Origin of the sequence: Pseudomonas sp. I3-I5, assembly GCF_022699445.1 — a bacterium.
Classification (GTDB): domain Bacteria; phylum Pseudomonadota; class Gammaproteobacteria; order Pseudomonadales; family Pseudomonadaceae; genus Aquipseudomonas; species Aquipseudomonas fulva.
In genome coordinates this window covers 344722-457827 of record NZ_CP093940.1, presented here as the reverse complement: position 1 = coordinate 457827, position 113106 = coordinate 344722, and the positions used below count along the sequence as shown (strand labels likewise).

The 113106-nt window shown below is 63.0% G+C and carries 105 protein-coding genes, 2 tRNA genes and 2 pseudogenes (2 of these 109 cut by a window edge); 46 read left to right on the top strand and 63 right to left on the bottom strand.

Annotated elements, in window-relative coordinates; translation table 11 throughout:
• Positions 1–514, bottom strand: the 5' portion of a protein-coding gene (locus MOP87_RS01985) for a YdcF family protein (RefSeq protein WP_242810053.1). The gene continues 248 nt to the left of window position 1, outside the view; only the first 514 of its 762 coding nucleotides appear in the window; the start codon lies at positions 512–514; the stop codon falls past the left edge of the window.
• Positions 515–628: 114 nt separating this feature from the next.
• Complete coding sequence (locus MOP87_RS01980; protein WP_110607089.1) at positions 629–943, bottom strand: hypothetical protein; 315 nt, start codon at positions 941–943, stop codon at positions 629–631.
• Between the two features lie 224 nt (positions 944–1167).
• Here MOP87_RS01980 and leuS point away from each other — a divergent pair, with 224 nt between their 5' ends.
• The 5 genes from leuS (at position 1168) to MOP87_RS01955 (ending at position 7215) form a co-directional block, all read left to right on the top strand.
• Positions 1168–3774 carry a leucine--tRNA ligase gene (leuS, locus tag MOP87_RS01975; RefSeq protein WP_242810052.1) on the top strand — a complete coding sequence of 869 codons (2607 nt, stop codon included), beginning with the start codon at positions 1168–1170 and terminating at the stop codon, positions 3772–3774.
• Between the two features lie 61 nt (positions 3775–3835).
• On the top strand, positions 3836–4441 hold the full coding sequence (lptE, locus tag MOP87_RS01970) for an LPS assembly lipoprotein LptE (protein WP_027915251.1): 606 nt from the start codon (positions 3836–3838) through the stop codon (positions 4439–4441).
• Between the two features lie 41 nt (positions 4442–4482).
• Entirely contained in the window at positions 4483–5520 is a 1038-nt protein-coding gene (gene holA, locus MOP87_RS01965) for a DNA polymerase III subunit delta (RefSeq protein WP_023534580.1), read from the top strand.
• A gap of 159 nt (positions 5521–5679) precedes the next feature.
• Positions 5680–5844 (top strand): alternative ribosome rescue factor ArfA, encoded by a 165-nt coding sequence (arfA, locus tag MOP87_RS01960; protein ID WP_027915252.1) that lies wholly within the window; start codon positions 5680–5682, stop codon positions 5842–5844.
• Positions 5845–5904: 60 nt separating this feature from the next.
• A complete protein-coding gene (locus tag MOP87_RS01955) occupies positions 5905–7215 on the top strand; it encodes a lytic murein transglycosylase (protein WP_028687156.1) in 1311 nt (436 codons plus the stop codon).
• A gap of 86 nt (positions 7216–7301) precedes the next feature.
• Here MOP87_RS01955 and MOP87_RS01950 read toward each other — a convergent pair whose 3' ends face one another.
• The 13 genes from MOP87_RS01950 to MOP87_RS01890 form a co-directional block, all read right to left on the bottom strand.
• On the bottom strand, positions 7302–8240 hold the full coding sequence (locus MOP87_RS01950) for an LD-carboxypeptidase (RefSeq protein WP_242810051.1): 939 nt from the start codon (positions 8238–8240) through the stop codon (positions 7302–7304).
• 108 nt (positions 8241–8348) lie between these two features.
• Positions 8349–9365 (bottom strand): lipoyl synthase, encoded by a 1017-nt coding sequence (lipA, locus tag MOP87_RS01945; RefSeq protein WP_027915255.1) that lies wholly within the window; start codon positions 9363–9365, stop codon positions 8349–8351.
• 2 nt (positions 9366–9367) lie between these two features.
• On the bottom strand, positions 9368–10015 hold the full coding sequence (gene lipB, locus MOP87_RS01940; protein ID WP_027915256.1) for a lipoyl(octanoyl) transferase LipB: 648 nt from the start codon (positions 10013–10015) through the stop codon (positions 9368–9370).
• Positions 10015–10290: a DUF493 domain-containing protein gene (locus MOP87_RS01935; protein WP_028687158.1), complete on the bottom strand. Its 276-nt coding sequence runs from the start codon at positions 10288–10290 to the stop codon at positions 10015–10017. Before MOP87_RS01935 ends, lipB begins: the two co-directional genes overlap by 1 nt.
• Before the next feature lie 72 nt (positions 10291–10362).
• On the bottom strand, positions 10363–11523 hold the full coding sequence (locus tag MOP87_RS01930; protein ID WP_023534573.1) for a D-alanyl-D-alanine carboxypeptidase family protein: 1161 nt from the start codon (positions 11521–11523) through the stop codon (positions 10363–10365).
• A 266-nt stretch (positions 11524–11789) separates the two neighbouring features.
• Positions 11790–12797, bottom strand: coding sequence for a septal ring lytic transglycosylase RlpA family protein (locus MOP87_RS01925; RefSeq protein ID WP_027915258.1), 1008 nt, complete (start codon positions 12795–12797; stop codon positions 11790–11792).
• A complete protein-coding gene (gene mltB / locus MOP87_RS01920; RefSeq protein ID WP_242810050.1) occupies positions 12797–13807 on the bottom strand; it encodes a lytic murein transglycosylase B in 1011 nt (336 codons plus the stop codon). The genes MOP87_RS01925 and mltB overlap by 1 nt, the downstream gene beginning before the upstream one ends.
• A gap of 17 nt (positions 13808–13824) precedes the next feature.
• Positions 13825–14928, bottom strand: a complete 1104-nt coding sequence (gene rodA, locus MOP87_RS01915) for a rod shape-determining protein RodA (RefSeq protein WP_042139378.1) — start codon at positions 14926–14928, stop codon at positions 13825–13827.
• Between the two features lie 38 nt (positions 14929–14966).
• The gene (gene mrdA / locus MOP87_RS01910) at positions 14967–16856 is read right to left on the bottom strand and encodes a penicillin-binding protein 2 (RefSeq protein ID WP_242810049.1); all 1890 of its coding nucleotides are present in this window, start codon (positions 16854–16856) and stop codon (positions 14967–14969) included.
• Between the two features lie 16 nt (positions 16857–16872).
• Positions 16873–17340, bottom strand: coding sequence for a 23S rRNA (pseudouridine(1915)-N(3))-methyltransferase RlmH (rlmH, locus tag MOP87_RS01905; protein ID WP_027915262.1), 468 nt, complete (start codon positions 17338–17340; stop codon positions 16873–16875).
• 10 nt (positions 17341–17350) lie between these two features.
• Positions 17351–17770 carry a ribosome silencing factor gene (rsfS, locus tag MOP87_RS01900; RefSeq protein ID WP_027915263.1) on the bottom strand — a complete coding sequence of 140 codons (420 nt, stop codon included), beginning with the start codon at positions 17768–17770 and terminating at the stop codon, positions 17351–17353.
• A 43-nt stretch (positions 17771–17813) separates the two neighbouring features.
• Positions 17814–18473 (bottom strand): nicotinate-nucleotide adenylyltransferase, encoded by a 660-nt coding sequence (nadD, locus tag MOP87_RS01895; RefSeq protein ID WP_027915264.1) that lies wholly within the window; start codon positions 18471–18473, stop codon positions 17814–17816.
• Between the two features lies 1 nt (position 18474).
• Positions 18475–19746 carry a glutamate-5-semialdehyde dehydrogenase gene (locus MOP87_RS01890; protein WP_027915265.1) on the bottom strand — a complete coding sequence of 424 codons (1272 nt, stop codon included), beginning with the start codon at positions 19744–19746 and terminating at the stop codon, positions 18475–18477.
• A gap of 246 nt (positions 19747–19992) precedes the next feature.
• Between MOP87_RS01890 and MOP87_RS01885 the strand changes: the two genes are divergently transcribed.
• Positions 19993–20661, top strand: coding sequence for a DNA-3-methyladenine glycosylase (locus MOP87_RS01885; RefSeq protein ID WP_028687160.1), 669 nt, complete (start codon positions 19993–19995; stop codon positions 20659–20661).
• 3 nt (positions 20662–20664) lie between these two features.
• On the top strand, positions 20665–21981 hold the full coding sequence (locus tag MOP87_RS01880) for a bifunctional DedA family/phosphatase PAP2 family protein (RefSeq protein ID WP_027915267.1): 1317 nt from the start codon (positions 20665–20667) through the stop codon (positions 21979–21981).
• A gap of 13 nt (positions 21982–21994) precedes the next feature.
• Here MOP87_RS01880 and MOP87_RS01875 read toward each other — a convergent pair whose 3' ends face one another.
• From MOP87_RS01875 to MOP87_RS01865, 3 genes are read right to left on the bottom strand one after another with little or no spacing between them, the layout of a single operon-like run.
• A complete protein-coding gene (locus MOP87_RS01875) occupies positions 21995–22585 on the bottom strand; it encodes an LON peptidase substrate-binding domain-containing protein (RefSeq protein ID WP_145280398.1) in 591 nt (196 codons plus the stop codon).
• A 9-nt stretch (positions 22586–22594) separates the two neighbouring features.
• Positions 22595–23311 (bottom strand): LrgB family protein, encoded by a 717-nt coding sequence (locus MOP87_RS01870; RefSeq protein WP_027915269.1) that lies wholly within the window; start codon positions 23309–23311, stop codon positions 22595–22597.
• Complete coding sequence (locus tag MOP87_RS01865; protein ID WP_023534554.1) at positions 23308–23670, bottom strand: CidA/LrgA family protein; 363 nt, start codon at positions 23668–23670, stop codon at positions 23308–23310. Before MOP87_RS01865 ends, MOP87_RS01870 begins: the two co-directional genes overlap by 4 nt.
• A 130-nt stretch (positions 23671–23800) precedes the next feature.
• On the opposite strand from MOP87_RS01865, the gene MOP87_RS01860 reads away from it, so the two are divergent.
• From MOP87_RS01860 to MOP87_RS01825, 8 genes are all read left to right on the top strand, one after another.
• A complete protein-coding gene (locus MOP87_RS01860) occupies positions 23801–24256 on the top strand; it encodes a MaoC family dehydratase (protein ID WP_027915270.1) in 456 nt (151 codons plus the stop codon).
• Between the two features lie 112 nt (positions 24257–24368).
• The gene (gene prmA, locus MOP87_RS01855; RefSeq protein WP_027915271.1) at positions 24369–25247 is read left to right on the top strand and encodes a 50S ribosomal protein L11 methyltransferase; all 879 of its coding nucleotides are present in this window, start codon (positions 24369–24371) and stop codon (positions 25245–25247) included.
• A gap of 42 nt (positions 25248–25289) precedes the next feature.
• Entirely contained in the window at positions 25290–26618 is a 1329-nt protein-coding gene (locus tag MOP87_RS01850) for a DUF3426 domain-containing protein (protein ID WP_128610965.1), read from the top strand.
• A gap of 207 nt (positions 26619–26825) precedes the next feature.
• On the top strand, positions 26826–27839 hold the full coding sequence (dusB, locus tag MOP87_RS01845; protein ID WP_027915273.1) for a tRNA dihydrouridine synthase DusB: 1014 nt from the start codon (positions 26826–26828) through the stop codon (positions 27837–27839).
• The gene (fis, locus tag MOP87_RS01840; RefSeq protein ID WP_023534526.1) at positions 27836–28156 is read left to right on the top strand and encodes a DNA-binding transcriptional regulator Fis; all 321 of its coding nucleotides are present in this window, start codon (positions 27836–27838) and stop codon (positions 28154–28156) included. The genes dusB and fis overlap by 4 nt, the downstream gene beginning before the upstream one ends.
• 81 nt (positions 28157–28237) lie before the next feature.
• Complete coding sequence (gene purH / locus MOP87_RS01835) at positions 28238–29845, top strand: bifunctional phosphoribosylaminoimidazolecarboxamide formyltransferase/IMP cyclohydrolase (RefSeq protein ID WP_027915274.1); 1608 nt, start codon at positions 28238–28240, stop codon at positions 29843–29845.
• Positions 29846–29944: 99 nt separating this feature from the next.
• The gene (purD, locus tag MOP87_RS01830; RefSeq protein WP_242810048.1) at positions 29945–31234 is read left to right on the top strand and encodes a phosphoribosylamine--glycine ligase; all 1290 of its coding nucleotides are present in this window, start codon (positions 29945–29947) and stop codon (positions 31232–31234) included.
• A 149-nt stretch (positions 31235–31383) separates the two neighbouring features.
• Entirely contained in the window at positions 31384–34176 is a 2793-nt protein-coding gene (locus MOP87_RS01825) for a hybrid sensor histidine kinase/response regulator (protein WP_242810047.1), read from the top strand.
• Here the strand turns inward: MOP87_RS01825 and MOP87_RS01820 are convergent.
• From MOP87_RS01820 to cobG, 7 genes are all read right to left on the bottom strand, one after another.
• Positions 34173–34829, bottom strand: a complete 657-nt coding sequence (locus tag MOP87_RS01820; protein WP_242810046.1) for a hypothetical protein — start codon at positions 34827–34829, stop codon at positions 34173–34175. The two genes, MOP87_RS01825 and MOP87_RS01820, sit on opposite strands and share 4 nt — an antisense overlap.
• A complete protein-coding gene (locus MOP87_RS01815) occupies positions 34822–35529 on the bottom strand; it encodes a hypothetical protein (RefSeq protein ID WP_146224453.1) in 708 nt (235 codons plus the stop codon). Before MOP87_RS01815 ends, MOP87_RS01820 begins: the two co-directional genes overlap by 8 nt.
• A gap of 34 nt (positions 35530–35563) precedes the next feature.
• Complete coding sequence (locus MOP87_RS01810; RefSeq protein WP_027915277.1) at positions 35564–36247, bottom strand: hypothetical protein; 684 nt, start codon at positions 36245–36247, stop codon at positions 35564–35566.
• A gap of 116 nt (positions 36248–36363) precedes the next feature.
• Positions 36364–38061: a precorrin-3B C(17)-methyltransferase gene (gene cobJ, locus MOP87_RS01805; RefSeq protein WP_028687166.1), complete on the bottom strand. Its 1698-nt coding sequence runs from the start codon at positions 38059–38061 to the stop codon at positions 36364–36366.
• Positions 38049–38780 carry a precorrin-2 C(20)-methyltransferase gene (locus tag MOP87_RS01800; protein WP_242810045.1) on the bottom strand — a complete coding sequence of 244 codons (732 nt, stop codon included), beginning with the start codon at positions 38778–38780 and terminating at the stop codon, positions 38049–38051. Before MOP87_RS01800 ends, cobJ begins: the two co-directional genes overlap by 13 nt.
• Positions 38780–39406, bottom strand: a complete 627-nt coding sequence (locus MOP87_RS01795; protein WP_027915280.1) for a precorrin-8X methylmutase — start codon at positions 39404–39406, stop codon at positions 38780–38782. The genes MOP87_RS01800 and MOP87_RS01795 overlap by 1 nt, the downstream gene beginning before the upstream one ends.
• The gene (gene cobG, locus MOP87_RS01790; RefSeq protein ID WP_242810044.1) at positions 39399–40712 is read right to left on the bottom strand and encodes a precorrin-3B synthase; all 1314 of its coding nucleotides are present in this window, start codon (positions 40710–40712) and stop codon (positions 39399–39401) included. The genes MOP87_RS01795 and cobG overlap by 8 nt, the downstream gene beginning before the upstream one ends.
• Positions 40713–40869: 157 nt before the next feature.
• Between cobG and cbiE the strand changes: the two genes are divergently transcribed.
• The 11 genes from cbiE to cycA all read left to right on the top strand — a co-directional run bounded on the left by cbiE (position 40870) and on the right by cycA (position 52048).
• The gene (gene cbiE / locus MOP87_RS01785; RefSeq protein WP_125922146.1) at positions 40870–42081 is read left to right on the top strand and encodes a precorrin-6y C5,15-methyltransferase (decarboxylating) subunit CbiE; all 1212 of its coding nucleotides are present in this window, start codon (positions 40870–40872) and stop codon (positions 42079–42081) included.
• Positions 42074–43168 (top strand): cobalt-precorrin-5B (C(1))-methyltransferase, encoded by a 1095-nt coding sequence (locus MOP87_RS01780; RefSeq protein ID WP_027915283.1) that lies wholly within the window; start codon positions 42074–42076, stop codon positions 43166–43168. The genes cbiE and MOP87_RS01780 overlap by 8 nt, the downstream gene beginning before the upstream one ends.
• Positions 43165–43884: a cobalt-precorrin-6A reductase gene (locus MOP87_RS01775; protein ID WP_027915284.1), complete on the top strand. Its 720-nt coding sequence runs from the start codon at positions 43165–43167 to the stop codon at positions 43882–43884. Before MOP87_RS01780 ends, MOP87_RS01775 begins: the two co-directional genes overlap by 4 nt.
• A 137-nt stretch (positions 43885–44021) precedes the next feature.
• Positions 44022–44459, top strand: coding sequence for an NfeD family protein (locus MOP87_RS01770; RefSeq protein ID WP_027915285.1), 438 nt, complete (start codon positions 44022–44024; stop codon positions 44457–44459).
• A gap of 25 nt (positions 44460–44484) precedes the next feature.
• Positions 44485–45339 carry an SPFH domain-containing protein gene (locus MOP87_RS01765; protein WP_027915286.1) on the top strand — a complete coding sequence of 285 codons (855 nt, stop codon included), beginning with the start codon at positions 44485–44487 and terminating at the stop codon, positions 45337–45339.
• Positions 45340–45477: 138 nt separating this feature from the next.
• Positions 45478–45867 carry a DUF2946 domain-containing protein gene (locus tag MOP87_RS01760; RefSeq protein ID WP_027915287.1) on the top strand — a complete coding sequence of 130 codons (390 nt, stop codon included), beginning with the start codon at positions 45478–45480 and terminating at the stop codon, positions 45865–45867.
• A gap of 47 nt (positions 45868–45914) precedes the next feature.
• Positions 45915–46394: a copper chaperone PCu(A)C gene (locus MOP87_RS01755; RefSeq protein WP_027915288.1), complete on the top strand. Its 480-nt coding sequence runs from the start codon at positions 45915–45917 to the stop codon at positions 46392–46394.
• 19 nt (positions 46395–46413) lie between these two features.
• The gene (locus MOP87_RS01750; RefSeq protein WP_033736851.1) at positions 46414–46845 is read left to right on the top strand and encodes a DUF2946 domain-containing protein; all 432 of its coding nucleotides are present in this window, start codon (positions 46414–46416) and stop codon (positions 46843–46845) included.
• Positions 46846–46907: 62 nt separating this feature from the next.
• A complete protein-coding gene (locus tag MOP87_RS01745) occupies positions 46908–48968 on the top strand; it encodes a TonB-dependent copper receptor (protein ID WP_242810043.1) in 2061 nt (686 codons plus the stop codon).
• Between the two features lie 55 nt (positions 48969–49023).
• Entirely contained in the window at positions 49024–50391 is a 1368-nt protein-coding gene (locus tag MOP87_RS01740) for a PepSY domain-containing protein (protein WP_027915291.1), read from the top strand.
• Positions 50392–50632: 241 nt separating this feature from the next.
• The gene (gene cycA, locus MOP87_RS01735; protein WP_027915292.1) at positions 50633–52048 is read left to right on the top strand and encodes a D-serine/D-alanine/glycine transporter; all 1416 of its coding nucleotides are present in this window, start codon (positions 50633–50635) and stop codon (positions 52046–52048) included.
• A gap of 65 nt (positions 52049–52113) precedes the next feature.
• On the opposite strand, the gene MOP87_RS01730 is transcribed toward cycA, so the two are convergent.
• On the bottom strand, positions 52114–52410 hold the full coding sequence (locus tag MOP87_RS01730) for a hypothetical protein (protein ID WP_242810042.1): 297 nt from the start codon (positions 52408–52410) through the stop codon (positions 52114–52116).
• Between the two features lie 445 nt (positions 52411–52855).
• Here MOP87_RS01730 and urtA point away from each other — a divergent pair, with 445 nt between their 5' ends.
• The 6 genes and pseudogenes from urtA (at position 52856) to MOP87_RS01700 (ending at position 58953) form a co-directional block, all read left to right on the top strand.
• Positions 52856–54121, top strand: coding sequence for an urea ABC transporter substrate-binding protein (gene urtA / locus MOP87_RS01725; RefSeq protein WP_028687175.1), 1266 nt, complete (start codon positions 52856–52858; stop codon positions 54119–54121).
• A 125-nt stretch (positions 54122–54246) separates the two neighbouring features.
• Positions 54247–55695, top strand: a complete 1449-nt coding sequence (urtB, locus tag MOP87_RS01720) for an urea ABC transporter permease subunit UrtB (protein WP_225806698.1) — start codon at positions 54247–54249, stop codon at positions 55693–55695.
• The gene (gene urtC, locus MOP87_RS01715; RefSeq protein WP_027915296.1) at positions 55695–56774 is read left to right on the top strand and encodes an urea ABC transporter permease subunit UrtC; all 1080 of its coding nucleotides are present in this window, start codon (positions 55695–55697) and stop codon (positions 56772–56774) included. Before urtB ends, urtC begins: the two co-directional genes overlap by 1 nt.
• Positions 56771–57627: pseudogene (urtD, locus tag MOP87_RS01710) on the top strand (urea ABC transporter ATP-binding protein UrtD). Before urtC ends, urtD begins: the two are co-directional and overlap by 4 nt.
• Before the next feature lie 74 nt (positions 57628–57701).
• Positions 57702–58400: an urea ABC transporter ATP-binding subunit UrtE gene (urtE, locus tag MOP87_RS01705; RefSeq protein ID WP_027915298.1), complete on the top strand. Its 699-nt coding sequence runs from the start codon at positions 57702–57704 to the stop codon at positions 58398–58400.
• A gap of 31 nt (positions 58401–58431) precedes the next feature.
• Positions 58432–58953 carry a GNAT family N-acetyltransferase gene (locus MOP87_RS01700; protein WP_110607102.1) on the top strand — a complete coding sequence of 174 codons (522 nt, stop codon included), beginning with the start codon at positions 58432–58434 and terminating at the stop codon, positions 58951–58953.
• 89 nt (positions 58954–59042) lie between these two features.
• On the opposite strand, the gene MOP87_RS01695 is transcribed toward MOP87_RS01700, so the two are convergent.
• The gene (locus tag MOP87_RS01695; protein WP_023534557.1) at positions 59043–59348 is read right to left on the bottom strand and encodes a chaperone modulator CbpM; all 306 of its coding nucleotides are present in this window, start codon (positions 59346–59348) and stop codon (positions 59043–59045) included.
• Between the two features lie 2 nt (positions 59349–59350).
• Entirely contained in the window at positions 59351–60307 is a 957-nt protein-coding gene (cbpA, locus tag MOP87_RS01690) for a curved DNA-binding protein (RefSeq protein WP_023534572.1), read from the bottom strand.
• A 164-nt stretch (positions 60308–60471) separates the two neighbouring features.
• Here cbpA and MOP87_RS01685 point away from each other — a divergent pair, with 164 nt between their 5' ends.
• Positions 60472–61740, top strand: a complete 1269-nt coding sequence (locus tag MOP87_RS01685; RefSeq protein WP_028687180.1) for an Hsp70 family protein — start codon at positions 60472–60474, stop codon at positions 61738–61740.
• 122 nt (positions 61741–61862) lie between these two features.
• On the opposite strand, the gene MOP87_RS01680 is transcribed toward MOP87_RS01685, so the two are convergent.
• Positions 61863–62870, bottom strand: coding sequence for a hypothetical protein (locus MOP87_RS01680; RefSeq protein WP_242810041.1), 1008 nt, complete (start codon positions 62868–62870; stop codon positions 61863–61865).
• Between the two features lie 71 nt (positions 62871–62941).
• Entirely contained in the window at positions 62942–63229 is a 288-nt protein-coding gene (locus MOP87_RS01675; RefSeq protein WP_145280426.1) for a PsiF family protein, read from the bottom strand.
• A 190-nt stretch (positions 63230–63419) separates the two neighbouring features.
• Between MOP87_RS01675 and osmE the strand changes: the two genes are divergently transcribed.
• Together osmE and MOP87_RS01665 are read left to right on the top strand one after the other, a co-directional pair.
• The gene (gene osmE / locus MOP87_RS01670) at positions 63420–63761 is read left to right on the top strand and encodes an osmotically-inducible lipoprotein OsmE (RefSeq protein WP_027915304.1); all 342 of its coding nucleotides are present in this window, start codon (positions 63420–63422) and stop codon (positions 63759–63761) included.
• A gap of 49 nt (positions 63762–63810) precedes the next feature.
• A complete protein-coding gene (locus tag MOP87_RS01665; protein WP_104925737.1) occupies positions 63811–64341 on the top strand; it encodes a ferritin-like domain-containing protein in 531 nt (176 codons plus the stop codon).
• Between the two features lie 337 nt (positions 64342–64678).
• Here the strand turns inward: MOP87_RS01665 and MOP87_RS01660 are convergent, their stop codons facing one another.
• Positions 64679–66745, bottom strand: a complete 2067-nt coding sequence (locus tag MOP87_RS01660; RefSeq protein ID WP_242810040.1) for an AsmA family protein — start codon at positions 66743–66745, stop codon at positions 64679–64681.
• A 339-nt stretch (positions 66746–67084) separates the two neighbouring features.
• Between MOP87_RS01660 and MOP87_RS01655 the strand changes: the two are divergent.
• From MOP87_RS01655 to MOP87_RS01645, 3 genes and pseudogenes are all read left to right on the top strand, one after another.
• Positions 67085–67354: pseudogene (locus MOP87_RS01655) on the top strand (phage infection protein); the annotation flags it as partial.
• Between the two features lie 122 nt (positions 67355–67476).
• Entirely contained in the window at positions 67477–68109 is a 633-nt protein-coding gene (locus tag MOP87_RS01650) for a TetR family transcriptional regulator (protein WP_027915307.1), read from the top strand.
• Positions 68110–68171: 62 nt separating this feature from the next.
• Positions 68172–69272, top strand: coding sequence for an AGE family epimerase/isomerase (locus tag MOP87_RS01645; protein ID WP_027915308.1), 1101 nt, complete (start codon positions 68172–68174; stop codon positions 69270–69272).
• A 445-nt stretch (positions 69273–69717) separates the two neighbouring features.
• Here MOP87_RS01645 and MOP87_RS21730 read toward each other — a convergent pair whose 3' ends face one another.
• The 7 genes from MOP87_RS21730 to MOP87_RS01615 all read right to left on the bottom strand — a co-directional run bounded on the left by MOP87_RS21730 (position 69718) and on the right by MOP87_RS01615 (position 77125).
• On the bottom strand, positions 69718–69849 hold the full coding sequence (locus MOP87_RS21730; protein WP_278187449.1) for a hypothetical protein: 132 nt from the start codon (positions 69847–69849) through the stop codon (positions 69718–69720).
• Between the two features lie 767 nt (positions 69850–70616).
• Positions 70617–71384, bottom strand: a complete 768-nt coding sequence (locus MOP87_RS01640; protein ID WP_027913938.1) for an SDR family oxidoreductase — start codon at positions 71382–71384, stop codon at positions 70617–70619.
• Between the two features lie 645 nt (positions 71385–72029).
• Positions 72030–72746, bottom strand: coding sequence for an ABC transporter ATP-binding protein (locus MOP87_RS01635; protein ID WP_023532899.1), 717 nt, complete (start codon positions 72744–72746; stop codon positions 72030–72032).
• A complete protein-coding gene (locus MOP87_RS01630) occupies positions 72743–73618 on the bottom strand; it encodes an ATP-binding cassette domain-containing protein (RefSeq protein ID WP_023532980.1) in 876 nt (291 codons plus the stop codon). The genes MOP87_RS01635 and MOP87_RS01630 overlap by 4 nt, the downstream gene beginning before the upstream one ends.
• The gene (gene livM / locus MOP87_RS01625) at positions 73615–74916 is read right to left on the bottom strand and encodes a high-affinity branched-chain amino acid ABC transporter permease LivM (protein ID WP_023532919.1); all 1302 of its coding nucleotides are present in this window, start codon (positions 74914–74916) and stop codon (positions 73615–73617) included. Before livM ends, MOP87_RS01630 begins: the two co-directional genes overlap by 4 nt.
• Positions 74917–74918: 2 nt before the next feature.
• Positions 74919–75833, bottom strand: a complete 915-nt coding sequence (locus MOP87_RS01620) for a branched-chain amino acid ABC transporter permease (RefSeq protein ID WP_023533025.1) — start codon at positions 75831–75833, stop codon at positions 74919–74921.
• A 155-nt stretch (positions 75834–75988) separates the two neighbouring features.
• A complete protein-coding gene (locus MOP87_RS01615) occupies positions 75989–77125 on the bottom strand; it encodes a branched-chain amino acid ABC transporter substrate-binding protein (RefSeq protein ID WP_023532927.1) in 1137 nt (378 codons plus the stop codon).
• Positions 77126–77610: 485 nt separating this feature from the next.
• Between MOP87_RS01615 and pncB the strand changes: the two genes are divergently transcribed.
• Both pncB and nadE read left to right on the top strand, forming a co-directional pair.
• Positions 77611–78816, top strand: coding sequence for a nicotinate phosphoribosyltransferase (gene pncB, locus MOP87_RS01610; protein WP_027913940.1), 1206 nt, complete (start codon positions 77611–77613; stop codon positions 78814–78816).
• Positions 78817–78820: 4 nt separating this feature from the next.
• Positions 78821–79648, top strand: a complete 828-nt coding sequence (gene nadE, locus MOP87_RS01605; protein ID WP_028687883.1) for an ammonia-dependent NAD(+) synthetase — start codon at positions 78821–78823, stop codon at positions 79646–79648.
• 55 nt (positions 79649–79703) lie between these two features.
• Here the strand turns inward: nadE and azu are convergent, their stop codons facing one another.
• The 9 genes from azu to rnr all read right to left on the bottom strand — a co-directional run bounded on the left by azu (position 79704) and on the right by rnr (position 90167).
• Positions 79704–80153, bottom strand: coding sequence for an azurin (gene azu / locus MOP87_RS01600; RefSeq protein ID WP_110607534.1), 450 nt, complete (start codon positions 80151–80153; stop codon positions 79704–79706).
• 363 nt (positions 80154–80516) lie between these two features.
• Entirely contained in the window at positions 80517–82817 is a 2301-nt protein-coding gene (locus tag MOP87_RS01595) for a YgiQ family radical SAM protein (RefSeq protein ID WP_059183429.1), read from the bottom strand.
• A 183-nt stretch (positions 82818–83000) separates the two neighbouring features.
• Positions 83001–84398, bottom strand: coding sequence for a replicative DNA helicase (gene dnaB, locus MOP87_RS01590; RefSeq protein ID WP_023532900.1), 1398 nt, complete (start codon positions 84396–84398; stop codon positions 83001–83003).
• A 113-nt stretch (positions 84399–84511) separates the two neighbouring features.
• Entirely contained in the window at positions 84512–84958 is a 447-nt protein-coding gene (rplI, locus tag MOP87_RS01585) for a 50S ribosomal protein L9 (protein WP_012316464.1), read from the bottom strand.
• 20 nt (positions 84959–84978) lie between these two features.
• Positions 84979–85842 carry a hypothetical protein gene (locus MOP87_RS01580; RefSeq protein ID WP_242810039.1) on the bottom strand — a complete coding sequence of 288 codons (864 nt, stop codon included), beginning with the start codon at positions 85840–85842 and terminating at the stop codon, positions 84979–84981.
• Between the two features lie 33 nt (positions 85843–85875).
• The gene (rpsR, locus tag MOP87_RS01575; RefSeq protein WP_003249563.1) at positions 85876–86106 is read right to left on the bottom strand and encodes a 30S ribosomal protein S18; all 231 of its coding nucleotides are present in this window, start codon (positions 86104–86106) and stop codon (positions 85876–85878) included.
• 28 nt (positions 86107–86134) lie between these two features.
• Positions 86135–86560, bottom strand: a complete 426-nt coding sequence (gene rpsF, locus MOP87_RS01570; protein ID WP_021783885.1) for a 30S ribosomal protein S6 — start codon at positions 86558–86560, stop codon at positions 86135–86137.
• 281 nt (positions 86561–86841) lie between these two features.
• Positions 86842–87588, bottom strand: a complete 747-nt coding sequence (rlmB, locus tag MOP87_RS01565; RefSeq protein WP_023532995.1) for a 23S rRNA (guanosine(2251)-2'-O)-methyltransferase RlmB — start codon at positions 87586–87588, stop codon at positions 86842–86844.
• Positions 87585–90167, bottom strand: coding sequence for a ribonuclease R (rnr, locus tag MOP87_RS01560; RefSeq protein WP_027913945.1), 2583 nt, complete (start codon positions 90165–90167; stop codon positions 87585–87587). Before rnr ends, rlmB begins: the two co-directional genes overlap by 4 nt.
• Before the next feature lie 271 nt (positions 90168–90438).
• Between rnr and MOP87_RS01555 the strand changes: the two genes are divergently transcribed.
• From MOP87_RS01555 to MOP87_RS01540, 4 genes are all read left to right on the top strand, one after another.
• A tRNA-Leu gene (locus MOP87_RS01555) sits at positions 90439–90525 on the top strand.
• 86 nt (positions 90526–90611) lie between these two features.
• A tRNA-Leu gene (locus MOP87_RS01550) sits at positions 90612–90698 on the top strand.
• Positions 90699–90940: 242 nt separating this feature from the next.
• Positions 90941–91954 carry an extracellular solute-binding protein gene (locus MOP87_RS01545; RefSeq protein WP_027913946.1) on the top strand — a complete coding sequence of 338 codons (1014 nt, stop codon included), beginning with the start codon at positions 90941–90943 and terminating at the stop codon, positions 91952–91954.
• Positions 91954–93519 (top strand): iron ABC transporter permease, encoded by a 1566-nt coding sequence (locus MOP87_RS01540; protein WP_027913947.1) that lies wholly within the window; start codon positions 91954–91956, stop codon positions 93517–93519. The genes MOP87_RS01545 and MOP87_RS01540 overlap by 1 nt, the downstream gene beginning before the upstream one ends.
• A 14-nt stretch (positions 93520–93533) precedes the next feature.
• Here MOP87_RS01540 and MOP87_RS01535 read toward each other — a convergent pair whose 3' ends face one another.
• The 12 genes from MOP87_RS01535 to MOP87_RS01480 form a co-directional block, all read right to left on the bottom strand.
• Positions 93534–95468: a methyl-accepting chemotaxis protein gene (locus MOP87_RS01535; protein WP_242810038.1), complete on the bottom strand. Its 1935-nt coding sequence runs from the start codon at positions 95466–95468 to the stop codon at positions 93534–93536.
• A 187-nt stretch (positions 95469–95655) separates the two neighbouring features.
• A complete protein-coding gene (locus MOP87_RS01530; protein ID WP_023533002.1) occupies positions 95656–96948 on the bottom strand; it encodes an adenylosuccinate synthase in 1293 nt (430 codons plus the stop codon).
• Between the two features lie 56 nt (positions 96949–97004).
• Positions 97005–98192: an ATP phosphoribosyltransferase regulatory subunit gene (locus MOP87_RS01525; protein WP_027913949.1), complete on the bottom strand. Its 1188-nt coding sequence runs from the start codon at positions 98190–98192 to the stop codon at positions 97005–97007.
• Between the two features lie 287 nt (positions 98193–98479).
• Positions 98480–99349 carry a protease modulator HflC gene (gene hflC, locus MOP87_RS01520; RefSeq protein WP_027913950.1) on the bottom strand — a complete coding sequence of 290 codons (870 nt, stop codon included), beginning with the start codon at positions 99347–99349 and terminating at the stop codon, positions 98480–98482.
• Positions 99349–100527 carry an FtsH protease activity modulator HflK gene (gene hflK / locus MOP87_RS01515; protein WP_027913951.1) on the bottom strand — a complete coding sequence of 393 codons (1179 nt, stop codon included), beginning with the start codon at positions 100525–100527 and terminating at the stop codon, positions 99349–99351. The genes hflC and hflK overlap by 1 nt, the downstream gene beginning before the upstream one ends.
• A gap of 96 nt (positions 100528–100623) precedes the next feature.
• A complete protein-coding gene (gene hflX, locus MOP87_RS01510; protein WP_027913952.1) occupies positions 100624–101925 on the bottom strand; it encodes a ribosome rescue GTPase HflX in 1302 nt (433 codons plus the stop codon).
• A gap of 12 nt (positions 101926–101937) precedes the next feature.
• Positions 101938–102198: an RNA chaperone Hfq gene (gene hfq, locus MOP87_RS01505; RefSeq protein WP_015272006.1), complete on the bottom strand. Its 261-nt coding sequence runs from the start codon at positions 102196–102198 to the stop codon at positions 101938–101940.
• A 94-nt stretch (positions 102199–102292) separates the two neighbouring features.
• Positions 102293–103264: a tRNA (adenosine(37)-N6)-dimethylallyltransferase MiaA gene (gene miaA, locus MOP87_RS01500; protein WP_028687881.1), complete on the bottom strand. Its 972-nt coding sequence runs from the start codon at positions 103262–103264 to the stop codon at positions 102293–102295.
• A 1-nt stretch (position 103265) separates the two neighbouring features.
• Complete coding sequence (gene mutL / locus MOP87_RS01495; protein ID WP_027913954.1) at positions 103266–105155, bottom strand: DNA mismatch repair endonuclease MutL; 1890 nt, start codon at positions 105153–105155, stop codon at positions 103266–103268.
• The gene (locus tag MOP87_RS01490; protein ID WP_027913955.1) at positions 105152–106582 is read right to left on the bottom strand and encodes an N-acetylmuramoyl-L-alanine amidase; all 1431 of its coding nucleotides are present in this window, start codon (positions 106580–106582) and stop codon (positions 105152–105154) included. The genes mutL and MOP87_RS01490 overlap by 4 nt, the downstream gene beginning before the upstream one ends.
• 2 nt (positions 106583–106584) lie before the next feature.
• Complete coding sequence (tsaE, locus tag MOP87_RS01485; RefSeq protein ID WP_027913956.1) at positions 106585–107067, bottom strand: tRNA (adenosine(37)-N6)-threonylcarbamoyltransferase complex ATPase subunit type 1 TsaE; 483 nt, start codon at positions 107065–107067, stop codon at positions 106585–106587.
• Positions 107055–107915 carry an NAD(P)H-hydrate dehydratase gene (locus MOP87_RS01480; protein ID WP_027913957.1) on the bottom strand — a complete coding sequence of 287 codons (861 nt, stop codon included), beginning with the start codon at positions 107913–107915 and terminating at the stop codon, positions 107055–107057. Before MOP87_RS01480 ends, tsaE begins: the two co-directional genes overlap by 13 nt.
• Before the next feature lie 64 nt (positions 107916–107979).
• Between MOP87_RS01480 and queG the strand changes: the two genes are divergently transcribed.
• Positions 107980–109044, top strand: coding sequence for a tRNA epoxyqueuosine(34) reductase QueG (gene queG, locus MOP87_RS01475; RefSeq protein ID WP_110607542.1), 1065 nt, complete (start codon positions 107980–107982; stop codon positions 109042–109044).
• Positions 109045–109128: 84 nt separating this feature from the next.
• On the opposite strand, the gene MOP87_RS01470 is transcribed toward queG, so the two are convergent.
• Both MOP87_RS01470 and orn read right to left on the bottom strand, forming a co-directional pair.
• Positions 109129–109740: a trimeric intracellular cation channel family protein gene (locus tag MOP87_RS01470; protein ID WP_027913959.1), complete on the bottom strand. Its 612-nt coding sequence runs from the start codon at positions 109738–109740 to the stop codon at positions 109129–109131.
• Positions 109741–109850: 110 nt separating this feature from the next.
• Positions 109851–110393, bottom strand: coding sequence for an oligoribonuclease (gene orn, locus MOP87_RS01465; protein ID WP_110607543.1), 543 nt, complete (start codon positions 110391–110393; stop codon positions 109851–109853).
• 139 nt (positions 110394–110532) lie between these two features.
• Here orn and rsgA point away from each other — a divergent pair, with 139 nt between their 5' ends.
• The gene (gene rsgA / locus MOP87_RS01460; protein ID WP_023532943.1) at positions 110533–111564 is read left to right on the top strand and encodes a small ribosomal subunit biogenesis GTPase RsgA; all 1032 of its coding nucleotides are present in this window, start codon (positions 110533–110535) and stop codon (positions 111562–111564) included.
• Between the two features lie 81 nt (positions 111565–111645).
• Here the strand turns inward: rsgA and motB are convergent, their stop codons facing one another.
• Both motB and motA read right to left on the bottom strand, forming a co-directional pair.
• Positions 111646–112668 carry a flagellar motor protein MotB gene (gene motB / locus MOP87_RS01455; protein WP_110607544.1) on the bottom strand — a complete coding sequence of 341 codons (1023 nt, stop codon included), beginning with the start codon at positions 112666–112668 and terminating at the stop codon, positions 111646–111648.
• Positions 112669–112671: 3 nt separating this feature from the next.
• Positions 112672–113106 carry the 3' portion of a flagellar motor stator protein MotA gene (gene motA, locus MOP87_RS01450; RefSeq protein WP_023532967.1) on the bottom strand. It continues 417 nt past the right edge of the window, so the window shows 435 of its 852 coding nt (coding positions 418–852); its start codon lies beyond the right edge, outside the window; the stop codon is at positions 112672–112674.

Sequence of the window (113106 nt, the reverse complement as noted above, 5' to 3'; positions counted from 1 at the left end):
AGTACTGGGCATTTTCCCAAGTGGTGCGGCTGGCCTGCTCCAACCACGTCACCTCAACGTCGAAGTCCTCATGCAGGCTGTCAGCCATCAGCTGCGCCTCGCTGGGCGGTGTGCCGTAGTGCAGCCCGCCGCTGGTCAGCACCGGTAGCCCGGACGCCTTGGCCAGGCGAGCGGCAAGGCGCAGCCGTTCCAGGGCCGTGGGCGTCGGCTGGTCGACACCCGCCCAGGCAGGGTCGCCCCGTTCACGCCCTGCGCCCAGCACGACGATGGCATCGGCCCGACGCTTGAGGCCAGGCCAGTCCTGCCCGGCTAACGCAGGCTCGGTTTCCAGCGCTTCTGCCAGGTACTGCACGGCCACGGGCAAGCTGGTCATCCACAGCCCGCCCAGCCCTGCCACAAAGCACACAGCGGCCAGCCGGGGGCGACGCCTGCGCAGCCACCAGGCTGCAAGCAGCAGCAGAAACAGCACACCGGGGGGTATCAACCATTGCTTGATGAAATAGCGGATGGGCATGCACACCTCCTTCGAAGGTGTGCAGACTAAAAGCATCGGCGCCGGCCAACAACATGGCCGGCGTCGATCAAGGTCGGATAAATGTGCAAATCCTGGACATGCGCCGCGCAACCCCTAGCGGCGGGAGGCCTTGCGTGTGCGTGGCGTGCGCACGGTGCGCTTGATGTCCTTGAGCCAGATGATCCTGGCCGACGCAGGCTCAGCCTGCGGCCTAGGGCATGCCGCCTCGTTAGCGCGCTTCTGGAAAGTATCCAGATACGCCTTGATCACATCGAACTCGGCGCGGCTCAAGCCACGCAATTCCAACTCGGTCGGCGCCTCGTCCCGAAGCCGCATGGACGTTCTGGCCGTATCCAGGGCAAGGCCCAGCCTATCGATCAGGCGCTCATAGAGTTCTGGTTTTACTGCAGGTAGCTGCGACTCTCCCATTCGTTCACCTCATTGAAGATAACGATTATCTCCCCCACCCCAGAGCTTAGCGTCGTTGCGAAAAGCAGCCCGGCGCTGCGACCAGCGGCCATTCGCAACGAACGTTTCCCACGATGCGCGGCGCTGCTGTATGCTACGGCGTTCACTCCCGATGACACCGGAGTGCCGGACGCAGCGAGGTTCGCTGCCTGGAAAGGTCTCCTCTCTCTCAGCCAAAAGTAGCCATGCACGAACAATACACGCCCCGTGATATCGAAGCCGCCGCCCAGACGTTCTGGGACGAGCAACAATCGTTCGCTGTTACCGAACAGCCAGGCAAGGACACGTACTACTGCCTGTCGATGTTCCCGTACCCGAGCGGCAAGCTACACATGGGCCACGTGCGCAACTACACCATCGGCGACGTGATTGCCCGCTACCAGCGCATGCTGGGCAAGAACGTCCTGCAGCCGATGGGCTGGGATGCCTTCGGCATGCCCGCCGAAAACGCGGCGATGAAGAACAACGTCGCCCCGGCCAAGTGGACCTACGAAAACATCGACTACATGAAGACCCAGCTCAAGAGCCTGGGCCTTGCCATCGACTGGGCCCGCGAGGTCACCACCTGCAAGCCCGACTACTACCGTTGGGAGCAGTGGCTGTTCACCCGCCTGTTCGAGAAGGGCATCATCTATCGCAAGAACGGCACCGTTAACTGGGACCCGGCTGACCAGACCGTGCTGGCCAACGAACAGGTCATCGATGGGCGCGGCTGGCGCTCCGGCGCGCTGATTGAAAAGCGCGAAATCCCGATGTACTACTTCCGCATCACCGACTATGCCGATGAGCTGCTGGAAAGCCTCGACGAGCTGCCGGGCTGGCCTGAACAGGTCAAGACCATGCAGCGCAACTGGATCGGCAAGTCCCGCGGCATGGAAGTGCAGTTCCCGTACGATCAGGCCAGCATTGGCCACACCGGCACGCTGAAGGTCTTCACCACTCGCCCGGACACGTTGATGGGCGCCACCTACGTGGCGGTCGCCGCCGAGCACCCGCTGGCCACCCAGGCGGCCCAGGGCAACCCGGCGCTGCAGGCCTTCATCGACGAGTGCAAGGGCGGCAGCGTGGCCGAAGCGGACATGGCCACCCAGGAAAAGAAAGGCATGGCCACATCCTTGCTGGTCGAGCACCCGCTCACCGGTGAGAAACTGCCGGTCTGGGTCGCCAACTACGTGCTGATGCACTACGGCGACGGTGCCGTCATGGCCGTGCCAGCCCACGACGAACGCGATTTCGAGTTCGCCCGCAAGTACGACCTGCCGATCAAGGCCGTGGTGCGTACCAGTGCAGGTGACGAAGTGGGCGCAGAGTGGCAGGCCGCCTATGGCGAGCATGGCCAGCTGATCAACTCCGCCGAGTTCGACGGCCTGGATTTCGCCGGCGCCTTCGACGCCATCGAAGCTGCGCTGGTGCGCAAAGACCTGGGCAAGTCCCGCACCCAGTTCCGCCTGCGCGACTGGGGCATCAGCCGTCAGCGTTACTGGGGCTGCCCGATTCCGATCATCCACTGCCCGTCCTGCGGCGATGTGCCGGTGCCGGAAGACCAATTGCCGGTTACCCTGCCTGAAAACGTGGTGCCGGACGGTGCAGGCTCGCCGCTGGCACGCATGCCCGAATTCTACGAATGCAGCTGCCCCAAGTGCGGCACTGCGGCCAAACGCGAAACCGACACGATGGACACCTTCGTCGAGTCCTCGTGGTACTTCGCGCGCTATGCCTCGCCCAACTACGAAGGCGGCATGGTAGACCCCAAAGCGGCCAACCACTGGCTGCCGGTCGACCAGTACATCGGCGGCATCGAACACGCCATCCTGCACCTGCTGTATGCGCGTTTCTTCCACAAGCTGATGCGTGACGAAGGCCTGGTCACTTCGAACGAACCGTTCAAGAACCTGCTGACCCAGGGCATGGTCGTGGCCGAAACCTACTACCGGGTCGCCAGCAACGGCGGCAAGGACTGGTTCAACCCCGCCGATGTCGAAGTCGAGCGCGACGCCAAGGCCAAGATCGTCGGCGCACGCCTGAAGACCGATGGCCTGCCGGTTGAAATCGGCGGCACCGAGAAGATGTCCAAGTCCAAGAACAACGGCGTCGATCCCCAGTCGATGATCGAGCAGTACGGCGCCGATACCTGCCGCCTGTTCATGATGTTCGCCTCGCCGCCCGACATGAGCCTGGAGTGGTCCGACTCCGGCGTAGAGGGCGCCAGCCGCTTCCTGCGCCGCGTCTGGCGCCTGGCCCAGGCCCACGTCGCCCAAGGCCTGCCTGGCAAGCTGGAGGTTGCGACCCTGGATGACGCGCAGAAAGTGATCCGCCGCGCCATCCACGCCGCCATCAAGCAAGCCAGCACCGATGTAGGCCAGTACCACAAGTTCAACACCGCCATCGCCCAGGTGATGACCGTGATGAACGTGCTGGAAAAAGCGCCGCAGGCCACCGCGCAAGACCGTGCCCTGCTGCACGAAGGCCTCGAAGCCGTCACCCTGCTGCTGGCTCCGATCACGCCGCACATCTCCCACGAGCTGTGGAAGCAACTGGGCCATGATCAGGCCGTCATCGATGCCGCCTGGCCTGCAGTGGATGAAGCCGCGCTGGTTCAGGACACCGTGACCCTGGTGGTGCAAGTCAATGGCAAGCTGCGTGGCCAGATCGAGATGCCGGCCGCAGCCAGCCGTGAAGAAGTCGAAGCCGCCGCGCGCAGCAACGAGAATGTCCTGCGCTTCATCGATGGCCTGGCCATCCGCAAGGTCATCGTGGTGCCGGGCAAACTGGTCAATATCGTCGCCAACTGATGGCAACGCCCGTTCGCAGGCTCTGCGCACGGGCGGAACAGGCTCACGAGGGAGCAACAACATGATCAAACGCAATCTGCTGGTAGTCGGCCTGGCGGTCATGCTCAGTGCCTGCGGGTTCCAGCTGCGCGGCACGGGCACCAGCGAACTGAGCGTCAAGGAGATGGACGTCAGCGCACGCAATGCCTACGGCCCGACCGTGGTTCAACTGCGCGAAGTGCTCGAGCGCAGCGGCGTGAACGTTCACGCAGGCGCACCGTACCGCCTGGTGCTGACCAACGAACAGGAGCGCCAGCGCGCCGTTACCTACAACAGCGGCAACCGCACGGCAGAATTCGAGCTGACCACCGAGCTGGACTATAGCATTCAGGGCCTGAACAACCTGGAGCTGACCAGCGACAAGGTCGAAGTGCGCAAGATCTATGTGCGCGACGCCTCGAACATCACCGGTTCCGAGCAGGATGCCAAGCGCGCCCGTGACGAGATGCGCCGCGACCTGGTCAATGCCATGATCGTGCGCCTGCAGAACCTCACCCCTGCCCAGCTCGATGAGCTGCAGCGCAAGGCCGATGAGCGTGCCAAGGCCGAAGCGGATGCGCTTGAAGCGGCGCGTCGCCAGCAGGCCGAGACACCTCAGCAGTCGCCACTGGAAGTGCCGGGCAACTGAGCCCGTGCAGGGCGCCGCCAGGCGCCCTGCCCCCCAATGCCATGAAACTCGCCCCCGCTCAACTCACCAAACACCTGCAAGGCTCGCTCGCGCCCGTCTACGTGGTCAGCGGCGATGATCCGTTGCTGTGCCAGGAAGCGGCCGACGCGATCCGCAGCGCCGCCCGCCAGCAAGGCTTCGACGAGCGCCAGGTGTTCAGTGCCGATGCCAACTTCGATTGGGGCACCCTGCTGCAAGCGGGTGCGAGCCTGTCGCTCTTCGCCCAGCGACGCCTGCTGGAACTGCGCCTGCCCTCGGGCAAGCCGGGCGACAAGGGTGCTGCTGCATTGCTGGAATACTGCGCCCGCCCTGCCGAAGACACGCTGCTGCTGATCAGCTTGCCAAAGCTCGATGCCAGCGCGCAGAAGACCAAATGGGGCAAGGCACTGGTCGAGGGTGATCACTGCCAGTTCATCCAGATATGGCCCGTGGACGCGCATCAGCTGCCTCAGTGGATCAATCAGCGGCTGCAACAGGCAGGCCTGAGCGCCCAGCGTGATGCCGTGGACCTGATTGCTGCGCGCGTGGAGGGCAACTTGCTCGCTGCCGCGCAGGAAATCGAAAAGCTCAAGCTGCTGGCCGAGGGCAATGTCATCACCCTGGAAACCGTCCAGGCTGCGGTGGCGGACAGCGCGCGCTTTGACGTCTTCGGGCTGGTCGACGCCATTCTCAAGGGTGAAGCCGCCCATGCCTTGCGCATGCTCGAAGGCCTGCGCGGCGAAGGGGTGGAGCCGCCGGTGATTCTGTGGGCCCTGGCCCGTGAACTGCGGCAACTGGCGGGCCTGGCCCAACTGTTCAGTCAAGGCGTTCCCCTGGACAAAGCCTTCAGCCAGGCACGCCCGCCGATCTGGGACAAACGCCGCCCCCTGGTCAGCAAGGCCCTGCAGCGGTTACCTGCGCAACGCTGGCCACAGCTGCTGCAGGACGCTCAGCGTATCGACGCCCAGATCAAGGGCCAGGCACAGGGTTCACCCTGGACGGGCCTGGCGCGCCTGGCGCTGCTGATGGCCGGCCAGCGCCTGGCACTGCCTGCCCAATAGCCGGTGCCCTGCCTGTAGCGCACGCGCTTGTTGGCCACCGCCGGCACGCCACCTCATGAAACGGCCAGATCACGCTCACCCTATAAACAATCAATTGGCCTGACCCCGGCCAACCCTGCACAATGCAGCCTGCAATGTCCGAACACAGGAACCGCCTTCATGAGCAAAAAGCCGAACAAGCAAGGCCACAACAAGGCCAAGTCCATCGTCGCCCAGCCCCTGTTCCGTTGCCGTCAGGAACGACCGGAGAAAGGCAAGGGCAGCTACCGCCGCGAAGCCTTCCAATCGAGAGATTGGGAGGCTTCTTACTTTTTGGCGGCATGAAGGCATCCGTAGCGCAAGCATGATATGGTCATCACCTGACCTGCAGACCTGGACCTGTGCATGCTCTACCGTCTTTTTCCTCGCTGGGAAACCCGCCAGCTCGTTGCGGCCTCCAGCTTCATCCTGCTCGTTGCCTGTGCGGAAAAACCCACGGCAGCCGATGCATTGCCCCTCGCCCAGGCGCAGCCGGCCCCCGTCGTAAATGCACCTGGCAAGGCGCCAGACAGCAACCCAGATATCCAGCCGTCCCAAACCTTCGCCCAGTGGCAAGCAGGTTTCCGCCAGCAGGCCCTGCAAGCGGGCATTGCCCCCGACGTCTTCGACAAGGCGTTTCTCGACGTTACCCCCGACATGGACGTGATCAAGGCTGACCGAAGTCAGCCAGAATTCACCCGGCCAGTCTGGGAATACCTGGAAGGTGCCTTGTCGCCCCTGCGCGTACGCAACGGCAAAAGGCTGCTGGAGCAGAACGCCGAGCTGCTGACCCGTCTGGAACAGCGCTATGGCGTCGATCGCCAGATCCTGGTCGCGGTATGGGGCATGGAAAGCAACTTCGGCCAGTTCCAGGGCAGCAAGTCAGTGATCCGCTCCCTGGCCACCCTGGCCTATGAAGGGCGACGTCCACAGTTTGCGCAGGACCAGCTGATTGCCGCCCTGCAGATCATCCAGCACGGCGATATCCAAGCCGACGCGATGCGCGGCTCCTGGGCCGGCGCCATGGGCCAGACCCAATTCATCCCGACCACCTACAACACCCATGCCGTGGATTTCGACGGCGATGGCCGCCGCGATATCTGGAACAGCACGCCCGATGCCTTGGCCTCCACCGCACATTACCTGCAAAGCTCAGGCTGGAAGCGTGGCCAACCCTGGGGGTTCGAGGTGCAGGTACCGGCAGGCTTCGATTATTGGCAAGCTGACGGGACCTCGCGCAAGCCTATCGCCGAATGGTTGGCCATGGGCCTGACACTGCCTGCCGGTACGCAGTTGCCAGCCGGTAGCAATGAGCTGCCAGCCGCCCTGTTGCTGCCCGCTGGTGCGCGAGGCCCAGCATTTCTGGTTCTCGACAACTTCCGCGCCATTCTCAAGTACAACAACTCATCGGCCTACGCGCTGGCCGTCAGCCTCCTGAGCGATCGCTTCACCGGCTGGGGCTTCATCGCTGGCAGCTGGCCCAAGGACGACACGCCCCTGAGCCGCAGCGAGCGCATGGAGTTGCAGAACTTGCTCAATGCCAAGGGTTTTGATGCGGGTAACGCCGACGGGATCATTGGCGCCAACACCCGCAAGGCCATCCGTAACGCCCAACAGGGCCTGGGCTGGCCAGCCGATGGTTACCCGACGCACAAACTCCTGGAGAGCCTACGGTAGCCGTAGGCTTACGCTTACTGGCGATGGTGCGGGTCAGCTACCCCAGCAACGGCAATCGTCTGCCTGGGGTGGCCTTGGCGCCAGGCTCACGCCTGGAACAGCGCCTGCTCAAGCACCAGGCGCTGCCGTTCGCTGTCCAGCGTCACTCGGGCACCCAGCGGCAGGCAGATATTGGGGTCACAGTGTCCACTGCGCCACCCGGCCAGTACTGGTACGCCCAAGGGGCCGAACGTGTCGCGCAGCAGCGGTGCCAGCGCCGCCGCGGTAATGCCAGCGAAGTCCCCTACCAGCACACCCTTGATACCTTCCAGCTTGCCGGCCAGCCGTAACTGCGTCAGCAGACGATCGACCCGGTACAACGGCTCGTTCACATCTTCGATGAACAGGATGCAGCCCTGGGTATCCAGCTCTGCCAAGGTCCCCAGGGTCGCACCCAGCATCGACAGGTTCCCCCCCATCAGCGGGCCACTGGCAAGGCCGGGGATGACGGTGTTCAAGGGGAACTGCGACGGGTGTGTGATCGGGTCACCGGCTGCCAGGTGCCCGCTCAGCTGCGCCAACAGCGACGATTCGGTCGGTGCCTGCTTGCCACCCAACAGGTCGGCGTTGAGCATGGCCCCGTGGAAGCTGATCATCCCTGTATGGCGGTAGAGCGCCGCATGCAAGGCGGTGATATCGCTGTAGCCGATCAAGGGCTTGGGGTGGTTTTGCAACAGCTCGAAATCGAGCCTGTCCAGCAGGCGCATACTGCCGTAGCCGCCACGCATGCAAAGGACCGCGTCGATGGACGGGTCCCGGAAGGCGTCGTGCAGGTCCTGTAGTCGCTGCGCGTCGGCGCCTGCCAGGTAGCCCTCGGCCTGAGTCGCACCTGGATAGACACGGCAGCGGTAGCCGCGCTCGGCGAACCACCGGGTCGCCTTGTGCACATCCAGACGCGCGGGGCCTGCCGGGGCAACCACGGCAAAACAGGCATCGGGCGCAATGGCCTTGCGCAGTGGCAAGGCAGAAGGTTCAACGCACTTCATCGGGCAACTCCATACGGCTTGTCCCGGACAGCTTACGGGTTGGCTGGCAGAAAAAAAAATGCCGATGCGGCCTTGCGGCGCATCGGCATTTCTCTATTCACGGTCAGATCAGAGCTTGATCTTGGCTTCGTGCGCTTGCTGGTCGGCGTGGTAGGACGAGCGCACCAGCGGGCCGGAAGCGACGTTCTTGAAGCCCATGCGATAGCCTTCCTCGGCGAACCAGGCAAAGGTGTCGGGGTGCACGAAGCGCTGCACTGGCAAGTGGCTGCGCGATGGCTGCAAGTATTGACCCAGGGTGAGCATGTCGATGTCGTGTTCGCGCATGCGGTGCATGACCTCGATCACTTCTTCGTCGGTTTCGCCCAACCCGAGCATCAGGCCGGACTTGGTGGGCACATGCGGTACCAGCTGCTTGAACTTCTGCAGCAGGTCCAACGACCAGTCGTAGTCCGAACCCGGGCGAGCGGCCTTGTACAGGCGCGGCACGGTTTCAAGGTTGTGGTTGAACACATCCGGCGGCTCCTGGGCCGTGATCGCCAGCGCCACGTCCATACGGCCCCGGTAGTCCGGAACCAGGGTTTCGAGCTGCACGCCTGGGGACAAGGCGCGGATTTCGCGGATGCAGTCGGCAAAGTGCTGGGCGCCGCCATCGCGCAGATCATCACGGTCAACCGAGGTGATGACCACGTACTTCAGGCGCAGGTCGGCAATGGCCACCGCAAGGTTCTTCGGCTCGTCCAGGTCCAACGGCTTGGGACGGCCATGCCCCACGTCGCAGAACGGGCAGCGGCGGGTGCAGATGTCGCCCATGATCATGAAGGTGGCGGTGCCGCCCGAGAAGCACTCGCCCAGGTTCGGGCAGGAGGCTTCTTCGCAGACGCTGTGCAGCTTGTGCTTGCGCAGCAGTTGCTTGATGCGGTCTACCTCGGGCGAGACCGGGATACGCACGCGGATCCAGTCAGGCTTCTTGGGCAGCTCGTCGGTGGGGATGATCTTGACCGGGATGCGCGCGACCTTGTCGGCGCCTCGCAGCTTGACCCCGGCTTCGACCTTTTTGGGGGCGGAACGCGCAGTAGCGTCCTGGGTTGGGATCAGGTTCGGCACGGCTTCTTGCACAGTAGTCATATTCAGTCGATTCCGCCCGTGAGGGTCGTCTGCTCTGCGTAGTCGAGGTGCTTGACCAGCTGTTCGCGCAGCCTTGTCCTGACCTCGTCGAGTTCGATCGGGCCTGCCAGGTCACGTAGCTGGGTCATCGCCAGCCCCGCATAACCGCAGGGGTTGATTCGGCAAAAGGGCGCCAGGTCCATGTCCACGTTCAAGGCTAGGCCATGAAAGGAGCGGCCGTTGCGGATACGCAGGCCGAGCGAAGCGATCTTCGCGCCGTCTACATACACACCCGGTGCATCGGGCTTGGCAGCGGCCTGCACCGCGTAGCCATCGAGCAGGGCGATCAGGCTGCGCTCGATGCGGCTGACCAGGTCGCGTACGCCGAAGCCCAGGCGGCGTACATCCAGCAGCAGATAGGCCACCAGCTGGCCTGGCCCATGATAGGTCACCTGGCCACCCCGGTCGGTCTGCACCACGGGAATATCGCCCGGCACCAGCAGGTGCTCGGCCTTGCCAGCCTGCCCTTGCGTGAAGACCGGCGGGTGTTCGACCAGCCAGACTTCATCCTGGGTATCGGCAGTGCGCTGCTCAGTGAAACGCCGCATGGCCTCGAGCACCGGTTCATAGGGCTGCAGGCCAAGCTCGCGGACACCGAGGCAACCGGGCATCAGAGCACCATTTTCACGATGCCGGTGGCACGCAGGGCGCTGTTGATGTCGTGGAGCTGATTTTCGCTTACGGCCACGATGTGCAATTGCACAGTGGTGTACTTGCCTTCCTTGCTCTGGCGTTCGGCCAGCGTGGAAAGATCGACCTCGGCGTATTTGCTGAGCACTTCGATCACGGTGTCCTTGAAGCCGACAACGGTGTCACCGATGACCTTGATCGGGTAATCGGCACAGGGAAATTCGATTTTGTGAGACTTGACGTCTGGTTCGCTCATGGCGGAAACGGCCTCGCAAGCCGTGGCAACAACAACACCCCCGCGATCACGCGGGGGCGTGCAGGTCACGTGTCAGTTGAACAACCCGTAGAAGAATAGGCGGATGCTATCCCACATACGGCGGAAGAAACCACCTTCCTCGACGCCATCGAGGGCGATCAGGTCGGCGCTGTGAACCACTTTGTCGTCCAGTTTGACTTCAACCTTGCCGATCACGTCACCCTTGGCGATGGGGGCGGTCAGTTGCGGGTTCATGGTCATCGAAGCCTGCAGGCGCTTGAGCTGGCCCTTGGGCATGGTCATGGTCAGGTCTTCGGCAAGGCCGGCCTTGACTTCGCTGGTGGCGCCTTTCCAGACCGGAGCCTTGGTCAGCTCGGTGCCCTTCTGATAGAAGGTCTGGGTTTCGAAGAAGCGGAAGCCGTAGGTCAGCAGCTTCTGGGTTTCGGCAGCGCGGGACTGCTCGCTGTTGGTACCGAACACCACGGCGATCAGGCGCTGGCCGTCACGTACCGCCGATGCCACCATGCAGTAGCCAGCCTCTTCGGTGTGGCCGGTCTTCAGACCGTCCACGGTCTTGTCACGCCACAGCAGCAGGTTGCGGTTAGGCTGCTTGATGTTGTTCCAGAAGAACTCTTTCTGCGAATAGATGGCGTAGTGGGCCGGGTCGACGTTGATGATCGCACGGGCCAGGATCGCCATGTCGTGAGCAGAGGAATAATGCTCCGGGTTCGGCAGGCCAGTGGGGTTCATGAAGTGACTGTTGGTCATGCCCAGGTCGGCAGCGGTCTTGTTCATCATGTCGGCGAAAGCGTCTTCGCTGCCGGCGATGTGCTCGGACAGGGCGACGGAAGCATCGTTGCCGGACTGGATGATGATGCCGTGCAGCAGGTCGCTGACGGTCACCTGGCTGCCCACCTTGATGAACATGCGCGAACCGCCGGTGCGCCAGGCGTTTTCGCTGACGGTCACCGGGTCGTTTTCGCCGATCTGGCCACGGCGGATGTCCAGCGTGGCGATGTAGGCGGTCATCAGCTTGGTCAGGCTGGCTGGCGGAAGACGCTCGTCACCGTTGTTCTCGACCAGCACGTTGCCGCTGGACGCGTCCATGAGTACGTAGGACTTGGCTGCCAGTTGAGGCGGCGCGGGCGTCATCTGCTCGGCCGCGAAGGCCACCGGGGTGAGCAGGAGCAATACGGGCAAGCAAAGTCGTTTGGCAAGGTTGGTGATGTTCATCCGTCTCTCGAAAATCGCTAATGGTCTGGAGATGTTTTCTGGGCAAGCACACGGCCCAGCACCGGTCAGTCTAGTTATTGGCCTGGGGCCTGGCCCGGCAACGTGCGACAGGGTGCCGCTGCGGGCAAAACCGGCATTGTACATGGCTGGGCCTGTCAATTCATGACAAAACCGCCACTTTGCACCGCTCTTGTCCATAGGTGGACCCCACCCGCAGGCTGTTCATAGCGTGCGCGAGGGGTCAGTCACCCTGTCGGGACGCCTGGTCAGTCAGCTGTGACCAACTTGGCCTGCCCCAGGTTCGCCAGGCGGATGCTGTTCTGCGCCTGCTGGACTTCACCCTCGCTGTTGATCGGCCCCAGGCGTACGCGATGCAGCGTCTGCTGGTTGCGTACGATCGAGCTGATGAACACCGGTGCGCTGACCATGCTGCTGAGCTTGGCGCGCAGCAGCTCGGCCGCATCGGGGTTGGCGAATGCGCCGACCTGCAGGAAGCTGCCGCCAGTGCCGGCAGGCACGTTGTTGCCACCGACCTGCACCGGCACCACCGGCGCCGCATGCTGCTGCGGCGGTGGCGTCCACTGCTCTACCCGACCGGAGCTGGCCGGGATCGCCTGGGTCTGGGCCACCTGGGGCTCCTTGAGCACCATGGGCGGCGTCTGGCCGCGTTGAGCCCACCATTGCTGGGGGTCGATGCCTTCGACGCGCACATGGGCAGTACCGATCTCGGCGTAGCCCAGCTTCTTCGCCGCCGCATACGACAGGTCGATGATGCGATCGGAATAGAACGGGCCGCGATCGTTCACCCGCAGGATGACGCTGCGACCGTTGGCCAGGTTGGTCACCTTTACATAGGCGGGCAATGGCAGCGTCTTGTGCGCGGCACTCATGCCGTACAGGTCGTACAGCTCGCCGTTGGCGGTGTTCTGACCATGGAACTTGGTGCCATACCACGACGCCGTGCCCTCGGCGCGGTAGTTGCGCGCATCCTGCATCGGGTAGTAGGTCTTGCCCAGGACGGTGTAGGGGTTGGCCTTGTAGTTGCCGGTGTGCAGGGTGGGCGTGGCATCGGGGATCTTGTTGACGTCCACATCCCACCACGGCGCACCGTCCTTGTGGGCACGGTTGATGTCCAGGCCGGGCTGGCTGCGCACCACGCTCGCGCCGCTGGAACTCTTGGGCGCCGGGCGGCTGGAGGAGCAACTGACCAACGCCAGGCCGATGGCGGCGCAGGTGACCAGCTTGAAGGAAGTGGTAGAGAAAATTGCGCGCATTAGTTGACGCCCCGTGCTTGGACCAGCTGTTGCGCAAGCTGATGCACCGCCATGGCATACATCACGCTGCGGTTGTAGCGAGTGATCGCGTAGAAATTCTTCAAGCCCACCCAGTACTCGGGGCCGTTCTCACCCTCCAGGCGGAAGGCCGTGACGGGCAGATCATCGCGCAGCGAATCATGAACCGACCAGCCAAGGGCACGCAACTCCCCGACCGTGCTGGCCGGCTCGATACCGGTGGTCAGGCCTTGATCGGCGCGCTCGCCCTGCACGGTGGCGCGGCTGACCACGCTCTGCCCGGCCATCCAGCCATGGCGCTTGAAGTAGTTCGCCACGCTGCCGATGGCATCATCGGGGTTGGTCCAGATGTCGATGTGCCCATCACCGTCGAAGTCCACGGCGTAGTTGCGAAAGCTGCTGGGCATGAACTGCGGCAGCCCCATGGCCCCGGCATAGGAGCCCTTGAGGGTCAGGGGATCGAGTTGTTCTTCACGGGCCAGCAGCAGGAACTCACGCAGTTCCTTGCGGAAGAATTCGGCGCGTGGGGGATAATCGAAGCCCAGGGTGGACAACGCATCAAGCACTCGGAAGTTGCCCGTGTTGCGCCCGAAGAAGGTTTCAACGCCAATGATCGACACGATGTATTGTGCCGGCACCCCATATTCCTGCTCGGCCCGTGCCAGCACGGCTTCGTGCTGGCGCCAGAAGTCCACGCCCCGCGCAATGCGCGCGTCAGTGAGGAACATCGGGCGGTATTCCTTCCAGGGTTTGACCCGTTCGGCTGGCCGCGAAATCGCATCGAGGATCGACTGCTTGCGCTGCACTTCACGGAACACGCCCATCAGTTGTTCTGGGGCAAAACCATGGTCGCGGCTCATCTGGCCAACGAATTCGGCCACCTGGGGCGAGTTGTCGTAGTCGCCGGCCTCGGCCAGCTGTACAGCGCCAAACAGGCTCACCGCACCAAACCACGGCGCACAACGGGTAGCCCAGTTACGCACTGCTTGCATGTAATTGTTCACCTTATTCAAACCTGTGCGATCCACTTTCGATGCGTGTGGATCGACATCAGAACGCCAAACGCTGACAGCAGCGTCACCAATGAAGTTCCGCCATAGCTAATGAAGGGCAAGGGCACGCCGACGACGGGCAGAAGGCCACTTACCATCCCGATATTGACGAATACGTATACGAAGAACGTCATGGTCAAGCTGCCAGCGAGCAGCTTGCCGAACAATGTCTGTGCCTGCGCCGTGATCATCAGGCCACGCCCGATCAGCAGCAGGTACACGATCAGCAACAGGCAAATGCCCACCAGGCCGAACTCCTCGCCCAGCACGGCGATGATGAAGTCGGTGTGGCTTTCAGGCAGAAAGTCCAGGTGCGACTGCGTGCCCAGCAGCCACCCCTTGCCAAATACGCCGCCAGACCCAATCGCCGCCTTGGACTGGATGATGTTCCAGCCCGTGCCCAGCGGGTCGCTCTCCGGGTCGAGGAAGGTCAGCACCCGCTGCTTCTGGTAGTCGTGCATCACGAAAAACCACATGGCCACCGCCACCGGCACCGTTGCCGCCAACACGCTGAGAATCCAGCGCCAGCGCAGGCCGCCCATGAACAGGACGAAGGCACCGGAGGCCAGAATCAGCAACGCCGTCCCCAGGTCCGGCTGGCGCACGATCAGAATGAAAGGCACGCCAATCAGTACCAGGCTGATGGCCACGTGCTTGAGGTGCGGCGGCAGGGTGCGCTTGGACAAGTACCAGGCGATGGTCGCCGGCATGATGATCTTCATGAACTCGGAGGGCTGGAAGCGAATCACCCCGGGGATGTTGATCCAGCGCGTTGCACCCATGGCGTTGTGGCCCATGACGTCCACCACCACCAGCAGCAATACCCCGGTCAGGTACGCCAGTGGCACCCAGCGCGCCATGAACCGTGGCTCGAGCTGGGCGATGACGAACATCGATACCAGGCCGATGCCAAACGAGGTGGCCTGCTTGAGCAACAGGTCCCAGTTCTTGCCGCTGGCCGAATACAGCACGAACAGGCTGCCCGCGGCCAGGGTCAGGAGGATGATCAGCAGGGGACCATCGACGTGGATGCGCTGCAGGAAGCTGGCGCGCCGACGCATCACATCCTCGCTGGAGAGCATGCGATCGAAATTGTTCATCACAGCGGCGACTCCTGAGTAGCGGTAACCGGCGCAAGCTCAGGCTTGAGCCGGCCGTTTTCGTCCAGCAGCCAGGCATCCATGATCTGGCGCACCACAGGCGCAGCCACCCCAGAGCCCGACTCGCCGTTCTCGACCATGACCGACACCACGATCTTGGGGTCTTCTGCCGGTGCGAAGGCCACGAACAAGGCGTGGTCGCGGTGACGTTCCTGAAGTTTGTTGCGGTCGTACTTCTCGCCCTGCTTGATGGCCACCACCTGTGCGGTACCACTTTTGCCGGCGATGCGGTACTGGGCACCGATGGCAGCCTTGCGGGCGGTACCGCGCGCGCCGTGCATCACCTGCTCCATGCCGTGGGTCACGCGGGCCCAATCGGCCTTGTCGCGCAGCACGATGTCCGGCATCGGGTTTTCATCCACCGGCGGTTCCCCTTCGATGGTCTTGGCCAGGTGCGGCCGGTTCCATACACCCTTGTTGGCAATCAGCGCCGTCGCCTGGGCCAGTTGCAGAGGCGTGGCCTGCATATAGCCCTGGCCGATACCCAGGATCAGGGTTTCGCCCGGGAACCAGGCCTGCCGGCGCGTAGCCCGCTTCCACTCCCGCGACGGCATCAACCCTGCGGACTCTTCGAACATGTCCAGCGACACCCGCTGACCGATGCCGAACTTGTTCATGTAGCTGGACAACCGGTCGATGCCCATCTTGTGGGCCAGGTCGTAGAAGTAGGTGTCGTTGGAGCGCATGATGGCGGTGTCCAGGTCCACCCAGCCGTCACCCGAGCGGTTCCAGTTACGGTATTTGTGATCGTAGTTGGGCAGCTGATAGTACCCAGGGTCGAACACACGGCTGCTCGGGGTCACCGCGCCGCTGTCCAGGCCGGCGATGGCCACGGCTGGCTTGATCGTCGAACCGGGCGGATAAAGGCCGCGCAAGATGCGGTTGAACAGCGGCCTGTCGATCGAATCACGCAGTTCGGCATAGGCCTTGAAGCTGATGCCGGTGACGAACAGGTTGGGGTCGAAGCTGGGCTGGCTCACCATGGCGAGCACTTCGCCGGTACGTGGGTCGAGCGCCACCACCGCACCACGGCGCCCGGCCAGGGCGGCTTCGGCCGCTTCCTGCAACCTGATGTCCAGGCTCAGCACGATGTCCTTGCCAGGCTTGGGGTCGGTACGTTTGAGCACCCTGAGCACACGGCCGCGGGCGTTGGTCTCGACTTCTTCGTAGCCGACCTGGCCGTGCAGCGCGGCCTCGTAGAACCGCTCGATACCAGTCTTGCCGATGTGGTGCGTGCCGCTGTAGTTCACAGGGTCCAGGGTTTTGAGCTCTTTCTCGTTGATACGCCCGACGTAGCCCACCGAATGCGCGAAATGCGCCCCTTGTGGATAGTGACGCACCAGTTGGGCGACCACCTCCACTCCTGGCAAGCGGAACTGGTTCACCGCCACACGGGCGATCTGTTCCTCGTTGAGTTCGAACAGGATGGGTACCGGCTCGAACGGCCTGCGTCCCTGGCGCATGCGCTTTTCGAACAGTGCGCGGTCGTCTGGAGTGAGTTCCAGTATCTCGACGATGCTGTCCAGCACTTGTTGCCAGTCTCCCGCACGCTCACGGGTCATGGACAGGCTGAAGCTGGGCCGGTTGTCGGCGATCACTACCCCGTTGCGGTCGAAGATCAGCCCGCGTGTCGGCGGAATCGGCTGCACATGCACCCGGTTGTTCTCAGACAGCGTGGAGTGGTAGTCGTACTGGATGATCTGCAGGTAATACAGCCGCGCAATCAGCACGCAGATGAGCAGCATGACCGCCACGGCGCCGACCACGACGCGGTTGCGCACCAGACGGGCGTCTTTTTCGTGGTCCTTGAGGCGGATCGGCTGCGACATCGGGCTGCTTACAGGCTCATTTGTGGTAGGGATGCCCGGACAACACCGTCCAGGCCCGGTAGACCTGCTCGCCGATGAGTATCCTGACCAGCGGGTGCGGCAAGGTCAGCGGCGACAGGGACCAGCGCTGATCGGCGCGGGCGCACACTTGCGGCGCAAGCCCTTCGGGCCCACCCACCATCAGATTCACCGTGCGCGCATCCAGGCGCCAGCGGTCCAGTTCACCTGCCAGTTGCTCGGTGCTCCACGGCTTGCCATGGACCTCCAGGGTTACGACGCGCTCCCCGGGTTGCACCTTGCTGAGCATGGCTTCGCCCTCCTGGCGAATCAGGCGGGCGACGTCGGCATTCTTGCCGCGGGTGTTCAGCGGTATTTCCACCAGCTCGAGCGAAAGTTCGGCCGGCAGGCGCTTGACATACTCATGCCAGCCCTCCTCGACCCACTTCGGCATGCGCGAGCCAACCGCGATCAGGCGCAGACGCACGGCGCTTTCCTTATTCGCGATCTTTGAGCTTGTCGGAGTACTCGTGGACATGGTCCGGGCTGTGGTGCTTGCCATCGGCGGCGCGGCTCTGCTCGGCGCCCTGCCACAGGCGTTCGAGGTCGTAGAACTGGCGTGCAGCCGCAGTCATCATGTGCACGATGACATCGTTGAGGTCCAGCAGCACCCAGTCGCTGTCGCCCTTGCCTTCCTCACCCAGAGGCTGGGCGCCCTTGGCCTTGACTGCCTCGCGGACCTTCTCGGCCATGGCGTTGATCTGACGGTTGGAGGTACCGGTGGCGATGATCATGTAATCGGTCAGGCTGTGCTTGTCACGCACGTCGATGACCTGGATATCCTGGGCCTTGACGTCTTCCAGCGCTGCCGTGGTCACTGCGACCAGTTCGTCGCCGTAAATTTTCTGCTTGGTCATATAAAACTCGTTCAACTCGTAGGATGAGGTGCCAGGGGCACCGTCAGTTGGGCGCACGATACAGTTCGTGCGCCTCGATGTAGGCCAGTACGGCGTCCGGCACCAGGAACCTCACCGACCTGCCGCTGGCCAGCAGCTGTCGGATCTGTGTAGCCGACACCGCAAGCGGTGTCTGCCAGACGAACGAAATGTTTCCCGCCGGGCCGGACATGGCGGTGGGATCGCTCTGCGAACGGGCAGCCAGCAGATTGCGCAGTTCGTCGGGGGGGTCTACATCCGCATCCGGGCGTTGCAGCACCAGGATGTGGCAGTGTTGCAGCAGTTCTTCCCAGCGGTGCCAGCCGGGCAGTCCGCAGAAGGCGTCCCAGCCCAGCACCAGAAACAACTGGTCGTCAGCGGCAAGCTCGGCACGGATCGACTCCAACGTATCGATGGTGTACGACGGCTTGTCCCGTGCCAGTTCACGCGCGTCCACGCTCAGGCCTGCAACGCCCGCGACGGCGCCCTGCACCATGGCCAGGCGATCGTGCGCGGCCACTTGCGGCGTGTCTCGGTGCGGCGGGCGAGCATTGGGCAACAGGCGCAGCTCGTCCAGGGCCATGAACTCGGCGACTTCCAGCGCACTGCGCAGGTGGCCGATGTGGACCGGGTCGAAGGTGCCGCCAAGAATGCCGACGCGGCGAACTGCCTGGGCCTGACTCAACTCAGCAGGACTCCTGGCCGCGCAGTTGACCGTCGCCGATCACCACGTATTTCTCGCACGTCAGGCCTTCGAGGCCGACCGGGCCACGGGCGTGAAGCTTGTCGGTGGAAATGCCGATCTCGGCACCCAGGCCATATTCGAACCCGTCGGCGAAGCACGTCGGGGTGTTGAGCATGACGGAGGCCGAGTCCACTTCAGCCATGAACTGGCGCGCCTCCCCCTGATGCTCGGTGATGATCGAGTCGGTGTGATGCGAACCATAATGGTTGATGTGCTCGATGGCCTGATCCAGGCTGTCCACCACACGGATGGACAGTACGGCATCGAGGTACTCGGTGTGCCAGTCGTCCTCGCTGGCCGCGTGCGCGTCGATCAGCGCACAGGTACGCTCGCAACCGCGCAGCTCAACGCCTTTCTCCTGGAAACGGCGCGCCATTTCGGGCAGGAAGCGCTCGGCGACCAGCTGGTCCACCAGCAGCGTTTCCATCGCCCCGCAGATACCGTAGCGGTAGGTCTTGGCGTTGAACGCCACGCGCCAGGCCTTGTCCAGGTCGGCATGCTGGCTGACATGGACATGGCAGATACCGTCGAGGTGCTTGATGACCGGTACCCGTGCGTCGCGGCTGATGCGCTCGATCAGGCCCCGGCCACCGCGCGGCACGATGACATCGACGAACTCGGGCATGCTGATCAGCGCGCCCACCGCCTCGCGGTCGGTGGTTTCCACCACCTGAACCACGGCGGCGGGCAAGCCCGCCGCCGCCAGGCCGCGCTGGATACAGGCGGCAATCGCGCGGTTGGAGTGGATGGCTTCGGAGCCGCCGCGCAGAATCGTGGCATTGCCTGACTTCAGGCACAGGCTGGCCGCGTCGATGGTGACGTTCGGGCGTGATTCGTAAATGATGCCGATGACGCCCAGCGGCGTGCGCATCTTGCCGACCTGGATACCCGATGGGCGGTAGCTCATGTCGCGAATGGCGCCGACCGGGTCCGGCAGGCTGGCGACCTGCCGCAGGCCGGTGATCATGCCGTCGATGCGCGCCGGGGTCAGGGCCAGGCGGTCGAGCAACGCGGCTTCCAGCCCAGAGGCACGGCCATGGGCCAAGTCCTGCTCGTTGGCTGCGATCAGCGCGTCACGGCCTGCATCCAGCGCGTCGGCGGCAGCGTGCAGGGCACGGTTCTTCTGCGCGGTGCTGGCACGGCCGATTACCCGGGAGGCTTCACGGGCTGCGCGACCCAGGCGGGTCATGTAGTCAAGAACGGACTCAGTCATGGGCTCGGTGTCTTGGCGGTGGGGAAACGGCTGATTATAACTGTCGCGCAGGTGTACGCCCAGCGGTGGGTGGCGGATGGTAGAAAAAGCTGTGGCAAATCTGTAGGAAAGATGTAACCGGTCTTATCCATAAGGAAGCAGAACTCTGTGGAAATCTCTGCCCTGCGCCGTCACATGTTCGAAGGTTTCAGATTCGGTTAAGGTAGCGCCTGTTACCCTCATGCCTTTAGCCTGCGAAGCCCTTGCATGCCAGCACTGCCAGACAGCTTTTTCGACCGCGACGCCCAAACCTTGGCCAAAGCCCTGCTGGGCAAGGTCATTCGCCACCGCCAGGGCAACTTGTGGCTTGCCGCCCGCATCATCGAGACCGAGGCCTATTACCTCACCGACAAGGGTAGCCATGCGTCGCTGGGCTACACCGAGAAGCGCAAGGCGCTGTTTCTCGATGGCGGACACATCTATATGTACTATGCCCGCGGCGGCGACTCCCTGAACTTCAGCGCCCAGGGCCCCGGCAATGCGGTGCTCATCAAGTCCGCCTACCCGTGGCAGGACGCCCTCTCAGGGCCCGACAGCTTGGCGCAGATGCACCTGAACAACCCCGACGCCAGCGGCAACCTGCGCTCCGTCGAGCGCCTGTGCGCGGGGCAGACGCTGTTGTGCCGGGCGCTGGGCCTCAAGGTGCCACATTGGGATGCGCAGCGCTTCGACCCGCAGCGGCTGTATGTGGACGACTGCGCCAACCCGGTGCCCCGGGTGATCCAGGCAGCCCGTCTGGGCATTCCCCACGGGCGTGACGAGCACCTGCCGTACCGCTTCGTCGACGCCGCATACGCCCGGTTCTGCACACGCAACCCATTGCGGCGCGGCCAGGTCGAAGGCCGTGACTTCTCCATCATCGAACAAGAGAGCTGAACCATGGAACAATGGCTCGACGGCCTGACCGGTTGGCTGGGTGCCAACCCACAGTGGCTTGGCGTCGCAATCTTCCTGGTCGCGTGCATCGAATGCCTGGCCATCGCCGGCATCATCGTTCCAGGCACGGTGCTGCTGTTTGCGGTAGCCGTGCTGGCAGGTAGCGGTGTGCTGGGCCTTGGCGAAACCTTGCTGCTGGGCTTTTTGGGCGGGTTACTGGGTGACGCGCTGTCCTACATGATCGGCAAGCATTTCCACCAGAACATTCGCCGCCTGCCGGTGTTGCGGCACCACCCGGAATGGATCGGCAGCGCCGAAACCTACTTCAAGCGCTATGGCATCGCCAGCCTGCTCGTAGGCCGTTTCATCGGCCCGTTGCGGCCCATGCTGCCAATGGTCGCCGGCATGTTCGACATGCCGCTACTGCGGTTCATCGCCGTGAGCCTGGTGGCAGCCGCAGGGTGGTCGATCGCCTACCTGCTGCCCGGTTGGGCCACCGGTGCGGCCATGCGCCTGCCCCTGCCCGAAGGCTTCTGGCCCCAGGCCGGGATCATTTTCGGCACGCTGGCGGTGATCATCGGCCTTAGCCTGAGCACCAGCATCCGCGACCGTCGCCACGGCACACGGCTGATTGGTGCCCTGTGCCTGCTGGCCTTGGCCGGGGTATTTCTTGGCTGGCCCTACCTGCACGCCTTCGACGACGGGGTGATGACGCTGGTCCAGGAGCATCGCAGCCAGGCCATCGACGGCGCTGTGGTGGTGGTGACGCGGCTCGGGGATTTTCGCACCCAGTTCTTCCTCGGCGGGCTGCTGACAGGCTTGCTGCTGGTGGTACGCCAGTGGCGGCACGCTTTCTTCGCAGCTGGGGCGCTGATGGGCACCGCCATCGCCAATGGCACGCTCAAGTGGCTGTTCGCCCGGGCCCGGCCGGAAGTGCTGACCGACCCGCTGACCAGCTACAGTATGCCCAGCGGCCACAGTTCGGCGTCGTTTGCGTTCTTTCTGGTGCTAGCGGTGCTCGCCGGCCGCGGCCAGCCACCGCGCATGCGCCTGACCTGGATCATGCTGGGTTGCATTCCGGCATTGGCCATTGCCCTGTCGCGGGTGTACCTGGGTGCACACTGGCCCACCGACATCCTGGCCGGCGCCCTGCTGGCCTGCTGCGTCTGCGCGATCAGCCTGACATTGTCCCAGTACCGTCAGACCCTGCCGGCCCTGCCCCTGAAGGTCTGGTGGCTGGTATTGCCGGCCTGCATCGCCTTGCTGGCCTTCTTTGCCACCCACGCCCTGCCCCACGCCCTGCTCAGGTACCAGTACTGACGCCAGGCGCTATTCAGGCAAACAGCTCACCCTGGATGCGCTCGAGCAACCTGTGGATCTCGCCCAGCCGCTGCTCGGGCGAGTCCTGGGCCAGCAAGTCCAGCTTGTCTTGCTCGGTGAAGGGCAGCAGGTAGGCCAGTTGGTTGGCCAGCGCCTGACGCCCGTCCACGGGCCGGGGCATGTCGAGCGCCTCGACCATCGGGTGCTCGCCCAAGGCCAGCAGCAGGGCCAGCAAGTCGTCGTCCGCTTCCTCCAAGGGGCTGTCGTCAAGCTCAGGCAGCCACTGTACCTGCCCCACCAGCAGTTGATCCTTTTGCACTTCGGTGGCCTGAAGATCGAAACGCCGCACCCCTTCGACGCGAATACCCAACAGGCCATTGTCCTGCTGGACGAAATCGCGGATCACCGCTTCGCAGCCAATGGACGCCACCACGGGCGGCGCCTTGCCGACCTGCTCGCCCTCCACGATGCAGACCACGCCAAAGCCTTCGCCTTGTTTCATGCAACGCCCGATCATGTCCAGGTAGCGGGCTTCGAAAATCTGCAGGTCGAGAAAACACCCTGGGAACAGCACGGTGTCGAGGGGAAACAGCGGTAGCATCATCATCACTCCTCAAGCCACCAGGCTGACGGCCAGCGGCAGGAACACTGCCGTTGCCACGCCCATCAGGCTCATCGCCAGCGCGGCGAAGGCGCCGCATTCGTCACTTTCCTGCAAGGCCACCGAGGTGCCGACCGCGTGGGCCGTGATGCCCAGGGACATGCCCCGCGCTTCAGGGCTGAGCACACCGCAGCGGCTCAACAAGGCAGGCCCGAAAATGGCCCCGATCACCCCGGTAATCAGCACGAAGACCGCAGCCAGCGCCGCCACGCCACCGATCTGCTCGGCTACCAGCATCGCGATGGGCGAGGTGACGGACTTGGGCGCCATGGTCATCAGGATCATGTGCTCAGCGCCAAACCACCACCCTAGCAACAGGCAGCACACCGTGGCGAACAGGCCTCCGAGTACCAGCGTAGTCAAGGTCGGCCAGAACAACTGGCGAATGCGCCGCAGGTTCAGGAACAGCGGCACCGCCAAGGCCACGGTGGCAGGGCCCAGCAGGATGTTCATGATTTCGGTGCTCTTGCGGTATTCGGCGTAGTCGATGCCGCACAGCAGCAGCACGCCGATCACCAGGGCCATCGACACCAGCACCGGCTGCAGGAAGATCCAGCGGGTCTTCTCATACCCGGCCAGCACCAGCTGGTAGGCCCCCAGGGTCACGCCAATGCCGAACAATGGGTGGTGGACCACTGCATCCAATGCGCCTTGCCAGTCGAGCATCATGGCTGGTCCTCGCGCCGGGCCTGACGATGAATGAGTTTCTGCATCAGCACGCCCACCACCACCAGCGTCAGCAGGCAGGAAATCAACAGCGCACCGACGATGGCCCAGAAGTCGGCGGCGATGTCACGGGCATACACCATCACCCCCACGGCCGGAGGCACCAGCAACAGCGGCAAGTAGCGCAGCAGGCTGCCGGCAGCTTCGTTGAGGGGCGCACCCACCTCGCCGCGCACCATCAGAAAACCCAGCAATAGCAACAGGCCGATGATCGGCCCCGGCAGGACGGGAACCAACAGATGATTGACTGCCGTCCCCAACAGCTGGAACAGCACCAGCCAGGTCAAACCCCGCAACAGCATAACGTTCTCCTTCAGGCGTGCGGCTCATTATAAGCATGGGCACGCTGCCCGCGCCGAGCGCAACTTGACCGGCCTGGCCAAGCATGCTGATCTTGCACGCGCGTGCCATTTCATACCCAGGAGGATTACCATGCCGCTAGTGCCGGCCACCGCGCTTACCCAATACGTCGGCAAGTCCCTCGGCCACTCGGCCTGGCTGACCATCGACCAGCAGCGTATCGATCGTTTCGCCGAGGCGACTGGCGATCATCAGTTCATCCACGTTGACCCGCAGCGAGCTGCGCAAACCGCGTTCGGCGGCACCATCGCCCATGGCTTTCTGACCCTGTCCCTGATTCCTGCGCTGATCGAGGACATCCTGGTCTTGCCGCAGGGGCTGAAGATGGTCGTCAACTACGGCCTGGACAGCGTGCGCTTCATTCAGCCGGTGAAGGTCGACAGCCAGGTGCGCCTGCATGTCGAGCTGGCCGATGTGCAGCAAAAGCGCCCCGGCCAATGGTTGCTCAAGGCCATCGCCACGCTGGAGATAAAAGACGAGGACAAGCCCGCCTACCGGGCTGAATCCCTGTCCCTGTGCTTTGTCTAGGCACCGGCACCTGACAGGCGCAGGCGTCTCTACAAACCCTACGCACTCGCGTAAACTGCCAGGCTCCGCGCAGCCTTGGGCTGCCCTTCTGGATCTATCAAAGGTACACGCCATGCCCTGGCTGCAAGTACGTCTGGCCATCAGCCCGGAACAAGCCGAAACCTACGAAGACGCGCTGCTGGAAGTCGGCGCGGTGTCGGTCACCTTCATGGACGCCGAAGATCAACCCATCTTCGAGCCAGACCTCAATACCACGCCGCTGTGGTCGCACACCCACCTGCTGGCCCTGTTCGAGGCTGACACCAACCCTGAACAGGTGTTCGCGCACCTGCGCCTGCTGACGGGCGTCGAGCTGCCCCAGCACCAGGCCGAAGTGATCGAAGACCAGGACTGGGAACGCAGCTGGATGGACAATTTCCAGCCGATGCGTTTCGGCCGCCGGCTGTGGATCGTGCCGAGCTGGCACGATGCTCCGGAAAAGGACGCCGTGAACCTGTTGCTCGATCCTGGGCTGGCGTTCGGCACGGGCACGCACCCCACCACGGCGCTGTGCCTTGAGTGGCTCGACGGTCAGCAGTTGCAGGGCACCCAGGTGCTGGACTTTGGCTGTGGCTCGGGCATTCTGGCGATCGCTGCACTGTTGCTGGGCGCGCGCGAAGCGGTAGGCACGGACATCGACGTGCAGGCGATCGAAGCCTCTCGCGACAATGCCCAACGCAACGGCATTGCCGACGAGCTGTTCGCGCTGTACCTGCCCGAGCACATGCCTGCCATGCAGGCCGACGTGCTGGTGGCCAACATCCTGGCCGGGCCACTGGTGTCGCTGGCACCGCAGCTCAGCGGCCTGGTCCGCCCGGGCGGTCTGCTGGCGTTGTCGGGCATTCTCGCTGAACAAGGCGAAGAAGTGGCCGCCGCCTACGCTGCCGATTTCGACCTGGACCCTATCGTCGTTCGCGATGGCTGGGTGCGAATCAGTGGTCGCCGCCGCTAGTCGAACCTAGAATAGCCCTCAGCACAGCCTCCGGATTGCCGCATGACCGACAGTTTCGTCACCCAGTGCCCGCATTGCCAGACCAGCTTTCGTGTCACCCACCACCAGTTGAGCGTGGCCCGTGGCGTGGTGCGTTGCGGCCAGTGCCTGCAAGTGTTCAATGCCGCCAAGCAGCTACTGGAGCAGAACCGCAGCGCCCCCCTCCCGCCGAGCCCGCTGCCGGCCACCGAGGCAGCGCCGGCGCCTGCCGCGCCCACCCCCGCGCACGTGCACCCCATCGCGCCGGACGACGAGGCCTGGGCCCAGACCGCCCAGGCCTTGGACGAGCTCGACCTGGACAAGGAACTGGAGCGCCTGGAGCGCCGCCACGCGCCCGTACAGGTGCGTGAGGCCGATCAGGCGTCCATGCTGCAGGCACGGCGTCACGAGGAGGACGCGGACGAACACCTGGACGAAGTGTTCGGCACTGCAGCAGGCGAGCCGTTTGAACCGGAACAGGCTGCTGCTGCCCCCGTACTCGAGCCTGCTCCCCAGGCAGATTCGCGGCGCGAGGCGCGTACCGAGCCGACCTTCACCGCCGGCCTGGACGCAGACGCAGAAGATGAGCCGCCGCTGGGCAGCATCGTGACGGATGAGGATGAGCCAAAACTGGGAGCGCCACTGCGACCCGAAGACGATGACGAGGTGTCGATTGCCGGCCTCACCGCGCACGACGACGAACCCTTGGCAACCAGCCTGCGCGCCGACGATGAACACGATGAAGCGCCGTTGCCCATGGGGCGCATGGAGCCTGAGGTCACTGACAAGGCCGAACGCCCAAGGCGCAAGGAACCCTTGGTGGATGTGGTGGACGACCCGCTGCAACTGGGCTGGGAGAAGCCGGCCCCGGCCTGGGGCAAGCGCCTGCTGTGGGGTGGGTTGACGCTGATCGCTGCTGCCATGCTCGCCTTGCAGTACGTCTGGTTCCATTTCGACGAGCTGTCCCGACAGGACCAGTACCGCCCGCTGTTCGAGCAGGTGTGTCCGGCCGTGGGCTGCCAGGTCCCCTCTCGTGTCGATGTGAACCGGATCAAGAGCAGCAACCTGGTGGTGCGCAGCCATCCGGACTTCAAAGGTGCGCTGATCGTGGACGCCATCATCTATAACCGTGCCCCCTTCGCCCAACCCTTTCCACTGCTCGAACTGCGCTTCTCGGACCTCAATGGCCAGCTGATCGCCAGTCGCCGTTTCAAGCCGGCCGAATACCTGTCCGGGGAGCTGGCCGGACGCGGCGAAATGCCCAGCCAGACGCCAATCCACATCGCGCTGGATATTCTTGACCCAGGTCAGCGAGCGGTGAACTACAGCTTGAGCTTCCGCTCGCCGGAATAAACCCTGACGGCCAACAGGTACGCTGCCGCTGCGCCGGCCATGATGCCGCTTGTCCGGGGCCTGACGACCCGGAGCCCAGGGTGCAGGGGCGGCAACCCTCAGTTGTTCAGATTTTATCCAAATCCATCTTTATCCGGTCATCCAGAGCGGGTATCATGCCAACCCTTTTTCGAACCTCAAGATTCGGCCCCACAACAGGGAACACCTATGTCGGCGGTACGCATCGGCCCTTATACACTGCGCAATAACCTGATCCTCGCACCCATGGCTGGGGTCACGGACCAGCCGTTCCGAACACTTTGCCAGCGCATGGGCGCAGGCATGGTGGTGTCGGAAATGGTCTCCAGCGACCTGTCCCTGTGGAACAGCCGCAAGTCGAGCCTGCGCCGCATCCACGAAGGCGATCCCGAGCCGCGCTCGGTCCAGATCGCCGGGGGCGACGCACAGATGATGGCGGCGGCTGCACAGGCCAATGTCGCCGCGGGCGCCCAGATCATCGATATCAACATGGGCTGCCCGGCAAAAAAAGTCTGCAACAAGGCGGCAGGCTCTGCTTTATTGAGAGATGAAGCCTTGGTCAGCGACATTCTGCGGGCCGTCGTGGGCGCCGTGGATGTTCCGGTGACGCTGAAGATCCGCACCGGCTGGGACCGGGCCAACAAGAATGGCCTGAACGTGGCGAAAATAGCCGAACAGGCTGGCATCCAGGCGCTTGCGGTGCATGGCCGCACACGCGCCGACCTGTACACCGGTGAAGCCGAATACGACACCATCGCCGCTATCAAGCAAGCGGTGTCCATTCCGGTCTTCGCCAACGGCGACATTACCTCGCCGCAAAAGGCCAAGGCAGTGCTCGACGCCACGGGCGTCGATGGCCTGCTGATCGGCCGGGCCGCTCAAGGCCGGCCTTGGATCTTTCGCGAGATCGAGCATTACCTGCGCACTGGCGAGCAGTTGCCAGCGCCGCAGCTGGACGAGGTGGAACGCATCCTGCTGGAGCACCTGGCCGCCCTGCACGCCTTCTACGGCGATGTCATGGGTGTGCGGATCGCCCGCAAGCACGTGGGCTGGTACCTGGCGACACGACCCGGCGGCAAGGAGTTTCGCTCCCGGTTCAACGCTTTGGAAGACACACAAGCGCAGTGCGCCAACGTTCGCGCGTTTTTCAGTGAACGTCGACAGAGCCTTGAGACAGAGGACGGACAAGGGGTGGCCGCATGACGATGATGACCGAAACATTTGTGAGTGGAACAACGCCCGTGAGCGACAACGCCAACCTGAAACAGCACCTGAACACGCCGAGCGAAGAGGGCCAGACCCTTCGCGACAGCGTCGAGAAGGCGCTGCACAACTACTTCGCCCACCTCGAAGGCGCGACCGTCACGGACGTGTACAACCTGGTGCTCTCCGAAGTCGAGGCGCCGCTGCTTGAAAGCGTGATGAGCTATGTGAAGGGCAACCAGACCAAAGCCAGCGAGATGCTCGGGTTGAACCGAGGCACGCTGCGCAAGAAGCTCAAGCAATACGACTTGCTGTAAGCCAGAATCCCGATCGAAAAAGGCGCCTGTCTCAACACAGACGCCTTTTTTGCTGACTCCACCGCGTTATTGGAACCCGAAATGACCGACCAGACTACCCGCCTGCCAGTCCGCCGCGCCCTGATCAGCGTCTCCGACAAGACCGGTATCCTCGAATTTGCCCGTGAGCTGCAACAGCTCGGCGTCGAGATACTGTCCACCGGCGGCACCTACAAGCTGCTCAAGGACAACGGTGTCAACGCGGTGGAAGTGGCCGACTACACCGGCTTCGCCGAAATGATGGATGGCCGGGTCAAGACCCTGCACCCGATGATCCATGGCGGCATCCTCGGTCGCCGCGGCACCGACGACGCGATCATGAACGAGCACGGGATCAAGCCCATCGACCTGGTGGCGGTCAACCTGTACCCCTTCGAAGCCACGATCTCCAAGCCTGGCTGCGACCTGCCGACCGCCATCGAGAACATCGACATCGGCGGCCCGACCATGGTCCGCTCGGCTGCCAAGAACCACAAGGACGTGGCCATCGTGGTCAACGCCGGTGACTACGCCAGCGTCGTCGAGGGCCTGAAGGCCGGCGGCCTGACCTACGCCCAGCGCTTCGACCTGATGCTCAAGGCCTTCGAGCACACCGCAGCCTATGACGGCATGATCGCCAACTACATGGGCACCGTGGACCAGGCCAAGGAAACCCTGAGCACCGAAGCACGCGGCGACTTCCCGCGCACCTTCAACACCCAGTTCGTCAAGGCCCAGGAAATGCGCTACGGCGAGAACCCGCACCAGCGTGCGGCGTTCTACGTGGAAGCCAAGAAAGGCGAAGCCAGCATTTCCACTGCCGTGCAGCTGCAAGGCAAGGAGCTGTCCTTCAACAACGTGGCCGACACCGACGCGGCGCTCGAGTGCGTCAAGAGCTTCGTAAAGCCGGCCTGCGTCATCGTCAAGCATGCCAACCCGTGTGGCGTGGCCGTGGTGCCTGAAGACGAAGGCGGTATCCGCAAAGCCTACGACCTGGCCTACGCCACCGACACCGAATCGGCCTTCGGCGGCATCATTGCCTTCAACCGCGAGTTGGACGGCGAAACCGCCAAGGCCATCGTCGAGCGCCAGTTCGTCGAGGTGATCATCGCACCGAAGATCTCCCAGGCTGCCCGCGATGTGGTTGCAGCCAAGCAGAACGTGCGCCTGCTCGAATGTGGCGAGTGGCCAGCTGAGCGGGCTGCCGGCTGGGACTTCAAGCGAGTCAACGGCGGGCTGCTGGTCCAGAGCCGTGACATCGGCATGATCACGGCCGATGACCTGAAGATCGTCACCCAGCGTGCACCGACCGAACAAGAGATCCACGACCTGGTGTTCGCCTGGAAAGTGGCCAAGTTCGTCAAATCCAACGCCATCGTCTATGCCAAGCAGCGCCAGACCATCGGCGTGGGCGCGGGCCAGATGAGCCGGGTCAACTCCGCCCGTATCGCCGCCATCAAGGCCGAGCATGCCGGCTTGCAGGTGCAGGGTGCCGTCATGGCTTCGGACGCCTTCTTCCCGTTCCGTGACGGCATCGACAATGCGGCCAAGGTCGGCATCAGCGCGGTCATCCAGCCAGGTGGCTCGATGCGTGACGCCGAGGTGATCGCTGCCGCTGATGAAGCCGGTATCGCCATGGTGTTCACCGGCATGCGCCACTTCCGCCACTGATTCACGGCAATCGGCCGCACCCAGGTAGGCAACTGCCGCGGTGCGACCTGGCACAGCGAGAGGCAGGGCCTCTCGCTCGACAGATCTAGAGGTTTTGACATGAAAGTTTTGATCATCGGCAGCGGCGGCCGTGAGCACGCCCTGGCCTGGAAAGTCGCCCAGGACCCACGCGTCGAAAAAGTCTTCGTGGCCCCGGGCAACGCTGGCACCGCCATCGAGACCAAGTGCGAGAACGTCGCGATCGACGTCTGCGCCCTGGAGCAACTGGCTGATTTTGCCGAGAAGAACGTCGACCTGACCATCGTCGGCCCGGAAGCGCCCCTGGTCATCGGTGTGGTCGACCTGTTCCGCAGCCGTGGCCTGGACTGCTTCGGTCCGACCCAGGGCGCTGCCCAGCTGGAAGGGTCCAAGGCGTTCACCAAGGATTTCCTGGCCCGCCACAAGATCCCGACGGCCGACTACCAGAACTTCACCGAAATCGAACCGGCCCTGGCGTACCTGCAGGAAAAAGGCGCGCCGATCGTCATCAAGGCCGATGGCCTGGCCGCTGGCAAGGGCGTCATCGTCGCCATGACCTTGGCAGAAGCCGAAGCCGCCGTGCGTGACATGCTCGCGGGCAATGCCTTTGGGGAAGCAGGTTCACGCGTGGTCATCGAGGAGTTTCTCGATGGCGAGGAAGCCAGCTTCATCGTCATGGTCGACGGCCACAACGTGCTGCCCATGGCCACCAGCCAGGACCACAAGCGCGTCGGCAATCAGGACAGCGGCCCGAACACGGGCGGCATGGGTGCCTACTCCCCTGCCCCGGTAGTCACTGACGACGTGCACCAGCGGGTCATGGACCAGGTGATCTGGCCGACCGTGCGCGGCATGGCCGAGGAAGGCAATGTCTACACCGGGTTCCTGTATGCTGGCCTGATGATCGACAAGGCGGGCAACCCCAAGGTCATCGAATTCAACTGCCGCTTCGGCGACCCGGAAACCCAGCCGATCATGCTGCGCCTGGAATCGAGCCTGGTGCTGCTCATCGAAGCGGCCTTCGCCAAGGCCCTGGACAAGGTCGAAGCGCAGTGGGACCCACGCCCCAGCCTGGGCGTGGTGCTGGCCGCAGGCGGCTACCCGGGTGACTACGCCAAGGGCGCAGCCATTTCGGGCCTGGAGGCGGCTGCGAAGCTCGAAGGCAAGGTATTCCATGCAGGCACTGCCTTGAAGGACGGTGACGTGGTGACCGCTGGGGGTCGCGTGCTGTGCGCCACCGCCCTGGGTGAAACCGTCGAGTCCGCCCAGCAGCAAGCCTATCGCCTGGCCGAGCAGATCACCTGGGACGGCAGCTTCTACCGTACCGATATCGGCTACCGGGCCATTGCCCGGGAACGTGGCGAGCAATAACCGCTTCACCGCTGTAATGTCGAGGCGCCCGGGCCAGTGCAGCCGGGCGCACGGCAACCGTCTTGTCGGCGTGCCCGCGGGCCTTGCCTTCAACTCGGCACGCCGCGCATAGTTAGCACCCCGCACATGGGCCAAGAAGGGATTTCGTAGTGCGCCGGCTCCGGATTGCCTCAGCGTTGATCGTCAGCTTGCTGACCCTGATCTGCATGCTCCCCGCGATGGCGGAACATGACAGTGGCTGGGCCCTGCTGCTCGACGAACAAGGCAACCTGCAACTGAGCGACGTGCGCTCGGACCGTTATCGCAACCAGTTCAGCCCGCTGGAGCTGGCAGAACTCGATGCGGCGCCCCCCGACCAGGCCCTGTGGCTGCATTATCGGCTAGAGCCTGGTGAGCAGGAACAATTGCTGCGCGTCTTCGCACCTGATCTGTCGGGTCTGGACCTGTATGCGCTGCAAGGCGACAAGCTGATACGCCACCTGCATCACGGCCGCCAAGCCGGCAGTGCCAACCCCACATTGCGCGGCAGCGACCACGTGCTGCCGTTGCCCAACAGCAAGCAAGGCCTGGATATCTACCTGCGCCTGGTATCGGAACACCAACTGCGCCCGGCCATCAGCCTGGAGCCTGCTGCGCGAGCCGCCGCCAACCAGACTCAGCCGTTGCTGTTCGGCATGCTGTTCGGTGGCCTGGTGATGCTGATCCTGCATAACCTGATTCGCTTCATCTACAGCCGCTCGAGCACTGCGCTGATCCTGGCGTTCTACCATGGCCTGATGTTGCTCAGTGGCCTGATCCTGCTGAACCTCAGCGGCCCATGGTGGCATGTGTGGTACAGCGCCCAGACGCCAGCGGCGTACCTTACGCTGGTACTGGCGGGGCTGGCTGGGCTGTATTTCACCCAGCACTTCTTCGCACCGCGCAACACGCCGCGCCTTAACCGGCTGTTGAGCGGCGAGATGCTGCTGGTGGGGGTGAGCGGGATCGTGCTGCTGTTCATCGATACCTTGCCGCTCAATCTCATGACCTATGCCTTGATGGCACTGGGCAGCGTCACGATGCTGGTGGTCAGCAGCTACCATTGGTACCGAGGTTACGCTCCGGCCCGTTTGTTCGGTCTGGCGATGATCATCTTCAACGTTGGCGGGCTGGTGCTGCTGCCTGCCCTGCTTGGGCTTACCCGCACCTCCACGCCTTGGTTGCTGTGCATTCTGTTGGGGCTAGCGGTGGCGAGCGGGCTGCTGTTGAACCTGGCGGTCAGCGACCGGCTGCGGCGTATCAACGAAGAGCGCTTCAGTGTCAGCCGCGCCTTGGCAGCCAGTGACGCCGAAATCAACGCCAAGGCCGAGTTTCTGGCCAAGATCAGCCACGAAATACGTACTCCCATGAATGGCGTGCTGGGCATGACCGAACTGCTGCTGGGCACGCCGTTATCGGTCAAGCAGCGCGATTACGTCCAGACCATTCACAGCGCGGGCAACGAGTTGCTCACATTGATCAACGAGATACTCGATATCTCCAAGCTCGAGTCCCGCCAGATCGAACTCGACGACGTCCAGTTCGACCTCAACGCGCTGATCGAAGACTGTTTGAACATCTTCAGGGCCAAGGCCGAGCAGCAGAACATCGAGCTGATCAGCTTCACCCAGCCCCAGGTGCCCCGCGTGGTCAGTGGCGACCCCACCCGCTTGCGTCAGGCGCTGTCGAGCCTGATGGAAAACGCACTGAAGAACACCGACCAGGGGGAAATCCTGCTCGTCGTTGCACTGGACCAGCGCGGCGAGGTGCCCCGCTTGCGCATCGCCGTACAGGACAGCGGCGACCCCTTGCCGGCAGCCGATCGCGAGGCGCTGTTGCAGGCAGAACTGCACAGCAGGCATTTCCTGTCCAGCAATCGGCTGGGCGGCCACCTGGGGCTGGTGATCGCCAAGCAGCTGATTGGCCTTATGCATGGGGAATTCGGCATCAAGAGCAGCACCGGCACCGGCAATACCTTGTGGCTGACCTTGCCGCTGGACCCAGCCTGCCTCGAGCAACCTCCGACCGACCTGGACGGACCGCTGCGCGACGCGCGGGTACTGGTGGTGGACGACAACGACACGTGCCGCAAGGTGCTGGTCCAACAGTGCAGCGCCTGGGGCATGAATGTCAGCGCAGTGCCTTCGGGCAAGGAGGCCCTGGCCCTATTGCGTACCAAGGCTCATCTTCGCGATTACTTCGACGCGGTGCTCCTGGACCAGAACATGCCCGGCATGACCGGCATGCAACTGGCCGCCAAGATCAAGGAAGACCCCAGCCTCAATCACGACATTCTGGTGGTCATGCTGACCGGTATCAGCAACGCGCCCAGCAAGATCATCGCGCGCAACGCCGGGATCAAGCGGATCTTGGCCAAACCGGTGGCTGGCTACACACTCAAGACCACCCTGGCCGAAGAACTGGCTCAACGCGGCCGCGAGCAGGCGCTGCCGGCGGCTGCACCCGGCCAGCCCCAGGCGCTCGACCTGCCCCCGCATTTCAGCGTGCTGGTCGCAGAGGACAACACCATTTCGACCAAGGTCATCCGCGGTATGCTCGGCAAGCTGAGCCTGCAGCCCGATACCGCGTCCAACGGCGAAGAAGCTCTTGAAGCGATGAAAGCCAAGCGCTATGACTTGGTGCTCATGGATTGCGAAATGCCGGTTCTGGATGGTTTCTCGGCAACCAGGCGCCTGCGCGAATGGGAAGCCGCCAACCAGCGCGCGCACACGCCCGTCGTTGCGCTGACCGCGCATATCCTTGCCGAGCACAAGGACCGCGCCAAGCAAGCCGGCATGGACGGCCACATGGCCAAGCCCGTCGAATTGTCGCAACTGCGAGAGTTGATTCAATACTGGGCCAGCCAGCAGCCGGCCAATGCCGATCAGGGCCTGAGTCCGGACGGCAGCTCGCCGCCCAACTAGAGCACCAAATCCCTGATGACGCGCTCGGCCGTTCGCGCAACACTGGCCTCTGCCCGGCGCCGATAACCCTCACGAAACCCTTGCAGATTGAAATGGATCACTTCCAGTCGCAGGTCTCTCACACTGATTCCGTTGCTCGCGCCCTTGAACAGGAAGTCGCTGGCGCTTTTTTCCATCGAGACATCCATGTGCAGCAGCACCATGTCGATGAAGCCATTGGACTGCTGGGCGCAGGGCAATAACTGCACACGCGCTTGAGTGCCCACGATCGAATGGCTGCTGAACAGTCTCAGAGCCTTGTCATCACGACGTAAGGCCTCCAGCGCCTGGTTGGCCGCTTCGCCCAGACGGGCAGAGCCCGCTTGGCTGATATGCTCGATTGCCTGCGCAGCGAGGCTGCCCCGGTCAGGCCCCGGCCGCCGCCCTGCTGGCGCCAGCTTGCCATCGAAGCCCAGGGCAGCGAGGTTGCGCCAGTAATTCCTGAACCAGTCAGGTTCGAGACCGTCTTTCAAATCCCCCCATGCCACCTGCTGAGCAAAGGCGTTGGCCAGCAGTATGTCTGAACGTGCTTGCGGGCATACGCCTGGCAAAAAGACCAGCACACTGCTGTGTACCAGCTGGCCGGCGATCGATGATGCGTCGGTGTTAGTCATGGTTCGGCTCCTGCACGCTGATTTCGCTGCGATGAAGGGCGAGCTTGGCCTGAAGTTTTTTTGCAAGCCCCGGCCCGATGAGGTTCATACGCCTGGAATCGATCAAATACTGCCCTTGGAACTGCCAGCAGGCCGGCACCGCCGGAGGGTCGAACGATTGCCAGAGCCAGTCAGTATCAAGCGGCGCTCGACTTCCAAGGTTCAATTGAGTGCTGATGATGGAATAGTCAGGCAGCACCAGCCGAACCTCGGCATGCGCGTGGTTCAGGCAGGTGTCGCCAAGGGGTTCGCCAAGGTCACAGCGCCCCCCTATCCGGTTATCACATGTTTCATTGCTTGCGCAGGCTTCCAGACACTGCGCGACAGCTTCGCGAAGGTGGTGAGGCGTAGCCTGGAGAAGGCTGTCGCAAAGCATGGTCCAAGGCCTGAAAGCGGCAACCGGCACCATGGGTGTCGTTTGCGACCGTAGCGTGGCTAGCGTGCAGCCGAAACCGCTCTGCACACGTATGTATTCCTTGAGCCAGCTGTCCCCATCAACCCCTGAGACCCCGCCATTGCACGCGGCGAGGTAGGCCGCCAGCTGGATATTGAGCATGTCGAGCCTGCAGGACTCGCTGATGGTCTTGTCGACGAGCACCAGGCTGTTGCCATTGCGCCACACGCTGTAGTTATTTGACATTGATGCACCCTCCAGGCTCACCGAAGCCAAGGCTCCGGTGAGCCATACCGACAGGTTAGATTTCGAGGGCCAGCAACACTTCCAGGGCGTTGTCGTCGAGCTTGGTTTCAACAACGGCGCGTACTTTCTCGTACTGGCGCTGATCAAGGTTCAGCACGGCACCGCAGGCATAGTTGGTGGTGCCGCTGCTCTCCCATTTGGCCAACAGGTAGTTGGCTTTCTTGTCAGGCTTGGCATCGGTCTGGACTGCGCTCACCATCATGGCGACCTGGCCAGCACCGGTCTGCTCACACTTGTTCAGGCTCAGGCTGTTGCGGTCATCCTCCACGGACTTGCGGTCCAGCAGTTCGACATTCTTGGTGCTGGCAGCCAGTGCGGAAACGACGGTCTTGCCCAACCCTTCCAGCGCCGAGGCCACGTCACCAGTAAAGGCGCCATAGGCAGCTTGCAGCCCCTTGCCAACCAGGTTGCTGATTTCCAGGTGCCTGTCGCTCTGGGTAATGCGCTGAACATCAACGCGCGTGGGTGTCCAGCCCATCTTCGACATCAGGAACACGTACTGGTTGAACCAGGCCTGGGTTTCCTGGATCGGGTGGTGCTGCTTGTTGGCGCCTTGGGTAGCCAGGGCGTGGCAGGCCTTGGCCGCAGTACGGTTGGCCTCGCTCATGGTGTCGGGGAACACGAACAGGTTCATGTCAGGCAAAACTTGCAGTTCAAGGTTTTCTTTGTTGGTGGTCATGTCAAAGGCTCCAGTTAGGTCCGGTCGAAACCAGGTGGCTTCGGCCTTGAACCTAACCGCTCGACGCTGCTCATCCTGCGCCGAAACGCTTCCCCCTCGGATCGAGCTACCGTGCTTCAGGGCTTGGCGCCATACCACCGCGGCGTGTAGACCCACTGCCCACCATTTGGGCGTTCGAACGTGCACGTGGTCGATGAGCCCACCAGCACCATGGTGCGCATATCGACCATTTCTGGCACCAGTTGGGCCAAAGAGACGACGCGCAAAGTCTGCCCCGGCCTACCAATGTCACGGCCAAGGACTACAGGTGTATCAGCACCACGGTGCCGGCGTACGACGTCCAGCGCGGTCCCAAGTTGGTGCGGCCGTGCTTTGGAAATCGGGTTGTAGAAGGCCAGCACCAGATCGGCCTGGGCAGCGAGGTCCAGGCGTTTCTCGATGATCGACCAGGGCTTGAGATTGTCCGACAGCGACATCACGCAGAAGTCATGCCCCAGCGGCGCGCCAGCCTGTGCAGCCGTTGCCAAGGAGGCCGATACACCAGGCAGTATCTCCAGGTCGACAGCGTGCCAGGCAGCGTCCGTGGACGCGTGCAACGCCTCGAGCACCGCAGCGGCCATGGCGAATACGCCTGGGTCCCCCGATGACACCACCACCACCGAACGGCCACGCGCGGCCAGTTCGAATGCGTGCCGGGCGCGCTGCATCTCCTCACGGTTGTCGGTGCAGTGCAGCACCTGATCGTCCCGGAACGGCCCTGCCATTCGTACATAGGTTTCGTAGCCCAGCACATCCTCGGCCCGGGCCAGCTCAGCCTTGACCGCTGGCACCATCAGCTCCGCTGCGCCTGGCCCCAGACCGATGACCGCCAGCCGCCCGCGGCGACGGCCAACCTGAGCCACTTCGATCGGCGCAGGTGCCACGGCGATGACCACCTCACCCTGGCACTGCAACCGCGCATCGGGCAGTGCAGCGCCCACCATGCCAGCCACATCGTCGGGCCTTGCGGCAAAGCGCAATTCGACACCCAGCGCCTGCGCGGCAGCCTGCAACCGGGTGTCCGACATGGCCCGCTCATCGGCCAGCACGCAGGCCAGTGACGCCTGCGCAATACCGGCCTGCTGCAGCGCGTCACGAATCATCTGCAAATCGCCGCTTGCGACACCGACCACGACGGAGCGGGGATGAATCAACAGCTCGTCTCGGCTGGCGGGACGCGCCAGATGGCCTACATGGATGGTGCGCTGCGCGGCATCACTGGCAGGCAACTGTGCCTGCGCCAGCCACGGCGCCTGACCCTCGATGCGAACCGGCTCCCCGGCCAGCAGGTCGGAAACGAAGCGCTTGCCTTGTTCCAGGTCCGCCAAGGCGTAACCCTGGGGCGGGTTGAGCAGGCACGTACCAAAGCGCAACTCGCCGCTGGTGGTGATGGCCGCTGACACACCCAGCGCCGAGGCCATGTCCCGTGCCATCTGGTTGACGCCACTGAGGCCACCGAGCAGGGGCACCACGGCGCTGCCGTCTTCTGCCACGGCCAGCACCGGCGGCTCGCTGCCCTTCTCCCCCAACAGGCTGGCCAGGCTGCGGATCACGATACCCGCAGCGCACAAGGCGATGATTGGCGTACCGCGCTGGTAAAGGCTGCGCAGCAGATCGCCAAAGGCGTTGTAATCCTGGTCTGCACCCTGAACGCGCCCTTGCAGGCCGTGAATCGTGGCCTGGGCGTAGACCTGCTGAAGGCAACGGGCAGTGGCCAGGCTGCCCTGTCCCAGGATGACGATGGCCGGTGCTACCTGCGTGTTCAGCCCTGCCATTTTTCCCCCGGCACGATGATCAGCGAAAAATACGGCGAGGACTGTGGGTCAACCTGGTCCAGCGGTACGATTTTCTGGTTGGCCATGGTGGCGCGTTCCACATACAGCGCACGCGCGTGCAGGCCCAGCTCACCGAGCACCTGCCGCACCTTGGGGAAATTGCGCCCCAGTTTCATGATGACGGCCGCATCGGCGTCGGCCAGGCGGCGCTTGAGGTCTTCGGCCGGCAAGACGCCAGAGAGCACCGACAGGCTCTGGTTGCGATAGACCAGCGGTGCACCCAGCACCGAGGCTCCACCGAGCATGGAGCACACGCCAGGAATCACCTGCGCTTCATAGCGCTGTGCCAGGCGGTCGTGCAGGTACATGTAGGAGCCATAGAAGAACGGGTCACCCTCGCAGATCACCGCCACATTACGCCCTGCGTCCAGATGCTCGGCCACCTGTACGCTGGCTTCGTCATAGAAATCGCTGATCACCTGCTCGTAGGACAGGGGGGCGGGCAAGGATTCGGTGGTCACCGGATAGACCAGCGGCAGCAACGTCTGCTCGGGTTGCAGGTGCGCTTCGATGATGCCGAATGCGTTGCCGCGCTTGCCCTTGGCGACGAAGTAGCCGACCACGGGCGACTCGCGCAGCAGGCGCAGGGCTTTGAGCGTGATCAGTTCAGGGTCACCCGGTCCTACGCCAAGGCCGATCAGGCGTCCACGCGGGGCCATCACTCCACCTCCGTGGCCAGGGCATTCACGGCCGCGGCGGCCATGGCACTACCGCCCAGCCGCCCCTGCATGATCACGAAGGGCACGCCACGGCTGTCGGCCGCCAGCATGGCCTTGGATTCGGCAGCGCCAACGAAGCCGACGGGAAACCCCAGGATGAGCGCTGGACGCGGCGCGCCGGCATCGAGCATTTCCAACAGGTAGAACAACGCCGTCGGCGCGTTGCCGATCACCACCACGCTGCCTTCAAGGTGTGGGCGCCACAGCTCCAGGGCAACGGCGGAGCGGGTGTTGCCAGCGGCCTTGGCAAGGTCCGGTACGCTCGGGTCGCGCAAGGTGCAGATCACCGGGTTGTTCGCCGGCAGTCGTGCCCGGGTGATGCCCTCGGCGACCATGTGCGCATCGCACAGGATCGGTGCGCCACGTAGCAAGGCCTGGCGGCCCGCCTGGCCGGCGCCTTCGGAGAATTGCAGGCCATCGATCGCATCGACCATGCCGCAGGCATGGATCACGCGCACCGCAAGCTTTTCGAGGTCTGCGGGAATCCGCTCAAGTCGGGCTTCCTCACGAATGATCCGGAAGGAATTGCGATAGATCTCCTGACCATCGCGGATGTAGTCAATCATCAAGGTGCTCCGTCGGCAGGTCGAGCATGGCGCCTGCTTCATTCAAGGTAATGTCAGTGGCGCGCAGGGCGCCGAACCCCGACAGGCGGGGATCACGCTGGTAAAGATCGTAGCGCCCGGGCGCGCAGGCCAGCAGCGTGGCCGGGGCGGTGTGGGCCAGGGCACAGGACCGGGGGCAGCCAGTAAGATGCACGCTGGCAGGCGCCCCGGGGCCCAATAATGCGGCCAATGCCACGGCGTCGGCCTTCGTCTCGCTCAAGGCCTTGGCACAGCCGCTGGCGCCGGTGCAGGCGCTGATGCGCACCAGGGGCTCGGCCGCGTGGCAGAGCAGCCCGACCGTCATCAGGCTGCGCTGCGCCTGGTCGAGGCCGCTGGGCGCCAGGTTGGGCAGCACCAGGCTCTGCCAGGGGGTCAAGCGCAGGCTGCTGTCGCCCTGTTCACGCGCGACACGCGCCGCCTCACGCAGCATGGCCGGGGTGAGCCGCCCCAGTGGCGGGGCCACGCCCAGCGCAACCCCACGCCGCTGAGGCAGTGCCCCCAGCCACGTCACCGGGCGAACCGGTCGGCGCCAGCCCAGCACGGCGGGGTCTTGGCGCAACGCCACGCCAAGCCCACCGATGAAATCGGCTGCCGTGCAGGCCTGCAGCACATGCCGCATGCGCGACTGGGTTGGGGTGGCCAGGTCCAGAAAACGTTCGAGCACGGCGCGCACCAGGGTCAGGCCTTGGCTGAACGGCACCGCACCCAGTACGTCACCCTCACCAAGGCTGCCGGCCAGGCCGAATGCGAGCCAGGGCCGCTGCTCAAGCTCAAGCACCGAAAGCCACAGGTCGTGCGGGTGATGGAGCATGGCCAGGCGTTCACCAGCATCGAGCTGAAGGGCGAACTTGGCCGACAACGCGTGAAAGCGTGGCGTGCCCTCGAGCAGGTCGAGGATCTGCCCTGCCAGCGGCCTGACGTCCAGCACCCCCGCTGGGTCAAGCCCGGCCAGGGGGCTGAGCATCAGGTTGCGAACATCGTCGCCGGCCGCTTCACGCGGGCCCAGCCCAGCGGCGAGCAGCGCCGCTACCAGGCCCGGGTGATCAGGCCCCACGCCACGGATCTGCAGGTTGCCCCGGTTGGTGGCCTCGATCACACCGCCTGCGAAGCGCTCGGCGGCGCTGGCGACGGCCTCGGCCTGCTGGGCCAGCAACACCCCGCCCGGCAGCTTGATCCGGCAGATGCCGCCATCCAGGGCGCTGACGATACGCCACAACCCCGGGCAAGCCGAGGGGCGAGGCGAACTGTAGGAAGCGTGAGGTGGCATCGCTGAGGTGTCCGGCAATCCGTGAAACTGCGCTTGAGTGGAGAAGGCGCGGTATTATGCCTGCTTTGGCCGCCCGCATGAAAAGCCGGTGGTCGAGCATCTTTCGGGTAAAGGCACAATTGGGCGTGCTGCACACGCGCGAATTCTAGAGGTATCAATGGCACCCTGGCTGACGGTAGTAGGCATCGGCGAAGACGGTTTCAGCGGTCTGGGCAAACAAGCTCGCCGAGCGCTGCTCAGTGGCGCGCGGATTTTCGGCAGCCCCCGCCAGCTGGCCCTGCTGCCGCGTTGCGTGACCGGCGAACGGCTGCACTGGCCGAGCCCTTTTTCGCTCGCGCCCGTGCTTGCGCTGCGTGGCGCGCCTGTGTGCGTGCTGGCCAGTGGCGACCCGATGTTCTATGGGGTGGGCGCCAGCCTGGCGCGCCAGGTGCCTGCCCACGAGATGCAGGTGCTGTCGATGCCCTCCTCGTGCGCCCTGGCGGCTGCGCGCCTGGGTTGGGCGCTGCAGGACGTGCAGGTGGTGTCGCTGGTGGCAAGGCCTCTGGCCGCACTCAACGCGCACCTGCATGGTGGGCTGCGTCTGCTGGTATTGAGCAACGATGGAGACAGCCCGGCGGCAATTGCAGCGTTGTTACGCGAACGGGGTTTCGGCCCCAGCCGCCTGTGGGTCTTCGAACACCTGGGTGGCGAGGCTCAGGGCCAGTTGCACGGGCATGCATCTACGTGGCAGCACGGGCAAACGGCCGCGCTCAACCTGGTGGCCATCGAATGCGTGGCAGCGCCCGAAGCGCCGCGCCTGCACCGTCTGGCAGGCCTGCCCGATGACGCCTACCGGCATGACGGCCAACTGACCAAGCGCGATGTGCGCGCCATCACCCTGGGCCGGCTGGCCCCGGAGCCTGGGCAACTGCTTTGGGACGTGGGCGCGGGCTGCGGCTCGATCGGCATCGAATGGATGCGTGCACACCCGGCATGCCGCGCCGTGGCCATCGAGGCCGACGAGGGCCGTCAGGGGTTGATCGAGTACAACCGCGATGCCTTGGGCGTGCCTGGTCTGCATCTGGTGCGCGGCAAGGCCCCCATGGCACTGGACGGGCTGGAACCCCCGCATGCGGTGTTCATTGGAGGCGGAGTCACCCGTCCAGGGGTTCTAGCGCACTGCTGGTCCAGCTTGCGCCCAGGCGGACGGCTGGTGGCCAACGCCGTGACGGTACAAAGCGAACTGGCCCTGGCCCACTTCAAGGAGCAGCACGGCGGCGAACTGACCCGCATCCATGTTGCCCATGCCCAGCCCCTGGGTGCCTTCGATACCTGGCGCCAAGCATTGCCCATCACCTTGCTCGACGTGGTCAAGCCGGCCGATGCGTGAAGAAACCCGCGAACAGGCCGCCCCGCTGCGCAGTGGCCTGACCACTGGCAGCTGCGCCACCGCGACCAGCCTGGCGGCAGCGCGTCTGCTGCTCACCGGTGCAGACAGCGACGCGGTGAGCATCACCCTGCCCAAGGGCAAGGTGGTGCAGATGCGCCTTGAGTTCTGCCGGCTGGTCGACGATTACGCCGAAGCAGGCACCCTCAAGGACGCCGGCGACGACCCGGACGTGACCCACGGTGCACTGCTGTTCAGCCAGGTACGCCTGCGTGCCCAGCCCGGTGTGCACTTCGTCGCGGGCGCAGGCGTGGGCACCGTGACCCGGCCGGGGCTGGTTCTGGCAGTGGGCGAACCGGCCATCAACCCGGTGCCACGGCGCATGATCACGGACCACCTGCAGGGCCTGGCCGTCGAATGCGGCTACACCGGCGGGTTCGAGGTCACCCTCAACGTGCGGGACGGTGAAGCCCTGGCGCTCAAGACCATGAACCCACGCCTGGGCATCCTCGGCGGCCTGTCGATCCTGGGCACCAGCGGAATCGTCCGCCCCTTCTCCTGCGCAGCCTACATTGCCTCCATCCATCAAGGGATCGATGTGGCACACACCAACGGCTACACCCACATCGCCGCGTGCACCGGCAACGCCAGTGAGGACACCATGCGTCGTGTCTACGGGCTGCCGGAAATCGCCCTGATCGAGATGGGCGACTTCGTGGGCGCGGTACTCAAGCACCTGCGCAAGGTCCCAGTGCCCCGCCTGACCCTGTGCGGAGGCTTTGGCAAGATCAGCAAGCTCGCCGCCGGGCACATGGACCTGCACAGCCGTCATTCGAGCATCGACCTGCCACAGTTGGCGGGCTGGGCGGCGGCAGGCGGGGCCGATCCGGCGCTTCAGGCAGCCATCGTGGCCGCCAACACCAGCCAGCAAGCCCTGGCGCTGGCCCATAGCGCGGGTGTGCAGTTGGGTGATGCCGTGTGCCAGCATGCCCTCGCCTTCGCCCGCAGCGTCGTGCCGGCGCAGGTCAGCGTCGAGGTGGTCGCCATCGACCGCCAGGGCGGCATCGTCGGCCGGGCGGGTCAGCCATGAACGCGCGCATTCTGTTGCTCGGCGGCATTACCGAGGCGCTGGCCATCGCGCGCCTGCTGGGCCCAGACCACATCTACAGCCTGGCCGGCATCGGCCGGGTGCCCGACGACCTGCAGTGCCAGGTACGCGTGGGCGGCTTCGGAGGGACCGAGGGGCTGGCCCAGTACCTGCGTGAAAACGGCATCACACTGCTGGTCGATGCCACCCACCCCTATGCCGCCCGTATCAGCGCCAACGCGGCCAGCGCCGCGCAGCGTGTCGGGATTCCTTGCTGGGCCCTGCACCGTCCAGCCTGGCAGGCACAAGCGGGGGATGACTGGCGAGAAGTGGAAGACTGGCCGGCGCTGATGCAGGGCATTGGGCCTTATGCCCGACCGCTGTTCACCCTGGGTCGGGAACCCCTGCAACACCTGGACGCCATCCCGGATGGCCAGTTCTGGACCCTGCGCGCCTTGCAGGCCTGCCCTGGCAATGCGCGCTGCGAGGTGATCGGTGCACGCGGGCCTTTCGACCTGGACCAGGAACGTGCGCTGTTCATCGACCGGCGCATCGACGTTCTGATCAGCAAGAACAGCGGCAGCGTCGCCACCGAACCCAAGCTGGAGGTAGCCCGCGCGCTGGGTCTGCCGGTGTTCATTCTCAAGCGCCCGACATTGCCGATCACCGATCGGACGTTCCATGCCCTGCCGGAACTGGTAGCGGCCTTGTTTGCTTAGTGGCGAAAGCCCCTTGCATCGCGCCTAGTGGGGTTGGACTCCTACACACCCTTAGGCTTTTTCCGAGCGCCCGCAAGTGGCCATGTGTCGCAGTCCTGCCTTAAACTCGGGCGCCCCCCTCGGAAGACGTGCCTGATATGGAATTGCAATGGTGGATCTGGTTGGTGTTCGGCATCGCGCTGACGTTGCTCGAGCTGGTCTTGCCTACGTTCTTCATCCTCTGGTTCGGTATCGGCGCCGTGCTGGTGGCCTTGGTTTCCCTGGCGTTTCCAGGCCTGGAACTGGCCATGCAAGGGCTGCTCTGGGTCGTGCTGTCATCGCTGACTACCCTGCTGTGGTTCAAGGTGTTTCGCCGCAAGCAGCCCGATGAGCGCTGGACCGCCGCCAGCGTGATCGGCGAGGTCGGCTTGCTGACCACAGGTGTGTCCGAGTTCCAGAAAGGCCGGGTGCGCTTCCAGAAGCCCGTATTGGGCAACGAGGAGTGGACCTGCATTGCCGATACCACCATCCCGGCAGGCGAGCGGGTACGCCTGATCGCCGTCGAAGGAAATACCGCCCGCGTCATGCGGGCCTGAATCCGTAAAAAAGGAATTTGTCATCATGACCAGCCTCATCGTCGTCGGCGCCATCGCCCTGTTCGTACTGATCACCGTGTTCAAGGGGGTGCGCATTGTCCCCCAGGGCGAGGAATGGATCGTCGAGCGCCTGGGCCGCTACCACACCACCCTCAAGCCTGGCCTCAACGTCGTCATCCCCTACATGGACGTAGTCGCCTATCGCCTGCCGACCAAGGACATCATCCTCGACGTGCAGGAACAGGAAATCATCACCCGCGACAACGCCGTCATCGTCGCCAACGCCCTGTGCTTCGCCAAGGTCATCGACCCGCAGAAGGCGTCCTATGGCGTGCAGAACTATGCCTTTGCCGTCACCAGCCTGACCATGACATCCCTGCGCGCCATCGTCGGCGCCATGGACCTGGACGAAGCCCTCTCCAGCCGCGAACAGATCAAAGCGCGCCTGCGCGAGGCCATGTCCGAGCAGACCGAGGACTGGGGCGTAACCGTACGCTCGGTAGAAATCCAGGACATCAAGCCGTCCCAGAACATGCAACTGGCCATGGAGCGCCAGGCGGCCGCCGAGCGGGAGCGCAAGGCCGACGTCACCCGTGCCGAAGGCGCCAAGCAGGCGGCAGTACTCGAAGCCGAAGCGCGCCTGCAAGCCGCCCGGCTGGATGCCGAGGCGCAGATCAGCCTGGCCGAAGCTTCGGCGCGGGCCATCTCGCTGGTCACCGAAGCGGTCGGCAACGAAACCGTCCCGGCCATGTACCTGCTCGGTGAGCGCTACGTTGGCGCCATGGAAAACCTGGCGAGCAGCACTAACGCCAAGGTGGTGGTACTGCCGGCCGACCTGCAGGAAACCGTACGCGGCCTGATGGGCCGCCACAAGGCCTGAACCTGAACGGCTTCGCGGTGCCAGAGCATCGCGAAGCCAGCCGCCATGCACGCCACCTGCGTCACGTCACCGCACCCCGCCAAATTTGCTTATACTCGGCCGTACAATAGTCGCCACGATTCCTGACCGGATCTCTCCATGCCCCCACGTCGGCACATCGCCTGGATAGCCTGCCTAGCGGTGCTGTTCAACCTGCTGGCCATGCCGTTGTCCTCTGCTGCGCCCAAAGGCCCGGCAGAGCAACTGCTGTGGGGGGCGTTCTGTTCCAGCATGGCCAACAAAGCCAAGGTCGATGTGCAGGCCCTGGCCAAGATCGACCTGGGTCCGCAAAGCGATGACAGCGCCAGCACGATGCACTGCTGGTGCTGCCTGGGTGCTGCGCCGCCGCTCGCATCAGGCGGCCAAGCGTTACAACTGCATGCCCCGCCTGTGCGTCTTGCCGGCCCACTGTCGTTGGATGCGCCACCCACGCCTACGCCGCGCCAGCTCCGGCCCGCGCTCAATCCCCGTGCCTCCCCGCTTGCCTGAGTGTTTCTCGCTGTCTGCCTGAACCTCATTTCATCGGGACATCCATCATGCTCAAGCACGCCCTTGCCGTGGCCGCCCTCCTGCTGCCCGCCGTCTTCGCCCATGCTCACGAATACACCGTGGGCGACCTGCATATCGCTCATCCCTGGTCTTTGCAGCTGCCGCCCAATGCCCCCAACGTCGCCGCGTATTTCGTGGTGCACAACAATGGCAACACCGATGACCGCCTGCTGAGCGCCGAATCCCCTATCAGCGATGACACCCAGTTGCATGCGCACGCCATGAGCGCGGCCGGTGCCATGCGCATGCAGCAAGTGCCAAACGTAGTAGTGCCTGCAGGCAAGGATCTGGTGTTCGCGCCCAGCGCTTACCATGTGATGCTCATGCAGCCCAAGGATCGCAGCCTGCTGACCGATGGCCAGCGTTTCCCGCTGACCCTTCGCTTCGAGAAAGCTGGCCCCGTCACCGTGCAAGTGGCGGTGCAGAAAGCACCGCCGACCGGCCAGCCGCAGGCCCATCAGCACTGATTGGCGCTGACAGGGCGTGATGCGCTCGCTGCCACACCGCCAGCCCCGTACCACCCGCCCTGATCGCAGGCGCGCCGGTGGCGGATGGCTGAGCCTGTTCGCCATGTGGATGATTTTCATCGGGCCGCTGGTTTCCCAGTCGATGCCCATGGATCACCACGGCGGCGGCATGGCCATGCCGATGGACATGCCGATGCCGGCTGCTCATCAGCATGGCGACGCTCATCACGGCCCGAGCCAGGACGGCCAGCTTCATGTGATGTGGGAGAAGTGCGGCTATTGCAGCCTGTTGTTCAACTGCCCTGCATTGCCCCAGGCGCTCAGCCCGCTCAACCTGGCAGCCGCCCTGCCTCAAGTCCACCTTCAGCCTGCCACGCGCCACGGGCATGCCAGGCAGGCCGTCTTCCCCGGCGCCCGCAGCCGCGCGCCGCCTGCATCGATCAGTGTTTGACCCGTTTGCGCGCGAAGCCTGATCGCTTCGCGTCTTCTCACGACTGATCGACTGGAATCCTTATGTCCGGCTGCACCCTTCTTTTGTCCCTGCGCGGGACCATCGCCGCCCTGTGTGGCTCGTTGTTGACGCCTGTCGCACTGGCGGCAGACCCTGGGCACCTTGCCCATTCATCCGATGCACCTGAACTCGGCCCTACGGTGATCACCGCCATCGCCCCCAGTTCGCCACTGACCGTGGTCACCAACCCCAAGGACCCTCGCCAGCCCGTGCCGGCCAGTGACGGTGCCGATTACCTAAAAACCATCCCCGGTTTTTCGGCCATTCGTGCCGGAGGCACCAACGGCGACCCAGTACTGCGCGGCATGTTCGGCTCGCGGCTGAACATCCTCACCAATGGCGGGCTGATGCTGGGCGCCTGCCCTAACCGCATGGATGCCCCAACCTCGTACATCGCCCCGGAAACCTACGACCGACTGACCGTGATCAAGGGCCCACAGAGCGTGATCTGGGGGCCGGGCGGCTCGGCAGGCACTGTCCTGTTCGAGCGTGATCCCGAGGCATTCGGTACCCTTGGCAGCCGCGTCAATGCCAGCCTGCTCACCGGCTCCAATGGCCGCTTCGACAAGGTGCTGGACGCTGCTGCCGGCAACAGCCAGGCCTATGCCCGTTTCGTCGGCAATCAGTCGCGCGCTGATGACTACCACGACGGGGCTGGCGATTCGGTACCGTCGCGCTGGGAAAAGTGGAACGGCGATGTCGCCTTGGGCTGGACGCCCGATGCCGATACATTGCTCGAACTCACCGCGGGCAAGGGCGATGGGGAGGCGCGCTATGCCGGTCGGGGCATGGACGGTTCGCAGTTCAAGCGTGAAAGCCTGGGCCTGCGCTTTGAAAAGTCCAACCTGGGCGAGGTCCTCGACAAGCTCGAAGCCCAGGCTTATTACAACTATGCCGACCATGTAATGGACAACTACAGCCTGCGCACACCCTCTGGCAGCGGCATGATGGGCATGCCAATGGTCAGCAACGTCGACCGCCGCACGATGGGCGCACGCATCAAGGCGACCTGGCGCTGGGCCGATGTGCAGTTGATCAGCGGTATCGACGCGCAGACCAACGCGCATCGCCAGCGCGGCGGCATGGGCGTAGACGCGCACAAAGGCCAGGCCTGGACCAAGGATGCCGATTTCCACAATTACGGCGTGTTCGGCGAGCTGACCTGGTCGCTCAGCGGCGACGACCGGGTCATCACCGGTGCCCGCCTGGACCGCGCGTCTGCGCGGGATCTGCGTCAGGCCAGTCCGACCCGCAACGACACCCGCGCCGATACGCTGCCCAGCGGCTTCGTGCGCTATGAACACGACATGGCAGCCCTGCCGGCAACGGCTTACATCGGCCTTGGGCACGCCCAGCGCTTCCCGGACTACTGGGAGCTGTTTTCGCCGAAGACGGCGCCCACCGGGTCGGTCAATGCCTTCGACGGCATCAAGCCCGAGAAAACGACCCAGCTCGACTTTGGTGTCCAGTACCGTAGCGAACGGCTGGAAGCCTGGGCTTCGGGCTATGTCGGTCAGATCCGCGACTACATTTTGTTCGACTACCGCACCGGCATGATGGGCATGGGGGCTTCAAAGGCGCAGAACATCGACGCCCGCATAATGGGTGGCGAGGTGGGTGCGGCCTACTCGCTGAGCGATACCTGGAAGGCCGATGCCACGCTGGCCTACGCCTGGGGCAAGAACAGCAGCGACGGCAAGGCGCTGCCCCAGATGCCGCCCCTGGAAAGCCGCCTGGGCCTGACGTACAGCCGCGATGCATGGAGTGCAGGTGCGCTCTGGCGGCTGGTCGCGGCGCAGAACCGCATCGCCTTCAACCAGGGCAATGTGGTCGGCAAGGACTATGACGCCAGTGCAGGGTTTGGGGTGTTCTCGCTCAACGGCGCGTACAAGGTCAGTAAAAATCTGAAACTCAGCGCCGGGGTCGACAATCTGTTCGACAAGACCTACGCCGAACACCTGAACCTGGCAGGCAACGCCGGTTTCGGCTACCCGGCCAGCGACCTTCAACCGGTCAACGAGCCCGGCCGGACCGTCTGGACCAAAGTCGATTTCAGCTTCTGACATCCACCGCGGGCGCGGCAGTGACCGCGCCCTGTGCGTTTACCTGGAGGTTCCCATGAGAGGAACACGCGTTTCATTCTACAACCTGGCCTGGCGTTGGCATTTCTATGCAGGGCTGTTCGTGGCCCCCTTCATGATCCTGCTGGCACTTACCGGGCTCGTGTACCTGTTCAAGCCGCAGCTCGATCCGTGGCTGTACCGCGACCTGATGGTGGTCGAGGCCGGCCATCATCGCCAAGGGGCCGATGTGATGCTGGCCGAGGTGCGCACGGCGTACCCCGAAGGCCATGTGGGCCAGTACCTGCCGCCGCTGAACGCGCAGCGCAGTGCGCAGTTCGTGGTGCACGACGGCGGGCGCGAGCTGAATGTGTTCGTCGACCCGTACAGCGGCAAGATCCTCGGCGAGCAGGACGGCAAGCGCAACCTGCAAGCCATCGCCCGCGCCCTGCACGGCGAGTTGATGGTGGGCACCCTGGGTGATCGCCTGGTGGAACTGGCCGCAGGCTGGGGCATCGTGCTGGTGGTTTCGGGCCTGTACCTGTGGTGGCCACGCGGGCGCCTGGGCGCAGGCGTTCTGTGGCCGCGCCTGGCCGCCCGAGGCCGGCTGTTCTGGCGCGACCTGCACGCGGTCAGTGGGTTCTGGGGCTCGGCGCTGCTGCTGTTGATGCTGCTCAGCGGCATGACCTGGACCGGGTTCTGGGGCAAGCAATATGCCGACCTGTGGAACCGCTTTCCGGTAGCGATGTGGAACGATGTGCCGAAGTCGGACCAGCAGGCACGCGAGCTCAACCATGCTCACCGCCAGACCGTGCCCTGGGCCGTGGAGAACACGCCGATGCCCCAGTCCGGCGCCCATGCCGAGCACGCCGGGCATCACACCCTGTCCAGCCAACCGGCCGCACCGAACGTGGGCGTGCAACAGGTCGAGGACATCGCCACGGCGCGGCAGGTGGAGCCGGGCTACAGCATTACCTTGCCTACCACGGCCGACGGCGTATTCACCGTTGCGGTGTTCGCCGACGATCCACGCAACGATGCCACCCTGCATGTGGACCAGTACACCGGCAAGGTGCTGGCCGATGTGCGCTGGCAGGACTACAGCCCTGTGGCCCGCGCCACGGAACTGGGGGTCATGCTGCACGAGGGCAAGATGTTCGGCCCGCTGAACCAGATCGTCATTGCGCTGGTGTGCCTGATGATTCTGCTGGGGTCGGTCAGTGGCTTGGTGATGTGGTGGAAGCGCAGACCCGAAGGCGGCCTGGGCGTCCCCCCGTTGCGCCACGACCTGCCGCGCTGGAAGACGGCCGTGGTAGTGATGCTGGCATTGGGGCTCGTCTTCCCCTTGGTGGGGGTGTCGATGGTGCTGATGTGGGTACTCGACAACCTGATGGTACGGCGCGCCAGGTTGGCGGCGCAGGCATAGGGCACGGTAGGCGGCTGTCGTGGAACCTCAGGCGAGCCGAAAGGCCCGCCGAGCGTTTCACGGCCCTGCCGGTCGGTGCAGCTTTATTGTCCAAAGCGCCGACGCTTGACCCTGATCATTTCTAAAGCGCCCTGCACTCACGATATCGTGTCGATCTGTCACGCCCGCACCTTTGCAGTGCGTGATAGCCTAGCCGGCTACGTCAGCCAACGCGACTGACCTCTACAAGGGAATGCAGCCTATGACGCAAACTGCGCCGACTCCATCCGACGATCAACACCTGCAACGCAACCTCACCAACCGACACATCCAGCTCATCGCCATTGGCGGTGCCATCGGCACCGGCCTGTTCATGGGCTCGGGCAAGACCATCAGTCTGGCTGGGCCGTCGATCATCTTCGTCTACATGATCATCGGTTTCATGCTGTTCTTCGTCATGCGTGCAATGGGCGAACTGCTGCTGTCGAACTTGAACTACAAGTCGTTCATCGACTTCTCCGCCGACCTGCTCGGTCCCTGGGCGGGCTACTTCACCGGCTGGACCTACTGGTTCTGCTGGGTAGTCACTGGCATTGCCGACGTGGTGGCCATTGCGGCCTATACCCAGTTCTGGTTCCCCGACCTGCCTCAGTGGATACCGGCGCTCACCTGCGTGGCCGTGCTGCTGTCGCTGAACCTGGTCACGGTCAAGCTGTTCGGCGAAATGGAGTTCTGGTTTGCCCTGATCAAGATCATCGCCATTCTGGGCCTGGTCGCCACCGGCCTGTACATGGTCATCACCGGCTTCACCTCCCCCAGCGGGCGCACGGCTCAACTGGCCAACCTGTGGAATGACGGCGGCATGTTCCCCCATGGCGTGATGGGCTTCTTCGCCGGGTTCCAGATCGCGGTGTTCGCCTTCGTGGGCATCGAGCTGGTCGGCACCACGGCGGCCGAAGCCAAGAACCCGGAGCGCACGCTGCCCAGGGCGATCAACTCGATCCCGATCCGCATCATCGTGTTCTATGTACTGGCACTGATCGCGATCATGGCCGTGACCCCATGGCGCGACGTGGTTCCGGGCAAGAGCCCGTTCGTGGAACTGTTCGTGCTGGCAGGCCTGCCAGCGGCGGCGAGCATCATCAATTTCGTGGTGCTGACCTCGGCGGCCTCGTCTGCCAACAGCGGGGTGTTCTCCACCAGCCGCATGCTGTTCGGCCTGGCCCAGGAAGGCGATGCGCCCAAAGCGTTCGAGAAACTGTCCCGTCGCGCCGTGCCGGCCAACGGCTTGTACTTCTCCTGCCTGTGCCTGTTGCTCGGCGCGGTGCTGATCTACCTGGTCCCGAACGTGATCGAAGCCTTCACCCTGGTCACCACGGTGTCGGCGGTGCTGTTCATGTTCGTCTGGACGTTGATCCTGCTGTCGTACCTGAGCTACCGCAAGCACCGCGCAGCGCTGCACGAGCAGTCGATTTACAAGATGCCTGGCGGGCGCTTGATGTGCTACGTGTGCCTGGCGTTCTTCGCCGGCATCCTGGTGCTGCTGAGCCTGGAAGCCGACACCCGCTCGGCGCTGCTGGTGACGCCGATCTGGTTTGTGATCCTGGCGGTGACCTACCAGTTCGTGCGTAGCCGGCGCCAGCCGCGTACTGCCGTACGTGGGTCGTCGAGCAACTGATGAGGAAACTGTGCAGCCCATTCTCAGGCAGAACTGGCGAATGGGCGCACAACAGCCAGGCCGCTTCAGCCTTGCTCCAACCCCTTGAGCACTGCCTCGGCCAGGGCCAAGCCTTTCTCTAGCGAGTTTTCCGTCGCGGTCAGTAAACTACGAAGCGGCTCTCCCACCCTTTCCAGTGTTGCGGCATTGGTTTCATAAGCCGCTTTCAGCGCGGCAACGGCGCACACAAGTGCATCCTCGCTATCGATTCCAGCCTGAACCGACAGTATTGGATCATGAGCCTGATTGCAGGTGCCGAAATCGGCACTGGCGGTCACGGAACGCGATGTGTGGGGTGGATCAGGAACGATCTTCTTGAGCATGGTGCATCTCCTTGCAGCTCTCTCTTTATGACGCTCCGAGCCCATACGCCAATATGGGTGGACGGAGCCGTGCGGGTTGGCGTGCCGGCAGAGAGAACCGGTGAGCCCGAAGGCTCCCACACACGGCTCCGCCCATGACGGGTGCAGCCATGCAGAGCAAAGTCGCAAGGAGCGTCAATGCTCGATCTCTCTGTAAAACGGGACGCCAATCCCGGTCGCAGAATCTACTGCGGTGCCGAACGGTACTCAAGTACCGCTTATGTGTCAAAACTGTTCACCGCCCTGGACCCAATCCTGTGCAGGCCACTCGCGCAAGCACCAATCTGGCCCCTATCCAAGCCCTGCATAGAAGCACAACCCTTCTAGACCGCAGCCTTGCGCACCACGGCACAGCCTTTGCAATCGCCCTTCTGCCCACACCACAACAACTCAGCGGAGAGAGCACATGAAGCGACGCAGTCTGATCAAGGCCTTCACCCTCAGCGCCTCGATGGCGGCGATGGGCCTTAGCTGGAGCCTCCAGGCCGCCGAGACCATCAAGGTCGGCATCCTGCATTCGCTGTCCGGGACCATGGCCATCTCCGAGACGTCGCTCAAGGACATGGCCTTGATGACCATCGATGAGATCAACGCCAAAGGTGGGGTGAACGGCAAGATGCTGGAGCCGGTGGTGGTGGACCCGGCGTCCAACTGGCCGCTGTTCGCCGAAAAAAGCCGCCAGTTGCTGACCCAGGACAAGGTCGCGGTGGTGTTCGGTTGCTGGACGTCGGTGTCGCGCAAATCGGTATTGCCGGTATTCGAGGAGCTCAATGGCCTGCTGTTCTACCCGGTGCAATACGAGGGCGAAGAGATGTCGCCGAACGTGTTCTACACCGGCGCTGCGCCCAACCAGCAAGCGATTCCGGCGGTGGAATACCTGATGAGCGAGGATGGCGGCGGCGCCAAGCGCTTCTTCCTGCTGGGCACCGACTACGTCTACCCGCGCACCACCAACAAGATTCTGCGTGCGTTCCTGCACAGCAAGGGCGTGGCCGACAAGGACATCGAGGAGGTCTACACGCCGTTCGGCCACGCCGATTACCAGACCATCGTCGCCAACATCAAGAAGTTCTCCGCTGGCGGCAAGACCGCGGTCATCTCTACCGTCAACGGCGACTCCAACGTGCCTTTCTACAAAGAGCTGGCCAACCAGGGCCTGAAAGCGACCGATGTGCCGGTCGTGGCGTTCTCGGTGGGCGAAGAAGAGCTGCGGGGCATCGACACCAAGCCGTTGGTGGGTCATTTGGCCGCCTGGAACTACTTCGAGTCGGTGGATAACCCGGTCAACCAGAAGTTCGTCGCTGATTGGAAGGCGTATGCCAAGGCCAAAGGCCTGCCTGGCGCCGACAAGGCGGTAACTAACGATCCGATGGAAGCCACCTATGTGGGCATTCACATGTGGGCGCAGGCGGCGGAAAAAGCCAAATCCACCGATGTGGACAAGGTGCGCGAAGCGCTGGCCGGGCAGACCTTCAAGGCCCCTTCGGGCTACACCCTGACCATGGACAAGACCAATCACCACCTGCACAAGCCCGTGATGATCGGCGAGATCCAGGACGATGGGCAGTTCAGCGTGGTGTGGGAGACCGAGCAACCGCTGCGGGCACAACCCTGGAGCCCCTTCATCCCAGGCAACGACAAGCGCCCTGATTACGCCGTGAAAGGTAACTGAGGCCCAAGGCTGCTTTGCAGCCCGCCCGTAGGCGGCCCGGCGTTCGGGTACGCCTGCGCGTAAGCGCTGATTTACAGGAGAGCCTCATGCTCAGATTCCTGCTTACCCTGCTACTGCTGTTGCCCATGGCAGCCCAAGCCAGCGAGGGCGAGTTTTTCCTCGCCGCCAAGCCCGCCGAGCAGGCGCGCCTGCTCGATACCTGGGCCGCCCAACCCGAGCCGGGCCGGCTGGCGCTGTTGGAAAACCTGCAGGCCGGCCGCATTGCCAAGGACGACAACCGCAAGGTGCGCCTGAACAACCGCCTGCGCGGGCTGATCGACAATGCCCTGGCCAGCCACCGGTTACTCAGTGACGACAGCGCCACCCGGCTGGCTGCCGCCAGGCAGTTGCAAAAGAGTGCACAACCGGCCCAGGTCGCCTTGCTCGACCGGCGCTACGCCAGCGAGCCGGATGCGGCCGTGCGGGCAGCCTTGGGCCTGGCGTTGGCCAACCTGCAGCTCGGTGCCAGCGACCCGTCGGTGCGCCTGGCGGCCGTGCGCCTGTTGGGAGAAACCGGTGACCCAACGGCCCGCACCCGCCTGGAGGCGCTGTTGCAACCAGAGATGGAAACGGACCCCACGGTGCGTACCGCCGCTGAAACCAGCCTGGCCCAGGTCAAGCGCAAGCTGCTGGTCGGTGAAGTGCTCGGCCAGGCCTTCAGTGGCCTGTCGCTGGGGTCGATCCTGCTGTTGGCGGCGCTGGGGCTGGCGATCACGTTCGGCCTTTTGGGGGTGATCAACATGGCGCACGGCGAGATGCTGATGCTCGGCGCCTACAGCACCTACATGGTGCAGGTCGTGGTGCAGCGCTACGCCCCGGGCGCCCTGGAGTTTTACCCGCTGATCGCCCTGCCCGTGGCGTTCGCCGTCAGTGCCGGTGTCGGCATGGCGCTGGAGCGCACGGTGATCCGCCACCTGTACGGCCGGCCCCTGGAAACCCTGCTGGCCACTTGGGGCATCAGCCTGATCCTGATCCAGGCTGTGCGGTTGCTGTTCGGCGCACAGAACGTCGAGGTCAGCAACCCGGCCTGGTTGTCGGGTGGCATCCAGGTCCTGCCCAACCTGATCCTGCCCTACAACCGCCTGGTGATCATCGCCTTCGCCCTGGCCGTGGTGCTGCTGACTTGGCTGCTGCTCAACCGCACGCGTCTGGGCCTGAACGTGCGCGCCGTTACCCAGAACCGCAACATGGCGGCCTGCTGCGGCGTGTCCACCGGGCGTGTGGACATGCTCGCCTTTGGCCTGGGCTCGGGCATCGCAGGCCTGGGCGGCGTGGCCTTGAGCCAGGTCGGCAACGTAGGGCCGGACCTGGGGCAAAGCTACATCATCGATTCATTCCTGGTGGTGGTGCTAGGGGGGGTCGGCCAACTGGCCGGAAGCCTCTGGGCGGCGTTCGGGCTGGGCATCGCCAACAAACTGCTGGAGCCGCAGATCGGTGCGGTGCTCGGCAAGATCCTCATCCTTGCGCTGGTTATTCTGTTCATCCAGAAGCGCCCGCAAGGCCTGTTTGCCCTCAAGGGACGGGTGATCGACTGATGAACCAGCCACTGCTTGTCACCGCCGCGCACAAAGCCGGCCCTCGCCTGTCGCTGGCGCTGGGTATCGCCGCCCTGACCCTGCTACTCGCCTTGCCGCTGTTGTCACTGCTGCCCGCCGATCATGCCCTGCATGTGTCGGCCTATGTGCTCACACTGGTGGGCAAGATCCTCTGTTACGCCATCGTGGCCCTGGCCCTTGACCTGGTCTGGGGCTATGCGGGGCTGTTGTCGCTTGGCCATGGCCTGTTCTTTGCCCTGGGCGGCTATGCCATGGGGATGTACTTGATGCGCCAGGCCGCCGGGGACGGGCTGCCGGGTTTCATGACGTTCCTGTCCTGGAGCGAGCTGCCCTGGTACTGGGCAGGGACCCAGCACTTTGCCTGGGCCTTGTGCCTGGCGGTGCTGGCGCCTGGCATGCTGGCCCTGGTGTTCGGCTGGTTTGCCTTCCGCTCGCGGATCAAGGGTGTGTACTTCTCGATCATGACCCAGGCCCTGACCTTTGCCGGGATGTTGCTGTTCTTTCGCAATGAGACCGGTTTTGGCGGCAACAACGGTTTCACCAGCTTTCGCACCCTGCTGGGCTTCGACATCGCCGCACCCGGGACCCGCGCGGTGCTGTTCCTGCTCACCGTCGCACTGCTGGTCGCAAGCCTGTACCTGTGCTGGCGGCTGACGCGCAGCAAGTTCGGGCGCTTGTTGACAGCCGTTCGCGATGCCGAGAACCGATTGATGTTCTGTGGCTACGACCCGCGTGGTTTCAAGCTGCTGGTATGGGTGCTCAGTGCCATGCTGTGTGGCCTGGCAGGCGCGTTGTACGTGCCACAGGTCGGCATCATCAACCCTAGCGAGATGTCGCCCACCAACTCCATCGAGGCCGCTGTATGGGTGGCGCTGGGCGGGCGCGGCACCCTGATCGGTCCCCTGCTGGGCGCAGGGCTGATCAACGGCATGAAGAGCTGGTTCACCGTGGCTTTCCCGGAATTCTGGCTGTTTTTCCTCGGCGCGCTGTTCATCCTCGTGACCCTGTACTTGCCCAAGGGCCTGGTCGGCCTGTGGAACAAAAGGAGCCAGCCATGAGAGGCCTGCCCCCGGTACACCCGGAGTTCATGCTCGAACCTGCCTTCGACCCGCAGGGTATCGGCCGCGACGCCATAGGCCTGGGCCATGCCCGGGTACTGGCCTGGACGCGCGGCACGGCACCGTGCTGAGCCTTGAAGAGGTAAGCGTCAGTTTCGATGGGTTCAAGGCGCTCAATGCGCTGACGCTGTATATCGGCGTGGGCGAGCTGCGCTGCATCATCGGCCCGAACGGCGCCGGCAAGACCACGATGATGGACGTGATCACCGGCAAGACACGGCCCAGCGCAGGCAGTGCCTACTTTGGCGACACGCTCGACCTGACGCGCATGAGCGAATACCAGATTGCCCAGGCGGGTATCGGCCGCAAGTTCCAGAAACCCACGGTGTTCGAGGCGTTGAGCCTGTACGAAAACCTCGAGCTGGCGCTCAAGACCGACAAGTCGGTGTGGGCGAGCCTGAGGTCGCGCTTGAGCGGCGAGCAACGCGACAGGATCGACGAAGTCCTGACCACCGTGCGCCTGAACGGGCTGGCCTCGCGCCAGGCCGGGCTGCTGTCCCACGGCCAGAAGCAATTTCTGGAAATTGCCATGCTGCTGGTCCAGGAACCCCAATTGCTGTTGCTCGATGAACCCGTGGCCGGCATGACCGACGCCGAAACCGCCTTCACTGCCGAGCTGTTCAAGGGGCTTGCAGGCAAGCACTCGCTGATGGTGGTCGAGCATGACATGGGGTTCGTGGGCAGCATCGCCGACCATGTGACGGTGCTGCACCAGGGTTCGGTGCTGGCTGAGGGGTCGCTTGAGCAGGTGCAGGCCGATGATCGTGTGGTCGAGGTGTACCTCGGTCGTTGAGCAAGCGCACGTTTAATCATGCGTACACCGGTGAGCTACCGGGGTCGCACAACCGGTTACTTCAGGAGCCTCGCATGCTCAAGATCGATACGCTGCACCAGTACTACGGCGGCAGCCACATCCTGCGCGGCCTGTCCTTCGAAGCCAGGCTGGGCGAGGTCACCTGCCTGCTGGGTCGCAACGGCGTGGGCAAGACCACGTTGCTGCGTTGCCTGATGGGCCTGGTGCCTGTGCGCGAAGGCAGCGTGGAATGGGAAGGCAAGCCCATTACCGCACTCAAGCCGCACCACCGGGTGCAGGCCGGCATCGCGTACGTACCGCAGGGCCGCGAAATTTTCCCGCGCCTGAGCGTCGAGGAAAACCTGCTGATGGGCTTGTCACGCTTTCCGGGGCGCGAGGCACGTGAAGTGCCTGCCTTCATCTACGAGTTGTTCCCTGTGCTCGAACAAATGAAGCAACGCCGGGGCGGGGATTTGTCCGGGGGGCAGCAACAGCAGCTGGCTATTGGCCGGGCACTGGCCAGTCGCCCGCGCCTGCTGATTCTCGATGAGCCCACCGAAGGCATCCAGCCTTCGGTGATCAAGGAAATAGGCGCGGTGATCCAGCGGCTGGCGCAGCGCGGCGACATGGCCATCCTGCTGGTCGAGCAGTTCTACGATTTTGCCGAAGCGTTGGCGGATCACTACCTGGTCATGGCCCGCGGCCAGATCGTACAGCGTGGCCGGGGCGAAAACATGCAGGCCGAAGGTGTACGCGGGCTGGTAACCATTTAACCTGCACGCTTCGACCTTGCGAGACGCTGCCATGAGTCACGAAATCCGCGACGCCCTGCCTGCCGACCTACCGGCCATCCTAGACATCTACAACGATGCCGTGCGCAACACCACGGCTATCTGGAACGAGACGCCGGTGGACCTGGCCAACCGCCAGGCCTGGTTCGACGCCCGTGCGCAACAGGGTTACCCGATACTGGTAGCCGTGGACGGCGCCGACGTGCTGGGCTACGCCTCATTCGGGGACTGGCGCCCGTTCGAGGGCTTCCGCCACACGGTCGAGCATTCGGTGTACGTGCGCAGCGATCAGCGCGGCAAAGGGCTTGGGCCGGCGCTGATGCGTGCATTGATCGAGCGCGCACAAGGTGGCGGCAAGCACGTCATGGTCGCGGCCATCGAAAGCGGCAACGCAGCGTCTGTGCACCTGCACGAGCAGCTGGGGTTCGTGGTCACCGGGCAGATGCCGCAGGTGGGGGTGAAGTTCGGGCGCTGGCTGGACCTGACCTTCATGCAGCGGGTGCTGAACCCAGGGGCCGAGCCAGACCTGTCATGACACTGGGCAAGGCCGCCCTCACGCAGCCTTGCCCGGTGACACAAGGCTGCGCAGGCCAGCGCTCCAGCCCTGCCCGCGCCTGATTCCCCTCACATCTGCGTGAACCTGCCCAGGCGCTGGCGCAGCATGCTGTTCTCGTTGCGCAGCTGCTGCACCTCCTGGAGCAATTCCAGGGCCAGCGCCACGCCTTCCCATTCCAGCTCCAACTCCTGGTGCAGCTTGGCCGCGCGCCTTGCCAGCAGCGGTGCCTGATCGTCGAACAGCCAGTCTTCAGGCCTGCGCCCGGTTGGCTCCACAATGCCGTGCTCGACGATCTCGATCACACAGTCCGCCGTAAGGTCGGCTTCCTGACACAAGGTATGCATGTCCAGTTGAACGATCAGGGTGCTGCTCATGATCACTTACTCCATTGTGCCCTCGGGTCGAACGCGGCCTTCTCGGAAAGCTTGGCCCACAGTTCCCGGGTAGATTCGTCAGAGGTGGTCGGCATGACGACCTTGAGCTGTGCATAGAGGTTGCCGCGCTGGCCATGCTTGTCGGCCAGGCCCTTGCCTGGCACCCGCAGGCGCTGCCCGCTCTGGCTGTCGGGGCGGATGGTCAGGTTGATCCTGCCTTCGAGCGTGGGCACCGCCACCTTGGTGCCCAAGGCCGCTTCCCAAGGCGCCAGCGGCACGGTGATGATCAGGTCATGCCCCTCGACGTCGAACAGCGGGTGCGGGGCCATGCGGATGGTCAGGAACAAATCGCCATTGGCACCGCCACCGACACCCGGGGCACCCTGGCCCTTGAGGCGAATGCGCTCGCCATCGGTCACGCCGGCCGGGATCTTGACGTTCAGGGTCTTGGTGGTGAACCCCGTACGCTGGCCCATGGCATTGGTTTGCGGAACCTGGAAGCTGATCTGCTTGGACTCCTTGCTCAGGGTTTCTTCCAGAAATACCGCCAGTTCAAGCTCCACGTCCTGCCCTCGCCTGCCGGCACTGCGCTGTTGTTGACGGGCGCCCCCGAACGGGTTGCCTCCACGACCGCCGAACATCGAGCTGAAAAAGTCCGAAAAATCGCCACTCTCGAAACCGCCTCCGGCCCCGCCTCGGCTTTCCCAGCCTGGCGGCGCCTGGAATGGCCGACCATGCTGGCCGCCGTACTTGCGAATTTCATCGAATTCGGCGCGTTTCTGCGCATCGCCCAGCACTTCGTAGGCCTCGTTGGCTTCCTTGAATTTGTCTTCGGCGTCGCGCTCTTTGCTGACATCAGGGTGATACTTGCGGGCCAGCTTGCGGTACGCGGCCTTGATCGCCTTGTCGTCCGCTGTGGGCTCTACGCCAAGTATCTTGTAGTAGTCTTTGAAGTCCATCTAGGGATCACCAGTGAGAATGTGCGTGTTGCTGGAGAAGATAGGGATCAAGCATAGCCTTTCAAGGCCCGCTTGGGGTTGCTCCATGGCAGACGACCGGTCTTGATTCTGTCGCCAGCTGGCATACACTGCGCGGCCGTTTTGCCTCCGGAAGCCTTTTCCCCATGTCCGACGTATCCCCGGCCCGCGCCCTTGGCATCGACTTTGGCACCTCCAACTCGACGGTTGGCTGGCACCGACCGGGCACGGAATCGCTGATTGCCCTGGAAGACGGCAAGATCACGTTGCCCTCGGTGGTGTTCTTCAACATCGAGGAGCGCCGCCCTGTCTACGGTCGGCTGGCCCTGCACGAATACCTCGAAGGCTACGAGGGGCGCCTGATGCGCTCGCTCAAGAGCCTGCTCGGGTCCAAGTTGATCAAGCACGACACCAGCGTGCTGGGCAGCGCACTGCCGTTCAAGGACCTGCTGGGCATGTTCATCGGTGAGCTGAAAAACCGCGCGCAGGCCGAGGCCGGGCGTGAGTTCGATCAGGTGGTACTCGGCCGCCCGGTATTCTTCGTCGACGAGGACCCGGCAGCCGACCAGGAAGCCGAGGACACGCTGGCCGAGGTAGCACGCAAGATCGGCTTCAAGGACGTGTCGTTCCAGTACGAGCCCATCGCTGCGGCGTTCGACTACGAGTCGGGCATCAGCCGGGAGGAACTGGTGCTGATCGTCGATATCGGCGGCGGTACTTCCGACTTCACCCTCATCAGGCTGTCGCCTGAGCGGCACGCGGTAGCCGAGCGCCAGAGCGACATCCTTGCGACCGGTGGCGTACACATCGGCGGCACGGACTTCGACAAGCAGCTGAGCCTGCAAGGGGTGATGCCGCTGTTCGGTTATGGCAGCCGCATGAAAAGCGGTGCCTTGATGCCAACCAGCTATCACCTGAACCTGGCCACTTGGCACACGATCAACGCCTTGTACTCACAGAAGTCGCAGCTGGCCCTGGGCAACATGCGCTACGACATCGAGGACACCCTCGGCGTGGATCGGCTGTTCAAGCTCATCGAGGAGCGCGCCGGGCATTGGCTGGCCATGGAAGTGGAAGCCAGCAAGATCGAGCTGACCGAACAGCCCAGTCGTCACGTCGACCTCGGCCGCATCGAACCCGGCCTTGGCGTGGACCTGTCTCGCAGCTTGTTCGAGATGGCCATCGAAAGCCTGCTGGAACGGGTGCGGGCCAGTGTCACGGACTTGCTGGCCAAGGCCGGGGTCAGCCAGGGCCAGGTCGACACGGTATTTTTCACGGGCGGCTCCAGCGGCATTCCAGCCCTGCGCAACAGCGTGGCGGCGATGTTGCCCAATGCACGTCATGTGGAAGGCAACATCTTTGGCAGCATCGGCAGTGGGCTGGCCATCGAGGCACGCAAGCGCTACGGCGCGTGACGAAATGACCGGGGTAAGGGGCGCTTGGGTCGCCCCTCGTTGGCGGTGGCGCTGGTCAACACCGCCTGACCAAGCCTGACGCCGGCCCTGCTATGCCCTGAGCTGGGCCGTCATGGCCGCATTCATACCAGCTCCATCCTGCGCAGCTCGCTCTTGAGATAGGCGTAATAGACCGGCCCTGCTACCACCCCCGGCAGGCCGAACGCCGCTTCGAACACCAGCATCGCCAACAGCAGTTCCCAAGCCTTGGCCCTGATCTGCCCCCCGACGATCTTGGCGTTGAGGAAGTATTCCACCTTGTGGATGACGATCAGGTAGACCAACGCCGCCGCAGCCACCCACACCGACAACGACAACCCCACGATGGTGATCAGGGTGTTGGACATGAGGTTGCCAATGACCGGTAGCAGACCCAACAGGAACGTCAGCACGATCAAGGTCTTGGTCAGCGGCAGATGCACCCCGAACAGCGGCAGCACCACGGCCAGGAAGATACCGGTGAATGCGGTATTGAGCAGGGAAATCTTAATCTGGGCGAAAACGATGTTGCGAAACGCCTGGACCAGCAGGCTCAGGCGCTCGAACAGGGCGGCAGCCAGTGGCTTGCGCCGAGAGATGTCGGGTATGCGCTGCAGGGCGACGATGGCCCCCAGGATCATGCCGATCAGCAGGGTCACGAACATGTGCGCCATGCCCTGGCCCACCAGTTGCAAATCACTGAGGTGGCTCTTGATCCAGTCGCCGATCGCCACTTTGAACTCTGCCGCGCTGGCCGGCAGGTAGCCCTCGATGAACGGCGGCAACTGGCCGCGTGCCCGCTCCACCAGCGCCATGAACTTGTCCAGCGAAGCGCCTGGATTTTCCGCTTCATGCAACAGGAAGCTGAATGCCCCGGCGATCAACAGCGCAAGGCTGATCACCACTAGCGTCCCCAGCAGCGCCACTGCCAGCCAGCGCGCACGCTGCCCGGCAATCAACGGCTGCAGGCGCGGCGTGAGCATGTTGACCAGTTCGAACACCAGCAGGCCTGCCAGCAGGCTGGGCAGCAGCTTCAACGGCAACGCCATCAGCAAGCCTGCGAATACGATGATCAAACTTGCCAGGGTGACTTGGCGGGGGGTGAAGGTCATACAGCCTCAGCGGCAGCCAGCGAAGAAGATCCGCAGTCTGCCAGCGTTAGGCCTGCAGGCATAGGCACCGATCATTTCTTCTTCAGGCAGTCACTCATGAACGCCTTGCGCTCATCACCCTTGAGCACCTTGGCAGTGGCGTCGGCATTGCACGTCTTCATTTTTTCCTGCTGGGTGGGCGGCACCTGTTTCTTCAGGCACGTACTCATGAAGGCCTTGCGGGCGTCGCCCTTGAGCGATTGCGCCGTGGCATCTGCATTGCACGTTTTCATCTTTTCCTGCTGGGTGGTAGTTGCCGCAAAGCCCTGGGCGCTGAACAACAGCGCAACCATCAGCAACGGAATGTGCAGCCGTTTCATGTCGTGTTCTCCTGAGCCCGCGCCCAACGCACGGTGACACCAGCAGTGTAGACAAGCCTGGCGCGAGGCCCGGTTTGCCATCAAGGCACGACAACCATTTGCACGCAGGCAATTGGCTAGCTCGATCGAACTCCTGGCGCTGCGTGAGGTTCAAAACCTGCACATACCCTTTTGTGCAAGGAGCGGGACGATGTTCAAGCAGACTCTGGCAATCCTTCTGGCCAGCGCCACCCTGGCGGCATGCGGCAGCCGCCCGGAAAACCCGGTGGACTATGTGACCTACCGCAACGAGCCCCTGGTCAAGCAGGTCGAAAATGGCATGACCATGCAGCGCGTGATCGCCATCGGCGGCAGCCCGTCCAATGTCATCGACCTGCCCAATGGCGGTACCTGCAACGATTACATCCTCAACCGCGACGGCAAGCAGCAGCCGTACTACGTGCGCTTCGATGCCACCGGCCATGTGGATGCCAAGGGTTTCAAGACCTGCAAACAACGTGAAGAAGACCGCGAGGCCGTCAAAGGCGCGTAAGGCTTCCGCTACCTGACTACGACTACCTGATGCTTTTCGGAGATGAAACATGAACACGACTGAAATGACCGATATCCAGACCCTGCGCCAGCGTGCACGCGAGCATGTGGAAAATGGTGCAGTGACCGAAGGCTACAATGCTGATCGCGAGCGCATCATCAAGCTGCTCAACGATTCGCTGGCCACCGAGCTGGTCTGCACCCTGCGCTACAAGCGTCACTACTTCATGGCTTCTGGCGTCAAGGCCAGTGTGGCTGCCGAAGAATTCCTGGAGCATGCCAACCAGGAAGCCGAACACGCCGACAAGCTGGCCGAGCGTATCGTGCAACTGGGCGGTGAGCCTGACTTCAACCCGGACAACCTGAGCAAGAACTCCCACGCCCAGTACGTGGCAGGTGCGACCCTCAAGGAAATGGTCCTGGAAGACTTGGTGGCCGAGCGTATCGCCATCGACAGCTACCGCGAGATCATCCAGTACATCGGCGACAAGGACCCGACCACTCGCCGTATCTTCGAAGACATTCTGGCGCAAGAAGAAGAGCACGCCGATGACATGTCCGACCTGCTCGACGGTCTGTAAGGCCAATCGCAACACGCAAGGCCGCTGATGCGGTAATGCTCGTCACGCAGGGCTGCTTCGCAGCCCATTGCGGTCGGTCCGGCGCCCTGATCGGACCGTTCCCAGTCTCGGTGATTGTGAAGCGCCGACTGTCTTGTCCCAGACCTTTGAGTTACTGAACCCTGTGATCGGTCCCGCCGAGGTGCTGGGCTGGCTGCCAGGCCACGCAGCGCCAAGGGTTTCCAGCTCGGCAGCTCAGAGGGTCGGGGCTGCTGCGCAGCCCCAGCATTCCAGCTCGGCAACTAACAGGGCCACAGGGCGCGGCAGGACCTCTGAACCGCCGCGCCCATCGTCTTCATCACTTGCGGCCTTTGACGGCCGCCGGCGCCTTGCCTTCCTTCATCTGCTGCAACAACGGTGTGCACTGGTTGGGATCATCACCACTGCTGGGCGCGACCAGCGCCAGGAGACCGGCCGCAGGCCCCGCGACCACCCCAAGGGCAACCATGCCGGCACCGCGCAGCGCCAGCGGTACGGCCTGCACCCCGGCGCTCGGTTTGGCGAAAGCCCCCCGCACATACAGCGGCGAGCGCAGGGAGAACAGCCTCAGCCCCTTGGATTCCGGTGTGATCTTCAGGTCCAGGCGCTCATTGGCGAGGTTGGCGGTGCCGTTGATGTAGATGATCGCGTTCTCGGTATCGAAAATGAACAGACGCGTGCTGGCAAGGCCATCCTTGATACCGACATCGGCAGCGGCGCAGTTGATCTTCACGTCTTCATCACCGAACAGTTTGTCGACGATGTAGTTGCCCACGTTCAAACCTGCGATTTCCATGAGGCTGCGGCTGATGGCGCCATCGTTGACCAGCATGCGCAGGTCGCCATTGGCGCTACCGAGCAGTGCTGCCACGGAGTTGCCGCTACCGGTAATGTCGGCATCCCCATTGAGCTCGCCAAAGCTGCTTTGCATCGGCGCGAAAGAAGGGAACAGCTGCTTGAGCTTGAATCCCCTGGCGGTCAGCCGTGCACGCCCCTGCAACGGAACGTTGCGGCCGTCCAGGCGGATGCGCGATGCCAGGTTGCCGCCCGCTACGCCAAACCTCAAAGGCTCCAGGCGCAGCAGGCCGTCTTCCAGGATCACGTGGGCCGACAGGTCGTTGAAGGGAAGCTGCTCGCTGTGCACGATGCGCTTGCCGGTGAAGGTGACATCGGCATCCATGGCGCGCCAGCGGTCGGTACGAAATTCCTCGACCGGCAGGACCTTGTCGGACGGCTGCTTGCTGGCACCGCCACGGGCTTTCTGCTCGGCATTGGAGTCAGCGCCGATCAGTGGCGCCAGGTCCTTGAACAGGAGCTGGTTGGAAACGAGCTTGCCCGTGAGCTTGGGCCGAGGCTTGCTGGCGACGTACGCCAGGTCACCATGAATGTCGCTGTCACCGATCTTGCCATTGAACCCTTGGTACTTGAAGGTGGCGCCCTGCTCAGCGTGCAGGTTGGCGCTAAGGTGGCCATCGGTGGAATATGCCGGGGTGTCAGGCAATGTCACGCCGGTCAACGGGAACAGATTGCCAAGGCTCGCGCCCGACAGGCGCAGTCGCAGGTCGAGTGCACCCAGGTTGAGCGGATCGGTCAGGGTACCGGCCAGTACCACATGGGTGTCGGCGATGCGCACATCCGCTTGCAGTGGGAAGGGTTGATCGGATGCTTTGAGTGCCAGCAGGCCACCGATCTTGCCAGTGCCGGACACGGGCTGATCCTTGTAGCGCCCCTGCGCCTTGAGGCCGAATGCATAGTCCTGTGCAGGCGCCGACTTCTCGGCCGTGGCCTTGCCCACGATGTCGCTGAACGGAATCGGCTTACCCAGCGGATCGATCTGGACCTTCATGCGAGCCTTGAGCGTCTGGTCGTCGAAGCTGACGTTACCTTGGTCGAAACCAATCGCACCGATGTCCATTTCCCATTTGGACGGTGCTTCGTTTTCGTCTTTCGGGCCGAAGTCGAAGTTCCAGTTGGCCCTGCCGTCCGCCAGGCGTGTCAGGCTGGCAGTCGGCTTGGTCAAGTTGATGCGCGGGATGCTGACTTGGTGAAACAACAGGGGCAGCGGCGACAGGCGAAACTCCACGCGCTCCAGTGCAACCATCTGCGGCTCTTTGAGCCAGTCCGGGTTGCCCAGGGTGAGGTCTTCAGCCGTGAAATGCGGCCAAGGTATCCATGCCCGCCAGCCCCCTTCTTCAGGCTCGGTGCGCCAGTGCACTGCAAGGTTGCCGTTGATGGCGAAGGGCCGATGCAAGGCCTCGGACACCTTCTCGTTGAGCAGCGGCTTGACGCGGTTCCAGTCGAAGGTGGCAATCACCACGACCAGGATTGCCAGCACGGTCAGCAGTGTGGTCAGGGTCCAGAGGATGATTCTGGCGGGGCGCGTCATTGCGTGAGTCTCCATGCGGCAAGGCGAAAACAAGCGTAGCGGTGAGGGGTCATGTATCTGGGACTGATGAAAGGCGTGAGGGTTTTATCTCAGGGGGAGGATAGCCAAGAATTTCCCGCGTCTGGGTGCGTTTGGCTCGTCATGCTCACTCGGTGCATCCCTTACGCACCCCTACCATCAAGCCCGCCGGCGGCCCTGCAAGGCTCTGAATAGAGCCTTTGACGCCTGATATTAATGGGGTCGATTTTTACCATTACCCGGATGAACTTCTCTGTGCAAGTGCGAGGCGTAGCATTGGCTACACACCCACTTTCCAGCCCCGCAGAGGAGCACCGAATCATGAAACGCCACCTGTTGACCCTCACCTTTTCCTTGCTTGCAGCCAATGCGTTCGCCCTGCCAGGTGCCGAGCAGCACCTGACGGCCGAATCGCGTTCGAGCGCTGTTCAAACCATCCAACCACTTGAAACACTCGCCGAAGGCGGCTCCGACCGGTTGATCGAGCGCAGCGCCCGTGTTGCCGAAGGGGGTTCCGATCGCCTGATCGAGCGCAGCGCCCGTGTCGCCGAGGGCGGTGCAGATCGCTTGTCGCAAACGGCACGGGTGAGCTGACCTTATGGAAGACGCACCGCGCTGTCGTCTACCTGACCTCCCCCTTCGAGCCCGGTCCATTGACCGGGCTTCGTTTTTTTAACTAGAGTGCCCAGCCACCCTTTATAGAAACCTGCATCATGTTGCCGCGTGCCGAACAGAAGCTACAGACCCGCCAGGCCCTGCTCGATGCCGCCTGCCTGCTTATGGAGAGTGGTCGTGGCTTTGGCAGCATCAGCTTGCGCGAAGTGGCCAAGGCGGCCGGCATCGTGCCCACCGGTTTCTACCGGCATTTCCCGGACATGGATGCACTGGGCCTGGCACTGGTCAATGAGGTGGACGATACCTTCCGCCAGACCATCCGGCTGGTGCGGCACAACGAGTTCGAGCTGGGCGGTATCACGGATGCGTCAGTTCGTATATTTCTCGATGTAGTCGCTGCCCACCGCGCCCAGTTTCTATTCCTGGCACGGGAGCAGTACGGAGGGTCGCAGCCCGTGCGCCAGGCCATCGCCCAATTGCGGGAAAACATTACCGCTGACCTGGCCACCGACCTGGCCCGGATGCAGCGTTGGCAGCACCTGGACAATGCGGCGCTTACCGTCATGGCGGACCTGGTGGTCAAGACCGTGTTCGCCACCTTGCCCGAATTGATCGACAGGCCGGAAAGGGGTGAGCCGCAGGCGTTGACCCCTCAGGAGAAGATCACCCAGCAGCTGCGCTTCATTTTCGTCGGTGCGCGGCACTGGCAAGGGCTCGGCAACCCCGGCTGACGGGCTCGGCAGACCCGACTTCTGCTACCATGGCGCCCTGCCCGACAGCGACGAGCGCCAAGATGTCCAACCCCCGCCCTACCCTGCCCGAACTGACCCGCTTCAATCAGCACTTTGCCGCGTGCATCGTGCCCCTATGGCAGGGGCCAGGTTGGAACACCGAGATGGCGTTGCCTTACGAGGCCCTGGACGCCGAGCATCAGCCGTTGCCGGTGCAGCGCTATCGGGCCATGGCTTGCGCACGCCAGTTGTACCTGTTCAGCAGCCGCATCGGTCAACCGGGCGCGGCCGAACGCGCCGCGGCATTGTTCCGCTCCTTGCAAAAGCACTTTCATGACCCCGAGCACGGTGGCTGGTTCTACAGCATCGACGCCCAGGGCAAACCGCTGGACCGACGCAAGGACCTCTATACCCACGCGTTCATCGTCTTCGCCTGCGCGCACTATTGGGGCCAGGTCCGCGACAGCCTGGTGGCCTCCACCCTGGCTGGTGCGCTGGACGTCATCGAGCATCGCTTTGCCCGGGATGATGGCTTGTACGAGGCCAGTCTGGGTGAAGACTGGGGCAACCTGGGCAGTGGCGCGCTGCAAAACCCGCAGATGCACCTGGCAGAGGCCTTCTTGCAGGTGTTGGCCGTGCGTGATGATCAGGCTGTGCAGCAATCGCTTCTACAGTTATGCACAGCGATGCAGGCCCACTTCATCGACCCTGCCCACGGGGTGATGCTGGAAAAGCCCCGGGGCACTGTGGATAACTGGTTCGAGCCGGGTCATCAGTTCGAGTGGTTCTATTTGCTGCACACTTCGCCGCTGCTGCGTGGGACGGCGTTGCATGCGTCCATTGAGCGGGGCTTTGTTTTTGCCGAGCACCATGGCGTGAAGGACGAGGCGGTGCTGGCGATGCTGGATGTGCAAGGGCATGTGCTGGATGCGACTCAGCGGATCTGGGCACAGGCCGAATACGCCAGGGCCCTGGCATTGCGCCCTGATGCAGATGTGAAGCTGCCCAAGCTGTTGCAGGCCCTGCAGGGGCGGTTCTTGCGGCAAGCGGGATGGTATGAATGCCGGGACGGGCAAGGCGATGTCAGCCGGCATGATATGCCGTCGACTACGCCTTATCATCTGGCCACTTGCCTGGAAGGGTTGAAACGATTGGAGGGGTGAGGTCGGGGCCTGCAATGTTGTTACCGTAATGGGCAGTGAGGCTCAGATCCTGGAGCCGTCCAGTGCGCTGGCACGTTTTCGTCATTGGAATACGTACAACGGCGAGTGTTTCAAGAGCTGCCACGGTATCAAGTCTTTGACTTAATGGCGTCGTATGTCCGTACTGCTAATTGTGCTGCCCAATACTTGGAATATGACATAACCAAAGCTCAAAACTCTCTGCTTTTGCAACGGCAACTATAACTTCACCCCGTTAGTTAACGCTTGCACATTCCTTTAACACTCCTCAATCCTCATGTAGGAGCGGCCTCGCCGGGGCGCCGGACCGGCCGCGATGGGCCGCGCAGCGGCCCCTAGATTTAAGCATTATCGCTGCTACTGGGGCCGCTGCGCGCCCCATCGCGGCACAAGGCCGCTCCTACACGGGATATGTCTAGCGGCAAGTTTAGACATTATTAGCCCCACTACAGACGCTGTTGATCTTGATCTTGATCTTGATCTTGATCTTGATCTTGATCTTGATCTTCGCGACTTCAGAAGGCCGAACGCAGGTCTTGCGGAGGGAGGTGACAGGCATGGATGCCTGTCAAGCGCTGGGCCCCAGGATGGGGCCTACAGCGCGGTCCTCCCGGGAGCAAGACCGGAGTGAGGGAACCCCGAAGCGCAGCGTAGGGGCCGTATGAACGGAGCGCAGCCTTTTTTGGTTACTTTTTGTGGCGTTTGACAAAAAGTAACTCGCCGTAAGGGCGAAAAGGTGATTAAGCGTCGCCATCGCAAATGGACTATGCTCTCTATCAATACCCACACCAACCCAATCGAACTACAAACTTCAAACTTCAAACTTCAAACTTCAAACTTCAAACTTCAAACTTCAAACTTCAAACTTCAAAGCGTGGGCGCATATATCGAGTTGGTATTCATTGGCGCGGGTGGCGCACAGTCACCCTTCCGCCCTTACGGCGGCTCACTTTTTGTCTTGGCAAAAAGTAAGCAAAAACCGCCTGCTCCTATCATCCGGCCCCTACGCTGCGCTCCGGGGTCCCCTCGCTCCGGGCTTGCTCCCGGGAGGACCGCGCTGCAGGCCCCATCCTGGGGCCCAGCGCTTGACGGGCATCCATGCCCGTCACCTCCCTCCGCAAGCCCTGCGCTCGGCCTCCTGAAGTCGCGATCTGTGTTGCCTGGGCTACCGCGCGCTTAGAAGCAAAAGCCAAAGCAACGGCAACGGCAACGGCAACGGCAACGGTCATTCAGGTTCGCGAATAGCCATTCCGAATGCGGCAGGATTTCGCCGGGGGTTCGCCCGTGGAGAAGAACTCAGTCATACCCACCGGTCAAAACCCCAAATTACCCCTTCGCCGAGCGATCAATAGAGAAGCCAGCCCAGTCCTGGCTAACCGGCATCAACTCCAGGCTATTGATGTTGATATGCGCCGGCTGGTTGAGTATCCAGAAAATGGTCTCGGCAATGTCCTGCGGCTGGATCGGCTCGGCCCCCGCGTAGGTAGCATCGTACTTGGCCTGATCACCGCCAAACCGAACCAGCGAGAACTCGCTCTCGCACAAGCCAGGCTCGATGTTGCTCACCCGCACGCCAGTACCGCGCAAATCGCAGCGCAGGCTCAACGAGAACTGACCCACGAACGCCTTGGTACCGCCATAAACGTTACTGCCCGGATAGGGGTAATTACCCGCCACCGACCCCACGTTCAGAATAGATGCCCCCCGCCCGTGGGCGATCAAGCGGGGCAGCAGCAAGCGCGTGGTGTAGATCAGCCCCTTGATGTTGGTGTCGACCATGGTTTCCCAGTCGTCGAGGCTGCAATGCTGTGCAGCGTCCACCCCCAGCGCCAACCCGGCGTTGTTGACCAGTGCGCGGAGCGTGTCGAAGCCCGCTGGCAACGTGGCGATGGCCTGTTCCATCGCCTGGCGATCACGCACATCCAGCACCAGGCCATGAACTTCGGTTTGCGCAGACAATTCAGCACACAAGGCATCCAGGCGGTCCTTGCGGCGCCCCGTGAGCACCAGCTTCCAGCCCGCCTCGGCAAACCGGCGGGCAGTGGCCTCGCCAAAGCCGGACGTGGCGCCTGTGATGAAGACGGTCGAAGTCATGCAGTGTTCCTCACGTAAGAGATCCTGGGTGAAACCGCAGCATGCCCGTGCCCGATGCGCCGGGCAAGTCGTCACGCGCACTGATCATTTTTTGATCAACACACTGAAGGCCGCATATACACTGGGCTACAGCCACCTATGAGCACCTTATCCACAAGCCTTTCCCCGCCAATTGGGGGCAACTGCGGCACCAGGCGGAACCCTTTCAGCCTTACACGGTCGCGCCTGCCTTTTTCAACCGCGCCAATTCCTTTATCCCATGCCGCATCCAGACGTCTGTCCAACGCTTTTCCACAACCTTATCCACAGGCGTACGGGTTTATGACATCACCCTCGAAAAGTACTAGTCAGGTAGAGATATCGTCATGCAGCTAGATCCTGATCAAAAAACGATCAAGTCTATGGAGCCCCTGAATTCCTTAGCTTGGAGAAAGATGCCACCATGTTTTCCACAGGCACCTCCACACGAACGGTGGACTAAATCAGGCTGTGGGTAACAAAGGTTGGCCAGTCGCATCGAGCCTGTGCATAAGCCCGAGGCCGTGGCAGTTGTCCACATCAGGCACCGCCTGGTGAAACGTGCAGGCCACTCCCTTGAAGCGTTGACCAGCCCCGATTGACTCAGGGCTGGAACATCATCGGGGCTCAGTGCCCGCCCAAGTAAGCGCTGCGCACCTCTTCATTGACCAGCAACTCCTGGCCCGTACCCGTCATGCGTATCTGACCGTTGACCATCACGTAAGCCCGGTCCGACAGCTTCAACGCGTGGTTGGCGTTCTGCTCGACCAGAAAGATGGTCATGCCCGTCTTGGCCAGCTCGCGCAGGGTGGCGAAGATCTGTTTGACGACGATGGGCGCCAGCCCGAGCGAAGGCTCATCCAGAAGCAGCAGCCGAGGCCGGCTCATCAAGGCGCGGGCGATGGCCAGCATCTGCTGCTCGCCCCCCGACATGGTCATGGCGCGCTGATTGCGTCGCTCCTTCAAACGTGGAAACAACGTATACATCCGCTGCATGTCCTCGTCGGCATGCTTGTCGCCGATGGGGATGGTGCCCATCATCAGGTTTTCTTCGACACTCATGTCCGGGAACACCCGCCGCCCTTCCGGCGACTGGGCGATGCCGTTGGCGGCAATGTAGTGCGAGGACTTGCGGGTGATGTCGGTGCCCCGGTAGATGATCTGGCCGGAAGCGGCGCGGGGCTGCCCGAAAATGGACATCAACAAGGTGGACTTGCCCGCCCCGTTGGCACCGATCAGGCTCACCGTCTCACCTTCGTCGATGTGCATGGACACCTGCTTCAGGGCCTGGATGGGGCCGTAGAACACATCCAGGTCCTTCAATTCCAGAATGGGTGCAGTCATATCAGCTCCTCTTCGTCGGCACCCAGATAGGCAGCGATCACTGTCGGGTTGTTGCGGATATCCTGAGGCGCGCCCTCGGCGATCACGTTGCCGTGGTCCAGCACGACGATGTGGTCGGAAATGCTCATGACCATGCCCATGTCATGCTCGATCAGCACCACGGTGATGTCATGCTCGTCGCGCAGGACCCGCACCATGCGGCTCAACGCTTCGGTCTCCTGAGGGTTCAAGCCCGCGGCAGGTTCGTCCAGGCAGATCACCTTGGGGCGGGTGCACATGGCACGGGCGATTTCCAGGCGTCGCTGCTGGCCGTAGGACAGTTCGCCGGCCAGGCGATTGGCGCAGTCGACCAGGTCCACCACCTCCAGCCAGTAGAAGGCATGGTCCAGCGCGTCGCTCTCGGCCTTGCGATACCCCTTGGTGTTGAGCACGCCAGCCAACAGGTTGCGGTTGACCCACATGTGTTGGGCCACCAGCAGGTTCTCGACGACAGACATCTCCTTGAACAGCCGGATGTTCTGGAACGTCCGGGCCAGACCGGCCCGGTTGACCAGGTGGGTGCCGCCGAACATCTTGTAGTACAGCCGGCTGGCGAACCGTGATGGCGAGACGAAGTCCGCCGCCTGGAAGCGCTCGCCCAGCAACTGAATGACGTTGGTATGGCTACCCCGTGCATTGAGCTCGATTCGTCCGCCGCTGGGCTTGTAGAAGCCGGTCAGGCAGTTGAACACCGTGGTCTTGCCTGCACCATTGGGGCCGATCAGGGCGAAGATCTGATTGCGCCTGACTTTCAGGCTCACATCGCTGAGCGCCTTGATGCCACCGAACTGCATCATCAGGTGGTCTACCGAAAGAATGATGTCGTCGCTCATGGCGCCACTCCTTTACGCGGGGTCACACCGGACCGGCTGATGCGGATCAGCCCGCGCGGTCGCCAGATCATCATCAGTACCATCAGCACCCCAAACAGCAGTACCCGGTACTCGGAGAAGCTGCGCAGCAGTTCTGGCGCAACGGTGAGCACGAACGCGGCAATCACCACGCCGACCGTCGAGCCCATGCCGCCCAGTACGACGATGGCCAGGATCAGCGCTGACTCGAAGAAGGTGAACGAGGACGGGTTGACGAAGCCTTGGTAGGTGGCGAAGAACACCCCCGCCAGCCCCGCAGTCGAGGCGCCCAGGGTAAACGCCGAGAGCTTGACCAGCACATGATTGAGCCCCATGGAGCGGCAGGCGATCTCGTCTTCGCGCAGGGCCTCCCATGCTCGACCTACCGGCATGCGTGTCAGCCTGTGCTTGATGTACAGCACCGCCAGCACCACCAAAAACAGCACCGCGTAGATGAACACGAACTTGAGATTGGGGTTGTAATCGATACCCATGAACTCGTGGATGGGCACGCCCCCGTCCTTGGCCCGCCGACCGAACTCCAGGCCGAGGAACGTCGGCGCCGGGGCCGGCATGCCATTGGGCCCACCGGTGAACGACAGCCAGTTGTTGAGCACCAGGCGAATGATTTCGCCAAAACCCAGGGTGACGATGGCCAGGTAATCACCGTGCATGCGCAACACTGGAAAGCCCAGGATGCACCCGGCCAGCGCTGCGGCAATGGCCGCCAGGGGCAGCACGCTCCAGAAGCCAAGCCCCAGGTACTGGTAGCCCAGCGCCAGGCCATAGGCACCGATGGCATAGAACGCGACATAACCCAGGTCCAGCAGCCCGGCCAGGCCAACCACGATATTCAGGCCAAGACCAAGCAGCACATAGATCAGCCCGAGGATCACCACCGTCAGCAGGTACTTGTTGGCAAAGATCGGGAAGACGATGGCGATCACGATGAGCGCAGGAATGATGTAGCGCAGCCGCGACTTGTAGTCCGGCGGGTTCACATGCACGCCCGAACCGCCATTGTCGAAGCCTTGCAGCATGCGCCGACCGGCAGCGGTTTGCAGGTAAAGGCTGAGCAGGAAGCGCCCGAGCATCACGCCGCCGACCAGCCACGCCACACGCCGCGGTTCGGCGTTGAAGCTGTAGCCGTCGAGCACCACACCGACGACCGGGCCGAACACGATGAGCGCCAGCAGCCCTGCAACCAGGGTTTCCACTACGCTGCGCTTGAGATCGAAACCTGTCTTTTGGGGAACGGATACGGATTTGGCAACGGACATGGTCACACCTTAGCCACGAGTGGGCGACCCAGCAGGCCTTGGGGGCGGAAGATAAGGATCAGCACCAGCAGCGAGAAGCTGAATACGTCCTTGTAGTCCGAGTTGATCAGACCGGAGAACAGCGATTCGGAGATGCCGAGGATGATGCCGCCGAGCATGGCGCCAGGCAGTGAGCCGATGCCACCGAGCACTGCAGCGGTGAAGGCCTTGATGCCGATGATGAAGCCGGCATAGAAGTCGAAGGTGCCGTAGTTCATGGTGATCAGTACGCCGGCCAGCGCCGCCATCACGGCACCGATGACGAACACGTAGGAAATTACCCGGTCGGTGTTGATGCCCAGGATCGACGCCATCTTGCGGTCCTGCTGGGTCGCGCGGCACATGCGCCCGAGCTTGGTGTACTTGATCACGTAGGTCAGCAGGCCCATGCCAACGAAGGCCGCCACCAGGATAAAGATCTTGGTGTAGGTCAGTTGCACGAAGCCGCTGCCCACCTCGACGCGCCAGGCGCCTTCAAGCAGGGTAGGTACCCCCTGTTGCCGCGCACCTTGGCTGATCTGCGCGTAGTTCTGCAGGATCAGGGAAATGCCGATGGCGCTGATGAGCGGCGCCAGGCGGGTGGAGTTGCGCAAGGGTTTGTAAGCGATGCGCTCGATGGTGAAGCCGTATACCCCGGTCACCACAATGGTGAACAACAAGGTGCCCAACATCAGCAGGGGGAAGGATTCGACGCCGAAATAGGCCAGCAATGCCAGGCTGATCGCCGCCAGGTAGGCGGAAATCATATACACCTCGCCGTGCGCGAAGTTGATCATGCCGATGATGCCATAGACCATTGTGTAGCCGATGGCGATCAGGCCGTAGACCGACCCGAGGGTCAGGCCGTTGACCAGTTGCTGCAGGAAAATACCATCCATAACGCAATCTCACCTGATCGAGATCGCACCGGTGCTGCCCACGCAGGGCCCGGTACCAGGCAGCCATGGCGCTGCAGCACTGTGCTGATCTTCGGATAAAGACGGGTACCGCGGGGCCCGGCCCCGGAGCTTGCGCCCGGGGCCTGGAGCCGTTGTTATTGTTGTTTTTCCAGCTGGTGGTACTTGCCGTCCTTGTCCCACTGGTAGACCACATAGTCCGACACCGTCAGGTCACCCTTGCTGTCCCACTTCTTCTCACCCATTACCGTCTGCACAGGGTTGGCCTTCAACCACTTGGCCGCGTCTTCGCCCTTGTTGGACTTGGCGCCGTTGAACGCGGCCGCCAGTGCCTGCAACGAGGCATAGGCGTAGAGGGTGTAGCCTTCGGGCTCGGTGCCGCCTTTACGGAATTCCTCGACCACCGCCTTGCTGTCCGGCAATTGACGCGGGTCGGCGCCAAAGGTCATGTAGACGCCATCGACGTACTGCGCCCCGCCTGCCGTGGACACCAGTTCGTCGGTGACGATGCCGTCGTCGGACATGAACCTCACGTCCTTGAGCCCTTGCTCGCGCAGCTGACGTACCAGGGGGCCGGCCTCCGGGTGCAGGCCACCGAAATAGACCACGTCGGCGCCGGTGGAGCGGATCTTGGTGACGATGGCGCTGAAGTCTTTCTCGCCTCGAGTCAGGCCCTCGTACAGCACGGGCTTGACGCCGCGTTTTTCCAGTTGTGCCTTGGTCGCATCGGCCAACCCCTGGCCGTAGGTGTCCTTGTCGTGCAATACGGCCACTTTCTGGCCCTTGAGTACATCGACGATATAGTTGCCGGCGACGACGCCCTGCTGGTCGTCACGCCCGCACATGCGGAACATGGCCGACAGGCCGCGCTCGGTGACCTGCGGGTTGGTCGAGCCTGGCGTGATGGCGATGACGCCTGCTTCGTCGTACACCTCGGATGCCGGAATGGTATTGGAGGAGCAGAAATGCCCTACCACGCCAATGACCTTGTCCTGGTCAACCAGCCGGTTCGCCACAGACACGGCCTGCTTGGGTTCGCAGGCGTCGTCGCCTTTGACCAGCACGATCTTCTCGCCATTGACCCCACCGGCTGCGTTGATCTTGTCAGCCGCTGCCTGCGCACCTTTCATGTATTGCTCGCCAAACGCTGCGTTGGCACCGGTCATCGGGCCTGCGACACCGATCTTGACGTCGGCCTGTACATACGAAGAAACACCCAGGGCCGTGGCAACGGCCAGGGCCAGGAAACCTTTCTTGTAAAACGTCTGCGACATGAGGTGGTGCTCCTAGAGTTTTTTTGATTGGCACTACAACGACTCAGCCCTGTGCTCTGAGCAAGGGCCGTGCCATTAGATTCGCATCATCTTCAAACCCCACCGTGCATATCGTGGCGGGCGGGCCCTGCCCGTTTCTTTATTGAGCGTGCAACCGTCTACCCCACCTCTGGTAGCACCGATTATCGCGGCGCAGGGCTACCGCACCGTCAGGGTGTTGCAACTGGCGCACAGGCCAATGGGCAACCGACCTGTAACAATTAACGTCACCGAACTGCACACCGCTGGTGCGTGACTGCTACAGCCCGCACCGTAACTACACTCGACACGCAACGTAACGCCGTCCGGTTTGGCCGGTACGACACCGTATTCAGATTCTTCTGAAAGGTTTCGCGCTGCTTCGCCGCAGGGTCGGCGTCACAATCACATCGGCATGGCAAAGACTGGCACAATGACCGCCTATTGCCGTTTCTGGAGCCACCCTGATGAGCGAGAGCGCATTCGCCGAGCGCATCGTGCATAACCTGCTCGACACCGATTTTTACAAGCTCACCATGATGCAGGGCGTGCTCCACAACTACCCTGACGCCGATGTCGAATGGGAGTTTCGCTGCCGCAATGGCGAGGACCTGCGTCCCTACCTGCACGACATTCGCCAGCAACTCGAACAGCTTGCCGAACTGACGCTGGATAACGGCCAACTCGCCTTCCTGGAGCGCATCAGCTTTCTCAAGCCCGATTTCCTGCGCTTTCTAAGGTTGTTCCGCTTCAACCTGCGCTACGTGCACCTGGGTATCGACGACGGTCAGCTGGTGCTGCGCCTCAAGGGGCCGTGGCTGCATGTGATCCTGTTCGAAGTGCCTCTGCTCGCCATCATCAGCGAGGTGCGCAACCGTTCGCTGCACCCGCACATGCGCCTGGCCGCTGCCCGGGATCAGCTTTACCGTAAATTCGATTGGCTGCGCGCCAACGCCAGCACCGATGAACTGGCCGAAATGCAGGTCGCTGACTTTGGTACCCGCCGGCGTTTCTCCAGCCGCGTGCAGGAGGACGTGGTGCGCGTGTTGCGCGATGACTTCCCGGCCCGCTTCGTCGGGACCAGCAACGTGGACCTGGCCTGGAAGCTCGACATCAAGCCGCTGGGCACCATGGCTCATGAATGGATCATGGCCCACCAACAGCTGGGCCCGCGGTTGATCGACAGCCAGATCGCCGCGCTCGATTGCTGGGTGCGTGAATACCGAGGGTTGCTGGGCATCGCCTTGACCGACTGCGTGACCATGGATGCTTTCCTGGGCGATTTCGACCTGTACTTCGCCAAGCTCTTCGATGGGCTGCGCCACGACTCCGGCGACCCTGTGCTCTGGGCCGAAAAAGCCATTGCTCACTATCAGCACCTGGGCATCGATCCGATGACAAAGACGCTCGTGTTTTCCGATGGGCTGAACCTGCCACGGGCGCTGGAAATCTTCCGTGCCCTGCGTGGTCGCATCAACGTAAGCTTCGGTATCGGCACCAACCTGACCTGCGACATTCCGGGCGTAACGCCAATGAGCATCGTGCTGAAGATGACCGATTGCAACGGCGCACCGGTGGCCAAGATTTCAGACGAAGCGGCCAAGACCCAGTGTCGTGACGAAAACTTCGTCACTTACCTACGTCACGTTTTCAAAGTTCCCAGCAAGGAGTAACCCCATGCAAGCGGTTCAGCAAGAGATTGCCCAGGCACTCAAGGTACAACCGCCGTTCGCCGACGCTGCCGCCCTCGAGGCCGAAGTGACCCGGCGGGTAGCGTTCATCAAGGACTGCCTGGCCAATGCAAGGCTCAAGACCCTGGTACTGGGCATCAGCGGCGGCGTCGATTCGCTTACCGCAGCCCTGCTCGCCCAGCGCGCGATCAACGAGTTGCGTGAAGAAACCGGTGACAAGGGCTACACCTTCATCGCCGTGCGCCTGCCCTATCATGTCCAGCACGATGAGCATGATGCACAGGCGTGCCTGGAGGTCATCAAGCCGGACGAGACGCATACCATCGACATCGCCCCGGCCGTCAAGGCACTGGCAGGCGAAACGCAGGCGTTGAAAAACGGCTCGCCCACGCTTGTGGATTTCGTGGTGGGTAACATCAAAGCCAGGATGCGCATGGTTGCCCAGTACACCATCGCAGGCGCGCGCGCAGGTCTGGTGATCGGCACCGACCATGCGGCCGAAGCGGTCATGGGCTTTTATACCAAGTTCGGCGACGGCGCCTGCGACCTGGCGCCGCTCAGTGGCCTGGTCAAGCATCAGGTACGCGCCATCGCGCGGCATTTTGGAGCGCCGGAGTCACTGGTGGAGAAAGTGCCTACCGCTGACCTCGAAGACCTCGACCCGGGCAAGCCAGACGAAGCAGCGCATGGGGTCACCTACCAGCAAATCGATGCATTCCTGCATGGCCAGGAAATCGATCAAGCCGCTTTCGATGTCATCGTTGCCAATTACCGCAAGACCCAGCACAAGCGCGAACTGCCGTTCGCCCCTTGAATACGCAACTGGGGCCGCGTTGCGGCCCCAGTTCGTGTTCTAGCGCGCGGTCAAATCACTTGACCACGACTTTGCCCTTCATCATCGAGATATGGCCTGGGAAGGTGCAGAAGAAGCTGTAGTCGCCGTCTGCTGCAAGCTTGGTGGCGTCGAACGTCACTTCGGTTTCCTTCTCTGGCGCGCCGATCATCTTGGTATGGGCGATGATGGCGGCGTTGTCGGCCTTGATGTAGTCCTTTTCCAGACCCTGGCTCATGCCTTCGGTGGCAATGCCCTGCATGTCGGCCGTCTTGCTGATAACCAGGTTATGGCCCATGACGTTCTTCGGCATGCTGCCGGAGTGAGTGAGTTTGACGGTGAATTCCTTACAGCTCTTGTCGACCGTGATTTGCTTGGTGTTGAAGGACATCTGGTCAGTCGAATCGACAGTTACCGAACACTCGGCTGCGAAGACAGAGGCGCTGGCGAGGGTCAGCAGGGATACCGCTACAGCTTTCGCAAACATCGTGAATCTCCTTGGCAGGGTTTTATCAACAGCGAGACTGCCTGAAACCGTCCAGCCCCTGGGTGACGTGCGTCAAGGGGATGTCAATGGGCCAGCCAGTTGAATTGTTCAATGGATTGTATACAACCAATCTAAGGGCACATCATGCCCTTTTAATAGACGATGGGACAACCTCTCATTTAGGAGCAGTACCAAATGCCCATGTCCAGTTTCTTGAACAGCTTGCTCGCTGCCTATGCCCACGCTGCCACAGGCGCGATCTGCGAGTTCTCGCGCCCCGAGTGATGCCCGGAATGATGTCGATGTGCAGTGATCGAGTAACCGGTAGTCGCTGAAGGAGGGGCCGCCAGGCGGCCCGGGGTTTCAGCGTGGAATGACTGGCTGACGCGGCTTTTTCCCGCCTTTGCCACCCTTGGCCGACTCCTTGCGCTCCTTGGCCGCTTGCTGGTTGCGGGCGAACGCCTCCGCCTTGGCCTTCTCGCGCTTGTCCCATGGCTTGCTGCCATCGCTGGCGCGCGGCGGCAGGCCGGAATGCTGGGTCAGGATCTTCTGATCCTTGCCCACCTTGTGGCTACCGGCTGGCGTCGAGTTCTTGCGCCGGGCGCTCTGGTAGGTATCGGATTGCGGCTGGTGCAACGGGATCAGCTGATGCTTGCCTGGCCCGATCAGGTCGGCACGCCCCATGCGCTGCAGCGCCTCGCGCAGCATTGGCCAGCCCTTGGGGTCGTGGTAACGCAGGAACGCCTTGTGCAAGCGACGCTGCTCGTCGCTCTTGACGATGTCCACGCCCTCGCTCTTGTAGGTCACCTTGCGCAACGGGTTCTTGCCCGAGTGGTACATGGCGGTGGCCGACGCCATCGGCGAGGGGTAGAACGCCTGCACCTGGTCGGCACGGAAACCGTTGCCCTTGAGCCACAAGGCCAGGTTCATCATGTCTTCGTCGGTAGTGCCAGGGTGCGCCGCGATGAAGTACGGGATCAGGTACTGCTCCTTGCCCGCCTCCTTGGAGAACTTCTCGAACATGCGCTTGAAGCGGTCATAGCTGCCAATGCCCGGCTTCATCATCTTGTCCAGCGGGCCACGCTCGGTGTGCTCGGGGGCGATCTTGAGGTATCCGCCCACGTGGTGGGTTACCAGCTCCTTGACGTACTCCGGCGATTCCACCGCCAGGTCGTAGCGCAGGCCCGAGGCGATGAGGATTTTCTTCACGCCTGGCAGCGCACGGGCCTTGCGATACAGCTCGATCAACGAGCTGTGGTCGGTGTTCAGGTTCTCGCAGATGCCCGGGAACACGCACGAAGGCTTGCGGCAATGCTTCTCGATTTCCGGGCTCTTGCAGGCGATACGGTACATGTTGGCGGTGGGGCCGCCGAGGTCCGATACCACGCCAGTGAAGCCGGGCACTTTGTCGCGCATCTCCTCGATCTCGTTGAGGATCGATTCGTGCGAGCGGTTCTGAATGATGCGCCCTTCGTGCTCGGTGATCGAGCAGAACGTACAGCCGCCGAAGCAGCCGCGCATGATGTTGACCGAGAAACGGATCATCTCATAGGCCGGGATGCGCTCCTTGCCATAGGCCGGGTGCGGCACGCGCGCATAGGGCATGCCGAACACGTAGTCCATTTCCTCGGTGCTCATGGGAATGGGCGGTGGGTTGAACCACACGTCCGCCTCGCCATGTTTCTGCACCAAGGCGCGGGCGTTGCCTGGATTGGTCTCCAGGTGCAGCACACGGTTAGCGTGCGCATACAGGACCGGGTCGTTACGCACCTTTTCGAACGACGGCAGGCGAATCACCGACTTCTCACGCGTCACGCGCGGGCTGTCGAGGATCTGCACCACCTTGGCTTCGTTCGGGTCTTCCTGGTCGCCCTTGGCTTGTTCGATGGCGCAGGCCTGGGTGTCCTGGGTGTTGACGTACGGGTTGATGATCTTGTCGACACGCCCCGGACGATCGATACGGGTAGAGTCGATTTCGAACCAGCCGTCCGGGGTGTCCCGCCGCACGAAGGCCGTGCCACGCACGTCGGTGATCGATTCGATCTTCTCGCCGTTGGACAGCCGTTGCGCCACCTCGACCACGGCACGCTCGGCGTTGCCGAACAGGAGGATATCGGCGCTGGCGTCGATCAGGATCGAATGGCGCACCTTGTCCTGCCAATAGTCGTAGTGCGCGATGCGGCGCAACGAGGCCTCGATGCCGCCCAGCACGATGGGCACGTGCTTGTAGGCTTCCTTGCAACGCTGGCTGTACACCAGGCTGGCACGGTCAGGCCGGCTGCCCGCCAGGCCGCCCGGGGTGTAGGCGTCGTCGGAACGGATCTTCTTGTCGGCGGTGTAGCGGTTGATCATCGAGTCCATGTTGCCGGCAGCCACACCGAAGAACAGGTTGGGCTCGCCAAGCTTCATGAAGTCGTCTTTGGACTGCCAGTTCGGCTGGGCGATGATGCCCACGCGAAAACCCTGGGCTTCCAGCAACCGGCCAATGATGGCCATGCCAAACGACGGATGGTCGACGTAGGCATCGCCGGTCACGATGATGATGTCGCAGGAATCCCAACCGAGCAGATCCATCTCCTCCCTGCTCATTGGCAGGAAAGGTGCTGGCCCGAAGCATTCGGCCCAGTACTTGGGATAATCGTAAAGTGGTTTGGCTGCTTGCATATCAGTGACCGGCTCTGGTGTGCAGGGAAATCGCGGGCGCGGAGAATAGCACAAATTTTAACCAAATCCGACTGTCTTCGTGGGAATTGGCAAGCGTGCGACGGTTGGGGCGTGACGCCTTGTGGGGCACGTTCGCCCCACGATTCAGGTAAGAAGGTGCGTCTGGTGAAGCAGGATCAGACGTTATTCATCGTCGTCGAAGTTATACATCCCTGGCGCCAAGTTCTCGAAACGGGTGTACTTGCCGATGAACGCCAGGCGCACAAAGCCAATTGGCCCGTTACGCTGTTTGCCGATGATGATTTCCGCCACGCCTTTGTGCTCGGTTTCGGGGTGATACACCTCGTCGCGGTACACGAACATGATGACGTCGGCGTCCTGCTCGATTGCACCGGATTCACGCAAGTCGGAGTTCACCGGGCGTTTGTTTGGGCGCTGCTCCAGAGAGCGGTTGAGCTGCGAGAGGGCAATGACCGGGCAATTGAATTCCTTGGCCAGGGCTTTGAGCGACCGGGAGATTTCGGAAATCTCGTTCGTGCGGTTGTCACCCGAAGAACCAGGAATCTGCATCAGCTGCAGGTAATCGACCATGATCATGGCGATCTCACCGTGCTCGCGTGCCAAGCGTCGGGTGCGCGCGCGCATCTCCGATGGGCTGATGCCGGCGGTGTCATCGATGAACAACTTGCGGTCGTTTAGCAGGTTCACCGCCGACGTGAGGCGTGGCCAGTCGTCGTCGCTCAATTGACCGGAGCGCACCTTGGTCTGGTCGATACGACCCAGTGAGGACAGCATACGCATGACCAGCGATTCGCCTGGCATTTCCAGCGAAAACACCAGCACGGCCTTGTCGGTACGCAACACGGCGTTTTCCACCAGGTTCATGGCGAACGTGGTTTTGCCCATCGAAGGCCGGCCCGCCACGATGATCAGGTCGGCCGGCTGAAGGCCGCTGGTTTTCTCGTCCAGGTCGGTATAACCGGTGGAGATACCGGTGATGTCGCTGTCGGAGTTGAACAAGGTGTCGATGCGGTCGATGGCCATGGTCAACAGGTCGTTGACCCCTACCGGGCCGCCTGTCTTGGGCCGCGCCTCGGCGATCTGGAAGATCTGCCGCTCGGCGTCGTCGAGGATTTCCGCCGCATCACGGCCTTGCGGGTTGAACGCATTGTCTGCGATGTCGGTACTGATGCTGATCAGCTGCCGCAGCGTGGCCCGCTCGCGAATGATCGCGGCATAAGCCTTGATGTTGGCCACCGAAGGCGTGTTCTTGGCCAATTCGGCCAGGTATGCCAGGCCACCGACCTGCGTCGACAAGCCTTCCTTGTCGAGCTGCTCGTGCAGCGTCACCACATCGAACGGCTGGTTGGCGTCAGCCAACTTGTGCACGGCACGGAAGATCAACCGGTGGTCATGCCGGTAGAAGTCACCGTCCGACACCTGATCCAGCACCCGCTCCCAGGCGTTGTTGTCCAGCATCAGACCACCGAGCACGGCCTGTTCGGCCTCGATGGAATGCGGCGGCACTTTCAGGGCTGCGGTTTGCAGGTCGAGCTGTTCGGAGGTAGTGATCTCGTTCATGGCCACGAAAGAATTCTGGAGGATGAAAAAGACAAAGGGCACGGCCTGTCGAAGACAGGACCGTGCCCGATGTTAACCGGCTGACACCTGACGGGCCAGCCAGTCAGCGCAGCTTAGGCAGCTACGACGACCACACGTACGGTGGCTTCAACGTCGCTGTGCAGGTGCACGGCTACGTCGTATTCGCCAACCTGACGGATGGTGCCGTTCGGCAGACGAACTTCAGCCTTGGCCACTTCAACGCCGGAGGCGGTCAGGGCGTCAGCGATGTCGTGGGTGCCGATCGAACCGAACAGCTTACCTTCGTCGCCAGCGGTGGCAGTGATGGTCACTTCCAGCTCGGCCAGTTGGGCAGCGCGGCTTTCAGCCGACGATTTACGGTCTGCAGCTGCTTTTTCCAGCTCGGCGCGACGCTCTTCGAACGCAGCCAGGTTGGCGGCGTTGGCAACGGTAGCCTTGCCGAATGGCAGCAGGAAGTTACGGCCGTAACCAGCCTTAACTTTTACTTTATCGCCCAGGTTGCCCAGGTTGGCGACTTTTTCCAGCAGGATCAGTTCCATTTGGTAAAACCTCTTAACTTTTAACCTTCACCGTTCGCGGAGTCATTCCCTTTGGGGGACTTGCGACCGCGAAAATCAATCAGGCTGTCGACAATGGCCAGGACCACCAGCAACGGGTAAATCAGCTGCATGATCAGCGGCAGCGTCACGTACATCACTACTAGCCAGAAACCGGCCAGTCGGCCCTGCGCCACAAGCCCATGCATCAAAGCGATGCCGGCCAGCACCAGTACCAGGCTCGAAGCCGATGCCAGGATGATGAACTGCGGCCCGATGAACGGGGCCACCACCATCACTGCCACCAGGGCCACCATGGTCTGTTTCGGCAGCTTCAGGGCACGAAACTCGTGACCGAAGCCTCCAGGGTTGTACAACGCTGCCTGCCAATAACGCGCCAGCACCAGGGCCAGCACGCAGAACAACTGCACTGTCACGGCTGTGGAAGTGACCAGCAATGGGCGGATCACTTCACCGGAGAGTACCGGCTGCCCTTCGACTTGCGGCATGGCTTCGGCAAACGCCTTGGCCAGCGCATCGAAGGTAGGGGCCAGCGCCAGATCAAGCACGAGGCTGAACGCCACGGCGAACACGGCACTGACCACCAACACCCGACTCCAGGGATGCTCGGCCCGCAACAGGCCGGCAAGTGCCAGGGCACCCGCGATCACCATGAAGGTGATCGGATCGCCCATGACCCAAACGGCCAACCCTGCCAGCAAGCCGCCAGCGATGACCGTTGAAGCATCCTTGAACCCGCGTCGCAGCAGCACAAGGCTGCCGGCAGCGGCACTCAACCAGAACAGCAGCGGCAATACCGCGCTGATGACCACCACGAGGGTGGCCTGCACACGACCGCGCATGATGAAACTTGCTAACGCTCGCATGCTAATCCCTTACTGCTTGTCGACGACCCGGTCTCAGCGGCCGTGGCTGTCGGTGTAGGGCAGCAGGGCCAGGAAGCGGGCGCGCTTGATAGCGGTAGCCAGCTGACGCTGATAACGAGCTTTGGTACCGGTGATACGGCTTGGAACGATCTTGCCGGTTTCGGATACGTAAGCTTTCAGGGTGTTGAGATCTTTGAAGTCGATCTCTTTCACGTCTTCAGCAGTGAAGCGGCAGAATTTACGACGACGGAAGAAACGTGCCATTTAATAGGCTCCTCTAAAGGTCCGTGGATTACTCGTCAGCGTTATCGCTGGAGTCGCTGTCATTGCTGTCGTCGCCTTCGGCGGACTCGGCATGCTCAGGACGCTCGCGACGCTCACGGCGCTCGCTGCGGTTTTCTTCAGCCTTCAGCATCTCGGACTGACCGGTAACGGCTTCGTCGCGTCGGATGACAAGGTTACGGATAACGGCATCGTTGTAGCGGAAGTTGTCTTCCAGCTCGGCCAGGGCCTTGCCGGTGCACTCAACGTTCAGCATCACGTAGTGAGCCTTGTGAACATTGTTGATTGCATAGGCCAGTTGACGACGGCCCCAATCTTCCAGGCGGTGGATCTTGCCACCATCTTCTTCGATCAGCTTGGTGTAACGCTCAACCATGCCGCCGACTTGCTCGCTCTGGTCCGGGTGAACCAGGAAGATGATTTCGTAATGACGCATGAATGCTCCTTACGGGTTAGTAGTCTGCCAGCGAATCTGGTCAGACAAGGAGTGAATGACACTGGTGTGTCTTGCCAGGGAGTAGAGGCACATGCGCACCTGCCAGCTCGGCAAGGGGCGCAATTGTAGAGAAGGCCAGACAGACAAGCAAGGCAATTGGCGATTATTTGAACAACCGGAAACACTTCGACGCGGCATCTGTCGCGTCGCGGGTACAGCGGCCCGTGCAGGATCCGTTCAAGCGGGCACGTGCCGGCCAAAAGACCGGCACGGTCATGGGATCAACCCTTGGCCTGGCGCTGGCGCACGGCCTCGAACAGGCACACGCCAGTGGCCACGGACACGTTCAGGCTGCTGACGCTGCCACTCATCGGCAGTTTCACCAGAAAGTCGCAGTGCTCGCGGGTCAGCCGGCGCATGCCCTTGCCTTCGGCGCCCATGATCATCACCAGCGGGCCGGTCAGGTCTTGCTGGTAGATTTCCTGCTCGGCTTCGCCGGCGGTTCCCACCACCCACAGGCCACGCTGCTGCAGCTTCTCAAGCGTACGCGCAAGGTTGGTCACGGCCACCAGCGGGATCACCTCGGCTGCGCCGCACGCGACCTTGCGCACCACAGGCGTCAGGGTCGCCGATTTGTCCTTGGGCACGATCACGGCCGTTGCGCCCGCTGCATCAGCGGTACGCAGGCAGGCACCAAGGTTGTGCGGGTCGGTCACCCCGTCCAGCACCAGGATCAGAGGCGGGGTTTCAGTGCGCTCGAGCAACTCCTCGAGCATGAGCTCACCCCAGACCTGGCTGGGGCTCACCTCGGCGACCACGCCCTGGTGCACGCCTTCGACCCAGGCGTCCATCTCGCGGCGCTCAGCTTGACCCACAGCTACGCGGTTCTCGGCGGCCAAGGCCAGCAGCGCTTGCAGGCGCGGCTCGCTGCGGCCCTCCGACAGCCAGATCTGCTTGACCCGCTTCGGATGGTGCTGCAACAGCGCCTGTACCGCGTGAACGCCGTAGATCTTTTCCAACTGACTCATGAATTGCTCTTGCTCTTGCGTGATGCGCCGGATTTCGACGGCCCTTTACGGTGCTTGGTAGGCTTGCCAGACGTCTTGCTGCCCTTGTCCGACTTGCTGCTGCCGTGGCTGGTACTGCGGGCCTCGGTCATCAGCGCCTTTTTCATTTCGCGGCTCTTGCGCACCTCGGCGTTGCGCTGCACGGCGTCCTTGGGGAAGTACGCCTCGGAGGCTTCGCTCTTGCGGCTGCGCGGCTTGGGCGTGGCCCTGGCCTTCTCTTGCTCCGGTGCTTGCTCGGTCGGGGCAGCGGCAGCAGGTGTACCGCGCTGCTTGCGACCGATCGGAGCGGCCAGGGTGGCGTCGGCCACTTCGAAGTCGATCTTGCGCTCGTCCAGGTCCACGCGCATGACCTTGACCTCGATCGTGTCACCCAGGCGGAAGCTGCGGCCAGTGCGTTCGCCCGACAGACGATGATGCACAGGGTCGAAGTGGTAATAGTCGCCCGGCAGCGCACTGACGTGCACCAGACCCTCGACGTAGATGTCGGTCAGCTCGACGAACAGGCCGAAACCTGTCACCGCCGTGATCACACCCGGGAACGTCTCGCCCACGCGGTCCTTCATGTACTCGCACTTGAGCCAGTTGACCACGTCACGTGTGGCTTCGTCGGCCCGGCGTTCGGTCATCGAGCATTGCTCGCCCAGTTGCTCGAGGGTGTTCTCGTCGTACGGGTAGATACGCGCCTTGGGAATGCTCATGGCACCGGCACGCTTGACGTGTGGGGTATCGACCTTGGAGCGGATGACGCTGCGGATGGCGCGGTGGACCAGCAAGTCAGGGTAACGACGGATCGGCGAGGTGAAGTGGGTGTACGCCTCGTAGTTCAGGCCGAAGTGGCCGTTGTTGTCGGTGCTGTACACCGCCTGGCTGAGCGAGCGCAGCATCACGGTCTGGATCAGGTGGAAGTCCGGGCGGGCGGCGATGCTCGCCAGCAGTGCCTGGTAGTCCTTGGGCGACGGGTCCTTGCCCTTGTGCAGTGACAGCCCCAGCTCACCCAGGAAAGCACGCAGCTTTTCCAGGCGCTCCGGTGGCGGGCCATCGTGCACCCGGTACAGGGCCGGCACACCGTGCTTTTGCAGAAACTCTGCCGTGGCCACGTTGGCGGCCAGCATGCATTCCTCGATCAGCTTGTGCGCATCGTTGCGCACGGTCGGGCGAATTTCCGCGATCTTGCGGTCTTCGCCGAAGACGATGCGAGTTTCCTGGGTCTCGAAGTCAATGGCACCGCGGGTGTGCCGGGCATCGAGCAGGACCTTGTACAGGTTGTAGAGGTTCTTCAGGTCCGGGACGACTTCCTTGTATTCCTCGCGCAGCGCCTTGCCTTCACGGGTGCGTGAATGCTCGAGCATGCTGCTGACCTTGTTGTAGGTCAGCCGGGCGTGAGAGTGGATGACCCCTTCATAGAACTGGTAGTCGACCATCTGCCCGGCCTTGTTCATGGTCATTTCACAGACCATGGCCAGGCGATCGACGTGCGGGTTCAACGAGCACAGGCCGTTGGACAATTCCTCGGGCAGCATGGGCACCACACGCTCGGGGAAGTACACCGAGTTTCCGCGCTGCTGGGCTTCCACATCCAGCGCCGAGCCCAGGCGGACGTAGCTCGACACGTCGGCGATCGCCACATAAAGGCGCCAGCCGCCGGAGAACATCCGCAGCTTGCCCAGGGGTTCGCAGTAAACGGCGTCGTCGAAGTCGCGCGCGTCCTCGCCGTCGATGGTCACGAAGGGCAGGTGGCGCAGGTCGACGCGCTTTTCCTTGTCCTTGTCTTCGACTTCAGAGCGGAACTTGCGGGCCTCCTTGATCACATCCTTGGGCCAGACGTGCGGGATATCGTAGCTGCGCAGGGCAACGTCGATTTCCATGCCCGGCGCCATGTAGTTGCCGACCACTTCCACCACATCGCCTTGCGGCTGGAAACGCGCCGTTGGCCAATGGGTGATCTTGATCTCGACGAACTGGCCGATCTTCGCGCCACCGTTACGCCCGGCCGTGACCAGCACTTCCTGCTGGATCTTCGGGTTGTCAGGGGTCACGTAACCGATGCCGCCTTCCTCGAAGTAGCGGCCTACCACGCTTTCATGGGCGCGGGAGACGACCTCGACCAAGGCGCCTTCGCGGCGACCACGGCGGTCGACGCCGGACACACGCGCCAGGGCGCGGTCGCCATCGAACACCAGGCGCATCTGCGACGGGCTCAGGAACAGGTCTTCGCTACCGTCGTCGGGAATGAGGAAGCCGAAGCCGTCGCGGTGGCCGGAGACGCGGCCGCAGATGAGGTCCAGCTTGTCCACCGGGGCATAGGTGCCGCGCCGGGTATAGATAAGCTGGCCGTCGCGCTCCATGGCCCTGAGGCGGCGGCGCAGTGCTTCGATCTGGTCTTCTTCGTGCAGACCGAACTCTGCCGCCAGCTCCTCGCGCGCGGCCGGTTCGCCACGGTCGGCAAGGCGCTGCAGGATCAGCTCACGGCTGGGAATGGGGTTGTCGTATTTTTCCGCTTCGCGAGCGGCCTCGGGATCGAGGGATTGCCAATCGGCCATCAGAAGGGGTTCACCTTGGGGTATATAGATAGGAATTCTGGCATAGGCGTATTGAAACCGGAAATGTCAGCCTTGGACAGCCCCCTGAGGAGCGCCCGGCGAGCGGCAATAGGCCCATGAAATCAACAAGTTGAATTTTTTGAGATTTTTTTTGATCGAGGGCTTTACAGCCCCCGAGGGCATCCGTATAGTGCGCACCACGACGACGGACAACCCCGAAGTTGTAGTAGAGATGAGCGGCGCTGTAAAGCATCTTTTATCTCGAATGTGTGCCCAGGTGGCGGAATTGGTAGACGCGCTGGTTTCAGGTATCAGTGGCTTAACGGCCGTGGAAGTTCGAGTCTTCTCCTGGGCACCAAAATTTTCAAGTAATAGATGACCAAGGATCTGTTACTACTGTGTGAAGCGAACAATAGTCGCCTTCATCAGATGATGTAAAGCTTTGCCCAGGTGGCGGAATTGGTAGACGCGCTGGTTTCAGGTATCAGTGACTTAACGGTCGTGGAAGTTCGAGTCTTCTCCTGGGCACCATACAAAAACCCACTAGCTTGCTAGTGGGTTTTTTCTTGCCTGAAATTTAGCATCATGGCCCCGCCCTTCCGTGTTTTCGGCGTTGTGCAAGATGGCGCACAAAACCCAACGCCTCGCCCTTTCCGACGCGTGCATAGCCCCAAGCACCCCGCTCAATGAATTTATCGTCACCTCGCCACATGAGAAACGATTTCGTTTACCATTGTTTCCAAATATGTAGCCGTAAGCGAGGAAGTACCCGCATGACGATCCGCCCGCAACCGCTGATGCGCACCCTGGCCGCCGCCGTGTTGAGCCTGGTCATCGGCGCTCCGGCCGCCATGGCAGATGCGCCGGTCACCTTGACCATGTACAACGGTCAGCACAAGGAAATCGGCGAGGCCATCGCCAAGGCTTATGAAGCCAAGACCGGCATCCATATCAATATCCGCAAGGGCAGCAGCAACCAGCTGGCCAGCCAGATCATCGAAGAAGGCGAGCGCTCGCCGGCCGACATCATCTATACCGAAGAGTCGCCACCCCTGAATAACCTGGGTGAGCTGGGCCTGCTGGCAAAGATCGATGATGCCACGCTCAACATGCTGCCCAAGGAATATGTCGCCGCCAACGGTACCTGGATGGGCGTGACCGCGCGGACCCGGGTGGTGGTGTACAACCCCAAGAAAATCGACGAGAAGGACCTGCCGACCACGGTCATGGACTTCGCCAACCCTGAATGGGACGGGCGCGTTGGCTTCGTACCCACCAGCGGGGCCTTCCAGGAGCAGGCGGTAGCCATCCTGAAGATGCATGGCCGCGAAGCAACGGAAGAATGGCTGACCGGCCTGAAGGCATTCGGCAAGACCTACACCAACAACATGGTCGCCCTCAAGGCCGTGGAGAAAGGTGAAGTGGGCGCGGTGCTGGTCAACAACTACTACTGGTACGCCCTGGAGCGCGAGCGCGGCAAGCTTGACTCCAAGCTGTACTACCTGGCCGATGGCGACGCCGGCAACCTGGTGACCATTTCGGGTGCCGCGGCCGTGAAGGCCAGCAAGCACCCCAAGGAAGCCCAGGCATTGCTCAACTGGATGGCCAGCGAAGAAGGCCAGCGCGTGATCACCCAGACCACGGCCGAATACCCACTGCACAAGGGCATGGTTTCCGATCGCGGCCTGAAGCCGTTCGACGAGTTGCGCCCGCCCAAGATCACGCCGGCCGACCTCGGCAATGCCGAAGAAGCCCTTGAGCTTGAGCGTGAGGTCGGTCTGCTCTGATGACTGCCGCCCTGACCCAGCCGGTGCCGGTACGTTTCGTACCGCGCCGCAAGCGCCCCTCGATCTGGGTGGTGCTGCCCGTGCTTTTCCTGGTGGCGATGAGCGTACTGCCATTGCTCTACGTGGCCATCAAAGCCTGGGAAGCCGGCTGGCGAGAGGCGCTGTACCTGTTGTGGCGCCCCTACGTATGGGGGCTGATGCGCAACACCCTGCTGCTGATGGTCGGGGTTACGCTGACCTGTATGGTCGTAGGCCTGGCGCTGGCATGGCTGCTGGAGCGCAGCGACCTGCCCGGGCGCAGGTTGTGGGGGGTGGTGCTGTGCCTGCCCTTTGCCGTGCCGTCGTTCGTCAGCAGCTTTACCTGGGTTTCGCTGAGCTCGGACTTCGAAGGCTTGGGCGGCGCCATTCTGGTAATGGCCCTGTCCAAGTACCCGCTGATCTTCCTCCCGGTGGCGGCCACTTTACGCAACCTGGACACCTCCCTTGAGGAGTCGGCGCGCACATTGGGTTGCAGCCGCTGGAGCGTGTACCGGAAAGTCACCCTGCCCTTGCTGTGGCCGTCGATGCTGGGTGGCGCCCTGCTGATCGCCCTGCACATGCTCGTGGAGTTCGGCGCACTGTCGATTCTGGGCTTGCAGACATTCACCACCGCCATCTACCAGCAGTTCGAGCTGGAATTCAGCAACGCCAACGCGGCCATGTTGTCCGCCGTGCTGTTGGCCATGTGCTTGATCATGCTGTGGCTGGAACTGCGGGTACGTGGCAAGGCACGGCATGTACGCATTGGCCAGGGCGTGGCACGCCGCGCTCAGCCTGTAAAGCTGCGTGGCTGGGCGATACCTGCTCAAGTGTTCTGCCTGGGCCTGGCCGTATTGGGCAGCGGTATTCCATTGGCCATGCTCGGTTACTGGCTCAGCGTGGGTTCATCCGCAGCGTTCCCCATTGCGGATATTTCCAGGGCACTGTTCACATCGCTGTCCGTGTCGCTAGGCGGCGCCGGTTTCTGCGTCGTGCTGGCTCTGCCGATCAGCTTCCTGGTGGTGCGCTACAAGGGGCGCCTGGCCATCTGGGCAGAACGCCTGCCCTACCTGTTGCATGCCCTGCCCGGGCTTGTCATTGCCCTGACGCTGGTGTTCTTTGCCCTGCACTACGTGCCGGCGCTGTACCAGACCACGGCGTTACTGCTTCTGGCCTATGCACTGCTGTTCCTGCCTTTGGCCCAGTCGCCCGTGCGCACGGCCTTGAACAAGGCATCCCCTACGCTGGAAGAGGCGGCACGCACCCTGGGTGCAAGCAGCTTTGCCGCGTTCTGCAAAGTGACCCTGCCGATCATCTTCCCGGCGATGGCAGCGGCCTTCGCCCTGGTGTTTCTGGACGCCATGAAGGAATTGACGGCAACGTTGCTGCTCAGTCCTACCGGCATGACGACCCTTGCCACCGAAGTCTGGGCACACACGGCCAATGTCGAGTTCGCAGCGGCGGCACCCTATGCGGCGCTGCTGATCGTGGTTTCAGGGTTGCCGGTGTATTTGCTGACAACGCGGATGTACCTGAACCGCGCGTGATGGCCCAAAGCGCATCACGCCCGGAACTGGCCCAGACTTGCCCGAAGCTGGGCCGCCAGATCGTCCAGCACCTTGCTGCTTGCCGTGGTCTGCATCACCACTTCGGCTGAACGTTCGGCCTGGGTATGAATGTTCTGCACCCTGCCGCGCACCGCTTGCGCGCCATTGGCCTGCTGTTCGGCGGCGCGGGTGGCCAGGCCTATCGCCGCATGCACCTGCTCGACGGCAGCCTGTACCGACTGCTGGCGACGCTCGTTGTCACGCAGCACCAGCAGCCCTTCGCTGGCCTTTGTACCCGCCTGACTGATCGTGGCCACCGCCTCCTTCGCCCCTGCCTGCAGTGCGGCAATATGCGCTTGGATGTCACCGGTGGAGCGTTGCGTCTTGCTCGCCAACGCCCTCACTTCATCCGCCACTACGGCAAAGCCTCGCCCCGTCTCGCCGGCACGGGCGGCTTCGATGGCGGCGTTGAGGGCCAGCAGGTTGGTTTGCTCGGCAATGCCGTGGATGACCGTCAGCACCACCTCGATCTGCTCGCTTTGCTTGGCCAGGCGCTCGATGACCTGCGAGCCTGCATCCACCTGCCCGGCCAGGTTTTCGATGAGCCCGGCCAGTTGCGTCGAGGTGCGACTGTTTTCGTCAGTGGCCTGGCGAATGTCCACCACCTGCTGCAAGGCGGCCTGCATGGCATGGCTCTCGGCCTGGGCTTCTTCAGCCATGCTCGACAGGTCGCTCAGGCTGGCCGCCACCTCATCACGCTGCAACGCGGCGGCGGCATCGGCGCCTGCGTTGCGCTGGGTCATGGCGCCGATCTCCACACCGGTGCGCTCGGCCACGTCACCGGCTTCGCGCACGATAGGTTGCAGCTTGTCGACGAAGCGATTGACCGCTGAGGCCATGTCGCCAATCTCGTCGCGGCTGTCCAGGGGTACCCGCTTGGTCAGGTCGCCTTCGCCCGCTGCCAGGTCATCGAGCGCCGCGATCAACAGGCGCAACTTGCTCACCACACGCCGGCCTAGCACTATGGCCACCACCAACAGCACGCCCAGCCCCACCAGCACCAGGCCCAGGCCGATGCGCCAACGCAATTCTGCCGCCGCATCGCGCACGGTTTGAGCTGTATTGTTCTGCATGGCCGCGGCGCTGCCTTGCGCAGCCTCCAGGCGTTCACGCAGTGTCTTGCCACTGTCGGCAGCCGCCCCCACCAGGCTGTCGCCAACCAACTGTTCGCTGCTGGTGATCAAGGCCGCGAAACGTTGGTCCAGAGCGGCCAGCTGCTGATCGATGCCGGCGGTTGAAACACCCATCAGCACCTTGCCGATTTCTGCCCCATTCGGGTTGATCGACGCTTCGACCATGAACACAGCAGGGTCGCGGCGTGCGGCCTCGATTACTTTGTCCAGCGCCCGCTCCCCTTGCCCCTTCTCGAGCAATGCCTGGTTGATTGGGTTCTGTCGGTTCAGGTAGCGGGTCAGGTGCTGGCCTTCTGCATCGTCATAAATCACGAACAGAACGTTGGGATTGCGCTGCGCCCGTCGGGCGAAATCCGATAACACCGGCACATCCTTGTCCCAGATGGCGCGCGGCGCCACCGAGGCCAGCAACTCTGCCATGTCGTTGGCGGACTCTTTCAAGGTGCCTTCGAGGGTCTCGCGCAGTTGCTGCTGCTCGGCCTGCAGGCGTGTCGAGAGCCCTGCACTCAAGCGTTGGCGAGTACTGGCAGACAAGCCATCGAGGCCTGCGCGCACCTCCTGGCCGGCTTGTTCCAGATCAGTCGTGAGTTGTTGGCTGTCATGCCCAAGGCGTTGGGCCAGTTCGCGCTCAAGGGCCGAAACCGTGCTTCGTGTCAGGGCAACGGCCACCAGCACCTGCACCAAAAGGGCGATACCCAAGGCCACAAAAACAGGCCGCAACAGGCGGCTTCGTAACAGCGAAAGGATGGCAGACACGGTAAAACCCTCGTGTTTTCTGGCGCCATTACTTTGATGGCATCGACAGACAATTCTTACAGCAAGGGTTATGCCGGTAGCAGCGGGGATACACGCCAAGCTCAAGCAATACGAGCTTCGTACCCACAATGAAAAACGCCGCGACCCCTGTTCAGGGCCACGGCGTCAGATCAGCCTGGAGGGCAGATCAGGCGAACGGATGACGCAGCACGATGGTTTCGTTGCGGTCCGGGCCGGTGGAGATGATGTCGATCGGTGCGCCGATCAGTTCCTCGATGCGGGTGATGTAGGCACGCGCATTGGCAGGCAGCGCTTCCAGGGTCTTGGCACCCAGGGTCGACTCGCTCCAGCCCGGCAGTGTTTCGTACACCGGTTGCAGGCCGATGTAGCTGTCGGCATCGGTCGGGGCTTCGATCACTTCACCATTGGCATCCTTGTAACCTACGCAGATGTTGATGGTCTCCAGGCCGTCGAGCACGTCGAGCTTGGTCAGGCAGATACCCGAGATGCTGTTGACGTCGATGGCGCGGCGCAGGATGACGGCATCGAACCAGCCGCAACGACGGGCACGCCCGGTCGTGGAACCGAACTCATGGCCACGCTTGGCCAAGGTGGCGCCCGTGTCATCGAACAGCTCGGTTGGGAACGGACCCGAACCTACGCGGGTGGTGTAGGCCTTGGTGATGCCCAGGATGTAGTCCAGGTACATCGGGCCCACGCCGGAACCGGTCGAGATACCGCCAGCGGTGGTGTTGGAGCTGGTGACGTACGGGTAGGTACCGTGGTCGATGTCCAGCAGCGAGCCCTGTGCGCCTTCGAACATGATGTCCTTGCCGGCACGACGCAGGTTGTGCAGCTCGGCAGTGACGTCGAGCATCATCGGCTTGAGCTGTTCGGCGTAGGCCATGCACTCGTCCAGCGTCTGCTGGAAATCGATGGCAGGCTCTTTGTAGTAATTCACCAGCTGGAAGTTGTGGTAGTCCAGCAGCTCGCCCAGCTTTGCGGCAAAACGCTCGCGGTGGAACAGATCGCCCACGCGCAGGCCACGGCGGGCAACCTTGTCTTCGTACGCTGGGCCAATACCACGGCCGGTGGTGCCGATCTTGGCTTCGCCACGGGCTTTTTCACGGGCCTGGTCCAGCGCGACGTGGTACGACAGGATCAGCGGCGCAGCCGGGGAAATGCGCAGGCGCTCACGCACCGGTACGCCCTTCTCTTCCAACTTGGTGATCTCGCGCATCAGTGCATCGGGTGCAACGACCACACCGTTGCCGATCAGGCATTGCACGCCTTCACGCAGGATGCCGGATGGAATCAGGTGCAGAACGGTCTTTTCACCGTTGATCACCAGGGTGTGGCCCGCATTGTGGCCACCCTGGTAGCGCACGACGGCGGCAGCATGTTCGGTCAGCAGATCGACGATCTTGCCTTTGCCCTCATCACCCCACTGGGTGCCCAGGACGACGACATTCTTACCCATTACATTGGTCCTCATTCACGCAAACTTGGTTGCCGGCCTGTTGCCGACGCAGAAACTCACTGGGCCAGCGGCAGAACCTGCCAGCGCCCGTCTTGCTGAATCAATTGACGATCACAATCCGCTTCAAGGGCAGCACTCAGCGGCTGACCAGGCAGGGCCTGGACCACACGCTGGCCCTCGTTGCGCAACTGGCAGACATGCTGCCATAGGGCCGCATCGCCACTGTCCGGCATCCAGATGCCGCCCGTGGGCAGTACGACCTCCGCTCGCCCCAGTGTGACCAGGGTCTTCAAATCCGTGGAGAAACCGGTAGCCGGGCGCGCCCGGCCAAAGTCGGCGCCGATGTCGTCATAACGGCCGCCTTGGGCAATCGACTGCCCTTCACCTGGTACGAACACCGCAAACACCACGCCCGTGTGGTAGTTGTAACCGCGCAGTTCACCCAGGTCGAAGTACAACGGCAACTGCGGGTAACGGGCGGCCAGCCGATCGGCGATGGCCAGCAAATCGTCCAGGGCCGCCAGCACGCTGGCAGGTGCACGACCCAGGCGTACGCGGGCCTCGGCCAGGACTTCCCTGCCGCCGCATAGCTCGACCAGGGCTCGCAACATGTTGCCCACATCGTTTGGCACGTCGGCCGTCAGCGCCTGCACTTCGTCGACCGCCTTACGTTGCAGGGCGTCGAACAACTGCTGCTCGACCGCGCCCGACAGACCGGCGGCCCGAGCCAACCCACGGTAGATACCCACATGGCCCAGGTCCATGTGGACATCAGGCACATCGGCCAACTGCAACGTGGCGAGCATCAGGCTGATGACTTCCACATCGCTGGTGGGGCTGGCATCGCCATACAGTTCGGCACCCAGCTGGATAGGGCTGCGCGAGGTGGACAAGGCACGCGGCTGGGCATGCAGCACACTGCCGGCGTAGCACAACCGGCTTGGGCCTTCACGGCGCAGGGTATGGGCGTCGATGCGCGCAACCTGCGGCGTGAAGTCGGCACGAAAGCCCATCAGGCGGCCGGACTGCGGGTCTACTACCTTGAAGGTACGCTGATCCAGGTCCTGGCCGGCGCCGGTGAGCAGCGACTCCAGGTACTCGATATGCGGGGTGACGACCAGTTCGTAACCCCAACTCTGGAACAGGTCCAACACCTGGCGACGCGCGATCTCGATACGCGCAGCCTCAGGTGGCAGTACTTCCTCGATGCCATCTGGCAGCAGCCAGCGGTCTACCGTTGCCATTACGCCTTTTCCCCTCTGGTCCGGGCGGCCGCCAGCAGGCCGGCCGTCAGTAAAGCAGGTATCGCGCACAGCAACGGGCAGCACTGATCCCAGCGCAGCCACCGTACCCGATACCCTCGAATTGCCTTGCGAACGTGTCAAAAGCGGACCGACACCGGGCCGATCAACCTTGCAGACGCAAAAAAGCCGGGAAATTTCCCGGCTGACTCATCATACACCCCTTTTGATTCGGGATGCACCCTGCCTGGCGTTTTAGCTGCCAGGCGGGGCGCCTGCCCGAATTCGACTCAGGGCCTGCTCTTGTCCATGAAGCGGAAGAACTCGTTCTTCGGATCCAGGACCAGCACGTCGCTCTTGCTGGAGAAGCTCTCGCGGTAGGCTTGCAGGCTACGGTAGAACGCATAGAAATCAGCGTCCTGCGTGTAGGCCTTGGCGTAGATGGAAGCCGCCTGGGCATCACCGTCACCGCGGGTCTCTTCAGCTTCGCGATAGGCCTCGGCCAGCAGCACACGGCGCTGACGATCGGCGTCTGCACGAATACCTTCAGCCAGCTCGTTACCCTTGGCCCGGTGCTCGCGCGCCTCGCGCTCACGCTCGGTGCTCATGCGGTCGAACACGCTGCGGTTGACTTCCTTGGGCAGGTCGATGGCCTTGACGCGGACGTCGACGACCTCGATACCCAGCTCCTTGTTGGCCATGCGGTTCAGCGAAGCGGTGATGTCGGCCATCAACGCGTCACGCTCACCCGACACCACCTCGTGCAAGGTGCGCTTGCCGAACTGGTCACGCAGGCCGCTTTCCAGACGACGGGACAGACGCTCGTCAGCAATCTGCTTCATGCCGGAGGTGGCCGTGTAGAAGCGCTCGGCATCCTTGACGCGCCATTTGGCATAGGCGTCGACCATCACCGCTTTCTTCTCCAGGGTCAGGAACCGCTGGGTAGGCGCGTCGAGGGTCATCAGGCGGGCGTCGAACTTGCGTACCTGGTTCACGTACGGCACTTTCACGTGCAGCCCTGGCTGGACATCGGCCTGGACGACCTTACCGAAGCGCAGCAGAACTGCACGCTCGGTCTGGGACACGATATAGAAGCTGTTCCAGGCCACGATGGCCAGAACCACGGCGGCGATCAGGGCGATCAGCGATCGGTTGCTCATCAGCGGCTCTCCCTAGTGCGCAGTGGCTGCTGTTGCTGTTGCGTGTCCTGCGCCGAGCGCGCGGCCGCAGCGTCGTTGGCCGACGATACGCCGCTTGCAGGCGCGGACGGGTTGCGGCTGCCTTCGACCATCTTGTCCAGCGGCAGGTAGAGCAGGTTGTTCTGCCCGTCCTTGGTCGCCACCATGACCTTGCTCGAATTGCTATACACCGCCTGCATGGTTTCCAGGTACAGGCGCTGACGGGTCACGTCAGGTGCCTTGCGGTACTCGGTGACCAGCTTGGTGAAGCGGTCGGCCTCACCTTTGGCTCGGGCAATGACTTCATCGCGGTAGCCGTTGGCGTCTTCGATGATGCGCTGAGCCTGACCACGGGCTTCGGGCACCACGCCATTGGCGTAGGACTCGGCCTGGTTGCGGGCACGCTGCTCGTCTTCGCGGGCCCGGATCACGTCATCGAAGGCTTCCTGCACTTCACGCGGGGCTGCCGCGCTCTGCACGTTGACCTGGGTAACGGTGATACCGGTGCGGTAGTTGTCGAGGAAACGCTGCAGACGTTCGCGGATGTCCACGGCCATCTGTTCACGACCTTCGGTCAACACCTGGTCCATGGACGTAGAGCCCACCACGTGACGCAGGGCGCTGTCGGTCGCATGCTGCAGGCTGACCTCGGGCTGGTCGACGTTGAGCACGAAGTCCTGCAGGTTGCTGATCTTGTACTGGACGGTCAGCGGCACCTCGACGATGTTCTCGTCTTCGGTCAGCATCTGGCCCTGCTTGGTGTAGGCCCGCTCGCGCGTGACGTTTTCCATGTACTTGCGATCGATCGGCGGGAAGTAGATGTTCAGGCCGGGACCGACCGTCTCATAATACTTGCCGAAGCGCAGCACAACGGCTTGCTCCTGCTCGTCGACGACATACACGGCGCTGTACAGCCAGATGGCCGCCAGCACTGCCAGGCCGATGGCCAGCAGCCCCAGGCCGCCGCCCTTGCCGACATTGCGGTCACCGCCACCCCGTTTCTTGCCACCACCGAACATGCCGTTGAGGCTGTCCTGCAGTTTGCGGAAGGCCTCGTCCAGATCCGGCGGACCTTTTTTGTCGCCGCCACCACCGCCACCGCGGCGGCCGCCCCAGGGATCCTGATTGTTCGAGTTGCCACCCGGCTCGTTCCAAGCCATAGCGCTCTCCATCTGATAAAGCAAAGACGCGCCCACGGCGCGCCGTCCAATGCTACAGAATGCCTGTCACTGCTGCCCGACGACCTCGTGGGGCATTTATTGCAAAGTGTGTTGCTCGACAAACACTTGCGGCTCCATGCCTTCACGGCTGACCAGGCGATTGAGTTCGACCCTGGGCAGACGCACGCTCAGCAGGCTGCGCCCTTCTTCATCATGCGCTTCACTCTGCACCGCGCCCAAGTCAAAGAATTGCGCGCGCAGGCGAGCAAAACGTTGTTCCAGGCACAAGGTGCCGACAAACAGATCATCACCCAGCAACTCGGCAATCGCCTGGCCAACCAGCTCCAGGCCACGCCCGTCACGTGCCGAAACCCAGACCCGCTCCGGCTTGCCGTCGGCGTTGCGCTGGATCTGCGGCTCGACCTCTTCGAGCAGGTCGAGTTTGTTATACACCTCGAGGATCGGCAAGCCTTCAGCGCCAATCTCGCCCAATACTGCCAGCACCTGCTCGATCTGCTCCATGCGCTCGGGCTCATGGGCATCGATCACGTGCAGCAGCAGGTCGGAGTTGCTCGACTCCTCGAGCGTAGCTCGAAACGCCTCGACCAGCTTGTGCGGCAGGTGCCGGATGAAGCCCACGGTATCGGCCAGCACGATAGGCCCCAGGTCGTTGAGCTCAAGCCGACGCAGCGTCGGGTCGAGGGTGGCGAACAACTGGTCGGCCGCGTACACCTGCGACTGGGTCAGGGCGTTGAACAACGTGGACTTGCCGGCGTTGGTGTAGCCCACCAGCGAGACCGACGGGATGTCCGCACGCTTACGCCCGCGACGCGCCTGTTCACGCTGGCTGCGCACTTTCTCGAGGCGGGACTTGATCTGCCGGATGCGCACGCGCAGCAGGCGACGGTCGGTTTCGAGCTGAGTTTCACCCGGCCCCCGCAGGCCAATACCCCCTTTTTGTCGCTCAAGGTGGGTCCAGCCGCGTACCAGCCGCGTACTCATGTGCTCAAGCTGGGCCAGTTCGACCTGCAGCTTGCCTTCGTGGGTACGTGCGCGCTGAGCGAAGATATCCAGAATCAGCCCGGTCCTGTCGAGCACACGGCACTCGAACACGCGTTCGAGGTTGCGCTCCTGGCTGGGCGTGAGGGTGTGATTGAAAATCACCAGGTCTACCTGCTCGGCATGGACACGGTCGTGCAACTCCTCGACCTTGCCACTGCCAATCAGGTACTTGGCCGAGGGCTGATGCCTCGTGACCGTTACCAGCGAGACGATGTCGGCACCGGCCGACAACGCGAGTTCCTGAAACTCCTGCGGGTCTTCGCGCGCCTCAGGGTTCTGACCTTCCAAGTGAACGAGCAGCGCGCGTTCACCACCACCGTGGCGCTCAAAGAACAATGCAGGCTCCTATCAGGCGTTGCCTGGCTCGCTGTCGCCGTGATCGGAATCGGACGGGCTTGGCAGACGAACCGGGCGGGCAGGTACAACAGTGGAAATGGCGTGCTTGTAGACCATCTGGCTGACGGTGTTCTTCAGCAGTACCACGAACTGGTCGAACGACTCGATCGAGCCTTGCAGCTTGATGCCGTTGACCAGGTAGATCGAAACCGGAACCTTTTCTTTTCTCAAGGTATTCAGGTAAGGGTCTTGTAGCGAATGCCCTTTTGACATATGCCGCACTCCTGTAAGGATAAATAATTGGAAAATCTGAAAAAACGATAAGTAAGGCCGGCTTTCACAAGGATAGACGGCAATCAGCAGGGACTCAGCTCAATATGGAGACGGCCCCAAGGTATTTCAAGGTGCGGGACAGATTGTCGCAGGCCAGGCTGTCGAGCCAATGCACGCCTGGCCAGCCACGCAGCCAGGTGAATTGCCGCTTGGCCAGCTGCCTGGTCGCGATGATACCGCGTTCACGCATCTCATTCTCAGTCAGCTGGCCGTCCAGGTAATCCCAGACCTGCCGATAGCCCACTGCCCGTATAGACGGCAGCCCGGCGTGCAAGTCACTTCTGGCTCGCAGCAATCGGACCTCGTCGACAAAGCCCTGTTCCAACATCTGTGAAAATCGTAACGCAATTCGCTGATGCAGAATGTGACGATCTGTAGGCGCAATCGCAAGACTGGCGACAGTATAGGGCAAATGACCGCAGGCGCTTGCGTCTACACCGCTACTTTCAGCCAATTGACGCTGGCGATGGGCCGTCATGCTTTGCCCGCTGACCCGGTACACCTCCAGCGCCCGGATCAACCGCTGCGGATCGTTGGGATGAATGCGCGCGGCCGACTCCGGATCGACCTCAGCCAACTGCCGATGCAGCGCTGCCAGGCCCTCGGCCTCGGCCAGAGCCTCGAGCTCGGCCCTGACCTGGGCATCGGCCGCCGGCATGTCGGCCAGCCCCTCGGTCAACGCCTTGTAATAGAGCATGGTCCCGCCCACCAGCAAGGGGATGTTGCCGCGTGCGGTGATCTCGGCCATCACGCGCAAGGCGTCGGCACGAAACTGCGCTGCCGAGTAGGCTTCGGCCGGGTCGCGGATGTCGATCAGGTGGTGCGGGTGGGCAGCCAGGACGACCTTCGAGGGCTTTGCCGAACCAATGTCCATGCCCCGATAGACCAGGGCAGAATCAACGCTCACCAGTTCGCAGGGCAAGACCTTGCTCAGCTCGATGGCCAGGTCGGTCTTGCCCGACGCGGTCGGGCCCATCAGGAATATTGCAGGGGGCTTGCCACTCATGTCATCGACCGCGCAGGAATAGTTTGTCCAGATCATCCAGGCCCATCTGGGTCCATGTGGGACGGCCATGGTTGCACTGGCCGCTGCGCTCGGTATTTTCCATGTCGCGCAGCAAGGCGTTCATTTCAGGAATCGCCAGGCGCCGATTGGCACGCACGGCACCGTGGCAGGCCATGGTGCCGAGCAGTTCGTTCAGGTGTGCCTGAATACGGTCGCTGGTGCCGTACTCCATGAGGTCCGCCAGCACATCCTGCACCAGGCGGTTGGCTTCGGCCTGCTTGAGCAATGCTGGAATCTGGCGAATCGCCAGCGTTTCCGGGCCCAGGCGCTGCAGTTCGAAGCCCAGGCGCTGGAACCAGGCCGCGTGTTCTTCGGCGCAATCGGCCTCGCGCTGGCTCAGGGCGAGCGTTTCGGGCACCAGCAGCGGCTGACCGCTAAGACCCTCGCTGGCCATGGCCACCTTCAGCCGCTCGTACATGATCCGTTCATGGGCGGCATGCATGTCGACGAGCACCAGGCCCGCGGCGTTCTCGGCCAAAATGTAGATGCCCTTGAGCTGGGCCAATGCGAAGCCAAGCGGGGGGATGTCGCCCTGGCTTTCCGGCAGCGCGGCAGCGCCTTCGCTCAAGGGCTTGTAGAACTCGCGATAGACCGCCTGGGCCTCGGCAGCCGGCAATGGCTGCGACGGCCTGGGCGTGTATGAGTACTGGTAACCCGCGCCACTGCCACTGCCGGCAATGGGAGACGGCGCAGCACGTGGTTGCTCGAGCACGGCCGCAGCCAGGCGCATTTCGCCCTGAGGCCCGAACTCGCCTGCTTGCTGCCCCGTCGGCCGGGTCGCCTCAGGCAGGGCAGCCGGGGCAGCCAACTGGTCTTCGGGACGCACATCGGCCAGGGCACGGTGCAAGGTGCCGTACAGGAAATCGTGGACGCTTCGGCCTTCACGGAAGCGCACTTCGTGCTTGGTTGGGTGAACGTTGACGTCCACGCCGTTGGGCTCAAGCTCAAGGAACAGTACGAAGGTCGGGTGACGACCGTTGAACAGCACGTCCCGGTAAGCCTGGCGTACGGCATGGGCCACCAGCTTGTCACGCACCGCGCGCCCGTTCACGAAGAAGTACTGCAAGTCTGCCTGGCTGCGCGAGTACGTCGGCAACCCGACCCACCCCCACAGGCGCAGACCGTTGCGCTCCACGTCGATGGGCAGGGCCTGCTCCATGAAACCGGGACCACAGATGGCGCCCACCCGCCGGGCCCGGTCGGCTTCTTCGCGGGCCTCGTGCAAGCTCAGAATGCTCTTGCCGTTGTGTCGCAGATGGAAGGCCACGTCGAACCGGGCCAGTGCCAGGCGCCTGATCACTTCCTGCAGGTGGTCGAATTCGGTTTTCTCGGCCTTGAGAAACTTGCGCCGCGCCGGCGTGTTGAAAAACAGGTCCCGCACTTCCACGGACGTGCCGACAGGGTGCGCAGCAGGCTGCACCCGCGCGGTCATCTCGCGCCCTTCGGTTTCCACCTGCCAGGCTTCGCTGGCGTTGGCCGTGCGCGAGGTCAGGGTCAGCCGTGCGACCGAGCTGATCGACGCCAGGGCTTCACCGCGAAATCCCAGGCTCAGGACGCCTTCGAGGTCTTCCAGCTCGCGGATCTTGCTGGTGGCATGGCGCTCCAGCGCCAGCGGCAGGTCGTCGGCAGAGATGCCGCTGCCATCGTCGCGCACCTTCAGCAGCTTGATGCCACCTTGCTCGACGTCCACGTCGATCCGGCGAGCACCGGAGTCGAGACTGTTTTCCAACAGCTCCTTGGCAACCGATGCGGGCCGTTCCACCACCTCGCCAGCCGCAATCTGGTTGGCCAGCCGCGGGCTGAGCAGCTGGATGCGTGAGCCGCCGCTCATTGCGAGGCCAACGTGGTGGCAGGAATGTCCAGGCGCTGGCCGACCTTCAGTTCATCGGTCTTGAGGCTGTTGGTACTGCGCAGGCTGGTGACGCTGACTTGATAGCGAACCGCGAGCATGGCCAGGGTCTCACCAGGCCGCACCGTATGTTCACGCGGGCCCTGGGCGATCTTGCCGCTGTCGCGTAGCCACGCCACGTAGGTGCCTGGCGGTGGGTTCTGCTGGAAGTACTGGCGAACCCCGGTGTGAATGGAGCGGGCCAATGCCTGCTGGTGGCTGCGCGTAGCCAGCTTGGCGGCTTCTGCATTGTTCGAGATGAAACCGGTCTCGACCAGGATCGACGGAATGTCCGGGGACTTGAGCACCATGAAGCCGGCCTGCTCCACGCGCTGCTTGTGCAGCGAGGTGATACGCCCCATGTTGCCCAGCACCTTCTGACCGACGTTGAGGCTGGAACTGAGCGTGGCCGTCATCGACAGGTCGAGCAGCACCCCGGCCAGCATGCGGTCCTTGTCGTCGAGGCTGACATTGCCGGCACCGCCGATCAAGTCGGAGCGGTTTTCCGTATCGGCCAGCCAGCGTGCGGTCTCGGAGGTCGCACCGCGGTCGGACAAGGCGAACACCGAGGCGCCGAAGGCAGCGCGCGACGGGGCAGCATCGGCGTGGATGGAGATGAAGAGGTCGGCGCCTTTCTTGCGAGCGATCTCGGTGCGCTTGCGCAATGGGATGAAGTAGTCGCCCGTGCGCGTCAGCTCGGCGCGAAAGCCCTTCTCGCTGTTGATCTGGCGCTGCAGTTCGCGGGCGATCTGCAGGACGATGTCTTTTTCATGCTGCCCGCTGGAGCCCGAAGCGCCAGGATCCTCGCCACCGTGGCCAGCATCGATGGCCACCACGATGTCGCGCTTGCCACTGGGCACCGGTGGCAGCTTGATGGCTGGCTGGGTCGGCGTGACGGGCACCGCTGGCGTGGTGGCCGGCGCCTGCACCGGTGGCGGCGCAGGCGTTGGGGCACTGGCGGCAATGGCGTCCGCCTCCTGGTCGTACAGGTCGACCACCAGACGATTGCCGTATTGCGCGTTGGGCGCCAAGGTAAAGCTCTTGGGCGTGACCGACTTCTTCAGGTCCACGACCACCCGCAGGTCGGTCGGTGTGCGCTGGGCCGAGCGCACGCTGCTGATCGGCGTATTGGAAGTTGCCACCTTCAAGGGTGCGCCCAGGGTTGCGCCGTTGATGTCGATGACCAGCCGATCGGGTGCGCTCAATGTGAAGACACTGTGCTGCACAGGCCCGGACAGGTCGAAGACCAACCGGGTGTTGTCCGGCGCACGCCACAGGCGCACGCTCTTGACTTGAGTGACGGCCAGAGCCTCAACGGTCACCGTTGTCAGCAAAAGCCCAACGATGGCGACCAGTGCGCGTATGCGCATACCTACCCCGCTTGCTGTTTATAGTATTCGGCCAGTGCCACGCACCAGGCGTCGCCGCGAGCCCCCTGCGGCGAAAGTACAAGCGAGCGTCCGCTCGCCTGGGGGCTTATGGTAATGGTCAGGTCAGGCTTTGGCAAAACGCCCGCACCCTTTTGTGGCCACTCGAACAGGCACAGTGGATCATCCTCGAAATAGTCACGAATGCCCATGAACTCAAGCTCCTCCGGATCGACCAGCCGATAGAGGTCGAAGTGAAAAGCTCGGACATCACCAATCTCGTAGGGTTCTACCACGGTAAATGTAGGGCTTTTCACCGCACCCGTATGGCCCAACCCACGAATAAGGCCGCGAGACAGGGTTGTCTTGCCAGCGCCAAGGTCGCCTTCCAGGAAGATGATCCCGCGCCCACCGGTCACGCGGGCGAGTTGGCCGCCGAAGGCGACCATGGCCGCTTCGTCGGCCAGAAACAGGTTTAAGCCAGACACGCTGAATGCTCCTCCAACAACTCACGAATCACAGGTATCAGGTCACTGGCGGCCAACCCACGGCCGCCGCTACCCAGGCGCTCGCCAGCACAGGCATGCAGCCAGACGCCCAGGCCTGCGGCGTCCCAGGCGCCAAGCCCCTGGGCCAGTAGCGCGCCGCACACGCCACTGAGCACATCCCCAAGGCCTGCGCCCGCCATGGCCGGATGGCCACGGTCGCAGCGCGCCAGCCGCCCTTCGGGGTCGGCGACCAGGGTACCTGCGCCCTTGAGCACACACACGCTGTTGTGGCGGCGTGCCAGCTTGCGCGCTGCACCCGGGCGATCCGCCTGCACCGCTTCGGTGGAAATACCCAGCAGCCGCGCAGCTTCGCCTGGATGCGGGGTCAGGATACTGCCACTGGGCAGCGCAAGGGGCGTGGCTGCCAGCAGGTTCAGGGCATCGGCATCCCAGACCTGCGCGCCATCGGCGTTGGCCACGGCGGACAGCAGGCTGCGCCCCCATGCCGCCTGCCCCAGGCCAGGCCCCACGACCGCCACCGAAGCGCGGGCCAGCACGGTCATCAACTGGTTGGCCGACTGCACGCCCAGGCACATGGTTTCGGGCATCCGGGTCAGCCCGGCGCCCACGTGCTCCGGCCGCGTGGCCACGCTCACCAGCCCAGCGCCGCAGCGCAAGGCGGCCTCGGCACTGAGCAGGACGGAGCCGCCGGTGCCAAGGTCGCCGCCGACCACCAGCACATGGCCGAAGTCACCTTTATGGGCCTGAGCAGGGCGTGGCGGCAGGTGGGCAACGGTCAGGCTGCTCAGCACTGTGGGGGTGTGTAGGGGGTTACTGGTCTGTTGCATGGGGTCAAAAGCTCCAATGTCTGGCAGAATTATACGCACCTCTGCCTGTATTGCTTGCCCATCCATGTCCGCCTCCCCACCTGACCTCGACGCATTGGCCCACAACATCAAGCTGTGGGGCCAGGAACTGGGCTTTGCCCACGTCGGCATCGCCGGTATCGACCTGGGCGAACACGAGCACCACCTGCAGCGCTGGCTGGACGCCGGTTATCAGGGGGAGATGGAATACCTGGGGGCGCACGGCAGCAAGCGCGCCCACCCCGAGCAACTGATCCCAGGCACCGTGCGCGTCGTCTCGCTGCGCATGGACTATCTGCCCGGCGACACGCAGATGGCGCAGCGCCTGGCCCAGCCGGAGAAGGCCTACGTGTCCCGCTATGCCTTGGGCCGGGACTACCACAAGCTGGTGCGCAAGCGTGTGCAGTCGCTGGCCGACCGCATCCAGCAGGCCATTGGCCCCTTTGGCTACCGAGCCTTCGTCGACAGCGCGCCAGTTCTGGAAAAGGCCCTGGCCGAACAAGCCGGGCTTGGCTGGATCGGCAAGAACACCCTGTTGCTCAACCGCAAGGCCGGCAGCTATTTCTTTCTGGCCGAACTGTTCGTCGACCTGCCTCTGCCAGTGGACCAGGCCACCACCAGCGAACACTGCGGCCGCTGCACGGCTTGCCTGGACATCTGCCCCACCCAGGCCTTCGTCGGCCCGTACGTGCTGGATGCCCGCCGCTGCATCTCCTACCTGACCATCGAACTCAAAGGGCCGATTCCCGTGGAGTTGCGCTCGATGATGGGCAACCGGGTATTCGGCTGCGACGACTGTCAGATCGTCTGCCCCTGGAACCGCTTCGCCAAGCCCAGCCGCGAGCAGGACTTCCAGCCCCGCCACGGCCTGGAGAACGCGGAGCTGGCGCAGATGTTTCTGTGGGATGAGCCTACTTTCCTGCGCAAGACCGAAGGCGGGCCTCTGCGACGTGCCGGTTACGAGCGCTGGCTGCGCAACCTGGCCGTCGGCCTGGGCAACGCCCCTTCCACGATCCCGGTCATCGAAGCCCTCAAGGCGAGGCGCGACGATGCCTCGCCGCTGGTGAGGGAGCACGTGGAGTGGGCGCTTGCCCGGCACGGGGTGGCATGAGCCTGCTGGGAGGCTACGCCGCCTCTGCAGCTTTGCGGTGAAGCACAAAGCCTGAGCCTGCTAGCCGGGTGCGGGCGCCCACCTTCACTGTTGGTCATTGTAATGAAACTTGGGCATCTCCCAGTGAAAGCGAATAGCCAGCAACCGCACCAGAAACCCACCGAACAACGTCAGCAGCATGGCTTGCTCCGCGGGCACCTTGAAGTAGTCGCAGCCCAGGTAGAACCAGGCCGCGGCGAACGACACGCTTGCGTATAACTCCCGGCGGAACACAAGCGGAATGTCATTGCAGAAGATATCCCGCAGAATTCCGCCGAAGACCCCCGTGATCACACCGCTGATGGACGCCACCAGCATCCCCTGCCCCATCTCCAGCGCGGTCATGCAACCAATGAGGGTAAAGGCCACCAGCCCCAAGGCGTCGAGCACCAGAAACAGGGAGCGCAGGCGGCGCATCATCGGCGCGATGAAAATGGTCAACAGCGCCGCGCAGCTGGTCAGCACCAAGTATTCCGGGTGCTTGACCCACGTCAGCGGGTAGTGCCCCAACAGCATGTCACGCACCGAACCACCGCCCAATGCGGTCACGCACGCGATCAGCACCACGCCGAACCAGTCCATGCCGCGACGGCCGGCAGACAGCGCACCGGTCATCGCTTCGGCAGTGATGGCGATCAGATAAAGCATCAGCAACATGAGCAAGACCCACGCCGATCACACACGCGAGCGGCCGTCAGCGCATGGAACCGGGCATCAGTGCCCGGCCCGTCATTGGCTGGCCGCATGCAGCGTGTGAGCTACGTTTTTTAGAATTTGATGAAGTGTTCGCGGTAGTGGCGCAGCTCGGCGATGGATTCGCGGATGTCGTCCAGCGCCAGGTGCGTGTTGCCCTTGCTGAAGCTGTCTCGCACCTCGGGGGCCCAGCGCGCTGCCAGCTCCTTGAGGGTGGAGACGTCGAGGTTGCGGTAATGGAAGTAATTTTCCAGCTGACGCATGTGCCGGTACAGGAACCGACGGTCCTGGCAGATGCTGTTCCCGCAGATAGGCGACTTGCCCTTGGGTACCCACCGCTCAAGGAAGGCGATGGTCTGGGCCTCGGCCTGGGCCATGCTCACCTGGCTCTCACGCACCCGCTGGGTCAGGCCGGAGGCGCCGTGGGTGCGGGTGTTCCAGTCGTCCATGCGCGCCAGCACTTCATCACTGTGGTGGATGGCGATGACCGGTCCCTCGGCCAGCGTATTGAGGTCGCTGTCGGTGACGATGGTGGCCATCTCGATGATGACATCGCTGTCCGGATCCAGCCCGGTCATCTCCAGGTCGATCCAGATCAGGTTCTGTGGGTTTTGCATGCAGGCACTCCTCCGATGGAGGCTTATATTAGCGCAGTGCACCCTCATGAACCAAAGTGAAGCGGACAGCGTTCAGGCCCGGCATGCTAGACTGCCAGTCGTTTTCTACGCCCCGCTCGGGGCCTTCTACGGAGCGTTCATGGCCAAACGCCAGCTCAACCGTCGCCAGAACTGGCGTATCGAAAAAATCCAGAACGAGCGCGCTGCACGTGCAGCAAAGCGCGAGCAGCATGCCTTGCAGGAACTGGAAGGCGGCGACCTTGGGCCCGAACAGCTGGGGCTGGTGATCGCACACTTCGGCGTGCAAGTCGAAGTCGAAGCCCAAGATGGCGACACCGCAGGCCAGGTATTTCGCTGCCACCTGCGCGCCAACCTCCCGGCATTGGTCACCGGCGACCGCGTGGTCTGGCGTGCCGGCAACCAGGGGATCGGCGTCATCGTTGCGCAGATGCCCCGTGCAACCGAACTGTGCCGCCCCAACAACCATGGCCAGCTCAAGCCAGTGGCCGCCAACGTCGACCTCATCGTCATCGTTTTCGCACCGGCGCCGGAACCGCACCCCAACCTCATCGACCGCTACCTGGTGGCCGCCGAACATGCCGGCCTGCGGCCCCTGTTGCTGCTGAACAAGGCCGACCTGGTCAATGACGAAAACGGGCCAGGCCTGCAGGCGCTCCTGGACGTCTACCGTGAACTGGGCTACCCGCTGCTGGAAGTGTCGGCGCACCAAGGGGATGGCATGCAGCGCCTGCAGCAGGCGCTGGATGGACACATCAGCGTCTTCGTCGGTCAGTCGGGGGTGGGCAAGTCGTCACTGGTCAACAGCCTGCTGCCACAGGCCGGCACCCGGGTCGGTGACCTGTCGGAATGGTCGGGCCAGGGCACCCATACCACCACCACCGCCCGCCTCTATCACTTCCCCAACGGGGGCGACCTGATCGACTCGCCGGGCATCCGTGAGTTCGGCCTGGGGCACGTCAGCCGCACCGATGTAGAAGAAGGCTTCATCGAGTTCCGCGACCTGTTCGGCACCTGTCGTTTCCGCGACTGCAAGCATGATCGCGAGCCCGGGTGCGCTCTGCTCAAGGCTCTGGAAGACGGGCGAATCAAGCCTCAGCGAATGAACAGCTACCGCTCGATCATCGCCAGCCTGCCGGAAGAAACCTACTGATCAACCCCTGCGAGCACGATGCAGGCATGGCGCCTCGTCCGATCCGGCAGTGACCGGCAGCCCCGCGGGGCTGCCAAGCCCTCACTGCTCCTTGGTCTCATCCATCTTCAACGTGCCGTTCTCGAAGATGTTGAGCTTCTGGCGCAACTCACGTGGCTGCATGGGCGTCTGGCCATCGACCGCCGAAGGTGCCGGTGCGGATGGTGACGGTGCCTGCGCCCCGGCAGGCGCTTCAGCCGGCGGGGGCGCGGCGCCCTGCTCGCCTTCGATATCACGCTGGGCCTTCTTGGTCAGCACGATGATGTCGATCCGGCGGTTTACCGGGTTGAGCGGGTTCTTGCGATCGAACAGCGACGAAGACGCATACCCCACCACCCGTGCCACCTGACCCTCTGGATAGCCCCCTGCTACCAGTGCCCGCCGTGCAGCATTGGCGCGGTTGGCCGACAGTTCCCAGTTGCCGAACTCGCCAGCACCTGCGTACGGCTTGGCATCGGTATGGCCACTGACGCTGATCTTGTTGGGCACGGTCTTGATGGTATCGGCCATGGCCAGCAGGATGTCCTCGAAATACGGCTGCAAGCGTGCGCTGCCGATGTCGAACATGGGCCGGTTCTCGGCGTCCATGATCTGGATGCGCAGGCCGTCCTGAGTGATCTCGAACAGGATCTGGTCCTTGAACTTCTGCAGCTGCGGGTTCTCTTCCACCTTGTTCTGCAACTCCTGCAGCAGCAGCTCGAGGCGCTCGCGCTCGACCTGCTCGGCCATGGTTTCCACCTGGTCCTTGTTCAGTTCGATGCTGGTGTCGGGGGTCGGCTCCGATTTCACCTCGGGGTTGATGGTCTTTTCCGGCGCCAGCTCGGGCGAGCCGCCCAGGTCGATGACGTAAGGTGTACCGCTTTCGGAGAAGCCGATCGGGTCCTTGAAGTACCCGGCGATGGCGATCTTCTGCTCAGGTGTTGCCGTCGACAGCAACCACAGCACCAGAAAGAACGCCATCATGGCCGTGGCGAAGTCGGCAAAGGCGATCTTCCAGGCGCCACCGTGGTGGCCGCCGCCAAAGCGCTTTACGCGCTTGACGATGATGGGCTGATTGTTCTCCATGACTCAGCGACCGCGTACCGCTTGCTCGAGCTCGGAGAAGCTGGGGCGATGCTTGGGGTACAGCACCTTGCGCCCGAACTCCACGGCCAGCGACGGCGGCATGCCCGAGGCCGAAGCGACCAGCGAGGCCTTGATCGACTCGTACAGGTTGAGTTCTTCCTTGGCATCGTGCTCAAGGCACTTGGCCAGCGGGCCGAAGAAGCCATAGGCGGCGAGAATACCGAAGAAGGTACCCACCAGGGCGGCGCCCACGTGCATACCGATGGCTGCCTGGTCACCATCGCCCAGCGACGCCATGGTGACGACGATGCCCAATACGGCTGCAACGATACCAAAGCCTGGCATGCCATCTGCGACCCCAGTGACCGCGTGGGATGGATGCTCCAGCTCCTCCTTCATGCTCAGCAGCTCCATGTCGAACAGGCCTTCGAGTTCGTG

Excerpts from the sequence above, each read along its gene's own strand:
- MOP87_RS01980 (WP_110607089.1), bottom strand. The coding sequence starts at position 943 with ATGGGAGAGTCGCAGCTACCTGCAGTAAAACCAGAACTCTATGAGCGC.
- leuS (WP_242810052.1), top strand. The coding sequence starts at position 1,168 with ATGCACGAACAATACACGCCCCGTGATATCGAAGCCGCCGCCCAGACG.
- lptE (WP_027915251.1), top strand. The coding sequence starts at position 3,836 with ATGATCAAACGCAATCTGCTGGTAGTCGGCCTGGCGGTCATGCTCAGT.
- holA (WP_023534580.1), top strand. The coding sequence starts at position 4,483 with ATGAAACTCGCCCCCGCTCAACTCACCAAACACCTGCAAGGCTCGCTC.
- arfA (WP_027915252.1), top strand. The coding sequence starts at position 5,680 with ATGAGCAAAAAGCCGAACAAGCAAGGCCACAACAAGGCCAAGTCCATC.
- MOP87_RS01955 (WP_028687156.1), top strand. The coding sequence starts at position 5,905 with ATGCTCTACCGTCTTTTTCCTCGCTGGGAAACCCGCCAGCTCGTTGCG.
- MOP87_RS01950 (WP_242810051.1), bottom strand. The coding sequence starts at position 8,240 with ATGAAGTGCGTTGAACCTTCTGCCTTGCCACTGCGCAAGGCCATTGCG.
- lipA (WP_027915255.1), bottom strand. The coding sequence starts at position 9,365 with ATGACTACTGTGCAAGAAGCCGTGCCGAACCTGATCCCAACCCAGGAC.
- lipB (WP_027915256.1), bottom strand. The coding sequence starts at position 10,015 with ATGCCCGGTTGCCTCGGTGTCCGCGAGCTTGGCCTGCAGCCCTATGAA.
- MOP87_RS01935 (WP_028687158.1), bottom strand. The coding sequence starts at position 10,290 with ATGAGCGAACCAGACGTCAAGTCTCACAAAATCGAATTTCCCTGTGCC.
- MOP87_RS01930 (WP_023534573.1), bottom strand. The coding sequence starts at position 11,523 with ATGAACATCACCAACCTTGCCAAACGACTTTGCTTGCCCGTATTGCTC.
- MOP87_RS01925 (WP_027915258.1), bottom strand. The coding sequence starts at position 12,797 with ATGCGCGCAATTTTCTCTACCACTTCCTTCAAGCTGGTCACCTGCGCC.
- mltB (WP_242810050.1), bottom strand. The coding sequence starts at position 13,807 with ATGCAAGCAGTGCGTAACTGGGCTACCCGTTGTGCGCCGTGGTTTGGT.
- rodA (WP_042139378.1), bottom strand. The coding sequence starts at position 14,928 with ATGCGTCGGCGCGCCAGCTTCCTGCAGCGCATCCACGTCGATGGTCCC.
- mrdA (WP_242810049.1), bottom strand. The coding sequence starts at position 16,856 with ATGTCGCAGCCGATCCGCCTCAAGGACCACGAAAAAGACGCCCGTCTG.
- rsfS (WP_027915263.1), bottom strand. The coding sequence starts at position 17,770 with ATGACCAAGCAGAAAATTTACGGCGACGAACTGGTCGCAGTGACCACG.
- MOP87_RS01890 (WP_027915265.1), bottom strand. The coding sequence starts at position 19,746 with ATGACTGAGTCCGTTCTTGACTACATGACCCGCCTGGGTCGCGCAGCC.
- MOP87_RS01885 (WP_028687160.1), top strand. The coding sequence starts at position 19,993 with ATGCCAGCACTGCCAGACAGCTTTTTCGACCGCGACGCCCAAACCTTG.
- MOP87_RS01880 (WP_027915267.1), top strand. The coding sequence starts at position 20,665 with ATGGAACAATGGCTCGACGGCCTGACCGGTTGGCTGGGTGCCAACCCA.
- MOP87_RS01875 (WP_145280398.1), bottom strand. The coding sequence starts at position 22,585 with ATGATGCTACCGCTGTTTCCCCTCGACACCGTGCTGTTCCCAGGGTGT.
- MOP87_RS01870 (WP_027915269.1), bottom strand. The coding sequence starts at position 23,311 with ATGATGCTCGACTGGCAAGGCGCATTGGATGCAGTGGTCCACCACCCA.
- MOP87_RS01865 (WP_023534554.1), bottom strand. The coding sequence starts at position 23,670 with ATGCTGTTGCGGGGTTTGACCTGGCTGGTGCTGTTCCAGCTGTTGGGG.
- MOP87_RS01860 (WP_027915270.1), top strand. The coding sequence starts at position 23,801 with ATGCCGCTAGTGCCGGCCACCGCGCTTACCCAATACGTCGGCAAGTCC.
- prmA (WP_027915271.1), top strand. The coding sequence starts at position 24,369 with ATGCCCTGGCTGCAAGTACGTCTGGCCATCAGCCCGGAACAAGCCGAA.
- MOP87_RS01850 (WP_128610965.1), top strand. The coding sequence starts at position 25,290 with ATGACCGACAGTTTCGTCACCCAGTGCCCGCATTGCCAGACCAGCTTT.
- dusB (WP_027915273.1), top strand. The coding sequence starts at position 26,826 with ATGTCGGCGGTACGCATCGGCCCTTATACACTGCGCAATAACCTGATC.
- fis (WP_023534526.1), top strand. The coding sequence starts at position 27,836 with ATGACGATGATGACCGAAACATTTGTGAGTGGAACAACGCCCGTGAGC.
- purH (WP_027915274.1), top strand. The coding sequence starts at position 28,238 with ATGACCGACCAGACTACCCGCCTGCCAGTCCGCCGCGCCCTGATCAGC.
- purD (WP_242810048.1), top strand. The coding sequence starts at position 29,945 with ATGAAAGTTTTGATCATCGGCAGCGGCGGCCGTGAGCACGCCCTGGCC.
- MOP87_RS01820 (WP_242810046.1), bottom strand. The coding sequence starts at position 34,829 with ATGACTAACACCGACGCATCATCGATCGCCGGCCAGCTGGTACACAGC.
- MOP87_RS01810 (WP_027915277.1), bottom strand. The coding sequence starts at position 36,247 with ATGACCACCAACAAAGAAAACCTTGAACTGCAAGTTTTGCCTGACATG.
- cobJ (WP_028687166.1), bottom strand. The coding sequence starts at position 38,061 with ATGGCAGGGCTGAACACGCAGGTAGCACCGGCCATCGTCATCCTGGGA.
- MOP87_RS01800 (WP_242810045.1), bottom strand. The coding sequence starts at position 38,780 with ATGGCCCCGCGTGGACGCCTGATCGGCCTTGGCGTAGGACCGGGTGAC.
- MOP87_RS01795 (WP_027915280.1), bottom strand. The coding sequence starts at position 39,406 with ATGATTGACTACATCCGCGATGGTCAGGAGATCTATCGCAATTCCTTC.
- cobG (WP_242810044.1), bottom strand. The coding sequence starts at position 40,712 with ATGCCACCTCACGCTTCCTACAGTTCGCCTCGCCCCTCGGCTTGCCCG.
- cbiE (WP_125922146.1), top strand. The coding sequence starts at position 40,870 with ATGGCACCCTGGCTGACGGTAGTAGGCATCGGCGAAGACGGTTTCAGC.
- MOP87_RS01780 (WP_027915283.1), top strand. The coding sequence starts at position 42,074 with ATGCGTGAAGAAACCCGCGAACAGGCCGCCCCGCTGCGCAGTGGCCTG.
- MOP87_RS01775 (WP_027915284.1), top strand. The coding sequence starts at position 43,165 with ATGAACGCGCGCATTCTGTTGCTCGGCGGCATTACCGAGGCGCTGGCC.
- MOP87_RS01770 (WP_027915285.1), top strand. The coding sequence starts at position 44,022 with ATGGAATTGCAATGGTGGATCTGGTTGGTGTTCGGCATCGCGCTGACG.
- MOP87_RS01765 (WP_027915286.1), top strand. The coding sequence starts at position 44,485 with ATGACCAGCCTCATCGTCGTCGGCGCCATCGCCCTGTTCGTACTGATC.
- MOP87_RS01760 (WP_027915287.1), top strand. The coding sequence starts at position 45,478 with ATGCCCCCACGTCGGCACATCGCCTGGATAGCCTGCCTAGCGGTGCTG.
- MOP87_RS01755 (WP_027915288.1), top strand. The coding sequence starts at position 45,915 with ATGCTCAAGCACGCCCTTGCCGTGGCCGCCCTCCTGCTGCCCGCCGTC.
- MOP87_RS01750 (WP_033736851.1), top strand. The coding sequence starts at position 46,414 with ATGCGCTCGCTGCCACACCGCCAGCCCCGTACCACCCGCCCTGATCGC.
- MOP87_RS01745 (WP_242810043.1), top strand. The coding sequence starts at position 46,908 with ATGTCCGGCTGCACCCTTCTTTTGTCCCTGCGCGGGACCATCGCCGCC.
- MOP87_RS01740 (WP_027915291.1), top strand. The coding sequence starts at position 49,024 with ATGAGAGGAACACGCGTTTCATTCTACAACCTGGCCTGGCGTTGGCAT.
- cycA (WP_027915292.1), top strand. The coding sequence starts at position 50,633 with ATGACGCAAACTGCGCCGACTCCATCCGACGATCAACACCTGCAACGC.
- MOP87_RS01730 (WP_242810042.1), bottom strand. The coding sequence starts at position 52,410 with ATGCTCAAGAAGATCGTTCCTGATCCACCCCACACATCGCGTTCCGTG.
- urtA (WP_028687175.1), top strand. The coding sequence starts at position 52,856 with ATGAAGCGACGCAGTCTGATCAAGGCCTTCACCCTCAGCGCCTCGATG.
- urtB (WP_225806698.1), top strand. The coding sequence starts at position 54,247 with ATGGCAGCCCAAGCCAGCGAGGGCGAGTTTTTCCTCGCCGCCAAGCCC.
- urtC (WP_027915296.1), top strand. The coding sequence starts at position 55,695 with ATGAACCAGCCACTGCTTGTCACCGCCGCGCACAAAGCCGGCCCTCGC.
- urtE (WP_027915298.1), top strand. The coding sequence starts at position 57,702 with ATGCTCAAGATCGATACGCTGCACCAGTACTACGGCGGCAGCCACATC.
- MOP87_RS01700 (WP_110607102.1), top strand. The coding sequence starts at position 58,432 with ATGAGTCACGAAATCCGCGACGCCCTGCCTGCCGACCTACCGGCCATC.
- MOP87_RS01695 (WP_023534557.1), bottom strand. The coding sequence starts at position 59,348 with ATGAGCAGCACCCTGATCGTTCAACTGGACATGCATACCTTGTGTCAG.
- cbpA (WP_023534572.1), bottom strand. The coding sequence starts at position 60,307 with ATGGACTTCAAAGACTACTACAAGATACTTGGCGTAGAGCCCACAGCG.
- MOP87_RS01685 (WP_028687180.1), top strand. The coding sequence starts at position 60,472 with ATGTCCGACGTATCCCCGGCCCGCGCCCTTGGCATCGACTTTGGCACC.
- MOP87_RS01680 (WP_242810041.1), bottom strand. The coding sequence starts at position 62,870 with ATGACCTTCACCCCCCGCCAAGTCACCCTGGCAAGTTTGATCATCGTA.
- MOP87_RS01675 (WP_145280426.1), bottom strand. The coding sequence starts at position 63,229 with ATGAAACGGCTGCACATTCCGTTGCTGATGGTTGCGCTGTTGTTCAGC.
- osmE (WP_027915304.1), top strand. The coding sequence starts at position 63,420 with ATGTTCAAGCAGACTCTGGCAATCCTTCTGGCCAGCGCCACCCTGGCG.
- MOP87_RS01665 (WP_104925737.1), top strand. The coding sequence starts at position 63,811 with ATGAACACGACTGAAATGACCGATATCCAGACCCTGCGCCAGCGTGCA.
- MOP87_RS01660 (WP_242810040.1), bottom strand. The coding sequence starts at position 66,745 with ATGACGCGCCCCGCCAGAATCATCCTCTGGACCCTGACCACACTGCTG.
- MOP87_RS01650 (WP_027915307.1), top strand. The coding sequence starts at position 67,477 with ATGTTGCCGCGTGCCGAACAGAAGCTACAGACCCGCCAGGCCCTGCTC.
- MOP87_RS01645 (WP_027915308.1), top strand. The coding sequence starts at position 68,172 with ATGTCCAACCCCCGCCCTACCCTGCCCGAACTGACCCGCTTCAATCAG.
- MOP87_RS21730 (WP_278187449.1), bottom strand. The coding sequence starts at position 69,849 with ATGCCTGTCACCTCCCTCCGCAAGACCTGCGTTCGGCCTTCTGAAGTC.
- MOP87_RS01640 (WP_027913938.1), bottom strand. The coding sequence starts at position 71,384 with ATGACTTCGACCGTCTTCATCACAGGCGCCACGTCCGGCTTTGGCGAG.
- MOP87_RS01635 (WP_023532899.1), bottom strand. The coding sequence starts at position 72,746 with ATGACTGCACCCATTCTGGAATTGAAGGACCTGGATGTGTTCTACGGC.
- MOP87_RS01630 (WP_023532980.1), bottom strand. The coding sequence starts at position 73,618 with ATGAGCGACGACATCATTCTTTCGGTAGACCACCTGATGATGCAGTTC.
- livM (WP_023532919.1), bottom strand. The coding sequence starts at position 74,916 with ATGTCCGTTGCCAAATCCGTATCCGTTCCCCAAAAGACAGGTTTCGAT.
- MOP87_RS01620 (WP_023533025.1), bottom strand. The coding sequence starts at position 75,833 with ATGGATGGTATTTTCCTGCAGCAACTGGTCAACGGCCTGACCCTCGGG.
- MOP87_RS01615 (WP_023532927.1), bottom strand. The coding sequence starts at position 77,125 with ATGTCGCAGACGTTTTACAAGAAAGGTTTCCTGGCCCTGGCCGTTGCC.
- pncB (WP_027913940.1), top strand. The coding sequence starts at position 77,611 with ATGAGCGAGAGCGCATTCGCCGAGCGCATCGTGCATAACCTGCTCGAC.
- nadE (WP_028687883.1), top strand. The coding sequence starts at position 78,821 with ATGCAAGCGGTTCAGCAAGAGATTGCCCAGGCACTCAAGGTACAACCG.
- azu (WP_110607534.1), bottom strand. The coding sequence starts at position 80,153 with ATGTTTGCGAAAGCTGTAGCGGTATCCCTGCTGACCCTCGCCAGCGCC.
- MOP87_RS01595 (WP_059183429.1), bottom strand. The coding sequence starts at position 82,817 with ATGCAAGCAGCCAAACCACTTTACGATTATCCCAAGTACTGGGCCGAA.
- dnaB (WP_023532900.1), bottom strand. The coding sequence starts at position 84,398 with ATGAACGAGATCACTACCTCCGAACAGCTCGACCTGCAAACCGCAGCC.
- rplI (WP_012316464.1), bottom strand. The coding sequence starts at position 84,958 with ATGGAACTGATCCTGCTGGAAAAAGTCGCCAACCTGGGCAACCTGGGC.
- MOP87_RS01580 (WP_242810039.1), bottom strand. The coding sequence starts at position 85,842 with ATGCGAGCGTTAGCAAGTTTCATCATGCGCGGTCGTGTGCAGGCCACC.
- rpsR (WP_003249563.1), bottom strand. The coding sequence starts at position 86,106 with ATGGCACGTTTCTTCCGTCGTCGTAAATTCTGCCGCTTCACTGCTGAA.
- rpsF (WP_021783885.1), bottom strand. The coding sequence starts at position 86,560 with ATGCGTCATTACGAAATCATCTTCCTGGTTCACCCGGACCAGAGCGAG.
- rlmB (WP_023532995.1), bottom strand. The coding sequence starts at position 87,588 with ATGAGTCAGTTGGAAAAGATCTACGGCGTTCACGCGGTACAGGCGCTG.
- rnr (WP_027913945.1), bottom strand. The coding sequence starts at position 90,167 with ATGGCCGATTGGCAATCCCTCGATCCCGAGGCCGCTCGCGAAGCGGAA.
- MOP87_RS01545 (WP_027913946.1), top strand. The coding sequence starts at position 90,941 with ATGACGATCCGCCCGCAACCGCTGATGCGCACCCTGGCCGCCGCCGTG.
- MOP87_RS01540 (WP_027913947.1), top strand. The coding sequence starts at position 91,954 with ATGACTGCCGCCCTGACCCAGCCGGTGCCGGTACGTTTCGTACCGCGC.
- MOP87_RS01530 (WP_023533002.1), bottom strand. The coding sequence starts at position 96,948 with ATGGGTAAGAATGTCGTCGTCCTGGGCACCCAGTGGGGTGATGAGGGC.
- MOP87_RS01525 (WP_027913949.1), bottom strand. The coding sequence starts at position 98,192 with ATGGCAACGGTAGACCGCTGGCTGCTGCCAGATGGCATCGAGGAAGTA.
- hflC (WP_027913950.1), bottom strand. The coding sequence starts at position 99,349 with ATGAGCAACCGATCGCTGATCGCCCTGATCGCCGCCGTGGTTCTGGCC.
- hflK (WP_027913951.1), bottom strand. The coding sequence starts at position 100,527 with ATGGCTTGGAACGAGCCGGGTGGCAACTCGAACAATCAGGATCCCTGG.
- hfq (WP_015272006.1), bottom strand. The coding sequence starts at position 102,198 with ATGTCAAAAGGGCATTCGCTACAAGACCCTTACCTGAATACCTTGAGA.
- miaA (WP_028687881.1), bottom strand. The coding sequence starts at position 103,264 with ATGAGTGGCAAGCCCCCTGCAATATTCCTGATGGGCCCGACCGCGTCG.
- mutL (WP_027913954.1), bottom strand. The coding sequence starts at position 105,155 with ATGAGCGGCGGCTCACGCATCCAGCTGCTCAGCCCGCGGCTGGCCAAC.
- MOP87_RS01490 (WP_027913955.1), bottom strand. The coding sequence starts at position 106,582 with ATGCGCATACGCGCACTGGTCGCCATCGTTGGGCTTTTGCTGACAACG.
- MOP87_RS01480 (WP_027913957.1), bottom strand. The coding sequence starts at position 107,915 with ATGCAACAGACCAGTAACCCCCTACACACCCCCACAGTGCTGAGCAGC.
- queG (WP_110607542.1), top strand. The coding sequence starts at position 107,980 with ATGTCCGCCTCCCCACCTGACCTCGACGCATTGGCCCACAACATCAAG.
- MOP87_RS01470 (WP_027913959.1), bottom strand. The coding sequence starts at position 109,740 with ATGTTGCTGATGCTTTATCTGATCGCCATCACTGCCGAAGCGATGACC.
- orn (WP_110607543.1), bottom strand. The coding sequence starts at position 110,393 with ATGCAAAACCCACAGAACCTGATCTGGATCGACCTGGAGATGACCGGG.
- rsgA (WP_023532943.1), top strand. The coding sequence starts at position 110,533 with ATGGCCAAACGCCAGCTCAACCGTCGCCAGAACTGGCGTATCGAAAAA.
- motB (WP_110607544.1), bottom strand. The coding sequence starts at position 112,668 with ATGGAGAACAATCAGCCCATCATCGTCAAGCGCGTAAAGCGCTTTGGC.